The organism is Microvirga flocculans ATCC BAA-817 (assembly GCF_000518665.1).
Taxonomy (GTDB): Bacteria; Pseudomonadota; Alphaproteobacteria; order Rhizobiales; family Beijerinckiaceae; genus Microvirga; species Microvirga flocculans.
This window is the reverse complement of the sequence record NZ_JAEA01000003.1, coordinates 165,034-276,187: the sequence shown is the minus strand read 5'-3', so window position 1 is coordinate 276,187 and position 111,154 is coordinate 165,034. Positions and strand designations below refer to the sequence as shown.

Annotated in this window: 108 protein-coding genes and 1 pseudogene (1 of these 109 cut by a window edge); 46 read left to right on the top strand and 63 right to left on the bottom strand. The window is 64.9% G+C overall.

Annotated elements, in window-relative coordinates:
* The 9 genes from L879_RS0106390 to L879_RS0106350 form a co-directional block, all read right to left on the bottom strand.
* Nucleotides 1–23, bottom strand: partial view of a DUF3828 domain-containing protein gene (locus L879_RS0106390; RefSeq protein WP_027315372.1) — the 5' portion only. It extends 580 nt beyond the left edge of the window; 23 of the gene's 603 nt are visible here — the first part of the coding sequence; the start codon lies at nt 21–23; its stop codon lies beyond the left edge, outside the window.
* Nucleotides 24–58: 35 nt separating this feature from the next.
* Nucleotides 59–544 carry a bacterioferritin gene (bfr, locus tag L879_RS0106385; protein ID WP_027315371.1) on the bottom strand — a complete coding sequence of 162 codons (486 nt, stop codon included), beginning with the start codon at nt 542–544 and terminating at the stop codon, nt 59–61.
* Nucleotides 545–736: 192 nt separating this feature from the next.
* Nucleotides 737–994: a (2Fe-2S)-binding protein gene (locus L879_RS20720; RefSeq protein WP_035458822.1), complete on the bottom strand. Its 258-nt coding sequence runs from the start codon at nt 992–994 to the stop codon at nt 737–739.
* Between the two features lie 114 nt (nt 995–1,108).
* A complete protein-coding gene (locus L879_RS0106375) occupies nt 1,109–1,678 on the bottom strand; it encodes a putative glycolipid-binding domain-containing protein (RefSeq protein WP_035458820.1) in 570 nt (189 codons plus the stop codon).
* Nucleotides 1,679–1,747: 69 nt separating this feature from the next.
* The gene (locus tag L879_RS0106370; RefSeq protein ID WP_027315369.1) at nt 1,748–2,347 is read right to left on the bottom strand and encodes a hypothetical protein; all 600 of its coding nucleotides are present in this window, start codon (nt 2,345–2,347) and stop codon (nt 1,748–1,750) included.
* 27 nt (nt 2,348–2,374) lie between these two features.
* A complete protein-coding gene (locus L879_RS0106365; RefSeq protein ID WP_027315368.1) occupies nt 2,375–3,046 on the bottom strand; it encodes a LutC/YkgG family protein in 672 nt (223 codons plus the stop codon).
* Nucleotides 3,043–4,476: a LutB/LldF family L-lactate oxidation iron-sulfur protein gene (locus tag L879_RS0106360; RefSeq protein WP_027315367.1), complete on the bottom strand. Its 1,434-nt coding sequence runs from the start codon at nt 4,474–4,476 to the stop codon at nt 3,043–3,045. Before L879_RS0106360 ends, L879_RS0106365 begins: the two co-directional genes overlap by 4 nt.
* Nucleotides 4,473–5,270 (bottom strand): (Fe-S)-binding protein, encoded by a 798-nt coding sequence (locus L879_RS0106355; protein ID WP_027315366.1) that lies wholly within the window; start codon nt 5,268–5,270, stop codon nt 4,473–4,475. Before L879_RS0106355 ends, L879_RS0106360 begins: the two co-directional genes overlap by 4 nt.
* 154 nt (nt 5,271–5,424) lie before the next feature.
* A complete protein-coding gene (locus tag L879_RS0106350) occupies nt 5,425–5,811 on the bottom strand; it encodes a c-type cytochrome (protein WP_027315365.1) in 387 nt (128 codons plus the stop codon).
* Between the two features lie 136 nt (nt 5,812–5,947).
* Here L879_RS0106350 and L879_RS0106345 point away from each other — a divergent pair, with 136 nt between their 5' ends.
* The 7 genes from L879_RS0106345 (at nt 5,948) to L879_RS20705 (ending at nt 13,567) form a co-directional block, all read left to right on the top strand.
* The gene (locus tag L879_RS0106345; protein ID WP_027315364.1) at nt 5,948–7,381 is read left to right on the top strand and encodes an FAD-linked oxidase C-terminal domain-containing protein; all 1,434 of its coding nucleotides are present in this window, start codon (nt 5,948–5,950) and stop codon (nt 7,379–7,381) included.
* Complete coding sequence (gene glcE / locus L879_RS0106340; protein ID WP_027315363.1) at nt 7,378–8,562, top strand: glycolate oxidase subunit GlcE; 1,185 nt, start codon at nt 7,378–7,380, stop codon at nt 8,560–8,562. The genes L879_RS0106345 and glcE overlap by 4 nt, the downstream gene beginning before the upstream one ends.
* A gap of 1 nt (nt 8,563) precedes the next feature.
* The gene (locus L879_RS0106335; RefSeq protein WP_027315362.1) at nt 8,564–9,181 is read left to right on the top strand and encodes a DUF2585 family protein; all 618 of its coding nucleotides are present in this window, start codon (nt 8,564–8,566) and stop codon (nt 9,179–9,181) included.
* An 11-nt stretch (nt 9,182–9,192) separates the two neighbouring features.
* On the top strand, nt 9,193–10,548 hold the full coding sequence (gene glcF, locus L879_RS0106330) for a glycolate oxidase subunit GlcF (protein WP_027315361.1): 1,356 nt from the start codon (nt 9,193–9,195) through the stop codon (nt 10,546–10,548).
* A gap of 243 nt (nt 10,549–10,791) precedes the next feature.
* On the top strand, nt 10,792–12,156 hold the full coding sequence (locus L879_RS20715; protein WP_154664106.1) for a chromosome partitioning protein ParA: 1,365 nt from the start codon (nt 10,792–10,794) through the stop codon (nt 12,154–12,156).
* 70 nt (nt 12,157–12,226) lie between these two features.
* Nucleotides 12,227–12,808, top strand: a complete 582-nt coding sequence (locus L879_RS20710; RefSeq protein ID WP_051435107.1) for an NUDIX hydrolase — start codon at nt 12,227–12,229, stop codon at nt 12,806–12,808.
* Nucleotides 12,809–12,865: 57 nt separating this feature from the next.
* Nucleotides 12,866–13,567: a DUF2076 domain-containing protein gene (locus L879_RS20705; protein ID WP_051435106.1), complete on the top strand. Its 702-nt coding sequence runs from the start codon at nt 12,866–12,868 to the stop codon at nt 13,565–13,567.
* An 88-nt stretch (nt 13,568–13,655) separates the two neighbouring features.
* Here L879_RS20705 and L879_RS0106310 read toward each other — a convergent pair whose 3' ends face one another.
* A complete protein-coding gene (locus L879_RS0106310; RefSeq protein ID WP_027315360.1) occupies nt 13,656–13,985 on the bottom strand; it encodes a DMT family transporter in 330 nt (109 codons plus the stop codon).
* Between the two features lie 116 nt (nt 13,986–14,101).
* Nucleotides 14,102–14,872, bottom strand: a complete 771-nt coding sequence (locus L879_RS23140) for a L,D-transpeptidase (RefSeq protein ID WP_245265172.1) — start codon at nt 14,870–14,872, stop codon at nt 14,102–14,104.
* A 205-nt stretch (nt 14,873–15,077) separates the two neighbouring features.
* Here L879_RS23140 and L879_RS0106300 point away from each other — a divergent pair, with 205 nt between their 5' ends.
* The 3 genes from L879_RS0106300 (at nt 15,078) to groL (ending at nt 18,162) form a co-directional block, all read left to right on the top strand.
* Complete coding sequence (locus L879_RS0106300; protein WP_084020756.1) at nt 15,078–15,923, top strand: DMT family transporter; 846 nt, start codon at nt 15,078–15,080, stop codon at nt 15,921–15,923.
* A 265-nt stretch (nt 15,924–16,188) separates the two neighbouring features.
* On the top strand, nt 16,189–16,479 hold the full coding sequence (gene groES / locus L879_RS0106295; RefSeq protein WP_027315358.1) for a co-chaperone GroES: 291 nt from the start codon (nt 16,189–16,191) through the stop codon (nt 16,477–16,479).
* Nucleotides 16,480–16,527: 48 nt separating this feature from the next.
* Nucleotides 16,528–18,162, top strand: coding sequence for a chaperonin GroEL (gene groL, locus L879_RS0106290; protein ID WP_027315357.1), 1,635 nt, complete (start codon nt 16,528–16,530; stop codon nt 18,160–18,162).
* An 80-nt stretch (nt 18,163–18,242) separates the two neighbouring features.
* Here groL and gstA read toward each other — a convergent pair whose 3' ends face one another.
* Both gstA and L879_RS0106280 read right to left on the bottom strand, forming a co-directional pair.
* Nucleotides 18,243–18,860 (bottom strand): glutathione transferase GstA, encoded by a 618-nt coding sequence (gene gstA / locus L879_RS0106285; RefSeq protein ID WP_027315356.1) that lies wholly within the window; start codon nt 18,858–18,860, stop codon nt 18,243–18,245.
* A gap of 14 nt (nt 18,861–18,874) precedes the next feature.
* Nucleotides 18,875–19,324, bottom strand: coding sequence for a DoxX family protein (locus L879_RS0106280; protein ID WP_027315355.1), 450 nt, complete (start codon nt 19,322–19,324; stop codon nt 18,875–18,877).
* 96 nt (nt 19,325–19,420) lie between these two features.
* On the opposite strand from L879_RS0106280, the gene L879_RS0106275 reads away from it, so the two are divergent.
* From L879_RS0106275 to L879_RS0106255, 5 genes are all read left to right on the top strand, one after another.
* On the top strand, nt 19,421–19,858 hold the full coding sequence (locus L879_RS0106275) for a MarR family winged helix-turn-helix transcriptional regulator (protein WP_027315354.1): 438 nt from the start codon (nt 19,421–19,423) through the stop codon (nt 19,856–19,858).
* A gap of 262 nt (nt 19,859–20,120) precedes the next feature.
* Nucleotides 20,121–20,663 carry a VOC family protein gene (locus tag L879_RS0106270; protein WP_027315353.1) on the top strand — a complete coding sequence of 181 codons (543 nt, stop codon included), beginning with the start codon at nt 20,121–20,123 and terminating at the stop codon, nt 20,661–20,663.
* 93 nt (nt 20,664–20,756) lie between these two features.
* Nucleotides 20,757–21,140 (top strand): COG4315 family predicted lipoprotein, encoded by a 384-nt coding sequence (locus L879_RS0106265; RefSeq protein ID WP_035458815.1) that lies wholly within the window; start codon nt 20,757–20,759, stop codon nt 21,138–21,140.
* Between the two features lie 56 nt (nt 21,141–21,196).
* Nucleotides 21,197–21,706, top strand: coding sequence for a sigma-70 family RNA polymerase sigma factor (locus tag L879_RS0106260; RefSeq protein ID WP_027315351.1), 510 nt, complete (start codon nt 21,197–21,199; stop codon nt 21,704–21,706).
* Nucleotides 21,703–22,512 (top strand): anti-sigma factor family protein, encoded by an 810-nt coding sequence (locus L879_RS0106255; protein WP_027315350.1) that lies wholly within the window; start codon nt 21,703–21,705, stop codon nt 22,510–22,512. The genes L879_RS0106260 and L879_RS0106255 overlap by 4 nt, the downstream gene beginning before the upstream one ends.
* A 17-nt stretch (nt 22,513–22,529) precedes the next feature.
* Here the strand turns inward: L879_RS0106255 and L879_RS0106250 are convergent, their stop codons facing one another.
* The 5 genes from L879_RS0106250 to L879_RS0106225 form a co-directional block, all read right to left on the bottom strand.
* A complete protein-coding gene (locus tag L879_RS0106250) occupies nt 22,530–23,357 on the bottom strand; it encodes an aldo/keto reductase (protein ID WP_027315349.1) in 828 nt (275 codons plus the stop codon).
* 213 nt (nt 23,358–23,570) lie between these two features.
* On the bottom strand, nt 23,571–24,962 hold the full coding sequence (locus L879_RS0106245) for a M10 family metallopeptidase (protein WP_027315348.1): 1,392 nt from the start codon (nt 24,960–24,962) through the stop codon (nt 23,571–23,573).
* Between the two features lie 322 nt (nt 24,963–25,284).
* Entirely contained in the window at nt 25,285–26,070 is a 786-nt protein-coding gene (locus tag L879_RS0106235; RefSeq protein WP_027315347.1) for a MetQ/NlpA family ABC transporter substrate-binding protein, read from the bottom strand.
* 34 nt (nt 26,071–26,104) lie between these two features.
* Nucleotides 26,105–26,770, bottom strand: a complete 666-nt coding sequence (locus L879_RS0106230; protein WP_027315346.1) for a methionine ABC transporter permease — start codon at nt 26,768–26,770, stop codon at nt 26,105–26,107.
* Nucleotides 26,760–27,854 (bottom strand): methionine ABC transporter ATP-binding protein, encoded by a 1,095-nt coding sequence (locus L879_RS0106225; RefSeq protein WP_027315345.1) that lies wholly within the window; start codon nt 27,852–27,854, stop codon nt 26,760–26,762. The genes L879_RS0106230 and L879_RS0106225 overlap by 11 nt, the downstream gene beginning before the upstream one ends.
* Before the next feature lie 260 nt (nt 27,855–28,114).
* On the opposite strand from L879_RS0106225, the gene L879_RS0106220 reads away from it, so the two are divergent.
* Nucleotides 28,115–30,211, top strand: a complete 2,097-nt coding sequence (locus tag L879_RS0106220) for an ABC transporter ATP-binding protein/permease (RefSeq protein WP_027315344.1) — start codon at nt 28,115–28,117, stop codon at nt 30,209–30,211.
* A 66-nt stretch (nt 30,212–30,277) separates the two neighbouring features.
* Here the strand turns inward: L879_RS0106220 and L879_RS0106215 are convergent, their stop codons facing one another.
* The 6 genes from L879_RS0106215 to L879_RS0106190 all read right to left on the bottom strand — a co-directional run bounded on the left by L879_RS0106215 (nt 30,278) and on the right by L879_RS0106190 (nt 35,891).
* Complete coding sequence (locus tag L879_RS0106215; RefSeq protein ID WP_027315343.1) at nt 30,278–30,757, bottom strand: META domain-containing protein; 480 nt, start codon at nt 30,755–30,757, stop codon at nt 30,278–30,280.
* A 152-nt stretch (nt 30,758–30,909) separates the two neighbouring features.
* On the bottom strand, nt 30,910–31,884 hold the full coding sequence (gene hisG, locus L879_RS0106210; RefSeq protein WP_027315342.1) for an ATP phosphoribosyltransferase: 975 nt from the start codon (nt 31,882–31,884) through the stop codon (nt 30,910–30,912).
* Nucleotides 31,884–32,978 (bottom strand): ATP phosphoribosyltransferase regulatory subunit, encoded by a 1,095-nt coding sequence (locus L879_RS0106205; RefSeq protein WP_027315341.1) that lies wholly within the window; start codon nt 32,976–32,978, stop codon nt 31,884–31,886. The genes hisG and L879_RS0106205 overlap by 1 nt, the downstream gene beginning before the upstream one ends.
* Before the next feature lie 244 nt (nt 32,979–33,222).
* Nucleotides 33,223–33,672 (bottom strand): hypothetical protein, encoded by a 450-nt coding sequence (locus tag L879_RS20695; RefSeq protein WP_154664105.1) that lies wholly within the window; start codon nt 33,670–33,672, stop codon nt 33,223–33,225.
* A gap of 70 nt (nt 33,673–33,742) precedes the next feature.
* Entirely contained in the window at nt 33,743–35,227 is a 1,485-nt protein-coding gene (gene hisS, locus L879_RS0106195; protein WP_027315340.1) for a histidine--tRNA ligase, read from the bottom strand.
* Between the two features lie 73 nt (nt 35,228–35,300).
* Nucleotides 35,301–35,891, bottom strand: a complete 591-nt coding sequence (locus L879_RS0106190) for a hydrolase (protein ID WP_035458811.1) — start codon at nt 35,889–35,891, stop codon at nt 35,301–35,303.
* A gap of 167 nt (nt 35,892–36,058) precedes the next feature.
* Between L879_RS0106190 and L879_RS0106185 the strand changes: the two genes are divergently transcribed.
* Complete coding sequence (locus L879_RS0106185) at nt 36,059–36,610, top strand: TetR/AcrR family transcriptional regulator (protein WP_161634639.1); 552 nt, start codon at nt 36,059–36,061, stop codon at nt 36,608–36,610.
* A 20-nt stretch (nt 36,611–36,630) separates the two neighbouring features.
* On the opposite strand, the gene aptA is transcribed toward L879_RS0106185, so the two are convergent.
* Both aptA and L879_RS0106175 read right to left on the bottom strand, forming a co-directional pair.
* The gene (aptA, locus tag L879_RS0106180; protein WP_027315337.1) at nt 36,631–37,980 is read right to left on the bottom strand and encodes an omega-aminotransferase AptA; all 1,350 of its coding nucleotides are present in this window, start codon (nt 37,978–37,980) and stop codon (nt 36,631–36,633) included.
* A 101-nt stretch (nt 37,981–38,081) separates the two neighbouring features.
* Nucleotides 38,082–38,303 carry a heavy-metal-associated domain-containing protein gene (locus tag L879_RS0106175; RefSeq protein WP_027315336.1) on the bottom strand — a complete coding sequence of 74 codons (222 nt, stop codon included), beginning with the start codon at nt 38,301–38,303 and terminating at the stop codon, nt 38,082–38,084.
* A gap of 174 nt (nt 38,304–38,477) precedes the next feature.
* Here L879_RS0106175 and L879_RS20690 point away from each other — a divergent pair, with 174 nt between their 5' ends.
* From L879_RS20690 to L879_RS0106160, 3 genes are all read left to right on the top strand, one after another.
* Nucleotides 38,478–39,758, top strand: a complete 1,281-nt coding sequence (locus tag L879_RS20690) for an EAL domain-containing protein (protein WP_154664104.1) — start codon at nt 38,478–38,480, stop codon at nt 39,756–39,758.
* 171 nt (nt 39,759–39,929) lie between these two features.
* Nucleotides 39,930–40,805 carry a TIGR01459 family HAD-type hydrolase gene (locus tag L879_RS0106165; RefSeq protein WP_027315335.1) on the top strand — a complete coding sequence of 292 codons (876 nt, stop codon included), beginning with the start codon at nt 39,930–39,932 and terminating at the stop codon, nt 40,803–40,805.
* A 331-nt stretch (nt 40,806–41,136) separates the two neighbouring features.
* Nucleotides 41,137–42,081 carry a bifunctional riboflavin kinase/FAD synthetase gene (locus L879_RS0106160; RefSeq protein ID WP_027315334.1) on the top strand — a complete coding sequence of 315 codons (945 nt, stop codon included), beginning with the start codon at nt 41,137–41,139 and terminating at the stop codon, nt 42,079–42,081.
* Nucleotides 42,082–42,085: 4 nt separating this feature from the next.
* On the opposite strand, the gene L879_RS0106155 is transcribed toward L879_RS0106160, so the two are convergent.
* Both L879_RS0106155 and msrB read right to left on the bottom strand, forming a co-directional pair.
* Nucleotides 42,086–43,261: a DUF3095 domain-containing protein gene (locus tag L879_RS0106155; RefSeq protein WP_035458809.1), complete on the bottom strand. Its 1,176-nt coding sequence runs from the start codon at nt 43,259–43,261 to the stop codon at nt 42,086–42,088.
* 13 nt (nt 43,262–43,274) lie between these two features.
* Complete coding sequence (gene msrB, locus L879_RS0106150) at nt 43,275–43,778, bottom strand: peptide-methionine (R)-S-oxide reductase MsrB (RefSeq protein WP_051435103.1); 504 nt, start codon at nt 43,776–43,778, stop codon at nt 43,275–43,277.
* 289 nt (nt 43,779–44,067) lie between these two features.
* On the opposite strand from msrB, the gene ileS reads away from it, so the two are divergent.
* From ileS to L879_RS0106125, 5 genes are all read left to right on the top strand, one after another.
* Nucleotides 44,068–47,016: an isoleucine--tRNA ligase gene (gene ileS, locus L879_RS0106145; RefSeq protein ID WP_027315331.1), complete on the top strand. Its 2,949-nt coding sequence runs from the start codon at nt 44,068–44,070 to the stop codon at nt 47,014–47,016.
* A gap of 149 nt (nt 47,017–47,165) precedes the next feature.
* A complete protein-coding gene (gene lspA, locus L879_RS0106140) occupies nt 47,166–47,636 on the top strand; it encodes a signal peptidase II (RefSeq protein WP_027315330.1) in 471 nt (156 codons plus the stop codon).
* 86 nt (nt 47,637–47,722) lie between these two features.
* Nucleotides 47,723–48,361 (top strand): hypothetical protein, encoded by a 639-nt coding sequence (locus L879_RS22640; protein ID WP_051435102.1) that lies wholly within the window; start codon nt 47,723–47,725, stop codon nt 48,359–48,361.
* A gap of 213 nt (nt 48,362–48,574) precedes the next feature.
* Nucleotides 48,575–49,906, top strand: a complete 1,332-nt coding sequence (locus L879_RS0106130) for a M16 family metallopeptidase (RefSeq protein ID WP_027315329.1) — start codon at nt 48,575–48,577, stop codon at nt 49,904–49,906.
* Nucleotides 49,907–49,933: 27 nt separating this feature from the next.
* Nucleotides 49,934–51,211, top strand: a complete 1,278-nt coding sequence (locus L879_RS0106125) for a M16 family metallopeptidase (protein WP_027315328.1) — start codon at nt 49,934–49,936, stop codon at nt 51,209–51,211.
* Between the two features lie 44 nt (nt 51,212–51,255).
* Here the strand turns inward: L879_RS0106125 and L879_RS22635 are convergent, their stop codons facing one another.
* Nucleotides 51,256–53,718 carry a cadherin domain-containing protein gene (locus tag L879_RS22635; RefSeq protein WP_161634638.1) on the bottom strand — a complete coding sequence of 821 codons (2,463 nt, stop codon included), beginning with the start codon at nt 53,716–53,718 and terminating at the stop codon, nt 51,256–51,258.
* A 103-nt stretch (nt 53,719–53,821) separates the two neighbouring features.
* Entirely contained in the window at nt 53,822–55,675 is a 1,854-nt protein-coding gene (locus L879_RS23135) for a M10 family metallopeptidase C-terminal domain-containing protein (RefSeq protein ID WP_084020750.1), read from the bottom strand.
* 110 nt (nt 55,676–55,785) lie between these two features.
* On the opposite strand from L879_RS23135, the pseudogene L879_RS24650 reads away from it, so the two are divergent.
* Both L879_RS24650 and L879_RS24645 read left to right on the top strand, forming a co-directional pair.
* Nucleotides 55,786–56,700, top strand: a pseudogene (locus tag L879_RS24650) (phosphoglucose isomerase-related protein); the annotation flags it as partial.
* 192 nt (nt 56,701–56,892) lie between these two features.
* Complete coding sequence (locus L879_RS24645; protein WP_438268097.1) at nt 56,893–57,183, top strand: phosphoglucose isomerase-related protein; 291 nt, start codon at nt 56,893–56,895, stop codon at nt 57,181–57,183.
* Nucleotides 57,184–57,275: 92 nt separating this feature from the next.
* Here the strand turns inward: L879_RS24645 and L879_RS0106105 are convergent, their stop codons facing one another.
* Nucleotides 57,276–58,868 (bottom strand): isocitrate lyase, encoded by a 1,593-nt coding sequence (locus tag L879_RS0106105; protein WP_027315326.1) that lies wholly within the window; start codon nt 58,866–58,868, stop codon nt 57,276–57,278.
* Nucleotides 58,869–59,337: 469 nt separating this feature from the next.
* On the opposite strand from L879_RS0106105, the gene mutL reads away from it, so the two are divergent.
* Entirely contained in the window at nt 59,338–61,191 is a 1,854-nt protein-coding gene (gene mutL, locus L879_RS0106100) for a DNA mismatch repair endonuclease MutL (protein WP_027315325.1), read from the top strand.
* 45 nt (nt 61,192–61,236) lie between these two features.
* On the opposite strand, the gene L879_RS22630 is transcribed toward mutL, so the two are convergent.
* The 4 genes from L879_RS22630 to L879_RS24470 all read right to left on the bottom strand — a co-directional run bounded on the left by L879_RS22630 (nt 61,237) and on the right by L879_RS24470 (nt 66,327).
* Nucleotides 61,237–61,635, bottom strand: coding sequence for a PilZ domain-containing protein (locus L879_RS22630; RefSeq protein ID WP_161634637.1), 399 nt, complete (start codon nt 61,633–61,635; stop codon nt 61,237–61,239).
* 168 nt (nt 61,636–61,803) lie between these two features.
* Nucleotides 61,804–62,847 carry an L-glyceraldehyde 3-phosphate reductase gene (gene mgrA / locus L879_RS0106090; protein WP_027315324.1) on the bottom strand — a complete coding sequence of 348 codons (1,044 nt, stop codon included), beginning with the start codon at nt 62,845–62,847 and terminating at the stop codon, nt 61,804–61,806.
* Between the two features lie 103 nt (nt 62,848–62,950).
* Nucleotides 62,951–63,991, bottom strand: a complete 1,041-nt coding sequence (locus tag L879_RS0106085; RefSeq protein WP_027315323.1) for a zinc-dependent alcohol dehydrogenase family protein — start codon at nt 63,989–63,991, stop codon at nt 62,951–62,953.
* 107 nt (nt 63,992–64,098) lie between these two features.
* Nucleotides 64,099–66,327: a calcium-binding protein gene (locus tag L879_RS24470; protein WP_084020748.1), complete on the bottom strand. Its 2,229-nt coding sequence runs from the start codon at nt 66,325–66,327 to the stop codon at nt 64,099–64,101.
* A gap of 270 nt (nt 66,328–66,597) precedes the next feature.
* Between L879_RS24470 and L879_RS20665 the strand changes: the two genes are divergently transcribed.
* Complete coding sequence (locus tag L879_RS20665) at nt 66,598–67,059, top strand: hypothetical protein (protein ID WP_035458804.1); 462 nt, start codon at nt 66,598–66,600, stop codon at nt 67,057–67,059.
* Nucleotides 67,060–67,093: 34 nt separating this feature from the next.
* Here the strand turns inward: L879_RS20665 and rsmD are convergent, their stop codons facing one another.
* Together rsmD and L879_RS20660 are read right to left on the bottom strand one after the other, a co-directional pair.
* Nucleotides 67,094–67,651: a 16S rRNA (guanine(966)-N(2))-methyltransferase RsmD gene (gene rsmD, locus L879_RS0106070; protein WP_027315321.1), complete on the bottom strand. Its 558-nt coding sequence runs from the start codon at nt 67,649–67,651 to the stop codon at nt 67,094–67,096.
* Between the two features lie 13 nt (nt 67,652–67,664).
* Nucleotides 67,665–69,665 carry a pseudouridine synthase gene (locus L879_RS20660; RefSeq protein WP_051435098.1) on the bottom strand — a complete coding sequence of 667 codons (2,001 nt, stop codon included), beginning with the start codon at nt 69,663–69,665 and terminating at the stop codon, nt 67,665–67,667.
* Between the two features lie 100 nt (nt 69,666–69,765).
* On the opposite strand from L879_RS20660, the gene L879_RS0106060 reads away from it, so the two are divergent.
* Complete coding sequence (locus L879_RS0106060) at nt 69,766–70,194, top strand: nucleoside deaminase (protein WP_027315320.1); 429 nt, start codon at nt 69,766–69,768, stop codon at nt 70,192–70,194.
* Between the two features lie 16 nt (nt 70,195–70,210).
* Here L879_RS0106060 and L879_RS0106055 read toward each other — a convergent pair whose 3' ends face one another.
* Nucleotides 70,211–71,125, bottom strand: coding sequence for an alpha/beta fold hydrolase (locus L879_RS0106055; RefSeq protein ID WP_027315319.1), 915 nt, complete (start codon nt 71,123–71,125; stop codon nt 70,211–70,213).
* A 146-nt stretch (nt 71,126–71,271) separates the two neighbouring features.
* Nucleotides 71,272–72,549, bottom strand: coding sequence for a phosphoribosylamine--glycine ligase (gene purD, locus L879_RS0106050; protein ID WP_027315318.1), 1,278 nt, complete (start codon nt 72,547–72,549; stop codon nt 71,272–71,274).
* 296 nt (nt 72,550–72,845) lie between these two features.
* Here purD and xseA point away from each other — a divergent pair, with 296 nt between their 5' ends.
* Together xseA and L879_RS0106040 are read left to right on the top strand one after the other, a co-directional pair.
* Nucleotides 72,846–74,420, top strand: a complete 1,575-nt coding sequence (gene xseA, locus L879_RS0106045; protein WP_027315317.1) for an exodeoxyribonuclease VII large subunit — start codon at nt 72,846–72,848, stop codon at nt 74,418–74,420.
* 71 nt (nt 74,421–74,491) lie between these two features.
* Nucleotides 74,492–74,710: a DUF2093 domain-containing protein gene (locus L879_RS0106040; protein WP_027315316.1), complete on the top strand. Its 219-nt coding sequence runs from the start codon at nt 74,492–74,494 to the stop codon at nt 74,708–74,710.
* A gap of 9 nt (nt 74,711–74,719) precedes the next feature.
* Here L879_RS0106040 and lpxK read toward each other — a convergent pair whose 3' ends face one another.
* The 7 genes from lpxK to L879_RS0106005 all read right to left on the bottom strand — a co-directional run bounded on the left by lpxK (nt 74,720) and on the right by L879_RS0106005 (nt 80,396).
* Entirely contained in the window at nt 74,720–75,733 is a 1,014-nt protein-coding gene (gene lpxK / locus L879_RS0106035) for a tetraacyldisaccharide 4'-kinase (protein WP_027315315.1), read from the bottom strand.
* Entirely contained in the window at nt 75,733–77,022 is a 1,290-nt protein-coding gene (locus L879_RS0106030; RefSeq protein WP_027315314.1) for a 3-deoxy-D-manno-octulosonic acid transferase, read from the bottom strand. The genes lpxK and L879_RS0106030 overlap by 1 nt, the downstream gene beginning before the upstream one ends.
* Nucleotides 77,019–77,753 (bottom strand): lysophospholipid acyltransferase family protein, encoded by a 735-nt coding sequence (locus tag L879_RS20655; protein WP_035458802.1) that lies wholly within the window; start codon nt 77,751–77,753, stop codon nt 77,019–77,021. The genes L879_RS0106030 and L879_RS20655 overlap by 4 nt, the downstream gene beginning before the upstream one ends.
* A gap of 12 nt (nt 77,754–77,765) precedes the next feature.
* Nucleotides 77,766–77,999: a DUF4170 domain-containing protein gene (locus L879_RS0106020; protein WP_027315313.1), complete on the bottom strand. Its 234-nt coding sequence runs from the start codon at nt 77,997–77,999 to the stop codon at nt 77,766–77,768.
* Between the two features lie 56 nt (nt 78,000–78,055).
* The gene (locus L879_RS0106015; RefSeq protein WP_027315312.1) at nt 78,056–78,859 is read right to left on the bottom strand and encodes an inositol monophosphatase family protein; all 804 of its coding nucleotides are present in this window, start codon (nt 78,857–78,859) and stop codon (nt 78,056–78,058) included.
* 115 nt (nt 78,860–78,974) lie between these two features.
* Nucleotides 78,975–79,904: a 4-hydroxybenzoate octaprenyltransferase gene (gene ubiA / locus L879_RS0106010; protein ID WP_027315311.1), complete on the bottom strand. Its 930-nt coding sequence runs from the start codon at nt 79,902–79,904 to the stop codon at nt 78,975–78,977.
* Between the two features lie 15 nt (nt 79,905–79,919).
* Nucleotides 79,920–80,396: a hypothetical protein gene (locus L879_RS0106005; protein WP_051435096.1), complete on the bottom strand. Its 477-nt coding sequence runs from the start codon at nt 80,394–80,396 to the stop codon at nt 79,920–79,922.
* Nucleotides 80,397–80,708: 312 nt separating this feature from the next.
* Here L879_RS0106005 and L879_RS0106000 point away from each other — a divergent pair, with 312 nt between their 5' ends.
* The 3 genes from L879_RS0106000 to L879_RS0105990 all read left to right on the top strand — a co-directional run bounded on the left by L879_RS0106000 (nt 80,709) and on the right by L879_RS0105990 (nt 84,238).
* On the top strand, nt 80,709–81,455 hold the full coding sequence (locus L879_RS0106000) for a 16S rRNA (uracil(1498)-N(3))-methyltransferase (RefSeq protein ID WP_027315309.1): 747 nt from the start codon (nt 80,709–80,711) through the stop codon (nt 81,453–81,455).
* Between the two features lie 148 nt (nt 81,456–81,603).
* A complete protein-coding gene (locus L879_RS0105995) occupies nt 81,604–82,746 on the top strand; it encodes a carboxylate-amine ligase (RefSeq protein WP_027315308.1) in 1,143 nt (380 codons plus the stop codon).
* 121 nt (nt 82,747–82,867) lie between these two features.
* A complete protein-coding gene (locus L879_RS0105990; RefSeq protein ID WP_027315307.1) occupies nt 82,868–84,238 on the top strand; it encodes a glutamate--cysteine ligase in 1,371 nt (456 codons plus the stop codon).
* A 158-nt stretch (nt 84,239–84,396) separates the two neighbouring features.
* Here the strand turns inward: L879_RS0105990 and L879_RS20650 are convergent, their stop codons facing one another.
* The 4 genes from L879_RS20650 to ilvD all read right to left on the bottom strand — a co-directional run bounded on the left by L879_RS20650 (nt 84,397) and on the right by ilvD (nt 88,677).
* Entirely contained in the window at nt 84,397–85,896 is a 1,500-nt protein-coding gene (locus L879_RS20650; RefSeq protein WP_154664103.1) for a sensor domain-containing diguanylate cyclase, read from the bottom strand.
* 19 nt (nt 85,897–85,915) lie between these two features.
* Nucleotides 85,916–86,233, bottom strand: a complete 318-nt coding sequence (gene sugE / locus L879_RS0105980; RefSeq protein WP_027315306.1) for a quaternary ammonium compound efflux SMR transporter SugE — start codon at nt 86,231–86,233, stop codon at nt 85,916–85,918.
* 139 nt (nt 86,234–86,372) lie between these two features.
* Nucleotides 86,373–86,672 carry a hypothetical protein gene (locus L879_RS0105975; protein WP_027315305.1) on the bottom strand — a complete coding sequence of 100 codons (300 nt, stop codon included), beginning with the start codon at nt 86,670–86,672 and terminating at the stop codon, nt 86,373–86,375.
* Between the two features lie 175 nt (nt 86,673–86,847).
* Nucleotides 86,848–88,677 (bottom strand): dihydroxy-acid dehydratase, encoded by a 1,830-nt coding sequence (ilvD, locus tag L879_RS0105970; RefSeq protein ID WP_027315304.1) that lies wholly within the window; start codon nt 88,675–88,677, stop codon nt 86,848–86,850.
* A 164-nt stretch (nt 88,678–88,841) separates the two neighbouring features.
* Here ilvD and L879_RS0105965 point away from each other — a divergent pair, with 164 nt between their 5' ends.
* Nucleotides 88,842–89,444: a cation efflux transmembrane domain-containing protein gene (locus L879_RS0105965; RefSeq protein ID WP_027315303.1), complete on the top strand. Its 603-nt coding sequence runs from the start codon at nt 88,842–88,844 to the stop codon at nt 89,442–89,444.
* Between the two features lie 47 nt (nt 89,445–89,491).
* On the top strand, nt 89,492–89,731 hold the full coding sequence (locus L879_RS0105960) for a hypothetical protein (protein ID WP_027315302.1): 240 nt from the start codon (nt 89,492–89,494) through the stop codon (nt 89,729–89,731).
* 147 nt (nt 89,732–89,878) lie between these two features.
* Here the strand turns inward: L879_RS0105960 and L879_RS23560 are convergent, their stop codons facing one another.
* The 3 genes from L879_RS23560 to L879_RS0105950 form a co-directional block, all read right to left on the bottom strand.
* Nucleotides 89,879–91,672: a hypothetical protein gene (locus tag L879_RS23560; protein ID WP_154664102.1), complete on the bottom strand. Its 1,794-nt coding sequence runs from the start codon at nt 91,670–91,672 to the stop codon at nt 89,879–89,881.
* Nucleotides 91,673–91,884: 212 nt separating this feature from the next.
* A complete protein-coding gene (locus L879_RS0105955; protein ID WP_027315301.1) occupies nt 91,885–92,322 on the bottom strand; it encodes a YqaA family protein in 438 nt (145 codons plus the stop codon).
* Nucleotides 92,323–92,427: 105 nt separating this feature from the next.
* Complete coding sequence (locus tag L879_RS0105950; RefSeq protein ID WP_027315300.1) at nt 92,428–92,898, bottom strand: aminoacyl-tRNA deacylase; 471 nt, start codon at nt 92,896–92,898, stop codon at nt 92,428–92,430.
* Nucleotides 92,899–93,282: 384 nt separating this feature from the next.
* On the opposite strand from L879_RS0105950, the gene L879_RS0105945 reads away from it, so the two are divergent.
* From L879_RS0105945 to L879_RS0105935, 3 genes are all read left to right on the top strand, one after another.
* A complete protein-coding gene (locus tag L879_RS0105945; protein WP_027315299.1) occupies nt 93,283–94,461 on the top strand; it encodes a BaiN/RdsA family NAD(P)/FAD-dependent oxidoreductase in 1,179 nt (392 codons plus the stop codon).
* 96 nt (nt 94,462–94,557) lie between these two features.
* The gene (locus L879_RS0105940; RefSeq protein WP_154664101.1) at nt 94,558–94,803 is read left to right on the top strand and encodes a hypothetical protein; all 246 of its coding nucleotides are present in this window, start codon (nt 94,558–94,560) and stop codon (nt 94,801–94,803) included.
* A gap of 96 nt (nt 94,804–94,899) precedes the next feature.
* The gene (locus L879_RS0105935) at nt 94,900–95,880 is read left to right on the top strand and encodes an aldo/keto reductase (RefSeq protein ID WP_027315297.1); all 981 of its coding nucleotides are present in this window, start codon (nt 94,900–94,902) and stop codon (nt 95,878–95,880) included.
* 47 nt (nt 95,881–95,927) lie between these two features.
* Here L879_RS0105935 and L879_RS0105930 read toward each other — a convergent pair whose 3' ends face one another.
* Both L879_RS0105930 and kynA read right to left on the bottom strand, forming a co-directional pair.
* Nucleotides 95,928–97,121, bottom strand: coding sequence for an aminotransferase class V-fold PLP-dependent enzyme (locus tag L879_RS0105930; RefSeq protein WP_027315296.1), 1,194 nt, complete (start codon nt 97,119–97,121; stop codon nt 95,928–95,930).
* A gap of 18 nt (nt 97,122–97,139) precedes the next feature.
* The gene (kynA, locus tag L879_RS0105925; protein ID WP_035458797.1) at nt 97,140–97,964 is read right to left on the bottom strand and encodes a tryptophan 2,3-dioxygenase; all 825 of its coding nucleotides are present in this window, start codon (nt 97,962–97,964) and stop codon (nt 97,140–97,142) included.
* A gap of 296 nt (nt 97,965–98,260) precedes the next feature.
* Here kynA and L879_RS0105920 point away from each other — a divergent pair, with 296 nt between their 5' ends.
* A complete protein-coding gene (locus tag L879_RS0105920) occupies nt 98,261–98,503 on the top strand; it encodes a DUF3297 family protein (RefSeq protein ID WP_027315294.1) in 243 nt (80 codons plus the stop codon).
* A gap of 178 nt (nt 98,504–98,681) precedes the next feature.
* Entirely contained in the window at nt 98,682–98,951 is a 270-nt protein-coding gene (locus L879_RS0105915) for a hypothetical protein (RefSeq protein WP_027315293.1), read from the top strand.
* A gap of 30 nt (nt 98,952–98,981) precedes the next feature.
* On the opposite strand, the gene L879_RS20640 is transcribed toward L879_RS0105915, so the two are convergent.
* The 3 genes from L879_RS20640 to L879_RS20635 form a co-directional block, all read right to left on the bottom strand.
* Nucleotides 98,982–100,385, bottom strand: coding sequence for a virulence factor family protein (locus tag L879_RS20640; RefSeq protein WP_051435093.1), 1,404 nt, complete (start codon nt 100,383–100,385; stop codon nt 98,982–98,984).
* A complete protein-coding gene (gene mprF / locus L879_RS0105905) occupies nt 100,382–103,027 on the bottom strand; it encodes a bifunctional lysylphosphatidylglycerol flippase/synthetase MprF (protein WP_051435092.1) in 2,646 nt (881 codons plus the stop codon). The genes L879_RS20640 and mprF overlap by 4 nt, the downstream gene beginning before the upstream one ends.
* A gap of 100 nt (nt 103,028–103,127) precedes the next feature.
* A complete protein-coding gene (locus tag L879_RS20635) occupies nt 103,128–103,484 on the bottom strand; it encodes a hypothetical protein (protein ID WP_035458794.1) in 357 nt (118 codons plus the stop codon).
* A gap of 155 nt (nt 103,485–103,639) precedes the next feature.
* Here L879_RS20635 and L879_RS20630 point away from each other — a divergent pair, with 155 nt between their 5' ends.
* Nucleotides 103,640–104,323, top strand: a complete 684-nt coding sequence (locus L879_RS20630) for a hypothetical protein (protein WP_183501348.1) — start codon at nt 103,640–103,642, stop codon at nt 104,321–104,323.
* Here the strand turns inward: L879_RS20630 and L879_RS0105890 are convergent.
* A complete protein-coding gene (locus tag L879_RS0105890) occupies nt 104,320–105,315 on the bottom strand; it encodes a threo-3-hydroxy-L-aspartate ammonia-lyase (protein WP_051435090.1) in 996 nt (331 codons plus the stop codon). The two genes, L879_RS20630 and L879_RS0105890, sit on opposite strands and share 4 nt — an antisense overlap.
* Nucleotides 105,316–105,495: 180 nt before the next feature.
* On the opposite strand from L879_RS0105890, the gene L879_RS0105885 reads away from it, so the two are divergent.
* A complete protein-coding gene (locus tag L879_RS0105885; RefSeq protein WP_027315289.1) occupies nt 105,496–106,305 on the top strand; it encodes a hemerythrin domain-containing protein in 810 nt (269 codons plus the stop codon).
* 40 nt (nt 106,306–106,345) lie between these two features.
* On the opposite strand, the gene L879_RS0105880 is transcribed toward L879_RS0105885, so the two are convergent.
* From L879_RS0105880 to L879_RS0105870, 3 genes are read right to left on the bottom strand one after another with little or no spacing between them, the layout of a single operon-like run.
* Complete coding sequence (locus tag L879_RS0105880) at nt 106,346–107,119, bottom strand: ABC transporter permease (protein WP_027315288.1); 774 nt, start codon at nt 107,117–107,119, stop codon at nt 106,346–106,348.
* Nucleotides 107,116–107,916, bottom strand: coding sequence for an ABC transporter ATP-binding protein (locus L879_RS0105875; RefSeq protein ID WP_027315287.1), 801 nt, complete (start codon nt 107,914–107,916; stop codon nt 107,116–107,118). Before L879_RS0105875 ends, L879_RS0105880 begins: the two co-directional genes overlap by 4 nt.
* Entirely contained in the window at nt 107,916–108,911 is a 996-nt protein-coding gene (locus L879_RS0105870) for an ABC transporter substrate-binding protein (RefSeq protein ID WP_245265171.1), read from the bottom strand. Before L879_RS0105870 ends, L879_RS0105875 begins: the two co-directional genes overlap by 1 nt.
* Before the next feature lie 335 nt (nt 108,912–109,246).
* On the opposite strand from L879_RS0105870, the gene minD reads away from it, so the two are divergent.
* Nucleotides 109,247–110,056 (top strand): septum site-determining protein MinD, encoded by an 810-nt coding sequence (minD, locus tag L879_RS0105865; RefSeq protein WP_027315285.1) that lies wholly within the window; start codon nt 109,247–109,249, stop codon nt 110,054–110,056.
* Entirely contained in the window at nt 110,053–110,331 is a 279-nt protein-coding gene (gene minE / locus L879_RS0105860; protein WP_027315284.1) for a cell division topological specificity factor MinE, read from the top strand. Before minD ends, minE begins: the two co-directional genes overlap by 4 nt.
* 53 nt (nt 110,332–110,384) lie before the next feature.
* Here the strand turns inward: minE and L879_RS0105855 are convergent, their stop codons facing one another.
* On the bottom strand, nt 110,385–111,074 hold the full coding sequence (locus L879_RS0105855) for an OmpW/AlkL family protein (RefSeq protein ID WP_027315283.1): 690 nt from the start codon (nt 111,072–111,074) through the stop codon (nt 110,385–110,387).
* Nucleotides 111,075–111,154 lie beyond the last annotated feature (80 nt).

Here is a 111,154-nt window from a genome sequence, read left to right as displayed (position 1 = left end):
GGTCTGCTCCGCCGCAGCTGCATGGGCTCCCGCTCGCCGCGGGAGCACGAAGCCGGCGTCAGTGCTCGTCTTCGAGACCGCCGATATGCTTCTGGGCATAGAGCTCGACGCCGATCTGCTCGACCAGGTTGAGCTGCGTCTCGAGGAAGTCGATATGGCCTTCCTCGTCCTGCATCAGTTCCTCGAACAGGTTCTTGGACACCCGGTCGCCGACGCTTTCGCAATAGGCCGCCGCCTCGCCGTAGAGGTTGCGGGCGTCGTATTCCGCCGCGAGGTCGGATTCCAGGATCTCCTGGATGTTCTGGCCGATGCGCAGGGGGTCGAGCACCTGCAGGTTGGCGAAGCCTTCGAGGAAGATGATGCGCGCGATGAAGCGATCCGCGTGGTGCATCTCCTCGATGGATTCCTTGCGCCAGGTCTTGGCGAGATCCTTGTAGCCCCAATCGTCCAGCAGCCGGTAATGCAGCCAGTACTGGTTGACCGCCGTCAGCTCGCTGCGCAGGCCGCGATTGAGATACTCGATAACCTTCGGATCGCCCTTCATCCTACCCTCTCGTCCATTGGCGCATCGTGCGGAAAAGTGGATCCGGTTTTCCGCTCGAACGATGCGCCCATCCACTAGAAGCATCGGATGAATCCCAAAAGTGGGGGCCACTTTTGGGTCCGATGCTCAAGGCGCCGGATGCGCCGCGTCTTTCTTTAGAGGATTTATGAATTAGGGCAAAAGCCTCTTTGTTCAAAGCCTGGGTTCGGCGGCTGCTTTTTCGAGGGCGGCGGGGCAGCAGCCGCGGCGGCAGGACGCGATGGGTTCCACTCCGGCATCGATCAAGGCCCGATCCATGATGGCGCGGATCGTTCGGGCGCAGCGCCCGCAATCCGGGCTGCATCCGAGGCAGCGATAGACCTGCGCCGGCGTGCGCGGGCAGTCGGGCCCCGGCTTGAGGCAGGCTTTGACATCGCCGTCGGAGAGGACGTTGCAGGAGCAGACGATCATCGTTCTAGTTTAGAATGGCTAAAAACTACATTTGATTTCAAATACTTAGACGAAAAATTGCCTGCGCGCCAGCCTGCTCCCCTGTGCCCGGATGTCACGCCTTGGACGAAAGCGTCAGCCCAGGCGCTTGAAGAGGCTGGGATAATCGAGGACGAATCCGTCCTCGTCGACCGGCAGGTCCGCGGAAAAGCCGCTCTCGAGGCTCTCGAACCGATAGAGCGAGCCTGCGGCGAGCGCCGTGTAGCGCTGGTTGGCCGGAGCGGCGGTCAGGCCCGGTACGGCGATATAGCAGAGGCGGATCTCCATGCTCTCTCCGCTCTCCAGCCCGAGCCGCCGGATGGGGAGGGTGTTGGTGAGCGGGGTCGCCTGGATGTCGATGTCGATGCAGCCCTGAAGGGCCGGCTGGTCACGGCCGTTCTCCTGCCAGTGCCCTTGCCCGTCGCTCTCCAGGTGAAGCGTATTGCCGGAGGTGGTTCTGACGAGAGCCTCCCTCGTCCGCCACAGGGCATCGAGCTTGAGCCGGTAGAAAAGACCGAACTCGGCCTCTCCCTCGCGGGCGATCACGACGCCGGAGATGTCGAGCCCGCCATCGGCGGGCCGCACATCCGCATGCTCGAGCCCCGCTTCACAGCCGTCCCAGGCCGACCAGCGGAGGGAGCGGAAGATCAATGTCGGGATGGGCATACCGTGGCTCCAAGCTGTCGCAAGGAGCCTTATTTTGCATGGGAGAGAATGTCCGAGCTAGGGCGCGCGTCATTCCGTCTTATCTTTTGAGCGTTCCACCCTATCGGATATCCGCATGGCCGCGGCAGTTCCATTCAAGGCAATGAATGTAGAAACGAAAATGACGATCAAAGCGAATGGATCGGGGCGAGTGACAGTGAACAGCAAATAGTCGACCGCTTCCGACAGAGCTTCCAGAGAGGAATAGCCTTCCGATATCGCTCTCGAAAATATTGCAACTGTTCGTGAAGCGATGGGAATGAGATAAACTGAAAGGAGGCATCCCAATGCAGCGACGGCTGACCTGAAGCGGGTCGGGGCATTCAAATAGTATTTTCGGGCAATCGTTGACCCGACAATGAGGGAGGCGATGTAAACGCTAGGGAATGAAGACGTAAGGAAGGTATGAAGTTCTTCCGCATAGCTGGAGCCAGCGCCCCATCGCAAAAAATCGATGAAGAACGAAAGCGTGACGATCCCTGTATTCATTCCGGCAAAAAGAGTTGCGACCCGGTATGTTCTATTCCGAATTAAAAATGGAAGACCGAGAATGAGCGGGACAAGGACGAGGAGCGCCCCAAGCCAATATAAGTAAATCATCGCTCTCCCCCATTTCAGGGGAGAGATCATGTATTGTTGTTACCTTTGTTGCGGTGCTCAGTCGCACACCACCACCACATGCAGCCGCCTTGGGCCGTGGGCGCCCAGCAGCAGGGTCTGCTCGATGTCGCCGGAGCGGGACGGGCCGGTGATCCAGTTCACCGTGCGGGGCATGGAGCCCTTGCCATAGGCGAAGCGCACCCGGTTCCAGACGGATTCGTAATCGCTGGCGATATCCTTCGCCGACACCACGATGATGTGGTTGTCGGGCAGGAAGTTGAGAGTCGAGGGGTTCTCTGGGCCGGAGACCAGTGCGAGCGTGCCGGATTCGGCAATGCCGCCGAAGGCGTGGCTCACCGCGTTGAGATCGCGGCCCTCGCTGGGGCCGTAGGTGATCTCGAGCGACGTGTCCGACCACGGCATGGCCTTGAGGCGCAGATCCTCGCCCATGCGCAGGGTGGCAGGCAGGTTATGGTTGCGCAGGAAGAGGGCAATGGCTTGCGGCACCTCCGCCGGGGAGGACACTTCCGTCACCGTTGCCAGCGAGGTCTCGACCATTGTCTTGAACAGGGCGAGCCGCTCCTCGCCGGAGACTTGCCCGCGTTTGGGAATGACGCCCTTGGGCGCGCGCTCCAGGCGATCCTCTACGATCTGCCGGCGGATCGTCTCGCTGCCGTTGACGCCGAGGGAGCGGCGGATATTGGCGAAGATGTCGTCGCGGGCGCTCATGCCGCTCTCCCCTTGCGCTCGCGCTGCCAGCGCGCCTGGAACGTTTCGCCCTGCGGTGCAGGGAAGTCGCGATACTTCGTCCAGCCCTTCGCCAGCGGCAGCCATGTGAAGCGTCCGCGCTGGCGCCCCATGAAGCCGAGCGTCGCCATCGCCGCGCGCGTCGCCAGGCGGTAGAGAGCCGGGCGCTTGGCGAAGAAGCCCCAGAACCGAAGCCCCGAACGCACGGTGGCGGGCGTCAGGTGCCGCTCGAATTCCCGCTCGCGCCAGTGACGCATGAGCTTGGGGAGCGGAATGCGCACGGGACACACGCTCTCGCACCGTCCGCAGAAGGTGGAGGCGTTGGGCAGATGGCCCGCCTGGTCGACGCCGATGAGGGAGGGCGTGAGCACCGCGCCCATAGGGCCGGGATAAACCCAGCCATACGCGTGCCCGCCGACCGCATGATAGACCGGGCAATGGTTCATGCAGGCGCCGCAGCGGATGCAGCGCAGCATCTCCTCGAAGCTCGTGCCGAGCATGGAGGAGCGGCCGTTGTCGATGAGAACCACGTGGTAGTTCTCCGGGCCGTCCGCATCCGCGCTGCGGCGCGGACCGGTGGAGAAGGTGGTGTAGACCGATATTTCCTGACCCGTCGCCGAACGGGCGAGAACGCGCAGCAGCTGGCTCGCATCCTCCAGGGTGGGAACGATCTTCTCGATGGAGGCGAGGACGATATGCGTCTTCGGCAGGATCTGGGTGAGGTCGCCGTTGCCCTCGTTCGTCACGATGATCGAGGTGCCGGTTTCCGCCACGAGAAAGTTCGCTCCCGTGATGCCCACATCCGCGGCGAGGAAACGCTCGCGCAGAACGGCGCGCGCTTCGGTCAGAAGCTGCACGGGCTCGGAGAGGTCGCGCTTGGCGTCGAGATGCGTGTGGACGCGGCGGAAGTCCTGCTCCACCTGGGTGGCGTTCAGGTGCACGGCGGGCGCGATGATGTGGCTCGGCAGCTCGCCTCGAAGCTGAATGATGTACTCGCCGAGATCGGTCTCGACGGGCCTGATGCCGTTTGCTTCGAGGTGGCGGTTGATCTCGATCTCTTCCGAGATCATGGACTTGCCCTTCGTCACCGTCTTCGCCCCGGCCTCGCGGCAGATGGCAAGGATGATGTCGCGCGCTTCCTGCGCGTCGCGGGCGAAATGCACGTGGCCGCCGGAGGCCTGCACCTTCTCCTCGTAGGCTTCCAGGTAGAGGTCGAGATGTTCCAGCGTGTGGTTCTTGATGTCCCGCGCGGAATCCCGCAGCGACTCGAATTCGGGCAGCTTGTCGGCAGCCATCCGGCGCTTGTCGATGAAGCCCTGCTTCACATTGCCGAGCGCCTTCTGAAGCTGGCCGTCCTTCAGCGCCCGCGCGGCATTCTGCTTGAACTGGGGGGATGTGGAGTGAACGGTCATGACCGGCCCTTGCTCGACGCTTCGGCCCTGGCGGCGCCGATCGGCGGCTCTTCCGTCATGCCCGCGAGTACCTCCGCCACGTGGCGCACCTGAACCGGCTTGCCGTCGCGGCTGAGCTTGCCCGCCATGTTCATGAGGCAGCCGAGATCGCCCGCGAGCAGGGTGGGGGCCTGCGCCGCCTCGATGTTCTTCGCCTTGGCATCGACGATGGCGCCGGAGATGTCGCTGTACTTGACCGCGAAGGTGCCGCCGAAGCCGCAGCATACGTCGCTGTCGTTCATCTCGACGAGGGTGAGGCCCTCGACGCTGGCGAGCAGCCTGCGCGGCTGGGATTTCAGACCGAGCTCCCGGAGGCCCGAGCAGGAATCGTGATAGGTCACGGCTCCGTCGAAGGTGGCCTCGACGCTCGTGACCCCCAGGACGTCCACGAGGAAACTCGTCAGCTCGAAGGTCTTGGCCGCCAGCGCATCGGCCTTGGCGCGCCAGTTCGGGTCTTCTTCGAACAGCTCCGGGTAATGCGCCTTGATCATGCCCGCGCAGGAGCCCGAAGGGGCCACCACGTAGTCGAAGCCATGAAAAGTGTCGATCAGCCGCATCGCCAGATCGCGCGTGGTGCCCCGGTCGCCCGAGTTATAGGCCGGCTGGCCGCAGCAGGTCTGGACGGGAGCCTCGACGATGCATCCGGCATCCTCCAGGAGCTTCACGGCCGCGAAGCCGACGGAGGGGCGCATCAGGTCGACGAGGCAGGTGACGAAAAGGCCGACACGGGGTTTGCTGTTGGGAGGAGGGCTCACGGCTACAGGGCTTTCCGGCGATCGCGCGATCGTATCACCATCGTTCTTCGTCCGCCCCGGTCAAGAGGACGCGCTGTCCCGGGCCCGGCGAACGCTCAAATAAGGAGAAGCCGCCCGTCAGGGGGCGGCTTGCAGGCAGGCGGATCGCCCGGTCTTACGGGGTCTTTTTGCCCGAAGCGTCGAACTGCTTCAGATAGGCCACCAGATCGTTGACCTTCTGCTCGTCCTTGATGCCGGCAAAGATCATCTTGGTGCCCGGGATCTTGGCTTTCGGGTCCTTGATGTACTCCTTGAAGGTGGCCTCGTCCCAGGTGATGCCGGAATTCTTGTTGGCGGGGGAGTAGTTGTATCCCTCGACGGATCCCGAATGCCGCCCGAAGAGGCCGTTCAGGACCGGACCCACGGCGTTCTTGGCATTCTCGCCGACCTGGTGGCAGGCCCGGCATTGCGTGAACACCTTCTCGCCGGCGGCCGCATCCTGGGCTTGGGCAGTCCCGAGCCCGGCGAGGAGCAGGGCGGCGGAAAGAACGAAGGAACGCATCAAAAACTCCTTTGCTGGACACCTGTCCCATTTTAGAGAGATTCTACATTATTGAAACACACCCGCAGGGAAAGTCGCCTTATTGTTAAGGTAGCCATTCCTGGAGTGCAGTCGTATTTCCCTTAGGGAGGGTGCCGTGACCATAGCATTTCCGAAGCCGGACGAAGCGGTTTTGGCGCGCCGGGGGGAGATCATCGAGGGGCTGGGGCGCCTTGTCGCGGCCGAGGCCCTGATCGTCTCCGAGGACGAGCGCCGGGCCTTCGAGACGGACGGCCTGACGGCCTATCGCCAGGTGCCGCTCGCCGTCGTGCTGCCTTCGACCACGCAGGAGGTCTCCGCCGTCCTGCGGTTCTGCCACGAGCGGGGGGTGAAGGTGGTGCCGCGCGGGGCGGGAACCTCGCTCTGCGGCGGGGCGATCCCGCAGCAAGACGCCATCGTGCTCGGCGTGGCCAAGATGAACCGGGTTCTGGACGTCAATTTCGAAGGGCGGACGGCCAGGGTCCAGGCCGGCATCACCAATCTGGGGATCAGCCAGGCCGTCGCCCATGAGGGCTTCTTCTACGCCCCCGATCCGTCGAGCCAGCTTGCCTGCACCATTGCCGGCAACATCGCCATGAATTCGGGCGGGGCCCATTGCCTGAAATACGGCGTGACCACCAACAACCTCCTGGGCGTCACCATGGTGCTCCTCGACGGCACGGTGGTGGAGATCGGCGGCGAACATCTCGACAGCCCCGGCTACGACATCCTCGGCATCGTCTGCGGCTCGGAGGGGCAGCTCGGCGTCGTCACCGAGGCAGTGGTGCGCATCCTGCGCGCGGCGGAAGGCGCGCGGCCCGCGCTGATGGGCTTCGGATCCGTGGAGGATGCGGGCGCCTGCGTCGCGGCGATCATCGGCGCGGGAATCATTCCGGTGGCCCTCGAATACATGGACAAGCCGGCGATCCAGATCTGCGAGGCCTTCGCCCATGCGGGCTACCCGCTCGACGTGGAGGCCATGCTGATCGTGGAGGTGGAAGGCTCGGACCAGGAGATCGACGACATGCTCCGCCGCATCGTCGCCATCGCCGAGCCCTTCAGGCCGAAGACCATGAAGGTGTCGCAATCGGAAGCCGAGAGCGCGGCGATCTGGAAGGGCCGCAAGTCGGCCTTCGGCGCCACCGGGCGCGTCGCCGACTATATCTGCATGGACGGCACGATCCCCACCGGCCAGCTGCCCTTCGTGCTCAGGCGCATCGACGAGATCGTGAAGTCCTACGGCCTGGGCGTCGCCAACGTGTTCCATGCGGGCGACGGCAACCTGCACCCGCTCGTCATGTTCAACACGAATGTGCCGGGCGAGATGGAAAAGGCCGAGAAGGCGGGCGAGGACATCCTCAGGCTCTGCGTCGAGGTCGGCGGCTGCCTTACGGGCGAGCACGGCGTCGGCATCGAGAAGCGCGATCTCATGACGTGTCAGTTCAACGCCACGGACCTGGAGCAGCAGATGCGCGTGCGCGGCGTGTTCGATCCGCGCTGGCTTCTCAATCCCGCCAAGGTGTTCCCCCTCGAAGGAAGGCTCGCTGCGTGACCACCCATCTTCCCCGCGACGAGCAGGACGCATGCATCGTCATCCGCGATGCGGCCGACAAGGGCACGCTTCTGAACGTGTCCGGCAACGGCACGAAGGCGCCGATGGGACGTCCGAACCAGACCGACGCCTCGATCTCCTCCGCCGCCATGACCGGCATCACCCTCTACGAGCCCACCGAGCTGGTGATCTCGGCCCGCAGCGGCACGCCGGTGCTGGAGGTGATGCGGGTTCTCGCCGCGAAGGGGCAGGAGCTGCCCTTCGAGCCCATGGATTACCGCGCGCTGCTCGGCACCAGGGGCGAGCCCACCATCGGGGCCGTGGCCGCCATGAACATTTCCGGCCCGCGCCGGATCATGGCGGGAGCCGCCCGCGACAGCCTCATCGGCGTGCGTTTCGTCAACGGGCGGGGGGAGGTCGTGAAGTCGGGCGGCCGCGTGATGAAGAACGTCACCGGCCTCGACCTCGTCAAGCTCATGGCAGGTTCCTGGGGCACGCTGGGCCTTCTGACCGAGGTCACCTTCAAGGTGCTGCCCAAGCCGGAGCGCATGGCGACCCTCGTCATCCGCGGCCTCGACGACAGGCAGGCCGTCGAGGCCCTGTCGCAAGCCCTCGGTTCGCCCTTCGACGTGACCGGGGCCGCGCATGTGCCCGACCGCGACCGCCGGGGCGGCAGCACGCTGATCCGTGTCGAAGGATTCTCCGGCTCCGTCGATTACCGCATGAACGAACTGCGCCGTCTGCTCAAGCGCTTCCGGTTCATGGATCTCCTGGAAGGCAACGGGGCCGAGGCGCTCTGGCAATCCGTGCGCGACGCCACGGTCCTGACGGGGCAGGGCGAGCGCGCCGTCTGGCGCGTGTCCACTGCGCCCACGAAGGGGCCGGACTTCGCTGCGCATGTGGCGCAGGCGCTCGATGCCCAATGGTTCTACGACTGGGGCGGCGGCCTTCTCTGGATCTCGACCCCGGTCGAAGGCGATGCGGGCGCTGCCGTCCTGCGCGAGGCCACCCGGACGTTCGGCGGCCACGCCACCCTCGTGCGCGCGCCCGCCGAGGTGCGATCCGCCGTCGACGTATTCGAGCCGCAGGCCGAGGCTTTGATGACGCTGACGAAGGGTATCAAAGCTTCGTTCGATCCCTCCGGCATTCTCAATCCGGGGCGGATGTATGCGGGAATATGACATGACGGAAAGCGCGGTTCTCATCTCCGGTTCCGAGACTTCGCGTCGCACGCGGGCGATGACGGTCGCAGGGCTTGCGCTCGCTCTCATCGCGCTCACCGCCGTTGTTCTCCTTCTGATGGGCCGCACACCGATCTGCACCTGCGGCACCATCGAGCTGTGGCATGGGACCGTGCAGGATTCCGGCAACTCGCAGCACCTGAGCGATTGGTACACCCCGTCCCACATCGTCCACGGCTTCCTGTTCTATGCGGGCCTCTGGGCCTTCGGACGGCTGATCGGAAAGCCGTTGCCGGTCGGGGCGGCCTTTCTTATCGCGCTCGGTCTCGAATGCGCGTGGGAAATCGCCGAGAACACGAACGTCATCATCGACCGCTACCGCGCGACGAACATCGCCCTCAATTATTACGGCGACAGCGTCATCAATTCGGTGTCCGACATCCTCGCCATGACCATAGGGTTCTGGCTCGCAAGAATCTGGCCGGTCTGGCTGACGGTCGTCGTGGCGGCTCTCATGGAAGCCGTCGTGGGATTCTGGATTCGCGACAATCTCGCCCTCAATATCATCATGCTGATCCATCCCATTGACGCCATCAATCGCTGGCAAGGGGCGCTGTGAGTTAGAAAACCATGCAGACCAATTTCACGCCCGATCAGCTCAGAGATCCCGCCATGGCGGCGTCGGAGAAAATTCTCCGAACCTGCGTCCATTGCGGCTTCTGTACTGCGACCTGCCCGACATACCTGCTGCTCGGCGACGAGCTCGATTCACCGCGCGGGCGCATCTACCTGATGAAGGACATGCTGGAGAGCGGAAAGCCCGCCTCGCCGGAGGTGGTCAAGCATATCGACCGCTGCCTCTCGTGCCTGTCCTGCATGACCACCTGTCCCTCGGGCGTGCATTACATGCATCTGGTCGACCATGCCCGCGCCTATATCGAGGCGACCTATACGCGGCCCTGGCACGACCGGCTGCTGCGCTGGGTTCTCGCTACGGTGCTGCCCTATCCGGGCCGCTTCCGGTTCGCGCTCGGGGCGGCGATGCTGGCCAAGCCCCTGAAGGGCGCGATCGGCGCGCTGCCGCTGCTCGGCAGCCGCCTCGAGGCCATGATCGAGCTGGCGCCCGCGCAGGTACCGGCCCGTTCGCCCTTCGAGCAGCCCGGCCTCTTCAAGGCCCAGGGGGAGCGCCGGGGCCGGGTCGCCATCCTGTCCGGCTGCGCCCAGCCGGTGCTGAAGCCCGGCTTCAACGAGGCCGCCATCCGCCTTCTGAACCGCCATGGGGTCGACGTGGTCCAGCCCAGGGGGGAGGGGTGCTGCGGCGCCCTCGTCCACCACATGGGCCGCGACGAGGAAAGCCATGCCTTCGCCAAGCGCAACATCGACGCCTGGATCGCGGAGATGGACGGGGATGGGCTGGACGCCATCATCGTCACGGCCTCCGGCTGCGGCACGACCATCAAGGATTACGGCTTCATGTTCCGGGAGGACCCGGACTATGCCGAGAAGGCGGCCCGCGTCTCCGCCATCGCCAAGGACATCACCGAATACGTCACGACCCTGAAGCTGATGGAGCCGGTGCGCGAGACGGAACTCGTGGTGGCCTATCACTCCGCCTGTTCCATGCAGCACGGGCAGGCCATCCGCACCGAGCCGAAGACCCTGCTCAAGCAGGCGGGCTTTACGGTGAAGGACGTTCCGGAAGGGCATATCTGCTGCGGATCGGCCGGAACCTACAACCTGCTCCAGCCCGAAATCGCCGCCCAGCTCCGGGCCCGGAAGGTCGCCAATATCGAGCGCACGAAGCCCGATCTCATCGCCACGGGCAATATCGGCTGCATGACCCAGATCGGAAAGGGGACCGGGATCCCCATCGTCCATACGGTCGAGCTTCTCGACTGGGCGACGGGCGGCCCCATGCCGGAGGTTCTGGAGGCCGCGGGGTTCGGGAAGAGGTCCTCCCAGCCGTTAACCATCGCAGCAGAGTAGGGGTGCTACCTTATTGCGCAACGAAATTTTGTTTTTCAAGCCTGCGGCTCTGCGCTAAAGGTAAGGAAAGGTTAAATTTCAAGCGTAAGGGGCGGCGCCATGTCTTCGGGTTGGACGTCTTTCAGGAACCGTTTCGGCAAAAGGCAGGAAGAGGCCGTTCAGGCTTCCCTGAATGTCGCTGACGCAGGAGTCGAGGCTCCTGCCGTCTCAGGACCTTCCCCTGCAAAGGGGGAGCCGATCGTCGTGCGCCCCAACGGGTCGCTCGATTCCGTCGGCCAGAAGAACGAGCTGATCCGCGTCCGTTTCGCCAACATGATCGACCGGCTGGAGGAGATTCGCAGCCTGAAGGAGGATTTCGCCCTCCTGAGCGAGCCGGTGAACGAGCTGATCCGCAACTATCCCCAGCTCCAGTCGCGGCTTCTGGAAACCGAGGCGGTGCTTCGGCAGGAGACCGAGAACACCCAGGCCCTGCGCCGGGAGCTGGCCGACCTCAACAGCGTGCACGCCCGCGCCATGGACGACCTGAACTCGGCCGTTTCCCAGCTGCGCAAGGCCGAGTCCAAGGTGCGGGAGCAGGATTCCTTCATCGAGGACCTGCGCCTGAACGTGAAGGACAAGGAAGCGATCGTCGCGGATCTCGAGAACCAGCTCGCCATCGAGACCGAGCGCGCCCGCAACATCACGGAAGAGAACCAGGCCCTGCGCCTCGAGGCGCAGGAGGCCGACCAGACCGTGGCCCGCGCCGAGCGCGAACTCATCGAAACCCGTGAGCGCAACGGCCTCCTCGATCATGAGGTCAAGCGCCTGCAGAAAGTGGCCGAGGAGCAGAATTACCGCCTCTCCAGCCTCGGCAACCGCTACGCCGAGCTGGAGACGCAGCTCGAGTCCACGCGCCAGCGCGCCTCGGAACTCGAAACCAAGCTCATGGCCGAGCAGGTGCTGCGCCAGCGCCTCGAGACGCAGATCGATTCCGAGCGCTCCGCCCACCAGACCGATCTCTCCGCTCTCGACATGAAGATCGAGGGCCTCAACTCCCGCCTTTCCGCCACCGACAAGATCCTGGCCCATACCCGCGACCAGCTGCGCGACAAGAACGAGGCCCTGCGCGGCGTCGAGCGGTCGCTGAAGGAAACCACCATCGAGAAGAACACCCTCGACCGCCGCCTGGAGGCCACCCAGCAGGAGGTCGAGCGGCAGGTCGCGATGGTCAACGAGCTTCAGCGCTCGCGGATCGAGCTGCAGGAGCGCGTGGAAATGCTCAACAAGGCCATTGCAGCCAAGGACTTCCAGATCGAAAGCTCCGACAACAAGGTGGCGAGCCTTTCCGAGCGCATCGACCAGCTCACCAAGCGCTTCGAGCAGGATCGCAGCACCCTCGAGGCCGCCAACCGGCGCCTCACGGAAGAGCTGCAGAACGAGAAGGCCGAGCGCTCCCTCGTGCAGGGCGCCCTCGAAATCGCCCGCGAGAGCCGCACCAAGATCCAGAAGAAATATGTGGCCTTGCGCAAGAAGACCCGCCTCGATACGCAGGAGGACGATCCGACCCTCTTCGACGAGGAGGAGGTCGAGACCAATGTCCGGCCTCTCAAATCGCCGGACGCCGAGTAAGGTTTTCCACGAAAGTCCCGCTCCATGCGGGACTTTTCGTTAGGCGTTTCTTGAGAAGAGAACGGCACTCGTGACTTTCAACCCGGTCGTCTTCCGCGCCGAAATCCTGTCGAGCCTTGACCGCCATGCGGATGTCTTCGGCGTGCCGGCCGGCAGGCATGCCGTGCTCCGGAGCCAGATCGCAAACGGCGACGACATTCATTCCCGTCGGACCTTCCCCGGCCATGTCACGACCTCCGCCATCGTTCTCGACGGCAAGGGCGCGCGCACGCTTCTCATCCATCACCGCTCCCTCGCGCGCTGGCTGCAGCCGGGCGGACATTACGAGCCGCCGGAGACGCTGCCTCAATCGGCCATGCGCGAGGCTGCCGAGGAGACGGGGTTGGAGGGTCTTACGCTCGATTCCTGGCATCTCTCCTCGGGTGTTCCGATCGACATCGACAGCCATCTCATCCCGGCGCGGCCCGAGAAGGACGAGCCGGAGCATTGGCACCACGATTTCCGCTTCATCGTCAGGGCGGAGGCGGCGTCTGCGCCGAGGCCCGACCTCGCCGAGGTGCAGGGAGCGGAGTGGCGCCCTCTCGACGATTTGATGGCCATTGCGCCCCAGGCGGTGCTGAATATGCGCAGGCTCGGCCTCGTCCTCCCCTGACAAAAGCCGGAACCATCCTTACATCAGTGACCGACGTTCTATGTGAGGAGGCTTGCCATGAACGACCAGGAACGCCAGGTCATCAGCGATATCTTCCAGCGGCTTGAGCAGGTGGCGAACCAGCCCAGAGACCCGGAGGCGGAGCGCTTCATCGCCGAGAAACTGCGCCAGCAGCCCTACGCTCCCTATGCGATGGCCCAGGCGGTCTTCGTGCAGGAGCAGGCCCTCGCCAATCTCCAGGCCGAGAACGAGCAGCTGCGCGCCGAACTCGACCAGGCGAACCGCCGCCCGCAGCAGGGCGGTTTCCTGTCCAGCCTTTTCGGCGGCGGCTCGCGCCCGCCGGGGCCGTCCTATAATGCGCCGCCCGCCCGCCAGGCTTCTCCCTGGGGGCAGCCGCAGTCTTATCCGCAGCATCCCTATGGAGCGCCGCAGGGCGGCACGATGGGCGCTGCGCCCGGTCCCTGGGGCGGCGCGATGCAGCAGCGCGGCGGCGGCAGCTTCCTCGGCACCGCCCTTTCCACGGCGGCCGGCGTCGCCGGCGGCATGATGATCGCCAATGCCCTGACGCATGCCTTCGGCGGCGGGAACAACCCGCTGGGCGATGTCGCATCCGCTGCCGGTCTCGGCGGAGCCGATCAGGCGGCGGATACCGGCAGTTTCGGCAGCATCACGGATTCCCTCTACAACACGCCGCAGGAAGGCCAGGAGGATTTCTCCGACTTCGGCGGGGATGGCGGCGACGCGGGCGATTGGGCTTAAAGCGCCCCTTGCGAATGTCGCGACTGGAAGCGCCCGCCCTCCGGCGGGCGTTTTTGCGAGAGCATCTCTCGGGAAAGGGGATCCGGCTTCAGCTGCTCGCCGTTCTGGAGAAGAGATTGATGACGAGCACGCCGGCCATGATCAGGGCCATCCCGAGGATCGCCGGCATGTCGAGCGGCTGGCGATAGACCAGCCAGCCGATCAAGGCGATCAGCACGATGCCGATGCCGGACCAGACCGCATAGGCGATCCCGACCGGAATGCTGCGCATGGCCAGCGACAGGCAGTAGAAGGCCAGGCCATAGCCAAGGATGACGACGACCGAAGGCCACAGGCGGGAGAAGCCGTCGGCGGCCTTCAGGGCCGACGTGGCGACGACCTCGCAGAGAATGGCGGCGAAGAGATAAGCGTAGTTCATATCGCGCGGCGCTCAACGGGAGACGAGGCAGCCTTACATCGAACGAAGAGGCCGCTCAAACGGGAATGGCCGGAGACGGTCCGGCCATGAAGAGGGCTGTTCCCGCGCCGGCGCGGTCAGATCACGATCACGGTCGTTCCGACGCTCACGCGGTTGTAGAGATCGACCACGTCCTCGTTGAGCATGCGGATGCAGCCGGAGGATACGGCCTGGCCGATGGTGTGCGGCTCGTTGGTGCCGTGGATGCGGTAGAGCGAGGAGCCCAGATAGAGGGCGCGGGCGCCGAGCGGGTTGTCCGGTCCGCCCGGCATGTAGCGCGGCAGGTCGGGGCGACGCTTCAGCATCTCGACCGGCGGGCGCCAGGAAGGCCATTCGCGCTTCATGGAAACCGTCTTGCGTCCGGCCCATTCGAAGCCCGGCCGGCCGACGCCGATGCCGTAGCGGATGGCGCGGTCGCCGCTCTGGACGAGATAAAGGTACTTGTTGTCCGTATCGATGATGATCGTTCCCGGCCGCTCGCCCCCGCGATAGGCGACGAGCTGGCGCTGGAATTGCGGCGCGATCGCGTAGCCGATGCCGCCGCCGTAACCCGCGCCGGTCCCGTAATCCTGCGGCAGGGACGCCACCGCGCTGCCGGAGGAGCGCGTCTCATACGGATAGCCGGCCATGCGCTCGACGCGATAGACGCGGGTGCGGGACGCCGGACGCGTCACGAGAGGATAATCCTCGTCATAGCCGTCCTGCGCCCGGGCGTAAGGATAATCGTAGCCCGAGGCCGCGTAGGAATTGCCGTAGTAATAGACCGTCCTGCCCGTGGATTGCGCCGTGGCGGCGGCGGGTGAAAGCAGAGCCAAAAGCATGGCGGTGCAAGGGATCCAAGCACGCATCGAAGCATCCTCAAACTGTGTTCGGCAAGATAAACGGAAAGCTCCGCTTTTGTTTCCGCCAAGCTGGATGAATTCGAGACCTTCCGCAAGGACAGGTTTCCTGTCGGTGTCCGGAAAAGGGGGTGAAGGCTTTGGGAAAGTGCTGTAAGAGCCGTCTCCTCGACGGCATTCATTCCGGATGCCGCCTGCACATCGTCGTGACATCATGAAATTCGGTCCCGCCCTCCGGGCGGCTGCGGGCATCGCGGTTCTCTCCATCATGGATGCGGTCATCAAGGGGATGTCCGCCCATTACCCCACCTTCCAGGTCGCCTTCCTGCGCTTTGCCTGCGGCACGCTGATCGCGACCGGGGTCGTTGCCGCGCTGCGGCCCGGCTGGCCGAGCCGCGAGACGGTGACGGCCAATGCCCTGCGCTCCGTCATCGCGGTCGTCACGGCCGTCAGCTTCTTCTATGCGCTCGGCCAGCTGCCCCTGGCCGAGACCCTCGTCCTGTCCTTCCTGTCGCCCATGTTCATCGCCCTGTTCGGGCTGTTGCTGCTGAAGGAGCGGGTCGATGCGCGGATCGTCGGCGCCATCGCCATCGGCTTCGCGGGAACCCTCATCGTCGTGCTCGGCCAGTCCGAAGAGGCAGGAGCCGCACGCTCCTGGCTGGGCGTCGGCGCGGCGCTCCTCTCGGCCATCACCTATGCCCTGAGCCTCGTCCTGCTCCGGCAGAGGGCCCAGCGGGACAAGTTCCTGCACATCGTCTATTTCCAGAATATCGGGCCCGCGATCCTGGTCGCCCCCTTCGGCCTCTGGGTCTGGCAGCCTCTGGACCTCGCCCATCTCGCCTGGTTCATGCTCATGGGCGTTCTCGGGGTCATCGGCCACGTGCTCATGGCAACCGCCTATGCCAAGGCCGAGGCGGCGCGGCTGGCGCCTCTCGAATACACCGCCCTGATCTGGGCGGTCCTGATCGGCTATGGCGTATTCAGCGAGATCCCGACCTGGGCAACCCTCGGCGGCGGCATCCTGATCGTCGCGGCGGCCATGATCACGTCGAGACGATAGAGCGTTGCGGACCGTCTCCTCCGGTCAGCCCTGGAATTACCCTGTAAGGGAAGCGCCGCCGGAAGGGTCATGAAATGATCATGGCCGTCCGTTATGAGGCGTTCCGGCTGTCATTCTGCAAGTGACCTTGGGACAGGTATCTTGACTCCCTGCCGGCATGTGCATATCTCGCCGCCAGCGTTAGCACTCATCGAAGGACAGTGCTAACAGCAGGAGACCAGGGTGCAGCCAGAGGGGTTGCACCAATAGTCAAAGGGGAAGTTCCATGAAGTTCCGTCCGCTGCACGACCGCGTCGTCGTTCGCCGCATCGAAGCCGAAGAGAAGACGGCCGGTGGCATCATCATCCCGGACACCGCCAAGGAAAAGCCGCAAGAGGGCGAAGTCGTCGCCGTCGGCCCGGGTGCCCGCGACGAGAGCGGCAAGGTGGTGGCCCTCGACGTGAAGGCCGGTGACCGCGTTCTGTTCGGCAAGTGGTCGGGCACCGAGGTCCGTATCGACGGTCAGGACCTCCTGATCATGAAGGAATCCGACATCATGGGCATCGTCGGCAAGTAAGCCGCGATCTCCGTCACAAGTTTCCCAATTTAACTGGAGGCTAAGCCTATGGCTGCCAAAGACGTTAAGTTTTCTTCCGAAGCCCGCGAGAAGATGCTGCGCGGCGTCGACATCCTTGCCGATGCGGTGAAGGTCACGCTGGGTCCCAAGGGCCGCAACGTGGTGATCGAGAAGTCCTTCGGCGCTCCGCGCATCACGAAGGACGGCGTGTCCGTCGCCAAGGAAATCGAGCTCGCCGACAAGTTCGAGAACATGGGCGCGCAGATGGTGCGCGAGGTCGCCTCGAAGACCAACGACATCGCCGGTGACGGCACCACCACCGCGACCGTTCTCGCCCAGGCCATCGTCCGCGAGGGCGCGAAGGCCGTGGCTGCCGGCATGAACCCGATGGACCTCAAGCGCGGCATCGACCTCGCGACCACCGAGGCCATCAAGGACATCCAGGCCCGCGCGAAGAAGGTGAAGTCCTCCGACGAGGTCGCTCAGGTCGGCACGATTTCCGCCAACGGCGACAAGGACATCGGCGAGATGATCGCCCATGCCATGCAGAAGGTCGGCAACGAGGGCGTGATCACGGTCGAGGAAGCCAAGACCGCCGAGACCGAGCTCGACGTGGTCGAGGGCATGCAGTTCGACCGCGGCTATCTCTCGCCGTACTTCATCACCAATGCCGAGAAGATGGTGGCCGAGCTTGAGGATCCCTACATCCTCATCCACGAGAAGAAGCTCTCCTCGCTCCAGCCCATGCTGCCGATCCTCGAGGCCGTCGTTCAGACCGGCAAGCCGCTGCTGATCATCGCCGAGGACGTGGAAGGCGAGGCTCTCGCCACCCTCGTGGTCAACAAGCTGCGTGGCGGCCTGAAGATCGCCGCCGTCAAGGCTCCGGGCTTCGGCGACCGCCGCAAGGCCATGCTCGAGGACATCGCGATCCTGACCGCCGGTCAGACGATCTCCGAAGACCTCGGCATCAAGCTCGAGACCGTGTCGCTCCCGATGCTCGGCCGCGCCAAGCGCGTTCGCATCGAGAAGGAGAACACCACGATCATCGACGGCGCCGGTTCGAAGAAGGACATCGAGGCCCGCGTCGCTCAGATCAAGGCGCAGATCGAGGAGACCACCTCGGACTACGACCGTGAGAAGCTCCAGGAGCGTCTGGCCAAGCTCGCAGGCGGCGTCGCGGTGATCCGCGTCGGCGGCGCGACCGAGGTCGAGGTGAAGGAGAAGAAGGACCGCGTCGACGACGCTCTGAACGCCACCCGCGCTGCGGTGGAAGAGGGCATCGTCCCCGGCGGCGGCACGGCTCTGCTGCGCGCCAAGGCTGCGGTTGCCAAGCTCTCCAGCGACAACGCCGACGTGAAGGCCGGTATCAACATCGTCCTGCGCGCTCTCGAGGCTCCGATCCGCCAGATCGCCGAGAACGCCGGCGTGGAAGGCTCGATCGTTGTCGGCAAGATCACCGAGAACAAGAGCGACACCTTCGGCTTCAACGCCCAGACCGAAGAGTTCGTGGACATGCTCCAGGCCGGTATCGTCGATCCGGCGAAGGTCGTGCGCACGGCTCTCCAGGATGCGGCTTCGGTCGCCGGCCTCCTCGTCACCACCGAGGCGATGGTCGCCGAGCTGCCGAGGAAAGAATCCGCTCCCGCGATGCCGGGCGGCGGCATGGGCGGCATGGACTTCTAAGAAGTCCTCGCACCTTGCAAATCAGAAGCCCCGGATTTCTCCGGGGCTTTTTTCATTGGATCGAACCGTTCGGCGAAAGGTCAGGCGACCTTCTGCAACAGCCCCTCGGCCGCGAGCGCCTGCTGGACGGCCGGGCGGGAGGCGACACGCTCCTGGAAGGCTTTCAGGTTCGGGAAGGGCGAAAGGTCGATGGCGTGGAAGTTCGTCCAGTTGACGACGGTGAAGAGATACGCGTCGGCAATGGTGAACGCGCTCCCCATCAGGAAAGGCTGCTTGGCCAGGACTTCGTCGAGATAGGCGAAACGGCTGGCGAGGCGATCTTTTGCTGCGGCCTTCACGGCGTCCGGATTGGCCGGATTCCAGAGCGGGCCGAAGCCCTTGTGAATCTCGGAGCTGATGAAGGTGATCCACTCGATCAGGCGGTAGCGCTCGATCGTGCCGTTGGCGGGCGCGAGATCGGTCGCAGGCTGCGCATCGGCCAGATACTGGATGATGGCGGCGGCTTCCGTCAGCAGCGAGCCGTCCTGCAGGGCCAGGGCCGGAACATAGCCCTTCGGATTGATCGCGGCGAAGTTCGCGCCGGTCTCCGTCACGCGCTTGGCGAGATCGACCTTTTCGAGATTCACCGGAATCCCGGCCTCGCGGGCGACGATATGGGGCGCGAGCGAGCAGGCGCCGGGGGTGTAGTACAGCTTCATGGGATCCTCTTGGGTTAGGCTGCAGACTTGAGCGAAGCGGCCGACGAAGCGAGCGCCAGCGGGCGGGAAGGCTTCAGGGCATAGGCCCCGTCGCCGAGAAGGCCTTGGGCAACGGACAGGACGATCAGGTAGAGCGGGTATTCCCAGCCGCCGCCATTGGCCGAGAAGACCCAGCCGTTGCCGATATGGACCCAGGCCGCGCCGAAGAGAACCGGCAGCAGGGCAAGGGCGACCCAGCGGCTCTGCACGCCGAGAACGAGCAGGACGCCGCCGATGAGTTCGGCGAAGAACGTCGCATAGGCAAGGGAGCCTGGCAGGCCGAGGGATTCGAAATACTGCGCCGTTCCGGCGAGCGTGAAGGTCATGCCCTTCAGGATGAGGCTGTGGGCGATGTACATGACGCCGAGCGAGACCCGGAGGAGCAGCGCGGCGTAATCGGCATTCGAGGGGGAGGAGGGTGTCATTGCTAATCTCCATGCAAGTGCATAGATAACTGAGGCAGATATGCGGATCTGTCAATTTCAATGCATTTGCATGAAAACCATAAAAGGTTTGCCCGGATGCAAGAGCCTTCTCCCTCCGTGATCAAAGCCTGGGGCCGCCTGATCCGGGCCGAGCGAACGGTGGTCGGCCGGATCGAGGCGGAGCTGAAAAGTGCCGGCTTCCCCTCGCTTCACTGGTACGACGTGCTCCTCGAGCTCAAGCGCGGCCCGGAAGGGCGGCTCACCCCTCGCGAAATCGAGGAGGCCGTCCTGTTCGAGCAGTACAACCTGTCCCGGCTCCTCGACCGCATGGAGGGGGAGGGGCTGGTGCGCCGCATCCCTTATCCGGGCGACCGGCGCCGCCAGCTCGTTGAGATCACCGATGCGGGCAGGGCGCTGCAGGAACGCATGTGGAGCGTCTACGGCGCGGCGCTCAACCGCTTCATCTGCGCGAAGCTCACCGACAAGGAGGCCGGGCAGCTCTCCACCCTCCTGCTCAAGCTGATCCTGGAATGAGCGGGCTGCATGGCGTGCCGCGAAGGCTTTCGCAAAACGATCTGCCGAGCTGTGCGTTCATGTGTATATGGCTAAAGCATCGGACGATAAAAGTGGACTTGCACTTTTGGGATTGAATCCGATGCTTCCTTTCTGGATGAGCGCATCGTTCGGGCGGACCCGAAGGGTCGCGTCAGCGAAAACCGGGTCCACTTTTCGCTCGCGCGGCCCGCTGGGTCCGCACGATGCGCTAAGTGTTGGGCGGCGAGACGAGGGGTGTGACGTGAAAGCAGGGCAATCGAATTTTTCGAAGTGGCGGCAATGCCTGCGGCGCGTTCTTCCGGCGATCCCCCTTTTGCTGGCCGGCCTGGTTGCCTTGTCTGCGCCGGTTCACGCCGCTTCCGAGCCACGGTCGGGCACGGCCTCGATCAGGACCCCCGATTTCGACGAGACCGTTGCCTGGTACGAGGGGAAGCTGGGTTTCCGTCTCCTCGGCAGCCGGAATGCCGGTCCGGGACGCAGGGCGGTTCTCGAGCGCAGCGGCTTCCTGCTGGAGATCAACGAGGCCGACCACATTCTCCAGCCGGACTCCGATACGACAGCCGGAATTGCGGCGACGAAGGTGCCGGTGGTCACTCTGCTCGTCTCCGACGTGGACCGGGAGGTGGCCCGCCTCGGCAAGGCCGGGGTCGATATCCTCCAGCCGCCCCAGGACGAGCTGGACGGCACCTATCGGACGGCGCAGATCCGCGACAACGGCCGCCATCGGATCGAGCTGCGTGAGCCTCTCGACGATCCGGCCCGGTTCCATCCGCAAGGGCGATAGGGCTTTCGGCATTTCTTTTGAGGCCTTCGGGAATAAGAGGGCCGCTCGGGTGTCTCTGGAGTCGTGGTCATCAGGACCTCAGGAGGATACCCCATGAAACAGTTCCTGCGTCCCGCCGTTCTGGCCGGAGCCCTCTTCGCCGCTTCCCTCGCCATCGCCCAGACCGCTCCCGCGAAGGTGGCGGATACGAGCAAGGGCAAGACCCTCGTCGACGCCAAGGGCATGACGCTCTACACCTTCGACCGCGATGCGGCGGGCAAGTCCAACTGCAACGGCCCGTGTGCCCAGAACTGGCCGCCCCTGATGGCCGCCGCGAATGCGTCCGCCTCCGGCGATTGGAGCGTGATCACCCGCGAAGACGGTTCCAAGCAATGGGCCTACAAGGGCAAGCCGCTCTATCTCTGGGCGAAGGATGCGAAGCCCGGCGACGTTACGGGCGACGGCGTCAACAACGTCTGGCACATCGCGACGCCGTAAGCCTTGCCGCGGCCGGCGCTTCATCCTTGAATGCCGCCTGGACCTGAGAGCTGACCTTGGACGAGATCGCCTCCCTCATCGAACCGCAGATTCCGGCCTTGAGGCGCTATGCCTGGGCTCTGCTGCGCGACGACGAGGCGGCGGACGATCTCGTTCAGGACACCCTGGAGCGCGCCATCGCCCGCTGGGCGCAGCGGCGGCGCGATGGGGATCTGAGAGCCTGGCTCTTTGCCATCCAGCGCAACCTCTTCCTCAACGGGGTCAGGCAGCGCAAGGCCCGCGGGGCCCATCTGGGAGACGAGGCGCTGAACGACATCGAGGCTCCCGGCCCGGGGCCGGACGGCCATGCGGGCTTGCGCGATGTCCTCTTAGGTCTCGATGCCCTGCCGGAGGAGCAGCGTTCGCTTCTGCTGTTGGTGGGCGTCGAGGATCTGTCCTACGAGCAGGCCGCGCAGGTGCTCGACATTCCGCTCGGCACGGTGATGTCGCGCCTGAGCCGGGCGCGGGCGCGGTTGAGGGAATTCATGGAGAACGGGCGCACCGCCGCCTTGAGGAGAGTGAAGTGACGGGCGAGCGACCGATCGGGGAAGACGATCTCCAGGCCTTTGTCGACGGCAGGCTTGCGCCCGCGCGGCTCGATATCGTCAAGGCCTATCTGGCTGCCCATCCGCACATGGCCGCGCGGGTCGAGCGCGAGGTCGCACAGCGCGACGCCCTGCGCGCGCGTCTGGCGTTCAAGGCGCAGGAGCCGATTCCCTCGCGCCTGCGCGTCGCCAATCTCGTGGCCGCGCAGCGCCGTTTCCCGCGGATGCGCCTGCAGGCCATGGCGGCCGCCGTGGCGGGGCTCGCCATCGGCGCCGTCGCGGGAGCGGCGGGAGGAATTTGGTGGATGCAGAAAGCGCCGATGGCCGAACAGGCGGCAAGCGTCGCGGACAATGCCATCGCGGCCTATCGCATCTATGTCGGCGAGAGGCTGCATCCGGTCGAGGTGCCGGGCGAGCAGGAGGCTCATCTCGTGCAATGGCTGTCGCGGCGCGTCGGCAAGCCGCTAGCGGCTCCGGACCTGTCCGCGCAGGGTTACCGCCTCATCGGCGGCAGGCTTCTGCCGGACAACGGCGAGGCAGCGGCGCTGTTCATGTATGAGAATGCAGGCGGGGAGAGGCTCACGCTCTATGCGCGCTCCGGCGGCAGCGAGGCGCAGACCTCCTTCCGCTTCGCGGCGCGCAACGGCGTCTCAGCCTTCTCCTGGATCGACAACGGATTGTCGTATGTGGTCTCCGCGAAGGCGGATCGCGCGCAGCTCCTGCCCATCGCGGAAACGATCTACCGCCAGTTCGAGACGGCGGGCGGCTCCGCGAAGAGCCGCCTGTAGCGCACAGGCTCCTTCGCTCAGGCGAAGACGGCCGGATCCGGTCCCACGCGTCCGGAAGCGCTGTCGAGCCCTTCGATGGCGCGCATGTCGTCCGCATCGAGAGTGAAGTCGAAGACGTCGAGGTTCTCGCGCATGCGCGAGGGGGTCACGGATTTGGGAATGACGATGAGGCCGTTGTCCAGGTGCCAGCGCAGGATGACCTGGGCCGGGGTCTTGCCGTGCTTGCGGCCGATGGCAACGAGCGTTTCATCCGCGAGGATCGTGCCCTGTCCGAGGGGGCTCCAGGCTTCCGTCGCAACGCCGTTCGCCTTGTGGAACGCGCGCAGTTCCTTCTGCTGAAAGCGCGGATGCAGCTCGATCTGGTTGACGGACGGCGTGACGCCGGTTTCGTCGATCAGCCGCTGCAGATGGGGCACCATGAAGTTGGAAACGCCGATGGACTTCGCACGCCCGTCCTGCTTCAGCCTGATCAGCGCGCGCCAGGTGTCGCGATAGGCCTCGCTGCCCGCGACCGGCCAGTGGATGAGGTAGAGGTCCACGGTGTCGAGCTTCAGGCGGGCGAGGCTCTCGTCGAAGGCGCGCAGGGTCTCGTCGTAGCCGTGGCGGTCGTTCCAGACCTTCGTGGTGATGAAGAGCTCGTCCCGTGCGACCCCGGCGGAGCGGATCGCCTGTCCCACGCCTTCCTCGTTGCCGTAGATCGCCGCGGTGTCGATCGAGCGGTAGCCAGCCTTGATCGCCTCGGCCACGGCGCTCGCGGCTTCCTCGTTGGAGACCCGCCAGACCCCGAAGCCGAATTGCGGCATCGCGTTTCCATCGTTCAGGCGGATCGTGGGTATGGTCGACATCGGCTGCTCCGTTGCAATGGCGGCACTATGGTCAAGCCTCGATAGGCACAGGTGAACCCGTCCGTCAAACGAAGATGCGGAAACCGGCACCGCGAACCTCCGTTCCAGGCTCGGCACCCCATTGCCTTGACGCAGGAGCTTTCCCTTGTCCACCCCGGAGGCCCGATCAGGCTCGAGACGCGGCGAATCCGCCGGGGAAGCTTGCAGGCAAGCTCAGACGATGTAGAAATCCTTTTCGGTGAGCTTGAGGTTCTTGGCGAGAAGCGCGAACTTGATCTGCGCGGAAGCGCCGGCTCCGTCCTTGTCGTAGAAGAGATCGCCGGTCTTCTTGTCGTAGATGATCCGATCCTTCGAATCCTTCGCCGCCTTGCCGATGGCGAAAGCGGCTTTGGTCAATGTGCCCTTTTTGATGCCCTTGAAGACGGCATCCTCGAGATAGATCACGTCGCTGACGGGATTGAAATCCATGACCCTGTCGACGTTGCGGGACGAAGGCTCATCGGACAGACGGGTATTGAAGCAGAACTTGTCCTGGCCCTGTCCGCCGTAGAGCCTGTCGTCTCCGGCTCCGCCAAAAAGCCTGTCGTTGCCTGCGCCGCCTTTGAGCGTGTCCGCGCCGGAATTTCCTTTCAGCGTATTGTGGGCATCGTTGCCGATCAGCGTGTCGGATCCGGAGCCGCCGGTGGCATGCTCGATGACGACGCTCGGGCCGATGCAGACGGTGTTCCGCATCGATCGCCCGTCGTCGAACGTGATCGCATCGCCCACGGAGCTGAAACGGCCCTGGCGAAGATCGATGACGCTTCCCACCAAGCCTTTGTAGACGATCGTGTCCGTGCCGCCGGCATCGTAGATGGTTTCCCAGTATTTCTGGCCGGACGAGAACGTATAGGTCGTGTTGCCGACCCTGGTCTTGGTGTCACGGCCATAGAGATGCTGGATCGCCAGCATATCGAGATACATGGGCGTCGTCGGAAAGAAATCCGGCCACGCGCTGTCCGACCACGATGCCGCCGTGTAGCTCATCACCGTCATCGCGTAATGATCGTACCGGTCGTCGAAGCGGGTTGAATTATAGCTGGAGGTTTCGAAGGGATGCTTCAGGCCCAGAGCATGCCCGACTTCGTGCAGGAGAGTCAGATAGGCGTAGGTGCCGGGCCTGTTGGCCTCCGTGCCTGACGTATTCCAGCTGCCGACGCTCATCCAGATATCGCCCGCCTGAGGCGTGGATCCCGGATAATAGGCATGGGCGGCGCTGCCGGACGGGCCGTAGGACGACTTGGCGAAACGGATCTCGCCCACCGTCGTCTGATTGTCGTCGCTACGGGAGGCCGTTATGCCGGAAATGGAAGCCCAGGCATTCATGGCCCATGTGGCGCCCTGGATTTCGGCTGGAGAAAAGGCGTACCACTGCGACTGCTCGCTGTAGGAGGAGTAGCCGTTGGCGAACCATGCCGTTCCTTGCGGGACGCTCCACGAGATGGAGACCCCGACACCCTTCGAGCCGGATCCCCATTTCTGGCCATAGATCAGGCCGGTGGCGAGACCGGCCGCAAACGATGAAACGCGATTGTTGTCGAGATAATTCTGAGTCGGGCTTGCCATGTCCACATCCCCCCTTGCAGACAGCCAATGAATCCTTGCAAGGCACTATAGTTTTGAATTCCCTTTGCGCAACAAGGCTGGATCGCGCATGCGCAGGCCGGTTCGTCGCATCCGGCCTGCGCATGCGATGTAACGATATTCTACTTGGGGGCCGATTTGACCTCGGCGTCCCACTTCTTGAGCAGGCGCGTCCGCTCCGCCACGGAGCCGTATTTGACCGTGTCGAAACGCGTGCGAGAGAATGCGTGCGACAGCACTGGAAACCGAAAAGGCCGGGCGGCGAGCCCGGCCTTCTGAAAGAAGGAAAGAGGAGGGAGAGCGCCTACCAGCTGGTGAGCACGGCGCCCTTGAACTTCTCTTCCACGAACTTCTTCACCTCGGGCGAACGATAGGCTTCGACGAGGCTCTTCACCCAAGGCTTGTCCTTGTCGGCAGCGCGCACGGCGATGATGTTGACATAGGGCCCCTTCGGGTTTTCGCGGGTCAGCGCATCCTTCACCGGATCGAGGCCGGCCTGCGTGGCGTAGTTGGTGTTGATCACCGCCGCATCCACGTCGTCGAGCACGCGCGGGGCCTGCGCCGCGTCGATCTCGGTGAACTTCAGGTTCTTGGCATTGGCGGTGATGTCGAGGATCGTCGGCTTGAAGCCCACGCCGTCCTTCAGCTTGATCAGCCCCTTGTCCTGCAGCAGCAGAAGCGCGCGGCCGCCATTGGTCGGGTCGTTCGGAATGGCGATGTTCGCGCCGCTCGGCAGCGCGTCGAAGGCCTTGTGCTTCTTCGAATAGATACCGATCGGGAAATTCACGGTCTGCGCGACGGTCTCGATCTTGTAGCCGCGCGCTTCCTTCTGATTGTCCAGATAGGGCTGGTGCTGGAAGGAATTGGCCTCGAGTTCACCGGAGGAGAGGGCTTCGTTCGGCACCACATAGTCGGAGAACTCGACGATCTTGATGTCGAGGCCTTTCTGCGCTGCGATAGGCTTCACGGCTTCGAGGATCTGCGCATGCGGACCGGGCGTGGCGCCGATGCGAATGGTCTGCGTCTGCGCGAGGGCCGGGAGGGCGGCAAGCGAAAAGAGAGCGGCGAGGCCGAGTTTCTTCAGGGACATCGGGGAACTCCTTGGACGATGTTGTGGGTGAGGATCAGGCGTGACGGATGCGCTTGTTGAGGCGCCGGGCGAGGCGGTCGCCGATGCTCTGCACCGCCTGGACGAGGACGATGAGCACCACCACAACGGCGAGCATCATTTCGGGCATGAAGCGCTGGTAGCCGTAGCGGATGCCGAGATCGCCCAGGCCCCCGCCGCCCACGGCGCCCACCATGGCCGAGAAGCCGAGGAGCGATACGACGGCGAGCGTGAGGCCGAGCACGATGCCGGGCAGGGCCTCAGGAATGAGCACCTTGCGCACGATCTGGAACGGGCTGGCGCCGAAGGCGCGCGCGGCTTCGATCAGGCCCTGGTCCACTTCGCGGATCGCGCCTTCGATGAGCCGCGCGATGAAGGGCGTCGCGGCGATCGTCAGCGGCACGATCGCGGCATTGGTGCCGATGGAGGTGCCTGCGATGAGGCGCGTGAAGGGAATGATCGCGACGACGAGGATGATGAAGGGCGTGGAGCGCGTGGCGTTGACGATGACGCCGACCACCCGGTTGACCCAGGGAGCCGCGAACAATTCGCCCTTGCCGGAGGTGGCGAGGAACACGCCGAGCGGAAGGCCGAAGAGGGTCGCGATCAAGGCCGAAACCGCAACCATGTAGAGCGTTTCGCCGGTGGAATGGGCGATGAGGCGGATCATCTCAGGCGACATGGCCGAGGACCTCCGTGTCGAGACCGGGCTTGTTCAGGAAATCGAGGGCGGCGGCGAGGGATCGTTCCGGCACGCCCACCACCAGGGTGCCGAAGGGACGGCCGGCAATCTCGTCCACTGCGCCGGACAGGATGTTGGCCTCGATGCCGTGCTCGCGGGCGAGCCGCGCGAGCACCGGGTCCGTGGCGTGCGGGCCACGGAAGCCGATGCGGATCACCGCCTGGCTGCCGGGCGACGCCTCGGCGCGCAGATGGTTCGCCACATAGGGCGGCAACGCGCGGCCGGATTCGTCGGCGAGGAAGGAACGGGTCACCTCGTGCTGCGGGCGGGTGAAGATCTCGAACACGTCGCCCTGCTCGACGATATGCCCGCCCTCGATCACCGCGACCTCGCGGGCGATGTTGCGGATCACCGCCATCTCGTGGGTGATGAGCAGGATGGTCAGGCCAAGCTCCGCGTTGATCTTCGTGAGTAGGTCGAGAATGGAGCGCGTGGTTTCCGGATCGAGGGCGGAAGTCGCTTCATCCGAGAGCAGCACCTTCGGCTTCGTGGCGAGCGCGCGGGCGATGCCGACGCGCTGCTTCTGGCCGCCGGACAGTTCGGACGGGTAGCGGTTGCGCTTGTCGGAGAGGCCGACGAGGGCCAGAAGCTCCTCGACCCGCGTCCTGATCTCCGCCTTGTCGTAGCCCGCCACCTCGAGGGGCAGGGCGATGTTGTCCGCCGCCGTGCGCGAGGAGAGCAGGTTGAAGTGCTGGAAGATCATGCCGATGGAGCGGCGGGCGTGACGAAGAGCCGCCTCGGGCAGGGCCGCGATGTCGGCCCCGTCCACGATCACCTTGCCGGACGAGGGCTTTTCCAGGCCGTTCACCAGGCGGATCAGGGTGGACTTGCCGGCGCCGGAGCGCCCAATCACGCCGAGGATCGAGCCCTGCGGCACGGAGAGGTTGATTTCGCGCAGAGCGGTGACGGGCTGGCCGTCACGGCCGGGAAAAGTCTTCGAGACCTTTTCCAGGCGCACGATGGGTGCCGCCGGGATCAGGCGCTGGGCAGGCTCGCTGCCGAGATATCCGAGAGGGGCGTTCATGACTTCGCCTTTTGAGGGCTGACGCGTGACATGGCTTCGACACATGAGCCATATCGTTCTCTATGTCAACGATTTCGTTCTTTAAATAGGACAATCTGTTTTGAAGAACGATGCTCGGCTTTTAACGGCCTGTCCCGATCGTCACAAGACTGCTATCGCTGGCAGAGGGAGGAGGTCCTCCTTTCTTTCGCCACAAGCGCGATTGATCCGGCTGGCCTCAAGGATCGATGGGCCGGACCGGATTTCGGCAGGAGACGTGCATGATCAAAGCGAGCCTTGTGCTGGCACTCGTAGGTTTGGGCGTTCTGGCCGCTTCCCTGTCCGGGACGGTCGGGGTTCCGTTCTATCTTCCGCTCTCGACCCTGGCCCTCGCCGGGACCGTATATATCGGGAGGCACATCCCCAAGTTCCTGCGCATCTTCCTCGTGATGCTCTCGGTGACGCATCTCCTGTTCGTCGCGCTGATCCTGGGAGTCACGGCGGGGCTCATCACCGGCGACTACACGGGCTATGTTCCGCCGCCCTCCGCCGCCCTGGGCGCGACGGTGTTCGGCATCCTCATTTACGGCCTGTCCTATGTGCGCGTGGTCCGCACGATCTGCCGCATCACGGACCGCTATCTCGAATCCCAGACCGACAGCGTCATCCGTCTTCCGTTCATCGGTCTCGTGCGGGCGCGCGAGGGCACCATCGGGACGTGGATCATCGGCGTTCTGATTGCGCTCAATCTGTCGCAGGTCGCGCTCAACGTGCGCCTCAGCTTCTTCTCCCGGGACATGTTCAATGCGATCCAGGATAAGGATGCGGGGGCCTTCTGGTATCAGCTCTTCTTCATCTTCACGCCGCTGGCGGCCGTCTTCGTCGCCGTTGCCCTGATCGACGTGCTGCTTCAGTACGTTCTCACCATCCGGTGGCGCGCATTTCTCAACACCTATTATGTCGGCCAATGGCTCGGGGATGGAGCGCATTACAGAATGCAGCTCACCAACCAGGGCGCCGACAACCCGGATCAGCGCATCTCCGAAGATCTCCGGAAGTTCATCGACAGCACCTATTCCCTGTCGATCGGATTGATGAATCAGGCGGCGACCCTTGTGTCGTTCATCGCGATCCTCTGGACGATCTCGGCGGGCTTCACATTGCCCGGGACCGATGTCGAAGTCCCGGGCCTTCTGGTCTGGATCTGTGCGATCTACGCCATCCTGGGAACCTGGATCACGCACCTCATCGGGCGTCCTCTGATCGGCCTGAACTTTCAGCAGGAGCGTGTGGAGGCGAACTATCGCTTCTCGCTCGCGCGCCTGCGTGAATATCCGGAGCAGATCGCGCTTCTGGCAGGCGAACCTGCCGAAAAGGAGGGCCTTGCCCGCCGCTTCACGCAGATCGTCGACAACTATATGCAGATCGCCCTTCGCCTCATGAAGCTCAACACCTTCACGGCGGCGTATTTCCAGGCGAACGTGGTCGTGCCCTACATCCTGACCGCGCCCTATTATTTCGCGGGCAAGATCACGCTTGGCCAGATGCAGCAGGTCAACGGCGCCTTCTCCCGCGTGACGTCGGCGCTCACCTATTTCATCCAGATCTACACCACGCTTGCCGACTACAAGGCGGTGCTCGACCGTCTCACGACCTTCGAGAGCGCCATTGCGTCGGCGCAGCGCGTCGGCGGCGAGAGCAAGCTGGCGGTCACGCCCGCGGCCAGCGGCGAACTGCGCCTCAAGGACCTCGACGTGCGCCTGCCCGACGGCAGCGACCTGCTCCATGCGAAGGATCTCTCGTTCCGTCCCGGCGAGCGCACGCTGATGACCGGGCCCTCGGGCTCGGGCAAGTCCACCCTGTTCCGCGCCATCGCGGGCATCTGGCCCTTCGGCGAGGGGCAGGTCCTGGTGCCGGAGGGGCAGACCATGATGCTCCTGCCGCAGCGCCCCTACATCCCCATCGGGACCCTGCGCGAGGCGGTGACCTATCCGGCCCGGTCCGATTCCTACAACGACGCACAGATCGCGGAAGCCCTGCGGGCGGCCAGGCTGCCCCAGATCGCGGACAGGCTCGACGAGGACCGCAACTGGGGCCAGACCCTCTCCCTCGGCGAGCAGCAGCGCCTGGCGGTCGCCCGCGCGCTTCTCGCCAGGCCCGACTGGCTGTTCCTGGACGAGGCCACGGCGGCCCTCGACGAGCCCACGGAACAGGAGATTTACCGCGTCATCCGGGAGAAGCTGCCGAGCACGACGGTCGTTTCCATCGGCCACCGCTCGACGCTTGCAGCCTTCCACGACCGGCGCATCGACATGAAAAAGACCGAGAGCGGCCTCTCGACTCCCGTCGACCTGCGTCAGGCGGAGCCTGCCGAGTAAACTGTGTGGAGCTCTCAAAGAAAAGGCCGGCAAAAGCCGGCCTTTTTGTCGGGATGAATGCGGGGATCAGAGCGAGCGCTCGAAGCGCAGCTCGCCGCCGTTCTGGGTGCGGATGATCAGGTTGCGGCCCTGGATGTCCCACTTGCCCGAGGAGCGGAGCGCCACGAGAAAGGCCTGCTCGGCGGCCATGACGGACTTGTCGCAACTCTTCTTGGTCAGGGCGAAGGGGCCGACGGCAAGCATCTGGTCGCGCAGGGGATAGGCGGCGGTGGCATAGGTGTTGCAGCCGGAAAAACCCGTAGCCCGCAGCTGGTCGTCGAGCTTGAAGCTCGGGCGTTCGCCGGAGAAGGGCTTGCCGTTCAGGCTCACGGCCACCCAGGAGGAGTTGAGCGGGAAGACCTTGCCCTGCTCGCCGGGCTGCGGGACCTTCGGGTCCACCTGACGGGTCGGGCCGGCCGGACGGCCGAGGGACGCCGCCGATTGGGCATGAGCTCCCGAGACGGCGGCGAGGGCCGCCAGACATGTCGCAAGTCGAAGTGCGTTCATCGGAACCTCTTCATCGGAAAAAACGCCCGGACCATAAGGGGCCTTGAGCGTCGAGGCAACGCCCAAGGCGCTCCCAAGGTCATCTTGTCCTATCCGGCGTGAGAAAGCACACCTTAACTGACGGCCCGCTGAACGGAACCGCCGCAAGCCGGTCAGCCGATCCGCCGCAGGAGCCGCTCGGTGAGAGCGTTGGTGGGGCGGAACAGGTAATCGAAGGCGCGGACCGAGATGTCCTGAGCGCCGATGCCCTGCAGGGCCGCCACGATGTCGAAGACGTTCGAGGCCCGGCAATGGAGCACGACCTCGCGGCCCAGGGCGTTGCCGTAAGGCAGCGTCGCGCCATGGTCCTTGGCCAGCGCCACCAGCGCCGAGGCCCGCGCCGGGTCGAGGGCCGCCCGCACCTCGCGGGTGGTGCGCGCTTCCTCCTCGGCGGCGATGCGGGTCAGCACGGCGGTCGCGGCGGCCTTGGCCCGGGCGCTCCAGGGGGCGCGGGCCGAGGCTACGAGATTGGCTTCCGAGCGCAGCATCACGCCGTCGTCAAGGATCTTGAGCGCATTGGCGGCCAGCGTCGCGCCGGTGGTGGTGATGTCCACGATCAGCTCCGCCGAGCCCGCCCCCGGCGCGCCCTCGGTGGCGCCCAGACTCTCGACGATGCGGTAATCGCTGACGCCCTTTTCGGCGAAGAAGCGGCGCGTGAGGTTCACGTATTTCGTCGCCACCCGCATCTTGGTGCCGTGGCGGGCGCGGATGTCGGCCGCCACCTCGTCGAGATCGGCCATTGTGCGCACGTCGATCCACGCCTGCGGCACGGCGACCACCACATTGGCGTGTCCGAAGCCCAGCGGGGTCAGGAGCTCCACCGCCGCGTCCGCATCCGCGACCTGCTCGCGGATCAGGTCCTCGCCGGTGATGCCCAGATGCGCCGCGCCGCTGGCGAGCTGGCTCACGATCTCGGAGGCGGAGAGGAAGGCGACCTCCACGTCCGGCACGCCCGCGAGCGTGCCGCGATAATCGCGCGCCCCGCGGGACTGGGTGAAGACGAGCCCGGCGCGGGCGAAGAACGCGGCTGCGTTCTCCTGCAGGCGTCCTTTGGAGGGAACCGCCAGAATGAGGGGAGAAACGGTCATCAGGGCCTCCCCACGATGCGGTCGAGCCAGAAGGAGCAGCCGACCGCCGGGATCGGGGTCTCGGCGCCCAGGTGTTCGAGCAGGCGGTCGTAGCGGCCGCCGCCCACCACGGGCTTGCCGTCGCTGCGGCGCGGGTCCTGCACCTCGAAGATGAAGCCCGTGTAGTAGTCGAGATTGCGGGCGAAGGTGGCGGCGAACGAGAAGCTGCCCACGTCGAGCCCCCGCGCGGCCATGAAGCCGGTGCGCTCCTCGAAAGCGGTCAGCGCGCCTGCGATGTCGAGGCCGGCGTCCTTCGCCAGCGTCCGGACGTCATGAGCCGCCTGATCCGGGTCTCCGGCGATGGCGAGATAGCGCTCCAGCACCTGCCGCGCCTCGTCGGCGAGGCCCGTGCGGTTCGCGGCCCGTGCCAGGAAGCGCTCGGCGATCTCGCCCGCGCTGCGCCCGCCGACGCGGGCGATGCCCGCGATCGAGAGAATGTCCTCCACGAAGGCCTTGGCGGCCTGGGGAGCCTGGCCTTCGATGGCGGCGAGAAGGCCCGCATGCTCCTGCTGTCCGGTCCCCTCGGGCTCGGCGAGGCTCGCCAGCCCTTGACCCGACACGATGGCGCGGATCACCCGGCGCTTGGCGGCGGGCGCGATCCCCAGAGCATCGATCAGGGCGTTGAGAAGGCCCATGTCGCCGAGCTTCACGACGGGGGCGGAGCCGCCGATCCGGGCGAGGCCGTCGAGAGCAAGGGCCAGAATCTCGGCATCGACCGCCGAGACGTCCGCTCGCCCGATGGATTCGAGGCCCGCCTGCAGAAACTCGCCGCTCTCCCCCGGGCGCATCCGGAAGACCGGGCCGCCATAGGAATAGCCCGATGGCCGGGCTCCGCGATGGGACAGATGCTGGAGGCAGACGGGAATGGTGTATTCGGGCCTGAGGCACAGTTCCGCGCCCGAGGCGTCCTGCGTCACGAACATGCGACGCCGGATATCCTCGCCCGACAGGTCGATGAACACGTCCGCCGGCTGGAGAACCGGCGGTTCGACACGCGCATAGCCCTCGCGCTCGAAAAGCGCGATCAGCGCAACAATGGCATCCGTCTCCGTCACTGGCCTTGCCCAATCCTTGTGTTGGCATGCTCTCTAGCGCATCGTGCGGAAAAGTGGACCCGGTTTTCCGCTCAAAACGATGCGCTTCTCCAATAAAGAAGCATCGGATCGATCCCAAAAGTGCAAGTCCACTTTTGGGTCCGATGCTTTATCAATGACGGACGGGGAAGGCGACCGTTTTCAGCGCGAAGGGTGAACGAGTGAAACGGATTGGGAGGCGATCACCCGAACGATGCGCCGATGCTCAGGGCTTTCCGGCCGTATCGGTTTTCTCGCCTTTGGCCTTCGTGGTCTTGCGCTTGCTGTGGTCGCTGGTGCGATGGACGTATTTGACCTTTTTGGGCTCCGCCTTGGCGCCCCGGTCGGAACCGCTCTCCTCGCCCACGAGCTTGGGGGGCAGGAACTGGCGGGCGGCTTCCGATACGACGCTGGCGACGGCGCCCGCGGCGGTCCGGGTCAGGTCCGCGGTCTGGGACCCGGCCTCGACGGCGGCAGCGCCGGCCTTCCTGGCGGGCCGTGTCTTGGTGAGGGCGGCGGCAGCCGCGGCGGCGGCGGCGATGAGGGCGTCGGCCAGGATCTCGCGCCCGAGATCGGAATTGATCAGCTCCATGAAGCCGGATTTCTTCATGGATTTCGCAAGCTTCGTGCCGGTGCCCTTCTTGGCCTTGCCGCCGCTCTTCTTGTCCTTCGCCATGTTCATCTCCTGATGGTCAAGCTTCCAGAACAACCCTCGGGAGACCATGGGAGTTCCCGAAAGGCCAAGGTTATCCGAAGTGCCGGGCCAGAACCTCGCGCACGGCTTCGACCAGCTTGTCTTCCGCCACGGAGAACTGCGCCGGGCGGGCGGCCTTCCATTCCTCGTTGGAGGCGATGGCGGCGGCGGCCTTGGCGCCTTCGATCAGGTCCTTGATCTCGACCTCGCCGCGCTCGCGCTCGTTGGAGCCCTGGATGACCACGCAGGGGCTCTGGCGGCGGTCGGCGTATTTCATCTGCGCCTTCATGCCCGAGGAGCCGAGGTAGAGCTCGGCGCGGATGCCGGCTCCGCGCAGGGTGGAGACCATGCGCTGATAGGCAGCGATCTGGTCCTTGTCCATGACGAGCACCACCACGGGGCCGGGCTTCTCGGCGCCGGAGACGATGGGGCTCTTGATCAGCTGGAGGGCCGAGAGCAGGCGCGAGACGCCGATGGAGAAGCCCGTGGCCGGAACCGGCTCGGCGCGGAAGCGGCCCACCAGGCCGTCATAGCGCCCGCCGCCGCCCACCGAGCCGAAACGCACGGGGCGTCCGTCCTCGTCCTGCACCTGGAAGGTCAGCTCCGCCTCATAGACCGGGCCGGTATAGTATTCGAGGCCACGCACCACGGAGGGGTCGATGACGATGCGGTCCTCGTAACCCGAGGAAGCGATGAGGGAAGCGATCTCCGCAAGCTCCTCCACGCCTTCGGCGCCTCGGGCCGACGAGCCCACGACCTCGCGCAGGTTCTCGACCGTTGCCGCATTGCTCGCGCCCTTGGCGGCCGTGAAGGCGAGCACGCGCTCGATGGCCTCGGGGATGAGTTCCGCGCCCTTGGTGAAGTCGCCGCTCTCGTCCTTGCGGCCATGGCCGAGGAGCTGGCGCACGCCGTCGGGGCCGAGACGGTCGAGCTTGTCGATGGCGCGCAGCACGATCAGGCGCTGGCCGGCCTTCTCGTCGCCGCCGAGGCCGATGGCCTCCAAAACGCCGTCGAGAACCTTGCGGTTGTTGACCTTGATCAGGAAGTCGCTGCGCTTGAGGCCGAGCTTTTCCATCGTATCGGCGGCCATCATGCAGATTTCCGCATCCGCCGCGACGGAGGCCGCGCCGACCGTGTCGGCGTCGAACTGCATGAACTGACGGAAGCGGCCCGGGCCCGGCTTCTCGTTGCGGAAGACCCAGCCCGCGCGATAGCTGCGATAGGGCTTGGGCAGCGCGTCGAAGTTCTCGGCCACGTAGCGGGCGAGCGGCGCGGTCAGGTCGTAGCGCAGCGACAGCCACTGCTCGTCGTCGTCCTGGAATGAGAACACGCCCTCGTTCGGGCGGTCCTGGTCGGGCAGGAACTTGCCGAGCGCGTCGGTGTACTCGACGAAGGGCGTCTCGACGCCCTCGAAGCCGTAGAGCTCATAAGACTCGCGGATCGCCGCGAGCATACGCTCGGTGGCGGAAAGGTCGGCGGGGGTGCGGTCGGCAAAGCCGCGCGGGGCGCGGGCCTTGATTTTGTCGGCCTTGGACATGGTTTTAAACGGCAGCCGTTGGATTGGAAAAACGTGCTGCGGTCCTACTCCCTGCGGCAGCCAGGGGCAAGGCTTATGCCGCCCCCGGACTTGCAAGGCCCGCCAGAATATCCGCCGTCGAGCGGACGCGGGCGACGCGCGGCAGGATCTTCTCGATGGAGAAGCGGTGCATGTCCGCATCGATGCTGGAGGAGGCATCTTCCGCAACGATGACCGAGTAGCTTTGCTGCCAGGCATCCCGAGCCGTGGATTCGACGCCGAAATTGGTCATCACCCCACCAAGGATGATCGTGGAAATGCCCCTGCGCCGAAGCTGAAGATCGAGTTCCGTGCCGTGAAAGGCGCTCCATTGGCGCTTGGTGATGATCACATCAGGTTCGGCATTGAAGTCGCAGGAGAATGCTTGGGCCTCAGGCGGGAAACCGCCTTCAGGCAAGGGAAGAGCGACATCCACCGGCTGGTGCAGGGCATCGGCATAGCCCGACGAGAAGGCCGCGCGGGTCAGGATGATTGTGCCGCCAGCCTCCTTCAGATTCTGGGCCAGATGGGAGGCATTGCCGACAACCGTTGAGGCTGGGTGTGGTGCGATCGGCATGCCAAGGGTCCAGTTCTGCAGATCGATCATCACAAGGGCGGCTCGGCGTGTATCGAGATCGTTCAGCATGGCTTGGTCCTGAGGTAAGAGGAACGACCAGGGTTTTCCTGGCAGGAATTTCATTATATGAGGGTGTCCTCATAAAAATGAGTTATATGAGCATGTCCTCACAAAACTCAAGCGAGACTGTCGATGCCGCTCCGCGTATTCCCCAGCGAAAGCGCGGGCGAGAGCGCGTGGCTGCGCTCCTGAAGGCAGGGGCTGAGGTGTTTTCCGAAAAGGGTTATGAGGCGGCTACGATGACGGAAATCGCTGCGCGTGCAGGCGCGTCCATCGGCTCGCTCTATCAGTTCTTCCCCACCAAAGAGCTTTTGGCGAAGGCTCTGCACGAGGCCTATCTGGCCGACCTCTCGTCCATGCTGGAGGGGGTGCGGCAGGAAGCTTCAGGCCAGAGTGCCGCCGGGATGGCGGATAGGCTGTTTGATGGGCTGCTGGCTTTCCTAGCCGAGCGGCCTGCTTTCAGCGCCCTCGCGGAGCGACGCGATATCGATAAAGAACAGAAGCGCAAGACAGGGGCTGCGATGCGAGAGCAGATTGCCGGATTGCTCGCCTCCACTTCTCAACCGTTCCCAAAAGCGCGCCGTGAGGCCATGGCGGCCGTCGTGCTGCAATTGATGAAGGTCGCGGTTTCTCTCAGCTCCGAAGAAGATGCGGATCGGCGTCGTGCCGTCCAATTCGAGTTGCGGCAGATGCTGAAAGGCCACCTGAACAGCGTCCAGGTGGCCTGAGAGTTTACAGGCTTTGAGCCTCAAGCCACCGCCTTGATCACCTTGGTGAGCTTCTCGACGATCTCGCCGATCTGGTTCTCGGTGATGACGAGGGGCGGGGAAAGGGCGATGGTGTCGCCGGTGATGCGCATCATGATGCCCTGCTCCTGGAAGCCCCGGTCCATGGCCTCGAAGGCGCGGGCGCCCACCGCGTCGGGCCGCGAGGCGAGGTCGATGGCACCCACGAGGCCGATGGTGCGGATGTCGAGGACGTTCGGCAGGCCTTTCAAGGAGTGGATCGCATCGGCCCAGACCGGCTCGAGGGTCTTGGCCCGCTCGAACAGCTTCTCGTCCCGGTAGATGTCCTGGGCCGCGAGGGCCGCGGCGCAGGCCAGCGGATGGCCGGAATAGGTGTAGCCGTGGAACAGCTCGATCATGTGCTCCGGACCCTTCATGAAGGTGTCGTAGAGCCCCTGGCGCACCATCACGCCGCCCATGGGCACGGTGCCGGAATTCACGCCTTTGGCGAAGGTGATCATGTCCGGGATGACCCCGTAGCGCTCGGCGGCGAAGGCCGTGCCGAGACGGCCGAAACCAGTGATGACCTCGTCGAAGATGAGCAGGATGCCGTGCTTGTCGCAGATCTCGCGCAGGCGCTTGAGATAGCCCTTGGGAGCAGCGAGCACGCCGGTGGAGCCCGCCATGGGCTCGACGATCACGGCCGCGATGGTCGAGGCGTCGTGCAGCGCCACGATGCGCTCCAGCTCGTCGGCCAGGTGCGCGCCCCATTCGGGCTCGCCGCGCGAAAAGGCCTGCTGCTCGCGGTTATAGGTGTGGGGCAGGTGGTCGACGCCCGCGAGCAGGGTGCCGAAGAACTGGCGGTTCTTGACGATGCCGCCGACCGAGATGCCGCCGAAGCCGACGCCGTGATAGCCGCGCTCGCGGCCGATCAGGCGCGTCTTGCTGCCCTGGCCCTTCACGTTCCAGTAGGCGAGGGCGACTTTCAGCGCCGTGTCCACCGCCTCGGAGCCCGAGTTGCAGAAGAAGACGTGATTCAGGTCGCCGGGCGCGAGCTGGGCGAGGCGCGAGGCGAGGGCGAAGCCGCCCGCATGGCCGAACTGGAAGGCCGGCGAATAGTCGAGCTCCTGCGCCTGGGCCTGGATGGCCTGCGTGATCTCGTCCCGGTTATGGCCGGCGTTGCAGCACCAGAGGCCCGCCGCCCCATCGATCACCTCCCGGCCGTCGGGGGTGTAGTAATACATGCCCTTGGCGCGGGCGATCATGCGCGGGCGCTGCTTGAAGGAGCGGTTCGCCGTGAACGGAAGCCACCAGGCTTCCAGGTCGTTCGGAGCAAGTGAATCGTTGGCGGCTCGGGATGTCTGGGCGCTCATGATGTTCCCCGGGAATGACTGTCCCGGGAACCTAGCAGCCGTTACGGGAGGCCGCCAAGAAGAGTTTCGTCGAATGCGACGAGACGCGGGCGCGGCCGCCTTCAGCCGGTCATGGCCCGAGCCTCGTACCCGGCCGCATCGAGCGCCTTCGCCACCTCGACGCTCTGCGCAGTTGTCAGGAGATGGACGCGTCCGTGCTCCAGATCCACCTGGACCTCGGCGCCGGGGTCAAGCCGCCGGATGGCCTTCGTGACCGCGTTCACGCAGCCCTGGCAGGTCATGCCTTCAACCTGCATGAGCAGGTCCTTGCGGGTCTCTTCCATGGGGCAATCCTCTCTGCCGTTTCGTCAGGGTTATGGGCGAGCAACGCGCGGTTGCAAAAAAGTGTCCATTTCGGGAAACCGAATCTTGCCGAGCGAATCGCCCTGATTCAATGTCGGGAAAGACACTGATTCGCGCCGTTGCGCCGAGCCAGGGGAGCGGGGGCACCCATGGTCATGAACAAGAAAAACACTTCCGTCCTGCGGGACGTGAAGGCGGCTCTGCTCGCCTTCTCGCCGGCCTTCCTGACGGCCGCCGCATCGGCCTATGTGCCGATGGAGGGCGGCGTCGTGATGCCGGTTCTCGCCTTCCTGATCGCTGCGTTCTTCGCCGGCCTCGTCGTCCTCTGGCGGCAGGCCGAAGCGGAGCGGCGGATGCTCACCGTTCAGCTCGAGAGCCTGGAACGGCAGGGGCAGGGTTCCGCCGCGCCGCAGGCGTCGCGTTCGCCCAGGCCTGCGGCCGCCGGGCCGGCGGGGCTTCTGCGCGAGCTCGCCCGCACCGCGGACGAACGGCAGAGCACGGCGACGCCGGGGGCGAAGCCGGCCGCCAAGCCCGTGCTCAGGCTCGTGCCCCATCGGCAGCCCGTCCGGGCCGAATTTCCCGAGCCGTCGCTGCTGCCGTCCCTGCGCAGGCTCTCGACGGACGAGACGACCCGCATCCGGCTGATCGTCCAGGCCTTCGAGGCCGAGAGGATCGAGCTGCACCTGCAGCCCGTCGTGTCGCTTCCTCAGTGCAAGATCCGCTTCTACGAGGTTCTCACCCGCCTGCGGCTGGCGGATGGAATGCTGCTGAGCGCGTCGGAATTCCTGCCGATCCTCGCGGCTTCGGGCCGGGCGCCGGATTTCGACCGGCGGGTCCTCGGCCGCTCCATGGCCGTCGCCCGCCATCTCGTCGCCAGCGGCAGCGAATCCATCCTGGGTGTGAACCTCTCGCCCCATTCCCTCGCCGAGCCGGGCTTCCTCGGATCGGTGGCCGCCGCCCTGGACGTTGCGCCCGGGATCGCCGGTCGGATCGTCCTGGAGCTTCCCCAGGACAGCTGGCGCCGTCTCGACGGCGAGGGTCGGGCGGCCGTCGCGGAGCTGCGGGAGCGGGGCGTGCCGTTCTCCCTCGACCGCGCCGCGGACCTCGCCTTCGATCCGCAGGAGCTCGCCGACCTCGGCATCCGCTTCATGAAGCTTCCGGCAGGCCTGATGATCGAGGCCGCTGCGCGGGAGGACGGCCGCTATGCGGGGCCTGAGCGCAACGTGCGCGATTTCGCCCCGGACCTGCGCCGCCAGGGCATCCGGCTCATCGCCGAAGGGGTGGATCAGGAAGAGATGGTGCCGGTTCTGTGCGATCTCGGCGTGCCGCTCGCCCAGGGCTTCGTTTTCGCGACCCCTCGCCCGGTCAAGCCGGAGATCTTCGGAGAGCCTTCCGGTCTGGAGGATGCGCCCATCCGGTTGCGCCAGGCCGGTTGATGGGAGGCGCGCGAGGCTTCCATCGCGAGCGCATCGGGCCTGAAACGGTTCCGCTTTCAGGATCGATCCGAGGCCCATCATCTTGACTTGCCCATCGTTTGGCGCGGAAAACCGGACCCGCTTTTCCCTGACGCGGTCCTTCGGGTCCGCGCAATGCGCTAGTGAGACCCCATGACCGCCTTGTCCCGCCCCCTTCACGTCGAAGGGCTGCAATCTCTCGCCGACCGTTACGACCTCATTTTCTGCGATGTCTGGGGCGTGCTGCACAACGGGGTCAAAGCCTATGAGGCGGCAAGCGACGCGCTGACCCGGTTTCGCGACAAGGGCGGCCGGGTGGTTCTCGTCTCCAATGCGCCGCGCCCCGGCTCCGCGGTGGGCGCGCAGCTCGACGGGTTCGGCGTGCCCCGCACGGCCTACGACGCCGTCGTGACCTCCGGCGACCTGACCCGGCTCGCCATCGAGGAGCGCATCGACAGGATCGTCCATCACATCGGGCCGCCCCGCGACATGCCGATCTATAACGGCCTCGATGTCCGCTTCGGCTCCGTCGAGGAGGCCGATTACGTAGTCTGCTCCGGCTTCGACAACGACGAGGAGGAGACGGTGGAGGATTACCGCCCGCAGCTCGAGGCCATGCGTCGGCGGAACCTTACGATGGTCTGCGCCAATCCCGATCTCATCGTCGAGCGCGGCCACATGATCCTGCCCTGCGCGGGCACCATCGCGCTCGCTTATGAGGAGATGGGCGGCGAGGTCTTCTATGCCGGAAAGCCCCATCGCCCGGTCTACGAGCGGGCTCTCGCCGTGGGAAGCGGCCTCGCGGGCCGCGCTATCGCGAAGGAGCGGGTGCTCGCCGTCGGCGACGCGATCCGCACGGACATCGCGGGCGCCGTGGCCTTCGGCATCGACTCCCTGATGATCGCCCGCGGCATCCATGCGAAGGAGCTGGGGCTGCACGAGGGGGATCTCGTCTCGGACCATGTGCAGGATTGGGTCGACCGGCAGCCGGTTCGGCCGACGTCGTTCACGGAGGTCCTGTCCTGGTAGTCGGTCAAGGAGCCTTGTAAGGCGGCCTTGCGCCCTCGCAGCGCTGCTGCGCTGAATTCCAGGCCCCGCCAGAATCGAGGCAGGAATCGGCGCGTCCCGATTCCGTGAAGTTTCCCCATATGAAGAGAAGAGCCCCTGTAAGGCCAAGCGTTGCCAGGACGGCTGCGAGGGCTCTCAGCATAGATCACCGGTCGGTTCGCCAAACGATGCGCAACGATGTACGCCTGCCGCTCGCTGGTGTCGAGGCGAACGGGCTTGACCCATCGGGTGCTTTTCGACAGGGTCGCGCCGCACCGGTCCTTCCGATCATGAGTTTCGAGGTTCTCTCCTGATGCCCACCCCGTTCGCGATCTGCCGCGATGGCGAGCCCGTGCCCGAGAGCCTTAAGGGAGCCGTCGCTGCCATCGGCAATTTCGACGGGGTGCATCGCGGTCACCAGTACCTCTTGAAGATGGCCCTGGACTCCGAGCGGCCCGCCGCGGCCGTCACCTTCGAGCCGCATCCGCGCACCTTCTTCCAGCCCGACCGGCCGCTATTCCGCCTGACGCCCGAGCCCGTGAAGCTTGCGATCCTCGCGCGTCTCGGCCTCGCGGGCGTTTTCCAGAGGCGCTTCGACGCCTCGCTCGCCGCGCTGACGGCTGAGGGCTTCGTCGATCTCCTGGCGCATGAGCTGCAGCTGTCGGGCGTGGTGATCGGCCACGATTTTCATTTCGGGCGCGGGCGCGAGGGCAACCCGGCGCGGATGGCGGAGCTTTGCCGCGCGCGCGGCCTCGCGTGCCGCGTGGCGCCTGCCGTCGTCGAGGGAACGGAGCCGGTCTCTTCCAGCGCCATCCGGGCCGCCCTGGAGGCGGGCGATGTTGCCACCGCCAACAGGCTCTTAGGGTATCGCTGGTTCGTCCGCGCCGAGGTGCGGCATGGCGAGAAGCGCGGACGGGTGCTGGGTTATCCCACAGCCAATATGCGTCTGCCCGACGATTGCCGCCTCCGGCACGGCATCTATGCCGTTCGCGCCTCGGTGGAGGGCAAACCGGTCGACGGCGTCGCCAGCTTCGGCCGCCGCCCGACCTTCGACAACGGCGCGCCGCTTCTCGAAACGCATCTCTTCGATTTCGCGGGCGATCTCTACGGCCGGGTTCTCGATGTGGAATTCATCGGCTGGATCCGTGGCGAGGAGCGCTTCGACGGGATCGAGCCCCTGATCGCCCAGATGCACCGGGATTCCGCCGAGGCGAAGCGGATGCTCGCTGCGGACGCGACCGTTTCGATGATCGCGTAGGCGGTCAAGGCGCAGGCTTCAGGGCTCGCGCCGCCATGGCGTAGCCGCCCATGGCCCCGTCGACGAAATGAACATGGTCGCTGCGGCTGGGCGCGGGCACGAAACAGGTCATCAGGGCCGCGTCCTGCCGGTGAAGGCCATAGCGGGCAAGGCCCTCCTTCTCGGCCGGTCCGAGCAGCGCCTCCAAGCGGTCGGCAAGGGCCGGCGAGCAGTCCAGGGTCATCCGCAACCCGTCGTCGAACTTGCGAAAATCCGTGTTCTCGACGAGCTGGCGCCGGTAGCGCTGGGGATCGAAGCCGCCGATGCGCAAGCCGAGCCGCAGGATGAGATAGGCGGCGAGCCGCCATGCCGCCATCCTGGCATAGCCCAGAAATCCCGGTCCGGGAGGCTTCGACATGGCCAGGATCTCGGTCCGGAAATTCCTGAAGGGGTTTCCGAGCCTGGGACCGCCTTCCGGCACTGGCCGCCGGGCCTCCGACCGGTCCTCCGCGAGGGCAAGCACCTGCGCCACGAGGGCGCCGAACACGGCCGGGTCCGCCTTGGGACCGGGCAGCAGGATGAGGGAGAGGATGAGGCCGCGCTCGGGGATGATTTCCTCGAAGCTGCAGGACAGGCCGCTGAGATTCGGGACCGTGCCGGGCGGGCCCGGAGGAATGGCGAAGGCGCCTTCCTTCAGCCGCTGCTCGGCATAGGCCATGCCCCCGCCGGAGAACATGGCATAGGTGACATCGGGCGAGGCGGCGAACCGGGCGACGCGGACGTCATAGCCCTCGGCGCGGATCGCCGAAACCGGCATGAGGGCGATGCGAAGCTCCAAGCCGAAGGAGTCCCGCACCCAGGCGGCGACGGCCGCCAGCGCCTCCCGGGCCAGGGGCTCCTGTTCAGCCGGGACGGCGAAGCTTGCGCCATCTCCCCCGAAGACGAAGGGAAAGTTGCTGTGTGCAAGCTTGTTGGCGACGGCTGCGATGACGGCCGCCGCCGCGGTGTTGACGTCCTTGTAGCGTCCCGCCTCGATGGCCGCGGTGGAGCGCACGATATCGGCGAGGCCCAGCACCCAGCCTTCCGGCAAAGGCGTGTAGAGGCCGGTCTCCGTCAGCCGTGAGAAGCGGTCGATGACAGGCAGGCTCGGGTAGAAATCGCCGCCCGCCCGTTTCGTCGTTCTCGGCACGCCCTCTGCCATGGGCTGTCTCCGATCAGCCTGCGACCTCGCCTTCAGGCGCGCCCCGCCCCAGTTCGTCCGGCAACGGATCGCCCTCGGCCACGAAGCGCATGGAGACCGAGTTCATGCAATAGCGCTCGCCCGTCGGGGGAGGGCCGTCCGGGAACACATGGCCGAGATGGCCCTCGCAACGGGCGCAGCGGATCTCCGTGCGGATCATGCCGTAGCTCGTGTCGCGCACGAAGGCGATGTGGGAACGGTCGATCGGGTCGAAGAAGCTCGGCCAGCCGGTGCCGGATTCGAACTTGGCGCCCGACTTGAACAGGGGCAGGCCGCAGAGGCGGCAGCAATAGGTCCCCTTGTCTTTGGCCTCGTTGAAGACGCCGCAGAAGGGCCGTTCCGTCCCGTGATCGAGGAGCACCCGGCGCTCCTCGTCGTCGAGATTGGCGACCAGGGTGCGGAATTGCTCGGGGCTGGGGGGCGTCAGATCGAAGCCCGCGCGGGAGTGCCGTCCGGCCGTAGAGGTCGTGTCTGCCATGGTTCATCCTTCCTGCCCATCGTTGATCGGTCGTCCCAGGGCTGGGTTTATGCTCTTAAATAGGGAGCGGGGCCCTGAAACACCACGCTTTATTATCCGGCCCGGCGCTGCTACAAGGCTCGGCATGCCCATGGTATCTCAGGCTCTGCTCTCGGCCCGCATCATCGCGGCGCGAATTATCGGCCCGGCTTTCGCATGATCTGCGAAGGTCCGGGATCCTAACCGTTCGCCCCTGAGACATCCCCGATGCGCCCGCCGACGACCGGGCCACACAGACCGATTGACCGTCATGACCGACAAGACGCAAAGCGCCGCTCGCGACTATTCCGAAACCCTGTTCCTGCCCCAGACCGAGTTTCCCATGCGGGCCGGCCTGCCCCAGAGGGAGCCGCTGCTGCTGCAGCGCTGGAACGAGATCGGGCTCTACCGGCGCCTGCGCGAGGTCCAGAAGGGGCGGCCCCGCTTCGTGCTGCATGACGGGCCTCCCTATGCCAACGGCAACATCCATATCGGCCACGCCCTCAACAAGATCCTGAAGGACATGGTGGTCCGCTCGCAGGGCATGCTGGGCTTCGATTCCAACTACGTGCCCGGCTGGGACTGCCACGGCCTGCCGATCGAATGGAAGATCGAGGAGGAATATCGCGCCAAGGGCAAGGACAAGGACGATGTGGACATCGTCGAGTTCCGCCGCGAGTGCCGCGCCTTCGCCGAGAAGTGGATCGACATCCAGCGCGAGGAGTTCAAGCGCCTCGGCGTCGAGGGCGACTGGACGAACCCGTACCAGACCATGTCCTACGACGCGGAAGCGCAGATCGCCCGCGAGATCATGAAATTCGCGGTGAGCGAGCAGCTTTACCGCGGCTCGAAGCCGGTCATGTGGTCCTCCGTCGAGAAGACCGCGCTCGCCGAGGCCGAGGTCGAGTATCACGAGAAGACCTCCACCACGATCTGGGTGAAGTTCAGGATCACCAACACCCTCGACGGCGATCTCGACGGCGCGTCCGTGGTCATCTGGACGACCACGCCCTGGACGATCCCCGCCAACCGCGCCATCGCCTATGGCGAGAACATCGCCTACGGCCTCTACACGGTCACGGAAGCCGCCGACTATAATTGGGCGAAGGTGGGCGACCGCCTGATCCTCGCCGACAAGCTCGCGGCCGACGTGTTCGCCGCCGCGCGCGTCGCCGGTTACGAGCGCGTGAAGGACGTGCTGCCGGTGATGATCGAGCGCTGCGCGCATCCGTTCCGCGGGCTCGACGGCGCGAACGGCTATTGGGATTTCGCGGTGCCGATGCTGCCTGCCGACTACGTCACCGACGATGCGGGCACAGGCTTCGTGCACACGGCCCCGGGACACGGCGCGGACGACTACAACACTTACGTCAAGCACCGCGACGTGTTCGCCGCCTGCGGCACCCGGGAAGTGCCGCACACGGTTTCGCCGGACTCGTCCTACTTCCCCGACGTGCCGTTCTTCGCGGGCGAGCGCATCTACGACGACAAGGGCAAGGATGCGGGTGCGAACGAAGCGGTCATCAAGAAGCTCGTGGAGGTCGGCGCGCTGATCGCGCGCGGGCGCCTCAAGCACCAGTATCCCCATTCCTGGCGCTCGAAGGGTCCGCTGATCTTCCGCAACACGCCGCAATGGTTCATCTCCATGGACAAGCCGCTCGACGGTCACGGGGATACGCTCCGTCAGCGCGCGCTCCATGCGATCAAGACCGTGGAATGGGTGCCCGAATCCGGCGAAAACCGCATCACCGGCATGATCGAGAACCGACCCGATTGGGTCGTGTCGCGCCAGCGCGCCTGGGGCGTGCCGATCGCCGTCTTCGTGAAGAAGGGCACCAACGAGATCCTCAAGGACGAGCGCGTCAACGAGGCCATCGCGGCGGCCTTCGAGAAGGAGGGCGCCGATGCGTGGTATGCCGATGACGGTGCGCGTTTCCTGACGCCCTTCGGCTACGACCTGAACGATTTCGAGAAGATCAACGACATCCTCGACGTGTGGTTCGACTCCGGCAGCACCCATGGCTTCGCGCTCGAGAAGCGCGAGGACCTGAAGGTGAAGCGCAAGGTCGACGGCGGACCCGATCAGGTCATGTATCTCGAAGGCTCGGACCAGCATCGCGGCTGGTTCCATTCCTCGCTGCTGGAGAGCTGCGGCACGCGCGGCCGCGCGCCCTACGACATCGTTCTGACCCATGGCTTCGTCCTCGACGAGAAGGGGCAGAAGATGTCGAAGTCCCTCGGCAACGTGGTGGCGCCGCAGAAGGTGATCCAGGATTCGGGCGCCGACATCCTGCGCCTGTGGGTGGCCGCTTCCGACTACGCGGACGATCTGCGCATCGGCCCGGAGATCCTGAAGACCTTCGTGGAGACCTACCGCAAGCTGCGCAACACGATCCGCTGGATGCTCGGCTCGCTCGCGCATTTCAACGAGGCGGACAAGGTCGCGCCCGCGGACATGCCGGAGCTGGAGCGTTTCGTGCTGCATCGCCTTGCCGAGCTCGACGGCGAGATGCGAGAAGCCTACCGCAGCTTCGACTACAAGCGCGTTGTGGCGCTTCTCAACTCCTTCATGACCACGGACCTGTCGGCGTTCTACTTCGACATCCGCAAGGATGCGCTCTATTGCGACCCGCTTTCCAGCAAGGTCCGCAAGAGCGCGCTCACCGTGATCGACCAGACTTTCCGCTGCGTGGCGACCTGGATCGCGCCGATCCTCGCCTTCACGGCGGAAGAGGCCTGGCTCGCCCGTTATCCGGAAGCCCAATCGGTGCATCTGGAAACCTTCCCCGATGTGCCGGCGGAATGGCGCGACGACGCGCTCGCCGAACGCTGGGCGAGGGTGCGCCGCGTCCGCCGCGTCGTTACCGGCGCGCTGGAGATCGAGCGCGCGCAGAAGCGCATCGGCGCGAGCCTGGAGGCTGCGCCCGTCGTCCACATCGCCGACGAGAGCCTGTTCAAGGCCGTTCAGGGACTCGATCTCGCCGAGATATGCATCACCTCCGGCATCGAGGTCCTGCAGGGTGAGGGTCCAACGCAGGCTTTCCGCCTCGACGACGTGAAGGGCGTGGCCGTCGTTCCGGCTCTCGCCGAGGGTCGCAAATGCGCCCGGTCGTGGAAGGTCTCGCCGGAGGTCGGCACCGATCCCGACTACCCGGACGTGACGCCCCGTGACGCGGCGGCCCTGCGCGAGTGGGACAAGCTGAGGGCGGCAGCCGAATGAGCAGGATCGACGAGCCGGGCGCGCCCTCGAACGAGGCGCCCGCGCCCCCGCCGCAGGGCTCGCAGCGCCCCCGCGCCGCAAGCCGCCCGCGCACTTCGAAGGGCGCGTCCCGCAGCCATGCCGCGCAGAAAGGCCTGTCGGCGGCGGCGATGCTCGGCTTCTCCATCGCTCTGATCACCTTCGTGCTCGATCAGGCCACGAAGCTCTACACCTTCTACATCTACGATCTGCCCGTGAAGGAGCCGGTGGAGCTGGCTCCCTTCGTCAATCTCATCGTGGTCTGGAACCGGGGGATCTCCTACGGCCTGTTCCAGCAGAGCACGGAACTCGGCCGCTGGGGGCTGATCGTCATTTCGATCCTGGCCGCCATCGGCCTGTCTTTCTGGATCCGCCGGACCACGGCCAAGCTCCTGGCGGCGTCCCTCGGATTGATCGTGGGCGGTGCTGTCGGAAATGTGATTGATCGCCTCTGGTTCGGCGCTGTCTTCGATTTCATCCAGTTCCACATCGGATCGTGGTCCTGGTATGTGTTCAACGTGGCGGATGCCGCCATCGTTGCGGGGGTGGTCGGTTTGCTTTATGACTCCTTCGTCCTGGAGGGACGGCGGGCAAGGAAATGATATCCTGAAGCGCCCAGCTGCCATATGTTCGCCCGATTGAGCGATCAGGCCTTCCGGCCACAACGAGAAACCAATGGTGGGTTGCCATGAAGGGAATGAAAATCATCGGGCCGATGGGGGCCCTGGCGCTTCTGGTCGCCGCTTCCGGCGCTTCGGCGCAGGAGGGTGAGGCCGTGAAGAGCCTCCTCGGCAGCATCGGCATCATTCCCAAGGAAAAGCCTCCCATCGTCTATAACGAGCGGGCTCCCCTCGTTCTGCCGCCCAAGATGGACCTGCCGGCTCCCGCGCCGGGCGGCGGCGCCGAGGCCCGCAACGGCAACTGGCCCAAGGATCCCGACGTGGCGGCCCGCCGCAAGGAAGCCAGCGAGGCCCGCACGCCCTATACCAGCTCGGAGTTCTACAAGAACTCGGAGGCGAAGCCTCTCTCCATCGAGGAGATGCGCGCCGGCCGCAATCCGAACAACTACGTCAAGAACGTTCCAGCCCCCACGGGTCGGGAAAAGGACAAGAGCATCATGACCCCCGACGAGCTGCGCGCCTTCTCGTCGGAGAAGGAGGCGAAGCTTCAGGGCGACCGCCTGGAGCGCCGCTATCTCAGCGATCCTCCGGGCGACCTCCTCAAGGCCCAGGGCAATGCCCCGCTCAAGGCATCGGCCGATCCGGTGCCGATGGGCGATCCCGACAGCCCGCAGGCCTATCTGCGCCAGCAGCAGAGCAGGCAGTAAGACCGGTCTTTTCCTTCTTCTTCAGGCGAACGGGTTTCCCCCGCTTCGCCTGAAAACGTTATGGGGGCTGGAAAGGCCAAGCTGGCTCCTCCTCCGGCGAGGATTATGCCGCATAGGAAAGTTACCCGGCCTCGCTTGCGTACCCTCCCGAATTGATTATTCCCGTAGAATCGATCCTGCGAAACGATCTGATGTCGCCAAGGTTGAAACGTCATGGACACTGCTTCAAAGCCTCTTCCTCGCACTGAATCCGCCTCTTTCGGGCGGACGGAGGGCAGCGGTCCGAATCTGTCCTCCTTCACGCTCGACAACGGCCTCGACGTGGTCGTCATCCCGGATCGCCGCGTTCCTGTCGTCACCCACATGATGTGGTACCGCAACGGTTCGGCAGACGACCCGATCGGCCAGTCGGGCATCGCGCATTTTCTCGAGCACCTGATGTTCAAGGGCACCGAGAAGCACCCGGCGGGCGAGTTCTCGAAGGTGGTGTCCGGTCTCGGCGGGCAGGAGAACGCCTTCACCTCCTTCGACTACACGGCTTACTTCCAGCGCGTCGCCCGCGAGCACCTCAAGACCATGATGGAGTTCGAGGCGGACCGCATGACGAACCTCCTGCTGGAGGAAAGCGTCATCGGTCCGGAGCGCGACGTGGTGCTTGAAGAACGCCGCATGCGCGTCGAGACGGATCCCTCCGCCCAGCTCTCGGAAGCCATGGCCGCCTCGCTCTTCGTGCACCATCCCTACGGCATTCCGATCATCGGCTGGATGCACGAGATCGAGACGCTCAACCGCGAGCATGCGCTCGACTATTACCGCCGCTTCTACACGCCCGAGAACGGCATTCTCGTGGTCGCCGGGGACGTCACGGAGGACGAGGTGCGCCGTCTCGCCGACGCCACCTATGGCCGCATCGCGCCGCGGGGCCAGCGTCCGGTGCGGTTGCGCCCGCGCGAACCGGAGCCCGTGGCTGCCCGGCACATCATGGTGGCCGATCCCAAGGTGGAGCAGCCCACCATGCAGCGGCTCTATCTCGTGCCCTCCTGCCGCACGGCGGCGCAGCGCGACTGCTATTCCCTCGAGCTGCTGGCCGAAGTGATCGGCGGCGGGCCGACCTCGTATCTCTACCGCAAGCTCGTGATGGAGCGCGGCATCGCCGTGAATGCGGGCGCCTGGTACATGTCCTCCGCCATGGAGGACACCCGTTTCTGCGTCTATGCGGTTCCGGCGGAAGGCGTCTCGCTCCAGGCTCTCGAAGAGGCGGTCGATCAGGTGCTAAAGGCGATCCCGTCCGAGGCGCTGGATCCGGATGCCATCGAGCGCGCCAAGACCCGCCTTGTGGCGGAAACCATCTATTCCACCGACAGCCAATCCTCCCTCGCCCGCATCTACGGTTCGGCCCTCGCCATCGGCGAGACCATCGAGGAGGTGCGCCGCTGGCCTATCGAGATCGAGAGCGTTCTCAAGGACGATCTTGCCTCTGCCGCCGAGCGCTATCTCATCCCCCGCCGTTCCGTGACGGGCTATCTGCAGAAGTCGGCGTCCTGAGCCGCCTGCGACAAACCTGAGGTTCCCATGACAGCTTCTGTCGAAACCCTGTCCTCGTCACCGACCCAGGTGAAGGCGCTGACCTCCGACGGCGGCGTCGAGGCCTGGCATGTCGAATCCGATGTCGTGCCGCTGATCGCCGTTTCCTTCATCTTCGAGGGCGGCTCGGCGCACGATCCGGCGGACAAGCCCGGCGTGGCGCAGATGCTCGCCCGCCTGCTCGACGAAGGCGCGGGCGCCTACGATTCCGATGCGTTTCAGGAGCGTCTCGCGGCGCGCGCCATCGAGCTTTCTTTCAACGCCGGCAACGATGCGCTCGGCGGCTCCCTCAAGACGCTCGTCAAGCATGCGGACGAGGCCTTCGAGCTGCTGCGCCTCGCCCTTGCCGAGCCGCGCTTCGATCAGGATGCCATCGAGCGCGTGCGCGCGCAGACGATCGCAGGCCTGAAGTACCAGCAGAACGATCCGGGCGTGATGGCGACGCGCCGCTTCTTCGAGGAAGGTTTCGCGGGCCATCCTTACGGCCGTGCAACCTCCGGCACGCCGGAGAGCGTAGCTGCGATCACGCGGGACGATCTCGTGGCGATGCATCGGGCGATCATCGCCCGGGGCCGCGTCAAGATCGCAGTCGTCGGCGCCATCGGCGGCGACAATCTTTCTGGCCTGCTCGACAAGGTGTTCGGCTCCCTGCCCGAAGCCGCGCCGCTGAGTGTCATCGAACCGGCGACGCTGCAGAAGATGGGCTCGCGCATCGTGGTCGATCTCGACGTGCCGCAATCGGTCATCCGCTTCGGCATGAACGGTATCGCCTGGCGCGACCCGGGCTTCGTTCCTGCCTATGTGCTCAACCACATCCTCGGCGGCGGCGCCTTCACCTCGCGTCTCTTCCAGGAAGTGCGCGAGAAGCGCGGCCTTGCCTACAGCGTCGGCACCTCTCTCGTGAGCTACCGCTCCGCCGCCATGACCTGGGGCTACACGGCCACCAAGAACGAGCGCGTGGTCGAGGCTCTCGACGTGATCTCCGACGAGATGGCGAAGCTGACGAGCGAAGGCCCGACGGACGAGGAGCTGCAGAAGGCGAAGGATTACCTCATCGGCTCCTACGCGCTCGGCTTCGACACCTCGACGAAGATCGCCCATACCCTGGCGCAGATCGCCTTCGAGGGCCTGGGCATCGACTATATCGGCCGCCGCAACGCGCTCGTCGGCGCCGTCAGCCAGGCCGACATCCGCAAGGCCGGCGAGGCCATCTTCGGCGACGGCCGGATGCTCACCGTGATCGCGGGACGGCCGACCGGGGTGTGAGCGATTGCGATGGCTGGGAAGGGGCGTCGAGCCCCTTCCGTAAGTCAGATGACGAAGAAGTCATTGGCATTCAAGAACTTTACATGGCTCTTGCTGACGCTTCCTATTTGGATAGAAGCAATGCTGCCGGTGCCATCTTGATCATAAAGGATTGCGCCCGACTTCTTCACGATAATGAAGTCATTCTTGTCCTTGGCCGTGTCATAGGCAAAGTATCCGCTTTTGAGCTTAGCGGGTTTCTTCTCCGAGCCCGTCTTTCCAAGGACCTTGAAGATATGATTATCCAACCAAATCATGTCACCGTAGTAGAAATCCTTGATTTTGTTGAGATTGCGTTTGGCATCGAGTTTCGCATCAAAGACAAAAATGTCCTTGCCGCTTCCGCCCCATAATTGATCTATGCCGGTTCCGCCGATTATGCGATCCTTTCCTGCTTGACCAAAGAGTCGATCATTGCCACCGGCTCCGATAAGGGTGTCATTCCCTTGAGTTCCATAGAACAAGTCCGGTCCTTGTCCGCCAATTCTTAACGTTCCATCAGGCTGTATGGGAGGTTCTACGCCACCGCCTTCGGTCACAAGGATCGTGAAAGCTTGTTCAAAACGATTTCCTTCGGCATCGCTTGCTCGGAAGTAGATCTGATGCGAGGCCTGGCTGTCCAGTGGCTTGGCGAGATAGACCTTACCGTTCTCGTAGCGGAATACACCGTACCCATCATGAGTCATTTCAATGGTAGCGAGGTCGTTATCCGGGTCAAAAGCCTGAATCTCACCTAACAGCGTGCCAACCGGAGTATTCCTGGCCATGGTTTCAAATGAAACTTCAATTGCAGTAGGTGCTCGGCCTTCGCGCACATTCATAACGTCGATTGTCAGATCGACACTTATCTTAAGGTTTCCAGGATCTACCCCTTCAACGGTAATTTTGTGATGCTTCTGATTTTCATAATCAAGCGCCTTTGCAAGGATTAACTGGCCATCCTCAATCTTAAAGTAGCCGCCCGGATTTGACGTGAGCCTGTATTCAAGTTGGTCTTCGTCAGGATCGGCAGCAATCAGATCTGCGACTGCGGTGCCTACAGCCAAGTCTTCACTGGCATTAGACCGAGAAAGTGAGATTCCAGTAGGAGCGTGATTAGGGCCAAGGCTAAGTACCTGGTCAGAAAATCGAATGTACTTGATGCTGACAAGCGTGTCCTCGCCGTCTCTATCGAGAACAGTATCTGCGACAGTTATCGTGCCGTCAGCATTCTCGGTAACCTTGTATTCGGAGCGACGGCCGGTAAAGATCGCTATATCCGCTCCGCTGCCGCCATAAAGGAAATCGTCTCCGCTTCCTCCTTCGAGCTCATCGCTGCCATCTTGTCCATAGAGGCGATTGGCGATCTGGTTGCCTTGGATGATGTCGTGTCCCGATCCACCTTTGGCGTTCTCGATCAGCGAGCGAAGGTCGTTATTGTACAGCAACGCATTGTAGACATTTCCACGAGCGTACCAAACCTCCGGATCCGGGAAGTAGCCAAGCCTTGCTCGCTGCTCTTGACTAAAGGTTGAGTATCCACCGGGAGTAAGATTGAGCTTGAGATTGCTGGCGTAGTTCGACAGATCATAGGTATCGATGCCACCACCATCCCAGATGGTCTGAAAAATCAAATTTTTGATGTAGCTTCCCGATCTGTCCGTCGCGCCTTCACGGCCCTGCGAAATGCCATCCACAAAAGCTTCACCGGTCGTTGGGCTCCAGGTATAGACATTGTCGCTGCTGCGGAAATCGTAATTGGCGCCATACATCTGCTGCAGTGCGGCAATATCCAGCATCATGTAAGTTTGCGGATAAGCATATGAGAATGCTTCAGGTCCCGCAGTCGGTCCGATCGAGGGTGGGTAGTAGGGAGCCTTCGAGTAGGACATCAGAGTGTATTCGTAGAAGTCCCGATCAAAGGGAACGGTGACATCCTCCTTTTCATGCAGGTCAAAGCTGTGCTTCAGCCCAAGCGCATGGCCAAACTCGTGCAGCATGATCATATTGCCATAACTGCCGTTCACAGGTGTTATGTAGTCGTCGTAGCTTTGTCCTAACCAAACGTCACCTTCTCGCACGCCAAACTTGCTGCCCGGGTAATAGGCCCAAGCAGTTTCTGGCTGTGATGACGTCGCTATGAGCATGTGAGTGTCTGTCGTAGCGACGCTATCTTTCACAAGTTTTATGTTCGTGAACCCCATGATGGGCGTCAACGTCATAGCGTGAGCATCGCCTGAGCGAACGCCAGTTAGGAATGCATCAAATGTTTGCGCGGTAAAAGCCGAGACAGGAATGAAATCGTGATTGAATTCTTGATCTCCCGGACTGCTCTCATAAGAAGGATCATAGGGAGCAACGGTTGTTGGAAAGCCGTAGTGAATGGTTATGCCTGTGGGCCACCTGTAGCCTGACATCACACCGTCGATGTAAGCGTTACCGGTTCTTGTCGCGTCATAAACGCCAACGATCGGATTCGCTGTGGCCAACGTCGATCCGAAGTAATGTGGCGTCCATGCGTCCTCCGCATTGAAGCCTGACGCCTTCAGCTCGCAAATAACACACACGATATTTCTCCAATAAGCTGAGTCATCAGACGATGAGGAAGTGGTCGTATTTCAGAGCAAGATTTTTCTTGAGCTGGGCGAATTCCACAGGCTTTGACTTAGTCCCGGAACCGTCAGCATCGTAGAAGAGCACACCGGTTTTTCTGTTGTAGATCAGGTAGTCATTCTTATCCTTGGCTTTGGAGCCAACAGTGAATAATGACTCTTTGAGTGTGCCGCCTGCCGCACCGAGTTTCTTGAAAACAGCGTTGTCGAGCCAAATCTCGTCCTGTTTCAATGCAAAGTCAGCAATCGTGTCGAAGTTTACCTGCCGGTCGGTTTCGTTCGTCCCAAGCTCGGTGCTAAAGATGAAGGCGTCCTTGCCTGATCCGCCAACCAAACGGTCGCTGCCTTCAAGGCCATTTATTTTGTCGTCGCCGCCACTGCCATAGAGCTTGTCACGCCCCCTTCCTCCAAGAACGACATTCGCGTCTGGCTTAGTGGCGATCGGCAGCGCAGGCTGTACCGACGGAATAAGCGCTACGGTTTGGTCGTTGAATTTGGCTAGGTCGATGTTAACGAGAACATCTTCGCCATCGCCATTGGTGCGGGTATCGGTGACTACAAAGCTGCCTTCGGCAACTTGGGTGATGGTGTAACTGGCTTTGGCGCCGCTGAAGATGGCGATGTCGCTGCCGACTCCGCCGTCGAGCACGTCGTTGCCTGCACCGCCTGTGAAAGTATCCTTACCCTCACCGCCCCACAATTGGTTGGCGGCAAGGTTGCCAATGAGAATGTCGTTACCGGAGCCGCCTTTTGCGTTCTCGATTAGTGAGCGCGGATCACTGTTGAACAACAATGCGTTGTAAACATTTCCTCGCGCATACCAATTTTCGTCATGGACATCTCGGCCGAGATACATCCGCTGCCCTTCGCTGAAGGTGGAGTACTCTCCTGGGGCAAGGTTGACTTTGAGATCGGTGGAGTAGCTGGACAGATCGTAGGTATCGATGCCACCGCCATCCCAGATTGTCTGTAGGATCTTATTTGCTTTCTCGTGGTCCGTCAGACCGTCTCCGAGCACCCCATTCAGCACTCCATCAACATAAACGGCACCTGTCGTTGGGCTCCATCTGTAAACGGTATCAGTGTCACGAAAATTGTAGTTGGCGCCGTACATCTGCTGAAGCGCAGCGATATCCAGCATCATGTAAGTTTGAGGATAATAATAATTGAGATTTTGGATTTCTGGTGAATTACCAAAGAGGCCGGATTTTATCGGCCTAGATTCAGGCAACTCTACGATAGGACCACTATTGTAGGTCATGATCGTGTATTCTTGAAAATCCTTGTCGTCTGGAATATCCATATATCCAGCATTTAGGCCTAGGGCTTTCCCAAGAGCCCACACATGTGTGTAATAGCCCCAGGATCCATTCACAGGATTTTGTAGCTTAAACGCTGCCCCATAAGCGCCTGTATTGCCAATCCAGACATCGCCATCGGCGCCGCTTCTATCTGCGTGCTCGCCAGGAAGGAGACCAGTTGCATAGGGAGCAAGCGATGACATTCCGAAACGCATATCCGTATGCGTTGTCGACGGATCCGTTTGGGCGAAAGTCAGGTTTGTGAAACCTGAAACAGGTGTCAGGATCATTGAGGTCTCGGCTAATGATCGCTGACCAGTCAGGAGGCCTTGATACGCTGCTGTAGATAAAGAGGACAGCGGCTGGAAGTGATATAGCGGGAAGCCATAGTAGTAGTTATTTAAATTTTCATAAGCCGCTACGGATTGAGCAAAGCCGTAGGTCACGGGCCCTCCATCCCATTTCCATCCCGACAGCAGAGGGTCAATATACAAATTGCCGGTCTTGGAAGCGTCTCTGATACCTGTCGCCATCTATGAGTCCACTTATAATTATGTAACTATATATTATATAATTTTTTTGGTTCATCAGCAATCCAGGCCGCTCGGCTAAAAGTGACGCAGCTCTTTATCTGGAGAGGGTTATGGGCCCTAGCCCTCCCGAGGGCGACGCTCTAAAGTTCGCTTTTCCTATCTTGAATGAGACCGAGTCGGAGTATCCCCTCATGGCCCTGCAGCAATCGATCGAACTTGCCCTCGAATCCAGAATCGGGGAAGGCGGTCTGCCGCAGGCGGCACTGGACGAGGCGCTTGCGAAGGTGGGCGAGGCCATGAAGCGGCTTGCGGATGACGATGCGTCAGGCCGGCTGCCCCTGCTTCACATGCCCCGCACGACGGACGACCTGGCCAGCATCCGCGAGGCGGCCGCCTTCCTGCGGGACGATGCCACCGACGTGGTGTTCCTCGGCACGGGCGGGTCGAGCCTGGGCGGGCAGACGCTGGCGCAGCTGCGGGATTACGCGGTGCCGGGCGCCGGACGCTTCACCGAAAGCCCGCGCGTCCATTTCCTCGACAATCTCGATCCGATCACCTTCGACCGCATTCTTCACAAGCTCCCGCTCTCCGCGACCAAGTTCGTCGCGATTTCGAAATCCGGCGGCACGGGCGAGACGCTGATGCAGACCATCGCCGTGCTCACGGCCCTGGAGCGCGCGGGCCTGCGCTCCCATCCCAACGACCTGTTCCTCGGCCTGTCGGAGCCGCGCAGGGATGGCGGCCGCAACGCCCTTCGCGACCTTCTCGAACCCGAGGGCGTGCGCTTCCTCGATCATCATACGGGCATCGGCGGGCGCTATTCCGTGCTCACCAATGTGGGCCTTCTGCCGGCGGCGGTGCTCGGCCTCGACATCGCGGCCATTCGCGACGGAGCGGCCGACGCCTACGCGCCGTTCCGCGCAGGCGCGGCGGCCAAGGATGCTCCGGCCGCGCTCGGCGCGGCGCTCAACGTCGCCATGGCGAAGGCAGGCAAGGGCATTACGGTTGCCATGGCCTATGCGGACAGGCTCGAACGCTTCACCCGCTGGTGGGTGCAGCTCTGGGCCGAGAGTGTGGGCAAGAACGGGCACGGCACGCAGCCCGTGGCCGCCATCGGCCCGGTGGATCAGCACAGCCAGCTCCAGCTCTATCTTGCAGGCCCCAACGACAAGCTCTTCACGGTGCTGACCACGGATGTGGCGGGCAAAGGGCCGCTCATGGACGAGAAGCTCGCCAGGCGCGCGGGCGAGCCGGGCTTCGGCGGCAAGCATATCGGCGATCTCGTCGCCGCGCAGGGCCGCGCGACCGCCGACACGCTGGCCAGGAACGGCCGCCCGACGCGGCAGATCCACATCGAGAAGCTCGACGAGCGCGCCGTGGGCGCGCTGCTCATGCACTTCATGCTGGAGACCATCCTCGCCGGTTATGCGATGGGTGTCGATCCGTTCGACCAGCCGGCGGTGGAGGAGGGCAAGATCCTCGCCAAGCAGTATCTCGCGCAAGGCTGAGACTTCTAAAAGCAAAGCGGCTCGCGGTCCGAAGTCCGCGAGCCGCTCCATGACGGATCGGGCGAGGCGTTTGAGCCTCGCCCGCTGATGTCTCAAGCCGCAAACTGATTCATGGTGTTGTGCACGCCGCCGGCCTTGAGGGCGGCTTCGCCTGCGAAGTATTCCTTGTGGTCGTCGCCGATGTCGGAGCCAGCCATGTTCTGGTGCTTCACGCAGGCGATGCCCTGGCGGATCTCCTGGCGCTGCACGTTGCGCACATAGCCCAGCATGCCCTGCTCGCCGAAATACTCCTTCGCGAGGTTGTCGGTGGAGAGCGCCGCCGTGTGATAGGTCGGCAGCGTGATGAGGTGGTGGAAGATTCCCGCGCGCTTGGCCCCGTCCGCCTGGAAGGTGCGGATGCGCTCGTCGGCCTCCTTCGCGAGATCCGTGTTGTCATAGTCCACGCTCATGAGCTTGGCGCGGTCGTATTGCGACACGTCCCTGCCAGCTTTCTGCCAGGCATCGTAGACCTGCTGGCGGAAGTTGAGGGTCCAGTTGAAGGACGGCGAGTTGTTGTAGACGAGCTTCGCGTTCGGAATGACCTCGCGGATGCGGTCCACCATGCCGGCGATCTGCTCCACATGCGGCTTCTCGGTCTCGATCCAGAGAAGATCCGCGCCGTGCTGGAGCGCCGTGATGCAGTCGAGCACGCAGCGATCCTCGCCCGTGCCGGGACGGAACTGGAACAGGTTGCTCGGCAGCCGCTTGGGACGCAGGAGCTTGCCATTGCGGTTGATCACCACGTCGCCGTTGCGGCAGGTCTCAGGCGTGATCTCCTCGCAGTCGAGGAAGCCGTTGTAGAGGTCGCCGATGTCGCCCGGCTCGCGGCTGAAGGCGATCTGCTTCGTGAGGCCTGCGCCGAGGGAATCCGTGCGCGCCACGATCAGCCCGTCATCGACGCCGAGCTCGAGGAAGGCGTAGCGCACGGCGCGGATCTTGGCGAGGAAGTCCTCGTGCGGAACGGTGACCTTGCCGTCCTGGTGGCCGCACTGCTTCTCGTCCGAGACCTGGTTCTCGATCTGGATGCAGCAGGCGCCCGCCTCGATCATCTTCTTGGCGAGCAGATAGGTGGCCTCCGCATTGCCGAAGCCCGCGTCGATGTCGGCGATTATCGGCACGATATGCGTCTGGTAATTGTCGATGGCCGAGAGGATCTCCCGTTCCTTCACCATGTTGCCGCTCTTGCGCGCGGCATCGAGATCGCGGAAGAGCATGCCGAGTTCGCGGGCGTCCGCCTGGCGCAGGAAGGTGTAGAGTTCCTCGATGAGCGCGGGAACGCTGGTCTTCTCGTGCATCGACTGGTCGGGCAGGGGGCCGAATTCCGAGCGCAGGGCGGCGACCATCCAGCCCGAGAGGTAAAGGTAGCGGCGCTTGGTGGAGCCGAAGTGCTTCTTGATCGCGATCATCTTCTGCTGGCCGATGAAGCCGTGCCAGCAGCCCAGGGACTGGGTGTAGAGCGAGGGGTCGGCGTCATAGGCCGCCATGTCCTCGCGCATGATCCGGGCCGTGTAGCGCGCGATGTCGAGGCCCGTCTTGAACTGGTTCTGAAGGCGCATCCGGGCGACGGATTCGGGGTCGATGCCGTTCCAGGTGTTCTGCCTTTCGATGAGCGTCTGAGCCTGCGCGATGTGATTTTGGTAAGCCACGTTCGTATTCCTCGTTCTGGGAAGGTTGAACGAGGAACTAGCGGCTCCGTTCGGGGCGGAGAAGGCGCGTTAAGGTCCAGGTGTCAAGCTTTACAAAAGGGCTGAAGTCAATTTGTAAATCATTGACAAATCGCTCTCCTTTTCTCGACGGCGCCAAGGCCTTGATCTTGCTGGGAAAACCTTGAGGCGGGTTATGTGTGCGGCTTAATCCTTTGATCCTTATGGATGTTGCTTTAGCCTAAAGGCGAAGCGTCTCTGAGGGTGCGGGCCGGAGAAAGCTCTTTCCAAGGCGTGACAAGACAGGTGTCACTGTTTTTACAAAACGATCCGATCCGAGGCCCGCAGCTTGTTGGGCCATGAGCTTCCCCGGAAGGCCAAACGGGCAGGGGAATAACGTCGCGCGTTCTGGTTTCCCCGGCCTCGAGCGCCTATCTTGCCTCCATCCGATTCTGAAAGCCTCGAAGGCCTTATGCCCGTCCGCCGTCTCGATCCCATTCTTGTCGACCGCATCGCCGCCGGCGAGGTGGTGGAGCGCCCGGCTGCGGCCGTGAAGGAGCTGGTCGAGAACGCGGTCGATGCGGGGGCGACCTCCATCGAGATCGCCCTGGAGGCGGGCGGCCGCCGCCTGATCCGCATCGTGGACGACGGCAGGGGCATGACGCCCGAGGATCTGGAGCTGGCCGTGGAGCGCCACGCCACCTCGAAGCTGCCGGACGGCGACCTCTTCGCCATCAACACTCTCGGCTTCCGTGGCGAGGCGCTGCCTTCCATCGGCGCGGTGGCGCGCCTGTCCATCGTCACGCGCACGGCGGAGGCCGAGACCGGCTCGTCCATCGTGGTGGAGGCCGGCGTGAAGGGGCCCGTGCGGCCCGCGCCCGCATCCAAGGGCACCCGTGTCGAGGTGACCGATCTCTTCGCCGCCACGCCCGCGCGCCTGAAGTTTCTGAAGAGCGACCGTTCCGAGGCGCAGGCCGTGGCGGAGATCGTCAAGCGGCTCGCCATCGCGCATCCCACCATCCGGTTCACGCTCTCGGGCGAGCACATCACGTCCTTCACCTACCCGCCGGAGGAGCCGGGCGAGCACGGCTTCCTGCGTCGCCTGTCGCGGGTGCTGGGAGCGGAGTTCCACGAGAACGCCATGTCCATCGGCGTCGAGCGCGAGGGCGTGCGGCTCACGGGCTTCGCGAGCCTTCCGACCTATCACCGCGGCACGGGCGCCGCGGTTCATTTCGTGGTCAACGGGCGGCCCGTGCGCGACAAGCTGCTCCTCGGGGCCGTGCGCGGCGCCTATGCGGATGTGATGGCCTCCGACCGCCATCCGGTCCTCGCCATCATGATCGAACTCGACCCGCGTGCCGTGGACGTGAACGTGCATCCGGCCAAAACGGAAGTGCGTTTTCGCGATCCGGCCTTCGTGCGCGGCTTCGTGGTGGCGGCGCTGAAGGAGGCGATCACCCGCCATGCCTTCCGCGCCTCTTCGACCGGGGGCACGCGCACGCTGGAGAGCCTGCGTCCCCAGGGCGCGCCTCTGCCCATGCGCTCCGCCTATCCGCATCGCCCCCACGCGATCAGGCCCACGAGCGCCTTCGCGAACTGGCAGGCCCCCCTCGACAAGCCGGAACAATCCGTCATTCCGGCTTCAGGCCTTGCGGAAAGGCAGGCGAGCCTGCCCGAATTTGCTGCGCCTTTCGCCGACAGCCGCGCGACGCTCGCCGATGTCGAGCCCGAAGCGGAGGGGGCTCCGCTCGGCGCCGCCCGCGCGCAGCTCCACGGCACCTATATCGTCGCGCAGACGCAGGACGGCATCGTCATCGTCGACCAGCACGCGGCGCATGAGCGCCTCGTCTACGAGCGCCTGAAGCGCGAGCGCGCCTCGTCCGGCATCGCGCGGCAATTGCTGCTGATTCCCGAGGTGGTCGATCTCGATCCCGTGGACGCCGACCGGGTGCTGGCGGAGGCTCCGGCGCTGGAAGATCTCGGCCTCGTGGTCGAGCCCTTCGGACACGGCGCGCTGCTGGTGCGCGAGGTGCCCTCGGCGCTCGCGGGCGGGCGCATCAAGGCGCTGGTGCAGGACGTGGCCGATGCGCTCGCCGAATGGGGGCAGGGGGCTGCGAACCCGCTGGAGGAGCGGCTCGACGCCGTGCTCTCGCGCATGTCCTGCCATGGCTCCATCCGCGCCGGACGCCGCATGCGTCCGGAGGAGATGAACGCCCTGTTGCGCGAGATGGAGGCGACGCCGCTCTCCGGCCAGTGCAATCACGGACGGCCGACCTATGTGGAGCTGAAGCTCAGCGACATCGAGCGCCTGTTCGGGCGGCGGTGATTCAGGCCTGCGCCATCGGGCGCTTCCGGTGAAACAATTCAGCCTTCAGGCGGCTTTGCTGTAGAGCTTGAGATCCTTACGCGCCGGAGCGGCGAGGTGGGCCGGCAGGACGGCCTGGTCCAGGAATTCCTCGAACGATGACGGTTGGGGCGCGTGCACGGAAGGCGGGGCTTCGGCATCGCTGAAAGCGACGCCTGCGAACCCGCCGTTGCGCCAGCAGATCCGCGCCTGGCGCACCTGAAGGTCATGGGCCGCGATGAACAGCGCGAAGCTTTCGGGCAGGTCCATCTGCGGGTTCACCGCGAGCCTGGCGCCGCCGGTCGAGATGTCCTTGACCATGCAGGAGATCATCGCATCGGGACCCAGCACGATCTTCGCCGGATGGTGCGTGCCGAAGCGCCTGGATTGCCGGCGGTTGTCGAAGGCGAACGTGCTGGAAGCCATGAAGGAAGCCCGGGTCAAATGGCCAATGAGGCTCGGCATTAACCATTTGTTAACCGTCTTCTCAATTACCTCTAAAGGATTATTAGCCTAAGGTATGAGGCGTCCTCGTCTCCAGAAACAGGCCGCATTCTTTGACGGCGAACAGACTCCATGTCGCCGAAGAATGCTTCAGCGTGAGGGTCCCTGCCGTTCCGCCGAGGCCGCCCAGATGTTCAGGTTGCCCTCGGTGGCGTAAAGGTCGATCTCGGCCAGCTCCTCGACCGTGAAGGACAGATTCTTGAGCGCGCCGACGCAATCTTTCACCTGCTCGGGGCGGCTGGCGCCGATGAGGGCGGAGGTGACGCGCCCGCCGCGCAGCACCCAGGCGAGTGCCATCTGCGCGAGGCTTTGCCCGCGCCGCTCGGCGATGGCGTTGAGGTTGCGGATGCGCGAGAGGTTCTCCTCGTTGAGGAATGTCGTGCGCAAGGACTTTCCCTGCGCCGCGCGGCTCTCCTCCGGAATGCCGGCCAGATATTTCCCCGTCAGCATGCCCTGCGCCAGCGGCGAGAAAACGATGGAGCCCATGCCGAACGCGTCGAGGGTGTCGAGCAGCCCGTCCTCCTCGATCCAGCGGTTGAGCATGGAATAGCTCGGCTGGTGGATGATGCAGGGTGTCTTCAGCTCGCGCAGAATGGCAAGCGCCTCGCAGGTGCGCTGGCTGTTGTAGGAGGAGAGGCCGACATAGAGCGCCTTGCCCTGCCGCACCGCCGAGTCGAGCGCCAGCATGGTTTCCTCCAGCGGCGTGTCCGGGTCGAAGCGATGGGAATAGAAGATATCGACATAGTCGAGCCCCATGCGCCTGAGGCTCTGGTCGAGGCTGGAGAGCAGGTACTTGCGGCTGCCCCATTCGCCATAGGGGCCGGGCCACATGCGATAGCCCGCCTTGGTGGAGATCACGAGTTCGTCACGCAGGGCGTGGAAGTCCTTGCGCAGGATCTCGCCGAACAGCGCTTCCGCCGAGCCCGGAGGAGGGCCGTAATTGTTGGCGAGGTCGAAATGGGTGATGCCGCAATCGAAGGCGGTGCGGCAGATCTCACGCGCCGTAGCAGTCGACTTGTCCTCGCCGAAATTGTGCCAGAGGCCGAGGGAGATGGCAGGGAGCTTCAACCCGCTGCGGCCGCAGCGGTTGTAGATCATGTCATCGTAACGGTTCCCGGCGGGCAGGTAGGCCATCGCACTCTCCAGAAAGACAATCGCGTCGGGATGTTACATAGCGCGCCGCGCGCCCGTTCAACAATGCCGGCCTCGTCGAAGGGAGCGGGAAAGGCCAGGGCCTTCAGAAGCGCGTGATGACGCTGATGCCCAGGCCCTCGAACCTGTCCATGGCCATGAGGGCGGCAGGGGCCTCGTCGAGGCCGATATGCTTGCCGACGAGCTTCTGGGGCGCGAGCTTGCCCGTGCGGATCATCGCCAGCATGTCCTGGTAGCGGAAGGCCTGCATGCCGTGGCTGCCGTAGACTTCAAGCTCATGCGCGATGATCTGCGCCATCGGCACCTGCGCGCGGGCATGGTCGCCGACCATGAGGCCGACCTGCACATGACGTCCGCGGCGGCGTAAGTTCGCGATCGAGTTGAAGCAGGTGGCGGGACTTCCCAGCGCGTCGATGGAGACATGCGCGCCGCCCCTGGTGATCTCCTTCACCGCGCCGACCACGTCGGCCTTGTCGCGCGCATTGACGGTCGCGACCGCACCCATGGTGCGGGCGAAGGCGAGCTTCTCCTCCGTCAGATCGACGGCGATCACATTCGCGCCCATGGCGGTTGCGATCATGATCGCCGACAGGCCGACGCCGCCGCAGCCGTGCACGGCCACCCATTCGCCGGGCTTCACGCGGCCCTGGTCGACGACGGCGCGGAACGACGTGACAAAGCGGCAGCCGAGGCTCGCGGCGGTGACGAAGTCGAGTTCCTCGGGCAAGGCGACGAGGTTCGTGTCCGCGTAATCCACGGCCACATATTCCGCAAACGAACCCCAGGCGGTGAAGCCCGGCTGGAACTGCTGCTCGCAGACCTGATGATTGCCGGAATGACATTCATGGCAATGCCCGCATCCACCCACGAACGGCACCGTGACGCGATCGCCCTTTTTCCAGCGTGTCACCTGCTTGCCTGTCGCGAGCACGGTGCCCGCCAGTTCATGCCCCGGCACATGCGGCAGAACGACATCCGGATCGTGGCCCATCCAGCCATGCCAGTCGCTCCGGCAAAGGCCCGTCGCCTCCACCTTGATCACGACGCCGTCCGGCGACGGCGACGGATCGGGGACGCTCTGCACGCGCGGCGGCTGACCGAACTGTTCGAAGAGAACTGCCTTCATGACGAGCCTTTCCTCAGCCGAAGAACGAAGAGGTGGGTATAGCCATGGCATGAAGGGAGAGCAATGAGAAGCGCAGACAGGTTGAGCTACGCCGTCTCCGATCCCGCTCAGATCACGAAGAAATCGTGATAGGTGAGCTTGAGGTTTTTGCCTAAGGTCGCGATCTTCACCTGCGCCTTCGCGCCCGTGCCGTCGGCATCGTAATAGAGCGCGCCGGTGTCCTTGTCGTAGATGATGCGGTCCTCCCGGTCCTTCGCCTGCGCACCCTTCACGAACATGTCCGAGGTGAACTTCACCGGCTTGGAGAGGGAGCCCTTGCCCAGCTTGGTGAAGTATTTGTTCTCGAGCCAGAACGAGTCGTATTTCGGGTTGAAGTCGTAGACCCGGTCGACATTGCTGCTCTTGCTCGGCTTGGTGTCGAACACGAAGACGTCGCGTCCGCTTTCGCCCTTCAAGCTGTCGTTGCCCGAGCCGCCGTGGAGCGTGTCGTTGCCGGTGCCGCCATAGAGCCTGTCGTTGCCGGAGGACGCCTTGAGCACGTCGTTGCCGCCCTGGCCCTTGAGCGTGTTGACGCCCGCGTGGCCGGTGATCGCATTGTCGGTGTTCGAGCCGGTCAGATTGGCCGCCGTTCTGGACGACACGCCGGAGAGTTTGAGCGCCTCGACTTCCGCATCCGGGCGCAGCGCGAAGCTGCTGCGGGCGATGACCGTGTCGCGGCCTTCGCCGGCGGTTTCGCGCACGCTGTCCTTGCTCCTGGCATAATACACGTCGTTGCCGCGTCCTCCCATGAGGATGGCCGATCCGTTGCCGGTGAAGACATCGCCGGACGAAGAGCCGATCAATCCCTCGATGCCGCTGTAGACGTCGCCCGCCGCATCGCCCCGGGTGCCGCCCGCAAGGCTCGCCGTCACGCCCGATTGCGCATTCGCGAATGAAACGAAGTCGGTGCCGCTTCCGCCTTGCAGCGTGTCCGCTCCCGCATCGCCGAACAGCCTGTCGTCGCCGTCGCCGCCCGTGAGCCGATCGTTGCCGCCCGCGCCGACGAGGGAATCGCGCCCGCCGCCTCCCTCCATCGTGTCCTTGAACGCGGTGCCGATATACTGGTCGTCCCGAATGGTGCCGGTCAGCGACACCGCCTCATCGCGCGGGTCGACGATCTGGATGCCTTGCGAGTGGCGAACGAGAATCCGTCCATCGGCCATGAGGTGAAGCTCCTCAAGATAGATGGAGGAAGTCGTCGCAGCGCCACTGACACGGAGGTCCTCGGTCACGCGTGTTCCATTCTTGTCGAAAAGGGCGATGTGGACTTCCAATACCGGTGCGCCACCGCTGAGTTGCGTCGCCTTCTCATAGGCCACAGCAAATCCGCCGTTCGGCAAGGCGAGAACGTCCGAGTTGCCAGCCAGTAGGAGCTCTGGGAGAGTGATACTGGGAATGGCCTTCACGTCGGATAGAGGTGTGCCGTCAGGCTTGTAGATTCTGAAGAAGGCATTGTAGTCCGGGGTTCCTGCCGAGCCTTGCTCCATCCATGTCACAACGAAGCCGCCGTCATTGAGAACGGTGACCTTGACTGCAGCTTTTTGGGGCGATGTGCTTGTTGAGATCTCAAAAGATGTCGATGCAGACGGCCCACCGGCACCGGATGGCGTGAGCACATAGCCCTTGAGAGTCGATGCGTTCTCTCGCGTCACGATGACGATGTCGCCGCTGGGCAGAGCCGTCATGTCGGTGATGCTGTCTCCCGCAATTTGCGTCTCTGCGGAACCGAGCCTCGTGGGATCGGAAAGGGTTCCATCAGCCTTCAGAATGCGGATGAAGACATCCTCCGAGGATGTGCCATCTATGGGGACCCTGTAGTAGGTAATGGCGACGTCACCGTTCCCAAGACTCACGATCGCATCGGATCTGTACCACCCGGTCGACTGGGTTCCGTCGGGATTGAGACCAGCAAGGGGCTTGGGTGGACCGAGCGGGGTCAGATCGGCGCTAAAGAGCGCCGCGAAGGCAACATAGAAGCCGCTGCCCCGCTCATCTGCGGTCGCCATAATGCCGATGCGGCCATCCGGGAGTTCAACCGCGACTAGTCGGGTCAGGACACTTTCCATGAAGTCTGGCTGACTCCACCTGCCGTAGGCGGGAACGTCGAGATCCCTTTCTTCCTTGATGGATCCATCGGCATTGTAGATCCAGGCCTTCATCTTGATGGACGGGTGTGTTCCTACCTTCCCGAGCACCAGGAAGGTGCCGTTGGCCAGCGCCGTCACATGGGGGACATCATGTGGAACGAGCCCCGTTGGGAGTGCGATTCGGGATCCCCAGAGAAACGGTTCGGCCATGACGGTTCTTCCCTCGCAAATCGCAACGACAGCGCGCGATGTGAGGTCGCAATGTTATTCAGAATTGTCGTTAGGACAACCGTCTTGATTGCTTAGAGCGAGCAAACGTTCTGGCTTCAGCCTGAGGCGGTCCTTGCGGTTAAACCATACCAGATGGTGAGCGTCATCGCTCATGCTCTGCTGAAGCAGAGCCTTATATCTGGCCAGGAGATGACCGAGCTGATATTAAGTAACATTGTAGCAGTCGTCTAGTGGCTATCAAGGCGTTTCATGAGAGTTTCTGAAGGCGGGTTCTTCGCCAGTTTCTGGTACGGGATCGTACTGACAGCTGTTTTGGTTGTTGGAATTGGGCCACTTATTATCTTCTTCCCAACCCCGCCGACTCCCTCAAACGAAACTTCAGATATTGTAACGCTTGTACTTTGGGTTGGATTGTCGGTGCTGTCTGCGATTTCAGCCTACTTTCGACCGCTGCAGAAGCGTAGGGCAGTACTTACGCTTAGTTTCATAATTTTACTGATCTCCATTGTCACAGTCTTTACTATGAGAGTGCTGAACCAACTCGAGGTGCCAATGCCCTCACGATATGTGTGGAAGTTGTTATTCGCACTTGATGGTGAAGCTGCCTACGACGCAGATGTATACGAGTTTATGCTGAGGATATGGCTTGTGGTTGCAGTTCTAGTTGCTGCGGTCGTTAGGCTTGGGCAAGCGTTGAAAGCACGCCAATGATGCTCAGGATCATCTATCAAAGCCTTGAAGGTAGTCAGGCCCGGTAGCGCCCGAACACCACCTTCGTCTCGCCGTAGTCGCGCCGCTCGATTTCCTCGAATCGCTCCGGCAGCGTGACCTCGGCGCCTTGCGCTTCTTCCACGATCACGAGGGCGTCGGGCGCGAGCCAGCCGCCCTCGGCGCAGGAGCGCAGGGCCTTCGGGGCGAGGTCCTTGCCGTAGGGCGGGTCGCAGAACACCACGGAGAAAGGCGCATTTGGCGCGGCGTCTCCCATGCGCGTGGCGTCGCGGCGAAAGAGGCGGGTGGAGCCGCCCGCGCCCAAGGCTTCCACGTTCTCGCGGATGATGCCGCGGGACTGCGCGCCGTCGTCGACGAAAAGCGCGAAGGCCGCACCTCGGGACAGCGCTTCGAGGCCCAGCGCACCGGTGCCGGCAAACAGGTCGAGGACGCGTGCGCCCTCGATGGGATCGTCGTAGCCGTGCTGGAGAATGTTGAAGATCGTCTCGCGCAGGCGGTCCGAGGTCGGGCGGATGGCGTCCGAGCTCGGCCCCTTGAGCGAGCGGCCGCGCCAGCGTCCGCCCACGATTCTCATGGTTCAGCCCCCATCAGCGGCGACCGCGCGGCCCGCCTTTCGAGCCGCCCTTGAAACCGCCCTTCGAGGGGCCGCCTTTGAAGCCTCCGCCGCGCGGACCTCCCCGGGAGGGTGCGCCGCCTTTCGGTGGTCCGCGGCGCGGACGCTCATCCTCGCCACGGCTGCGGAAGGGGCGGTCGCCCTCATCGCGGCGGGCGCGGAAGGGCTTGTCGCCACTCTCAGGCCGCGGTCGGCGGGGACGCTCCTCATTGTCGCGGCTGCGGAAAGGCCGGTCGCCTTCGCTCCGCGCACGGAAGGGCTTGTCGCCGTCGCGGGGTTTGCGCGGGCGGTCGTCATCGCGGCGCGGGCGCGCGCCGCCTTCACGCTCACGACGGGCGGGAGCCGCATCGCGATCCATCGCGCGGCGGCGCGGACGATCCTCGCCCCCCGGTCCACCGCGTCCCCGGCGGGGAGCGGGAGCTTCCTCTTCCTGGGGCTGGCGCACGAGGCGCTCCACGACCACCTTGCGGCCTTCCTTCGAAGAAATGGCGCCGACGCGCTCGCGCGGACGCTCGGCGCTGGCCGCGCGGGCCTCCTTCGGGTCGAGGCGGCGGGGCGCCCGCTTGCGCGGGGCGTCCTCGTCGGTCTCGCCGGCCCGCCACACGCTCCGCTTCACGTCGAGGCGCGACGGACGCCGCTCTTCCTCGTCGCGTCCACGACGGTCATCGCGGGAGCCGAAGGTTCTCTCGTCCTCGTCGCGGCGGCGCCGTGGGCGATCCTCGTCGCGCTTGAAGCGGGCCGGGCGCTCCTCGCGTTCTTCGCGGCCCCTGTATTCCTTCTTCGACGAGCCGAAGGGCGCGACGGGTTCGCGCACGGGGCTCTCGAAATCCACCTCCGCCTCGGCAGCCAGCGCTTCTCCGAGCTGGTCCTTCAGCACCTTGGTGCGCACCTCCTCGACCATGCCCTGCTCGAGATCGCCGAGCTGGAACGGGCCGAAGGACATGCGGATCAGGCGGTTCACCTGCATGCCGAGATGTTCGAGGATGCGCTTGATCTCGCGGTTCTTGCCCTCGCGCAGGCCCATCGTGATCCACACGTTGTCGCCCTGCACGCGGTCGAGGCGCGCCTCGACCGGGCCATAATCGATGCCGTCGATAGAGATGCCGTCGCGCAGGCCGTCGAGATCGGCCTGGGTGATGTCCCCATGGGCGCGCACCTTGTAGCGGCGCAGCCAGCCGGTATCCGGATGGGCGATCACGCGGGCGAGGCCGCCGTCATTGGTGAGAAGCAGAAGCCCTTCGGTGTTGATGTCGAGCCGGCCCACGGCCACCACGCGGGGCAGGTCCTCGGGCAGGTTCTCGAACACGGTGGGGCGGCCCTCCGGGTCGCGGGCCGTGGTCACGAGGCCGCGCGGCTTGTGGTAGAGCCACAGGCGGGTGCGCTCCTTGGCGGGCAGGGGCTCGCCGTCCACGGTGATCGTGTCGGCGGCGGTCACGTTGATGGCCGGGCTTTCGAGCACCTTGCCGTTGAGGGTCACGCGGCCTTCCGCGATCATCGCCTCCGCATCGCGACGGGAGGCGACGCCGGCGCGGGCGATGACCTTGGCGATGCGGTCCTCCACCGGCTCCTGGGGCTCGGCCTGGATTGCAGGACGCTCCTCACGCGGACGGCGAGGACGATCCTCGGCGGAACGGTCGAAGCGGCGCGGGCGGTCATCGCCACCCCGGCTGCGGAACGGCTTGTCGCCGCCCTCGGAACGGCTCCGGAAAGGACGGTCCCCATCCTCGCGGCGGGCGCGGAACGGCTTGTCGCCCTCGGGCCGCGGACGGCGCGGGCGCTCGTCATTGTCGCGGCTGCGGAAAGGCTTGTCTCCTGCCGCGCGAGGCTTGCGCGGGCGCTCGTCGTCGCCCCGGGCGCGGAACGGACGTTCGCCGCCTTCGCGGGATTTGCGGAAGGGCCTGTCACCGGAAGTGCGGCCGCGGTCGGAGCGTCCCGAGGAACGGCCCCTACGATTATCGTCGTTGCTGTCGGTCATGAGAGCCTGATAGCAGAGGAGAACACGAGAAGCGAGAGCGATGGACAACGCCGAGCACAAACCGCTTGATCCCGGCAGAGGCGACCCCGGCCGCGATCCCATGAGCGTGGCCTTCGACGAGGCCCGCGCCGCCGCCGCGCGGGGCGAGGTGCCGGTCGGGGCCGCCATCGTCAGGGACGGGCGCGTCGTCGCTTCGGCGGGCAACCGCCCGCGGGAGCTCAAGGATCCCTCGGCCCATGCGGAAATGCTCGCCATCCGCCGCGCCTGCGAGGCGCTGGGCGACGAGCGGCTCTTTGGCTGCGACCTCTATGTGACGCTCGAGCCCTGCACCATGTGCGCGGCGGCGATCTCCTTCGCCCGCATCCGTCGGGTCTATTACGCGGCCTACGACCCGAAGGGCGGGGCGGTGGACAACGGCGTGCGCTTCTTCGGCCAGCCCACCTGCCACCACGCCCCGGAGGTCTATGGCGGCATCCGCGAGAGCGAGGCTGCGGCGTTGCTCAAGGGCTTCTTCGAGGAGCGGCGCTGAGAGGGCGCCGCGCTTCTCAGGCTTCGCTCCCGAGGAAGGCCTGCAGAGCCTCCAGGGTCGCGCCCGGGTTCTCCTCGGCCACGAAATGCCCTGACGTCACGCCGACGCCCCCCGCCTTGGGCGCGAAGCTGCGGCGCCAGATGTCGAGGGGCTTCTGCTCATGGCCGACCGAGCCGCTGACGAGATAGTAATCGCTCCAGATCACGCAGGTCGGGCACTGGATCGTCCGGCCTGCGGCAAGGTCCGCCTCGTCGGCCTCGATGTCGCGGGTGGCGCCGGCCCGGTAGTCCTCGCAGAAGGCGTGGATGCGGGTGGGTTCGTTGCAGCTCCGCCTGTAGGATTCGAGCGCCCGCCGGTCGAAGGCGCTCAGGTCGCCGGCGGCCGACCAGGACCGCATCAGCCCTTCGAAATAGGGGATGGGGTCGCGGCCGATCTCCTCTTCCGGCGTCGGGTAGGGTTGGGACAGGTAGCCCCAATGCGCTTCCGGAATCGCTCCGGCCCGCATCCGCTCCCACACATGGTAGGTCGGCAGGATGTCGAGGAGCGCAAGGCGATCCACGCGGCCCGGATGGTCGAGGGCGAGCCGGTAGGCGACCCGCGCCCCGCGGTCGTGCCCGATGACCGTGAAGTGCACGTGGCCCAGGGCCTCCATGACCTCGATCACGTCCCGGCCCATGGCGCGCTTGGAATAGGTCTCGTGCTTCGCATCGCTCTTGGGCGCCGTGGACCAGCCATAGCCGCGCAGGTCCATGCAGACGACCCTGTGCGTCTCGGCGAGCGCGGGCGCGAGATGGTGCCACATGGCATGGGTCTGGGGAAAGCCATGCAGCAGAACGAGCGGCTCTCCGGTTCCCTTCGTCCGGGCGAAGATGCGCCCGGCCTCCGTATCGATCCAGTGGCTCTCGAAATCGGGGAAGAGATCGTCGCTCATGGAAGTTCGCTCACCGGTTGCAATGGGGGCTTTTGAGAAGCTAGATCATTTCTGCTCAAAAGGAATTGCGCCCTCAAAGAAAAATGAGGCGCAACCCGGACGGGAAAAACATCCTCCTGCGGCGACAACCGACGGGCGAAGGCGCCTCACGCCTTTTCCCGCTCGATGGCGCGCCAGCCGATATCCCGGCGGCAGAAGCCCTCCGGCCAGTCGATCCTGTCGACGGCCTCGTAGGCCCTGGCCTGCGCCTCGGAGATGGTCTTGCCGAGAGCCGTCACATTGAGGACGCGCCCGCCATTGGCGAGGATCCTGTCGCCGTCCTGTTTCGTGCCCGCATGGAAGACGATCACGTCGGCCGACGCCTCGGCCCTGTCGATCCCCTTGATCTGCGAGCCCTTCTCGACCGCTCCCGGATAGCCTTTGGCCGCCATGACGACGGTGAGCGCCGCTTCGTCCGACCATTGCAGGGAGATGCTGTTCAGCACCCCGTCGCAGGCGGCGACCAGCGCGGTGACGAGGTCGGATTTGAGGCGCGGCAGCAGCACCTGGGTTTCCGGATCGCCGAGGCGCGCATTGTATTCGATGAGCTTCGGGCCGTCGGCGGTGAGCATCAGTCCCGCATAGAGAATGCCCGTATAGGGCGCGCCGCGTGCCTTCATGCCGGCGAGCGTCGGCGCGATGATCTCGGCCATCACGCGGGCCTGCAGCTCCGGCGTCAGCACGGCGGCGGGGGAGTAGGCGCCCATGCCGCCGGTATTGGGGCCCTTGTCCCCGTCGAAGACGCGCTTGTGGTCCTGCGCGGTGCCGAAGGGGATCGCATGCGTGCCGTCGCACAGCGCGAAGAAGCTCGCCTCCTCGCCTTCGAGATAGGCCTCGATCACCACTTCGGCCCCGGCCGCGCCGAGGCCGCCGCCGATCATCATGTCGATGGCGGCTTCCGCCTCCTCGAAGGACATGGCGACCACGACCCCCTTGCCGGCGGCCAGCCCGTCCGCCTTCACGACGATCGGCACGCCGTAGCTGCGCACATAGGCTTTCGCGGCCTGCGCATCGGTGAAGCGCCGGTAGGCGGCGGTGGGAATGTCGAACTCGGCGCAGAAATCCTTGGTGAAGGCCTTCGAGCCTTCGAGCTGGGCGGCGGCCTTGCTCGGCCCGAAGGCCTTGATGCCGGCAGCCTGCAGATCGTCCACGAGGCCCGCCACGAGCGGAGCCTCGGGCCCCACCACCACGAAATCGACGCCCATCGTCCGGCAGAAATCGATCACCGCCCGGTGATCCGCCACGTCCAGCGCCACGTTGGTGCCATGCTGCGCCGTGCCGGGATTGCCGGGGGCGATGAGGAGCCTGTCGCAGAGGGCGCTCGCCGAGAGGCTGCGGGCCAGGGCATGTTCCCGTCCGCCGGAACCGATGAGAAGAATGTTCATGGGCTGCCTCCTGATGACGCTTGGCTCTTAGCGCATCGTGCGCAAAAGTGGACCCGGTTTTGCGCCCAAACGACGCGCTCCTCCAAGAAAGAAGCATCGGATCGCTCCCAAAAGTGCAAATCCACTTTTGGGTCCGATGCTTTAGCGGTTCGGGACAGACTCGCCTACCCGGAAAGTGCACGGCAAAGGCTTGTCCGGAGGGCGCGGCGAAATGCACAGGGGATAGCTTGTCATTGTGAAGGGCAGTTGTCCCCGCGCCCTTGGCAGAGGGTGGCCGGGCGGATTAGGTTCGCCTCATGTTCGCAGAGAAAGCCCCCTCGAATGCCCACGAATGGTCGGTCTCCGATCTTGCGGGCGCCCTCAAGCGCACCCTGGAGGATGCGTTCGGCCATGTGCGACTGCGGGGCGAGGTGTCGGGCTATCGCGGGCCTCATTCCTCGGGGCATGCCTATTTCTCCCTGAAGGACCAGAACGCCCGCATCGACGCGGTGATCTGGAAGGGCTCCTTCGCCAAGCTGAAATTCCGGCCCGAGGAGGGGATGGAGGTCATCGCCACTGGGCGCATCACCACCTTCCCGGGCTCGTCCAAGTATCAGATCGTCATCGAGATGCTGGAGCCCGCGGGCATCGGCGCGCTCATGGCCCTCCTTGAGGAACGCCGCCGCAAGCTCCAGGCGGAAGGGCTCTTCGCCGCCGAGCGGAAGCGGCCCCTGCCGTTTCTGCCGCAGGTCATCGGCGTCGTGACCTCGCCGACGGGCGCGGTGATCCGCGACATCCTTCACCGGCTGGAGGACCGCTTCCCGCGCCGGGTGCTCGTGTGGCCGGTGCGCGTGCAGGGCGACACCTGCGCGGCTGAGGTCGCCGCCGCCATCCGGGGCTTCAACGCCCTCGCGCCCGGCGGCCCGGTTCCGCGTCCCGACGTGCTCATCGTCGCCCGCGGCGGCGGGTCCATCGAAGATTTGTGGGGCTTCAACGAGGAGATCGTGGTGCGCGCCGCCGCCGAGAGCGGCATCCCGCTCGTCTCGGCGGTGGGCCACGAAACCGACACCACGCTCATCGACCACGCCGCCGACCGGCGCGCGCCGACGCCCACGGGCGCAGCGGAAATGGTCGTGCCGGTGCGCGTCGAGCTCATGGCGGCGGTCAACGATCTCTCCCGCCGCCATATGGAGGCGGCCCTGCGCCTCGTGGAGCGGCGCCGGGCTGACCTGCGCGCCACGGCCCGCGCCCTGCCGAGCCCGGAGGCCCTGTTCTCGCCCAAGCGGCAGCGGCTCGATCTGGCGACCGCCAAGCTCTATCCGGCGCTGGCCCGCAACGCCCGCGGCCATGAGGAGCGGCTTCTCAAGGTGGCGCGCCAGCTGAGCCACGTGTCTCCCGTCGCGAACGTGGCCCGCATGCGCGCCAGGCTCGATGCGGTGGGGCTGCGGCCCCATCATGCGGTGTGCCGCTCCGTCGTCCTGAAGGGCGAAACCCTCAAGCAGATCGGCGAAAGGCTCAAGGTCTCCCGTGAGACGCTGCTGCGCGCCGAGCGGACGCGCCTGTCCCAGGCGCAGGAACTCACCCAGCGAGTGGCCGAGCGCCTCGTGCCGGCTCTGCAGGGGCAGATCGCCCGCAAGACCGACCGGCTCCATTCGGTGTCCCAGCTTTTCGACAGCCTGAACTACAAGTCCGTGCTCAAGCGCGGCTTCGCCCTCGTCCGTGACGTGGAGGGGCATCCGCTCAATTCCTCCGAAGCCGTGCTCGACGGTCAGGCGCTCGTGCTCGAATTCGCCGACGGCAAGGCCGACGCCACCGGAGGGCGCATCGGTTCCAGGCCGCGGGTCGTCAAGCCCAAGGCTGTTGCGCCGGAGGAACAGGGCGCGCTCTTCTGACGAAAGGTTGGCAATCCGCGCGAGTTGTCCTTATGTGAAGGAGGACGCAACGCATTCCTCCGATGTCTTCCATGTTGAACAAATTCCAGCGCAGCGGCGGCGAGGCTGTCGTGCAATATCTCGACGGCAATCTTCGGGTGCTCAAGCCCGGCGCTTTCGTGCGCTGCGCCGTGACGGGCGCCGAGATCCCGCTCGACGAACTCAAGTACTGGAGCGTCGAGCGCCAGGAGGCCTATGCCTCTCCCGAAGCGGTGATGATGCGCATCGGCGAAGCCGCTCCCGCGAAGTAAAGCGTCCCGTCAGGCGACGCGCAGACGCCGCTCGTTGATGCGGCGCAGAACCAGGTTGCGAAGACCTGCCTCGTTGTCGATCCGAAGCCTGACCGGAAGCACCGTCAGATCCGGCCAGGGCTCCGCGTCCTTCACGGCCGCGACCCGCGCAAGGTCCTTTTCCGTCGTCACGGGCAGAAGGCCCAGCCCTTCGGCTTCCTGGCGTATGGCCGCGAGATCCGAAGCCTTGTAGCGGTAGTGGTCCGGAAAGGCATGCGCCACGTCCACGACGGCGCCGCAGGCCCGCAAGGTCTCGAAGACCTTCTCGGGCCGCCCGATCCCTGCGAAGGCCAGCACTTTCTTGCCTTTCAGGGCCTTGGCGGCCTCGGGTTCAGGCGCGAGGCGTGCGTTGAACACGCGCTTGCCGCGGGCGGCCGCTTCCTCAGCCAGTTGCAGTCCCGGCTCGCCGTCGCCGATCACGATCACGGCGTCGACGGCGGGCCATTGCGTCTCCATGGGCGCGCGCAGGGGCCCGGCGGGAAGGGTGAGGCCGTTGCCGATGCCGGTGGCCCCGTCGACGACCGCGATGGCGCAGTCCTTGAGCAGCGAGGGGTTCTGGAGGCCGTCGTCCATGATGATGACGGTCGAGCCCATCTCATAGGACAGGCGCGCCCCGGCGGGCCTGTCGCGGGAGATGATGGTGCGGGCCGACTTCGAGAGAAGGATCGGCTCGTCGCCCACATCCGTGGCCGTATGCTTCACCCGCACCTGCACCGGGCCGCGCAGGCGCCCCCCATACCCGCGCGACAGGAAGGCCGGGCTCTCGCCCGCTGCATCGAGGATCTTCGCTACGGCCAGGGCGGTCGGCGTCTTGCCCGCGCCGCCGACGGTGAAGTTGCCGATGCAGATGACCGGAAGGTCCGCCTTCTCCCCGAGCCGCCGCATCCGCTGCGCGGCGATGGAGGTATAGATCGCTCCGGCCGGCCGGAGCAGGCTCGCAGGCAGCGAGGGGGAGGGGTGCCACCAGAAGCGCGGGGCGCGCATCAGCGGCGCGCCCCCAGTTTGGCCTGGACGATGAAGGGCTCGACCGATTGCATGGTGCGGTCCACGGCCCCGCCGAGGGCCTGCACCGCCTCTCCGGCCGCGCGGGCCATGTCGCGGGTCAGGGCCGCGTTGCCGAGCAGCTCGTTGACTGCCCGGGCGAGGGTGGCGCTGTCCTTGACCATCAAGGCGCCGCGCGAGCGGTCGAGAGCCTCGTAGATCTCGGCAGCCGTGTGGACATGGGGGCCGTGCAGGATCGCAGCCCCCAGCTTGGCGGGCTCGATGGGGTTGTGGCCGCCGATGGGAACCAGGGTGCCGCCCATGAGAACGATGGGGGAGAGCCGGTAGAACAGGCCCATCTCGCCGACCGTGTCGACCACGTAGATGTCGGCGGCCCGGTCGGGATGGATGCCCTTCGAGCGCTGGGCCGCGCGCAGGCCCACCTGGCCGGCGAGCGCGGCGACCTCGGGCCCCCGATGGGGATGGCGCGGCGCGATGATGGTAAGCAGGTGAGGATGGCGCTTCGCCAGGGCGCGGTGCACGGCGATGATGGCGCTTTCCTCGCCGGGATGCGTGCTCGCGGCGAGCCAGACCGGGCGTCCGGCGATGAGGCCCGACAGATGCGCCACCACCCGCGGGTCGGCCGGCGGGGGTGCTGCGTCGAACTTGAGGTTGCCGGTCACGATCACGCGGGGCGCGCCGAGCCGCGCCAGCCGTTCCGCGTCCTGCGACGTCTGGGCCAGGCACAGGGCGAAGCGTTCGAGCAATCCCCTGATGATGCCGGGCATCTTCTGCCAGCGCTGGAACGAACGGGCGGACATGCGGCCGTTGACCATGACGAGCGGGATGTCCCGATCGGCGAGCGCCATGATCGTGTTGGGCCAGATTTCCGATTCAGCGATAAGGGCCAAGTCCGGCTGCCAGTGATCCAGGAAGCGTTTAATATAACGTGGCACGTCGAGCGGCACAAACTGGTGCACGGCGCCGGGAGGAAGCCGGCGGGCGATCAGCGCCGCCGAGGTGCGCGTGCCCGAGGTCACCAGCACCGCAAGGCCGCGCTGGGTCATGCGCTCCACGATGGGCAGGAGGGACAGGGTCTCGCCGATGCTGGCCCCGTGGACCCAGATCAGGTGGCCCTTGGGCCGTTGCCGGCTGGGGTAGCCCTGCCGTTCGCCGAGCCGGGTGCGGTCCTCGCGGCCCTTGCGCTGGCGCCAGTAGAGCAGGCCGAGCACGGCGGGCTCCAGCGCCGAGACGACCGTGCGGTAGACCTTGAAGACGACGGGGAAGCTCATGCGCGGGAGCCTCCCATGAGCATGGTGTGGGGCTTGGCGCCCGGATCCCGGGATCCGATGAGACCGTAAGCCCGCTCATGCACGCGGTCGAGTTCCCGCTCGACGGTTTTTCTTAAGGATTCCAGCGTCACATCGTCCGCATCCCGCGGCACGTGGATCGGCTCGCCGAGCACCATGGCGCCCCGGCCGAAGGGAAGGCCGATGCTGGCCTTGTCCCAGCTGTTGAAATCGAGGCGGCGGCTCGTGACCACCGCGACCGGCACGATCGGCCGGCCCGAGAGCTGGGCGAGGGTGACGATGCCCTGGCCGCAGACCCGCGAGATCTTCGGGATGTCGGCGGTCATGACCACCATTTCGCCATCGTCCAGGGCGCGCAGCATGGCCCGCAGGGCCTGGGCGCCGCCCTTCTTGCGGATGTCGCGGCCGCGCGCGCCCGAACCCCGGATGGCGCGAACCCCCAGGTGGCGCAGGGCGATGGCGTTGAACTCCCCGTCGCCCGAGCGGGAAACGAGGCTCGCCGCCCTGTCCTGCGGCCTCTTGGCGAAGTGGATCATGAAGTGCTGCCCGTGCCACATGGCGGCGATCACGGGCATGTCGATCCGGTCATAGGCATCCGCCGGTTCCATGACGAACCGGTTCGTACGCTGCACGAACTTGAGGTAGCCCGCGACGAGGAAACCGATGGTTTCCTGAACCGCCCGCGAGCGGGTGATGCGCTTGACGAGACCCATCGCGATCGAAAATCAGCCGTTCTGGGGTTCCAGGAGCCGGTGAAGGTGAACGATGAAGTAGCGCATCTGCGCGTTGTCCACGGTCGACTGGGCCTTGGCCTTCCAGGCCATATGGGCGGAGGCGTAGTTCGGGAAGATTCCGACGATGTCGAGCTTCGAGAGATCCTTGAAATCGACGGATTCGAGGCTGGTGAGCTCGCCGCCGAAAACCAGATGCAGGAGTTGCTTGCCGGCCGTGTCGGTCATGATCGTTAGGCTCTTCTGACGAGGTTTGAGGGATTGATAGGTGGATGCCCGCGTTTTCAGGCTCTCATGGCTCCAATAGCACGAGGATGCAACCGTGACGCAACGGCAATCATCTCCCCGTGCAAAGGTTGAGGCTTGTTATAGATGGGGATGGAGCCGTCGAGCGCCGTCAGGCGGGCGCCCGCTTCCCGGAGGATGAGGTCGGCGGCGGCGATGTCCCAGTCCTGGGCATGGGCGGAGACGAGGCCGACATCGATGGAGCCTTCGGCCACCCTTGCCAGCCTGAGAGCCAGGGAGGGCACCTTGGGCAGGCGCTCCACCGGCCCCAGGGAACGCTCGAAGCGGTCCACGAGCGGCTTCGGACCCGCGACCCTTGCGGAGGGGGGCAGCTCCGTCACGGAGAGCTGCAGCCTCTCGCCGTTGCACCAGGCTCCTTCCCCGATCCGGGCCTCGTAGAGGCGCTCATGGATCGGTGCATGAAGGATGCCGAGGACGGGCTTGCCTTCATGGACCAGGGCGATCGACACCGCCCAGTCCGGATGGCCCGAGGCAAAGGCCCGGGTGCCGTCGATGGGGTCCACGATCCAGACAAGGCTCTGCGCGAGGCGCGACGGATCGTCCGCCGTCTCCTCGGACAGCCAGCCGGCCTGCGGGAGCAGGTCGGAAAGATGGCCTTTCAGGAAGGTGTCGAGGGCGATGTCCGCTTCCGTCACCGGGGAGCTGTGGCCCTTGTACCAGAGCCGGGCGGCCGTCTGCGCTCCGGCCCGGAAATAGGGCAGGGCCATGTCGCCGGCGCGGCGGGCCGCCTCGCGCACGGCCGGGGCGAGAGACGACAGGGTGTGAGGGGCGGGGGAAAGCATCGGACCTGAGATGGGGATGACGCGGAGGAGATACCATATGCCGCCGCTTCGTTCCCTGCCTTTTCGGCAGGGCGGATGCGATAAATTCAGGCAGGCCGGGGGCCCTTTGCGGCCGTCAGACCAGGCAGTCGAGAACCATGGCTGCGAACAGGATCAGCCCCGCGTCCCGGTTCGAGCGGAAAAGACGCAGCGCCCCGGCGCCGTCCCCCCGGTCGATCCGCGCCACCTGCCATCCCAGGTGGAGGGCGAAGAGGGCAAGCCCCGCATAGGAGAGCGGGCCCGCTCCGGCCTTCGCGAAGGCGGCGCTCATGAACAGGACGGTCAGGGCATAGCAGAGGCCCACGCCGAGCTTCACCCGCTCGCCGAAGAAGCGCGCGGAGGATTTGATCCCGGCGATTTCGTCGTCCTCGATGTCCTGCAGGGCATAGATGGTGTCGTAGCCCACCACCCAGGCGATGCTGCCGAGATAGAGAAGCACCGCAGGCCAGCTCATGGAGCCGAAGGCCGCGGCCCAGCCCATGAGCGCCCCCCAGGCGAAGGCAAGGCCCAGCACGATCTGCGGCATCCAGAAGAACCGCTTCATGAAGGGATAGAGCGCGACGATGCCGAGCGAGGCGAAGCCGGTCGCGATGGCGAAGCCGTTGAACTGGAGGAGCACCAGGAGGCCGGCGAGGCCCTGGAGCGCCAGGAAGACGAGCGCGCCCTTGAGCGAGACCTGTCCCGAGGGCAGGGGGCGCTGGCGCGTGCGCTCGACCCGGGTGTCGAGATCCCGGTCGACGATGTCGTTGTAGGTGCAGCCCGCTCCGCGCATGGCCACCGCGCCGATCAGGAAGAGCAGGCAATGGACTGGGTTGGGCCAGGGCTGGCCCGCCGCGATGGCGGCAAGCGCCGCCGACCACCAGCAGGGCAGGAGGAGCAGCCACCAGCCGATGGGCCGCTCGATGCGGGCGAGGCGCAGATAGGGCTTGAGGTACGCCGGGGCCCATCTTTCGGCCCAATGGCCCCTGACGGCATCCGGCAGGGACGGCGCGGCGGGATTCTCCACGGTCCGGGATCCGGCTTAGAGGGCGCCCTTCGGGATGCTCATGGTGCCGGTCAGGCCGCCGCCCATCTTGCCGGCGATGCCGCCCTGCTGCGCCTGTTGGGCCTGCTGCTTGGCGCGCTTTTCCATCTCGGCCATCTTGGCCGCGGCCTGGCAGGCCTGGCCCTTGAACTGCTGGGAGCGCTGGTGGTCCTTGGTGAAGCCCTCGACCACCTGATCGGGGATCTGGCACCAGTCCTTGTTGTCGGTCATCCATTTCTGGCCGGCATTGCCGTTCACCACGAGCTTGGAAAAGATCGTGCAGGCGGCGCGCGGGTCGATCTGCTTGTTCTTGCCGCCGTCGGTCAGCTTGTTGATCTGCTGGATGAGGCCTTGCCGTTCCTCGAGGATCTTCTGTCCTTCCTGGCAGGCGCTCGACTGTGCGAAGGCGGGAGCGCTCATGACGATGCCGACAGCTGCCAACGCAACCAGAAGATGCGAACGGATACACGTCATGCCAAAACTCCCTCGAAAAAGGCCCGCGACGTCTCGCGCGCCTGCGTTCTGTTAACAGGTTCGGTGCCGCAAGGCCAAGAGGCGATTGCGCGATGCGGCTCCCGGAAGTGCCATACCGCACCTGAATTTCACGTGATCGGGCCAGCCTACCCTCTCCCTGGAGCTTGAGGAAGTTGATAGAGCTTGGGCGCTCAGCGCACGGGATGGACCTTCGGACAGCGTCCGGGCGATGCATTCCGGAGAAGCGGGAAGCGTCGAATCAATCCGAACGATGCGGAATCCGCCTTCGGGTCCGATACTCAGCAGGTTGCCATGGCCGAATACGATTTCAACGCTCCCCGCCTTTTCGTCGATGCACCGCTCCAGGCCGGCGCCAGGATCGCCCTCGACCGGGGGCAGGCCAATTACCTGCTGAACGTTCTGCGCCTCAGGGCCGGGGATCCCGTCCTGGTCTTCAACGGCCGGGACGGGGAGTGGCGGGCCGAGGTGTCGGTGGAGGGCCGCAAGGCCGCCGATCTCGTCTGCACGGAGCGCACCCGCGAGCAGGGGGCGGCGGCGGATCTCGTCTATGCCTTCGCGCCGCTCAAGCACGCCCGGCTCGACTACATGGTCCAGAAGGCGGTGGAGATGGGAGCGGGCGTTCTCCAGCCGGTCCTCACGCGCCGCACCCAGGCGTCCCGGGTCAACCTGGAGCGCATGCGCAGCAACGCCATCGAGGCGGCCGAGCAATGCGGGATCCTGAGCATCCCCGACATTCGCGAGGAAGAGAGTTTGGAGCGCTTTCTCAAGGGCTTGGACAAGGAGCGCCAGATCGTTTTCTGCGACGAGGACGCACCCGTCGCCAATCCGGTCGACGCTTTGGCCAAGCTTGGGAACAATCGGTCCGGGCTGGTCGTTATCGTGGGCCCCGAAGGAGGGTTCACCGATCAGGAGAGAGCGCTTGTCGCCGCCCACGAGAGATGTGTTCGCGTATCGTTGGGACCACGAATCCTGCGCGCCGACACGGCTGCCGTGGCCGCTTTGGCCATCGTTCAATCCGTGCTCGGCGATTGGCGCTGAAGCCGATCCACATCTCGAATCAAAAGCTTAGCAGTTTCGCGGCGATTTGCCCCATTCCGGCCCCAATGCGTCGGAGTTTGGCGTTCTCCGCTGGCCGATCCGCATGTGCGAAGGTCATTTCTGAACAAGAACAGAGGACGCAAGGGAAATGAGCTGGGATTTCAAGTTCGGCATCGAGGAAGAGTACTTCGTCAACGATGCGCGGAAGCGGGACATCGCTAAGGGGAAACTCAAGGAATTCTTCGATGCGTGCCGGGACCAGGTGTCCGGCGATATCCAGCCCGAGATGCTCGAGCCGCAGCTCGAGATCGCCACCAAGCCATCCCTCGAATTGTCCGAAGCCCGGGCTCAGCTCGCCGATCTGCGCTCTTCGGTCGGCGTCGTCGCCCGCGACTACAACCTGTCGATCATGGCCTCGGGCACGCACCCGCTCGCCGTCTGGTCGCGGGTGCGCGCCAATCAAACCCAGCCGCGCTACGGCAAGGTAATGCACGACCTGCAGATGCTCGGCAGCCGCACCGTTCTGTGCGGGATGCATGTGCATGTGGAGGTGCCGGATCCCGCCATGCGCGTGGACATCATGAACCGGATCCAGCCCTATCTGCCGCTCCTCCTGGCGCTGTCGACCTCCTCGCCCTTCTGGCAGGCGCAGCGCACGGGCCTGCTCGGCTACCGGCTGGCCGCCTATCGCGAGCTGCCGCGCACCGGCTTCCCGGACCTGTTCGAGAACGAACGGGATTACCAGCGCTACATCGATACGCTCGTCGCGGCCCGCGCCATCGAGAACTCGAGCTATGTGTGGTGGGTGATCCGGCCGTCGCTCAAGCACCCGACGTTGGAGCTGCGCGTCGCCGACAGCTGCACGCGGGTCGACGACACCATCGCGATCGCGGCCCTCTATCGCTGCCTCGTCCGGCGCCTGAGCCTCGATCCCAAGCTCAATGCAGGCCAGACCGGCGCCTCGCGCGCCATCAACGATGAGAACGGCTGGCGGGCGCAGCGCTACGGGATCCACGGCAGCTTCGTCGACGAGAAGACCCGCACGGCCAAGCCGATCCGGGACCTTCTCGACGAGACGATCGACCTGGTGGCCGAGGACGCGAAGGAGCTGGGCTGCGAGCGCGAGCTCGATCTCGCCCGCTGGATCGTGGCCCGTGGCACCAGCGCCGACCGGCAGCTGACCCTCTATACCGAAGCGGTCGGCCGCGGCCTGTCGAACCGCGACGCCCTGGCCGGGGTGGTCGACTGGCTCTGCGCGGAGACGGTGGGGGAGCTGCCCGTCCGGCATTGACGGTGCACAAGGCTCCGTCGTTTTGTGCTCCCGCCCCTCATTGCAGCTTGGCGCTAAGCCCCTTATCTAGACCCGACCTGAGTCGGCGCGCCTTGAACGCGCTTTTTTGATGAGGTGATGCATGGCGCGGGACGTATCGGATACGACCCCCATCGGTGCGCGGTCTGAACTCGTGGAATGGATCGCCTCCGGCGAGAAGCCGCGGGACACATGGCGGCTCGGCACCGAACACGAGAAAGTACCCTTCTACAAGGCGGATGCGTCGCCTGTTCCCTATGACGGGGGCAGGGGAATCCGTGCGCTCCTGGAAGGCTTGCGGGAGCGCACCGGCTGGGAGCCGATCATGGAGGGCAATCACCCCATCGGGCTCGCCGACGAAGAGGGCGGCGGCGCGATCTCTCTGGAGCCGGGCGGACAGTTCGAACTGTCGGGCGCCCCGCTCAGGACCCTGCACGAAACGGCCCAGGAAACGGCGCGGCATATCGCCGACGTGAAGGCCGTCGGCGAGCCGCTCGGCATCGGATTCCTCACCCTCGGCATGAGCCCGCTCTGGACCCGCGCCGAGACGCCGGTGATGCCGAAGGCGCGCTACCGCATCATGACGAATTACATGCCGAAGGTCGGCTCGCTCGGCCTCGACATGATGTACCGCACGTCGACCGTGCAGGTGAACATGGACTATGCGTCGGAAGCCGACATGGTGAAGAAGCTGCGCGTGTCGCTGGCGCTGCAGCCCATCGCCACGGCGATCTTCGCCAACTCGCCCTTCACCGACGGCAAGCCCAACGGCTATCTCTCCATGCGCTCGCAGATCTGGCGCGATACCGATCCCCATCGTACGGGCATGATGGCCTTCGCCTTTGAGGACGGCTTCGGCTACGAGCGTTACGTGGACTGGGCGCTCGACGTGCCGATGTATTTCGTCAAGCGCGGCGAGACCTATCACGACGTCGCGGGCGCATCCTTCCGCGATCTGTTCGCGGGCAAGCTCGCGCAGCTGCCCGGTGAGCGCGCCACGCGCTCGGACTGGGCGAACCATGTTTCCACCCTGTTCCCGGAAGTGCGCCTCAAGCGCTATCTCGAAATGCGCGGCGCCGATGTTGGCGGGCCGGAGCATATCGTGGCGCTCTCCGCCTTCTGGGCCGGCCTTCTCTACGACGAGGCCGCGCTCGATGGAGCCTGGGACCTCGTGAAGGGCTGGAGCGCCGAGGAGCGCGAGCGGCTGCGCGCCGACGTTCCGAAGCTCGCGCTGAAGGCGGGCATTGCAGGCCGCACAGTGCAGGACATCGCCCGCGATGCGCTGGCCCTGGCCCGCGCCGGGTTGCAGCGCCGGGCCTGTCGCGATGCGTCCGGCCATGACGAAACGCGCCATCTCGCCTATGTGGAGGAGATCGTCGAGTCGGGGCGCACGCAGGCCGAGCGCCTGCTGGCGCAGTACCATGGCGCATGGAACGGCTCGGTGAAGCCCGCCTTCACGGAATGCGTTTTCTGATCGGAAACCCGGGCTCGCTTCCTTAGAGCATCGTGCGGAAAAGTGGACCCGGTTTTCGCTGACGCGGCCCTTCGGGTCCGCTCTCAACGATGCTCTCACTCAAGAAGAAAGCATCGGATGGATCCCAAAAGTGCAGGTCCACTTTTGGGTCCGATGCTTTAGTGGATTTGCGCCGCCGCCACGCGGTTGCGCCCGTCCTGCTTGGCTCTGTAGAGGGCTGCGTCGGCGAGGGCGATCAGATCCCTCGGTCCGCCGTGCGAGCGGTCCGGGTCTGGAACCTGTGTCGCGCTGCCGATGCTGACGGTGACGATGCCGGAGGGAAGGTTCGCCTCGTGCGGCACGCCCAGCGCCTCGATCTTCGCGCGGATCGCCTCGGCCATGGCCGAGGCGCCGGCGGCGTCCAGGTCGGGAAGAAGGACCGCGAGTTCCTCGCCGCCGTAACGGGCGACGAGGTTGCGCTGTCCGTGCGCGGCATCAGCAAGAGTCTGCGCGACGATCTGCAGGCACGCGTCGCCCGCCTGATGGCCGTAGATGTCGTTGTAGGTTTTGAACCGATCCACATCGACCAGCAGCAGGGAAACGGGCTCGCTCCCGCGGGAGGCCCGCAGCCACGTCTCTTCGAGTTTCCTGTCGAAGCTGCGCCGGTTCGCGAGGCTCGTCAGGCCATCCGTTGCGGCCAGAATCGCAAGCTCGGCCTCCGCCGCCTCGCGCCGCCTCAGCTCTCCGGCCAGGCTCCATCCGAGCGTGCCGATGATCAGAACGACAATGCCGATGGCAAGCGACCGGACGATGACGTCGTCCCGCCAGTTCTGCAGGGACTCTTTCCGGCCGACGGCGGCGAAGACGATGACGGGATAGATGTGGTTGCGCTGGAAAGCCGCGAAGCGCGCGACACCGTCCACGGGAGAGACATATTCTCCGAAACCGGAACTCATGGCGTTTTTCAGCCATGGATAAATGCCCTGCTTCGTGCCCATGACGGCTTCGACGTAGGGATAGCGCGAGAGAAGGATGCCGTCCGTGTCGAAGAGCACGACCGTTCCCTGCGATCCCAGGTCGAAGCGCCCGAAGAAGTTCGAGAAATAGCGCGGTGGAATGCTGGCCTGAACGACGCCGCCGAAGCTTCCGTCCGCATTGTTGAGGCGGCGGGACAGGGAGAGCACCCATTCGCCCCCCAGCGGGTCGCGGATCAGGGAGCCGAAGAACCACTTGTCGCCGGGCGAGGCCTTGTGATGCTGGAAGAAGGCCAGCGATTGCGCGTTCACCTTGCTGCGATGACCGGGCAGCGAGCTGCTCAGCACGGTGCCGTCCGGACCGTAGATCGTCAGCGACTTGATCGATTGAAGCGCCTGGATCCGCTCGGTGAAGAAGCGGTCCATGGCCCTGATCGCAGCAGGCGCTCCGCCGGCATCCTCGGCCCGGTCGACCACGTCCACGAGAATGGCATCGGCCAGATTGAAGATGTCTTCCGCATGTTGCGCCAGCGACTTGGCGAGGTTCTTCATCTCGCTTTCGATGCGGACGAATTCCTGGTCGCGCTCATGGAGATCGCGCCATCCCTCGAGGCCGAGGATGACGAGGCAGATCACGAGCACGAAGGCCTTCAGACCTCGGGCCGAGGCTCGTGGTCTGATACGCGCGAATGCGGTCGACGACACCTTCACCCTGTCCTCCCGGCTATCCGGAGGCCAGCTTGAGGCCCAGGATGCCGGAGACGATCAGGCCGATGCAGACGAGGCGCATCGCCGTGGCGGGCTCGCCGAAGAGGTAGATGCCGAGCAGCGCCGTGCCCACGGTTCCGATGCCGGTCCAGACCGCATAGCCGGTTCCGACCGGCAGGGTCTTGAGCGCCAGGCCGAGGAGGAGGACGCTCGCGATCATGCTCAGGGCCGTGAGCAACGAGGGAACCGGGCGGGTAAAGCCTTCTGTGTATTTCAGGCCGATCGCCCATCCGATTTCGAGCAGGCCGGCGAGCCCGAGCCAAATCCATGCCATGACAGGACCTCCGTCATTGGCAGGGCCGTCCCCACCGGTTGTCATGAAAGGTCGAGGTCGTCCTCGACCTCCTCAAATATAGAGGGAGCGGAAAAGCTTCTCAAGGGACGAGGTGCGGCCGAGAGCCGTTTCTCCCGGTTCAGTTGCCGGTCTCTTCGGAAGGCTGTCCTGAGCGGCTGAGGGAAGCGAAGGGATTGAACGGTGCATAGACCTGGTGCTTCCACTGGTCCCCGCAGCTGACGCAGATCGAGCGGACCATGTAGTCGCTCTGCTCCAGGCGCTTGAGCAGCTTCTGCTGCCGTTCCGCCGCCGCCCTGGCCTCGCTCTCATAGCCTGACGGGCGGACGGTGAGTTGGAGAGCCTTGCCGTCCGGTGCGTTCTGGGCGAGGCCCGGTCCTGCGAGCAGGAGGAAGCCGATGGTCCATGCGAAGCGGGTCATTGAAATCCTGGGGCTGATTTGCCTTTTGACGACAGGATCCCAGGAGATAGTGTTTCGTCAAGGCCGGATCGCCTCTTGAGACCATTGGCAGCAGGCCTGTCCCATCCCGAACGCAAAAAAGCCCCGGACGAGGCCGGGGCTTTCGAGTTTTCGTCGGCCTGTCGCCGAGAGGCGATCAGATCTGGCGGACGGCGCCTTTCGCGGCGCTGGTCGCCAGCATGGCGTAGGCCTTCAGGGCCGCCGAGACCTTGCGCTTGCGCGGCTGGGCAGGCTGCCAGCCCTTCGCTTCCTGCTCGGCGCGGCGGCGTTGCAGCTCGGCCTCGTCCAAGGCGAGATGGATGCGGCGGTTCGGGATGTCGATCTCGATCCGGTCGCCATCGCGCACGAGGCCGATGGTGCCGCCCTCCGCCGCTTCCGGCGAGACGTGGCCGATGGAGAGGCCGGAGGTGCCGCCGGAGAAGCGGCCATCCGTGATCAGCGCGCAGGCCTTGCCGAGGCCCTTCGATTTCAGGTAGCTCGTGGGGTAGAGCATCTCCTGCATGCCGGGGCCGCCGCGCGGTCCCTCATAGCGGATCACCACCACGTCGCCCGCCTTCACCTTGCCGTTGAGGATGCCGCTCACGGCATCGTCCTGGCTCTCGAAAACGATGGCGGGGCCCGAGAACACGAGGATGCTCTCGTCCACGCCTGCCGTCTTCACGATGCAGCCGTCGAGTGCGATGTTGCCGGAGAGAACGGCGAGGCCGCCATCCTTGGAGAAGGCATGCTCCTTGTCGCGGATCACGCCGTTCGTGCGGTCCATGTCCACGCTGTCGTAGCGGCTTTCCTGACTGAAGGCGGTCTGGGTCGGCACGCCGCCGGGGGCGGCGCTGAAGAACTCGTGCACTGCAGGGCTGTTGGTGCGGCGCACGTCCCATCGGTCGAGAGCTGCCTTCATGCTTTCCGAATGGACCGTCGGCACGGAGGTGTCGAGGAGGCCCGCCCGGTCGAGCTCGCCGAGGATGCCCATGATGCCGCCGGCGCGGTGCACGTCTTCCATGTGCACGTTGGCGACGGCAGGCGCGACCTTGCACAAAACCGGCACGCGGCGCGAGAGGCGGTCGATGTCAGCCATGGTGAAATCGACTTCCGCCTCATGGGCGGCGGCCAAAAGGTGCAGCACCGTGTTGCTCGACCCGCCCATGGCGATATCGAGGGTCATGGCGTTCTCGAAGGCCTTGAAGCTCGCGATCGAGCGGGGCAGCACGCTCGCGTCGTCCTGCTCGTAATAGCGGCGGGCGAGGTCCACGATCAGGTGGCCGGCTTCCACGAAGAGGCGGCGGCGGTCGGCGTGGGTGGCCAGCGTCGAGCCGTTGCCGGGGAGAGACAGGCCCAGCGCCTCGGTGAGGCAGTTCATGGAATTGGCCGTGAACATGCCCGAGCACGAGCCGCAGGTGGGGCAGGCGGAGCGCTCGATGACCTTGATGTCCTCGTCGGCCACCTTGTCGTCGGCGGCGGCCACCATGGCGTCCACGAGGTCGAGCTTCTTGGTCACGCCATTGAGCACGGCCTTGCCCGCTTCCATCGGTCCGCCGGAGACGAAGACCGTCGGGATGTTGAGGCGCAGCGACGCCATCAGCATGCCGGGGGTGATCTTGTCGCAGTTGGAAATGCACACCATCGCGTCGGCGCAATGGGCGTTGACCATGTACTCGACGGAATCGGCGATCAGCTCCCGCGAGGGCAGGGAGTAGAGCATGCCGTCATGGCCCATGGCGATGCCGTCGTCCACTGCGATGGTGTTGAATTCCTTGGCGACGCCGCCGGCCTTCTCGATCTCGCGCGCTACGAGCTGGCCCAGGTCCTTCAGGTGGACGTGGCCCGGCACGAACTGGGTGAAGGAATTCACGACGGCGATGATGGGTTTACCGAAATCGGAATCCTTCATGCCCGTGGCGCGCCAGAGGCCGCGGGCGCCCGCCATGTTGCGGCCGTGGGTGGTGGTGCGAGAACGATAAGCTGGCATGGTTTCCTCTAAACTTCGTCGTCTTGTTCACCTGAAATTGCGCGTTTTGCAACTAAAATTGCCATTCCTTGTGGTCGCGCCTGCTTTGCCGCAATGGAATTGCCAAGCCCGGCGCGGAAAATCCGCTACCGCGTTCAGCAGGGCTGAACTAGAAGATCGGAAGAATGAGCCAAACACTCTCCAGCCTTCCCCTGCGCCGGGCGGTCGCCGTCGTGGCGGCTCTCAATCTCGGCTATTTCGGGGTCGAATTCGCGGTGGCGCTCGCCATTGGGTCCGTGTCGCTCTTCGCCGACAGCATCGACTTCCTGGAGGACGCCTCGGTCAACCTCCTCATCCTCCTGGCGCTGGGCTTCACGGCCCGGATGCGGGCGCGGGTCGGCATGGCGCTGGCAGGCATCCTCCTGCTGCCGGGGCTCGCCACCCTCTGGATGGCCTGGGACAAGGTCTGGACCTCGGTCCCGCCCGAACCGGTGCCGCTGTCGCTGGCGGGGGCCGGGGCCCTGATCGTGAACGCCGCCTGCGCCGTCATTCTGGCCCGCTACCGCCACCATGAGGGCAGCCTGACCAAGGCCGCCTTTCTCTCCGCCCGCAACGACGCCGTCGCCAATGTGGCCATCGTCGCGGCCGGCTTCATGACCGCTGCGACGCATTCCGTCTGGCCGGACCTGATCGTGGGGCTCGGCATCGCGGCCATGAACGCGGATGCCGCTCGGGAAGTCTGGGAGGCGGCCCGCGACGAGCACAGGGCTGCAACGCCTGAAGCTTGAGGTGCGTTGTCCTGCCTGAACGCTCATGAACGAGGCAGGATCGCGTCATGCTGACCAAAGCCGAACTGGATGCCCCGGCCCATCTGCAATACGAGCCCATCGGCACGAAAGCGGGCCAGGGCCATCCCAGCGACATCAGGGAATTCTCTACCCTGCGGGAAGCCGTTCACTGGGCCATGAACAACGAGGCGCCCGCCGGCATGGAGGCGGTCATCCGCGCCGCCTCCGGGGCGGTGCTGGGGCCGCGCCAGCTGGAGGAGATCTGGTCGAGCCTTCAGGGGCCTTGAGAGCACAAAGCCGATCAGCAGTACTGCTCTCTGTGGCAGGATAATGCTGGCTTCGAATAGAAGCCGGCTGCCAAAGGGCAGCCGGCAGACGAGGTCTAAAATTAGTTGAACTTTTTCTAAAAGCTTTATGCAAGCCTGCAAATCGGCCTAATCAACTATTTCGAGACCTAGATAATCAGGATCATACGCATCGCCGAAGCGGTCAACAACACCAATATTTATAGATGTATCAGTATAAGCTGTGAGATACACAAAAATTGGTTGGTTTGAGGTGTGCCTTAGGAAGGGGTGGCGTCCCGAACCACCCAATTGATATTCGACGGAAAAATTACCTTTAGAAAGCTTATTAATGCTAGAAATATTATTTGACCGCAACGGAGTTTTACGCCCTGTTGATCCAGTGGTATTGAATACACATGACGCAAGTGGGCTACTATTCGCTGCTTCTGGAGCTTCTAAAGGACTAGAATAGCTAATCGTGCCGATCTGCCGCACTGGTCCAACTTTCCGGATGACAGGGCGCGTACTACTTGGAGTGTAAGCCCCATAAATACGAACCGCTGTGCCATCCACGTTGAGAACTATTGAGCCACCAAAAGATGCATCGGCTACAATGCAGTTTGTCGCGCCAGAGTTCGAGGTCCGGTTGTGCATGGATCGTAGATTAGCAACGGTTCGGCCGTTAGCGCCTGACTGTATGATAATATCAGCTAGGCCGCTGTTGTTCTCAAAGTAAACATTTTCGCATGTCAGAGCGTTTCCGCCTTCGAGGCTCGGATTGTTGATCCATATCCCTCCGCGTGAGCCGGATCCGCCGGCGCCACATCCCTCGAAGGAACCGCCGGTAAAGGTAATGGCTGCGCCTTGGTCGAACATAGCGCCCCACTCGCTCTGTCCGCCGATGTTGCACCCAATAAATGTCAAAGCGTTTGGCCCTGCAAAATTGGAGCGATAAGCCCAGATCCCACGATTGCCGAAGGAGATCGAGCATCGCTCGAATGTCGCGGAGAAAGAATCTTCAATAAGCAAGTTGAACTTGAACTCCCGGATATGGACATCCGAGACGCGCATCCCAGACGAAAGCTGGAACTTGATGCCGGAGCCAACGCCAGAATAGACTGCATAGATGGAGAAGCCGGACCAGTTCAGGAGTCGTATTACACCGATCCCACCGCCTGCAACCGTACCGATGTAATAAAACATCGGATTATCGTTCGTGGCGAGGTAAAGAAAACGAGTCGCACCAGAACCCTGGCCTCGCAAATTCACTGTCGGGTTTAATGCGACATCTATCGTGTACGCCCTCGAGTCGAAGGTGACCATGCTACGCATGAGGATGAAACCGGATGGGAGCTCAACCTCTCCGCCGCCATGGGCGAAAGCAACGTCGACCGTGCTTTGCATCGCGATCGTATCATCGGTTCCATAGATCACTCGAGTATTCGACACTGTTGTCGACGCTGCAACATTGAGCTGCACAACCGTGGCACTTATGTAAGATGCAATAGTTGTGGTGAGATACCCGCCGGAAGCGCCGGCCCCATTGATTACGATTACCTTGCCGATGTCGTCCGCGGAAAAGGATGCGCCAGTCACGCTGAGAGCAGTCTGACCCGCCGTAATAGATCCGCCATAGATTAGGACCCCGTCAGCCCTGACTCCCATCATCTGTGCGTGAATCTTACGCTCCGCTAATTGCCACCACGCTCCATCCGCGCTTTGGAAGTGCCATGCCTTAGCTTGTGTTGGAGCGTAATTGAGCCGCGTATAAATCGCTGCCCCTCCATCTCCAGCGGTTGCGTAGCCAAGCAGTCGTACGACCTGAACCGAGGCAGAAATGTATGTAGCAATTGCATTAACCCGAGCGGAGAATACTGCCTCCGCCTCAACATTATCTGCATTCTCAAAAACGGCTTCTGTAGCACCAGAATTCCCGACCATATTCAGCTCCATTAACTAGAACAAAACAAGAACATATGTCTGATGAAAAGTCAAGAATTTGGTCTATTATTACATGTTAATTGCGGGGATATGATGCTTCAGATCTGGGCTAAGTACGTTCGAGGCATCGACGATTCACTCTCAGCACCGTTCTCTGTTTATTAAACGCTAAGACATTTCAGCATCTCTCCGACTTGGCCTGTAGGAACTCCTTAGATCCATCCCAGGCTTAGGGCTCCTACGGCGAGATAGCGCCCCGTCTTGGCCAGCGTCACCAGGGGCACGAACACCCGCAAGGGTTCCCGCAGCACCCCCGCGACGATGGTGAGCGGATCGCCGACGACCGGCAGCCAGCTCAAAAGCAGCGTCCAGCGCCCGTAGCGGTGATACCAGGCCTCGGCCTTTTCCATGCGCTCCCGCTTTACCGGAAACCAGGGCCGGTTCTCGAAGCGGGTCAGGAAACGGCCCAGGAGCCAGTTCACAACCGAGCCGAGAACGTTGCCCACGCTCGCCGTCAGGATGAGCGCCCACCAGGGATGGCGCTCCGCCACAAGCATCGCGAAAAGCACCGCCTCCGACTGGAACGGAAAGATCGTGGCGGACAGGAAGGCGGCCCCGAACAGGGCGCCGTATTCGGCAAGAGGCGTCATGAAGGAACGGGCGGGAAGGGCCGTGGCAGGGCTGGAGCCTGAAGCCCTACCACGCTTTCCCGCTCCTGCCGAGCCGGTCCCGCTTGACCTCGCAGGCAAGGCGCATCACATGCGCTCGCTGAACGATCCGTGCTGTGCCGCGGGGTTGAGCCGCGCGAAGTCGTCGCCCTTCATGTGGACGAGCGTGGCGTGATCGCCGCCCTCGAAATAGACGTCCTTCTGCCGGTCCATGGCGTTCTCGACGATGACGTCGAGGCCATAGCAGGAGCCGACGGGCGGAATGGCGCCGCGGTCGCAGTCGCGGAAGACCTGCACGATCTCGTCCTCGGAAGCCAGGCGCAGCTCCTGTCCCAGCTCCGTCCTGAGATCGGACAGGCGCAGGTGGTGGGAGGCGGGCATGACGGCGAGCATGTAGCGCCGCCCGTCGCTCAGCATCACCCCCTTCGCCATGCATTCGCTCGGGATATGGCCCGCATGGGCCGTTCCCAGCGACGTCATGGCGGGCTCGTGGGCGATCAGGTCGTAGGGAATGCCCCTGTCGGTCATGTAGCGTTGCAGTGTCGGTGCGATGGTCATGACGACCTCCTGCGAAACGAGGATGCTCGCGTATCGGGAGGGCGGTCAAACGGAACATACCGTCGCTTCGGGATGCGCGGCTGCTAAAGCCTCGGACCCAAAAGTGGACTTGCACTTTTGGGATAGGATCCGATGCTTTCTTCCTGAGTGAGAGCATCGTTCAGGCGGAAAACCGGATCCACTTTTCCGCACGATGCTCTAGTCACAGGCGAATGGTACACCTGCGGCATCCCGGCTTCAATCGACCGGGGCCCTGTCCGTGCGAATACTTGCGCAGCCCGCCGAGGTTCATTACGAACGCCTCGCTTGTCCTTCTCGGTTCAAGCTTTCGCCTCTCCGGGCTTTGCAATGAAGTCCGGAGAATGCTCCCGCAGGAAGACTCCCTTGGATCGGTTCGACGTTGTGGTGATCGGCGCAGGCGCCGCCGGGATGATGTGCGCGGCCGAGGCCGGCAAGCGCGGGCGTTCGGTGCTGATCCTCGACCATGCGGCCAAGCCCGGCGAGAAGATCCGCATCTCCGGCGGCGGGCGGTGCAACTTCACCAATCTCCACGCCTCTCCGGCCAACTACATCTCGCAGAACCCGAGCTTCGCCATCTCCGCCCTGCGCCGCTACACCCAGCGCGATTTCATCGCCCTCGTGGAGCGCTACGGCATCGCCTATCACGAGAAGACCCTGGGGCAGCTCTTTTGCGACGGCTCGTCGAGGCAGATCGTCGATCTGCTTCTTTCCGAGATGCGCCAGGCCCATGTGGAGCTTCGCCTGTCCACGTCCGTCAGGTCCGTCGAGAAGACATCCGAAGGCTTCGCGCTGGCGCTTCCGGAGGGAGCGGTGCTGTGCCGCTCGCTTGTGGTGGCGACGGGCGGAAAATCAATTCCGAAAATGGGCGCGACCGGCTTCGGGTACGACCTCGCGCAGCAATTCGGGCTCAAGATCGTCGAGACGCGTCCCGCCCTCGTGCCGCTGACCCTGGAGCCGACGCTGCTGGAGCGGCTCAGCCCTCTGGCGGGCGTGTCGGTCGATGCCGTGGCCGCCTGCGGCAAGACCTCCTTCGCGGAGGCGATGCTCTTCACCCATCGCGGCTTGAGCGGTCCCGCGATCCTTCAGATCTCCTCCTATTGGCGCGAGGGCGACGAGATCGTTCTGTCCCTGCTGCCGGGCGTGAACCTGTTCGATGAGCTGCGCGCAGCCCGCGCGCAGAACGGACGCCAGGCGCTCCAGACCGCGCTCGCCGCCTTCCTTCCCAAGCGACTGGCGCAGCTCGTCGCCGAGACGGAAAAGGGGCCTGCGAACCTCGCGGATTATTCCGACAAGCGGCTTCGCGCCATCGACGAGGCGGTGAAGCGCTGGCGCTTCAAGCCGGCCGGTTCCGAGGGCTACCGCACCGCCGAGGTGACGCTCGGCGGTGTCGATACGAACGAACTCGATTCCCGCACCATGCAGGCCAAGGCCGTGCCGGGGCTCTATTTCATCGGCGAGGTGGTGGACGTGACCGGCTGGCTCGGCGGCTACAATTTCCAATGGGCGTGGTCCTCCGGCTGGTGCGCCGGGCAGGCGGTGTGAACACGGAAAGCGGCGGGCGGCGTCTTCGTCCCGTCCTGGGCCATCGCTCCCGCCTGTGTTATGGTGCATGCGGAAAACCTCATCGGGGAGGGGCGCATGCATTCGGGCATGGTCCTCATCTGGATCGGTGCGTTGCTCATCGTGGCAGGGATCGTCCTCGCAGCGGGGCAGGTGCTCTGGAAGGGGCGCCTGAGCGATCCGCACCAGATAGGCGCATCGGGCTCCGGCACGACGCTCGAACCGCAGGGGCGCGTGCGCGCCTTCCATCCCAGGCACCATTGGCCCAGCATTCTCCTGATCGCGCTCGGCATCATCCTGCTTCTGGCGAAGGCCGCCGTCTGACGGACGGACTTGAAATCGGATTCCGTGAAGCCAGTTGATGCCTCTTCGGACGCCGGGCCACGGCGATCCTCACCGCACGGAGCCGGAGAACCTCCCATGCAGAAGCGTCAGCTCGGTCAGTTGCAAGTGTCCGCCCTCGGTCTCGGCTGCATGGGCATGTCGGAATTCTACGGCAGCGCCGACGAGGCCGAATCCATCGCCACGATCCACCGCGCCCTCGAGCTGGGCATCACCTTTCTCGATACCGCCGATATGTACGGCGTCGGCCGCAACGAAGAGCTTGTTGGGCGGGCCATCGTGGATCGTCGCGACAAGGTGGTGCTCGCCACCAAGTTCGGCAATGTGCGCGGGCCCAACGGCGAGCGCCTCGGCGTCAGCGGCAAGCCCGATTACGTGCGACAGGCCTGCGAGGCGAGCCTGAAGCGGCTCAAGGTCGACGTGATCGATCTCTATTACCAGCATCGCGTCGATCCCGAGACGCCCATCGAGGACACGGTCGGCGCCATGGCGGATCTCGTGCGTCAGGGCAAAGTGCGGTATCTCGGCCTGTCGGAGGCCGGCCCCCGGACCATCCGCCGCGCCCATGCGGTTCACCCGATCTCCGCCCTGCAGACGGAATACTCGCTCTGGAGCCGCGACCCGGAGGAGGAGATCCTGCCCACCGTGCGCGAGCTTGGCATCGGCTTCGTGCCCTATTCGCCGCTCGGACGCGGCTTCCTCACCGGCCAGATCAAAAGCCTCGACGATCTCGCCCCCGACGATTTCCGCCGCAACGCGCCGCGCTTCCAGGGCGAGAACTTTCAGAAAAATCTCGACCTCGTGCGCGAGATCGAAGCCATGGCGCGGGAGAAGAGCTGCACGCCTTCGCAGCTCGCGCTGGCTTGGGTGCTGGCGCAGGGCGACGACATCGTGCCGATCCCCGGCACCAAGCGGCGCAAGTATCTGGAGGAGAATGCCGGCGCGCTCGCCGTGACCCTCACCGGGGAGGATCTCGCGCGCATCGACCGCATCATCCCTCCGGGCGCGGCCGCGGGAACGCGCTATCCGGAGGCAGGCATGAGGATGGTGGGTCTTTAGCGCATCGTGCGAAAACGGATCGGTTCGCCTAAAACGGCTTTCCGGCTTCAGGCCGCCGACGGCCTGTCGAGGGTCATGGATTCCAAGGCTCCCGCCTCGTCGATGCGGCGGACGAGATCGTTCACCTCTTCCTCGCTCTGGTAGATGCCGAAGCCGATGCGCAGGCGCTGGCCGCGCACGTCCGTGACCACGCGCAGCTCCTTCAGGTCGTTGTAGAGAGCTTGCGCCTGCGGCGTCTGGAAGGTGAGGAAGTTGCCGCGCCGCATTTCGTCCGCGGGCACCACGAGAGAGGCGTGCCCGAGCGGGCCGGAGCCGCCGACGCGTTGCAGGAAGTGCTGCTGCAGCGCCTTCGCATGGGCATGAACGATGCCGGGCGTGATGCCTTCGCGCGCAAGCCAGCGCATGACCGCGTTGAAGCGATAGAGCCCCGACGGATCGAAGGTGGCTCCCATGAAGCGCCAGCCGTCCTCGCTGTAGCCCACCTGTCCGCTCTGCGCGTTGGCGAGGTTGCCGAAGGCGGCGTACCAGCCGGTGTCGCGCGGGCGCGGGCCCCAGCCCGGCGGGCAATGCATGAAGCACGCGCCTTCGCCCGCCATCGCGTATTTGTAGCCGCCTGCGATGTAGAACGCCCGGTCCGCGATGCCGCTCAGATCCGTCGGGCGGGCCATGAAGCCGTGATAGCCGTCGATCACGATCATCGCTCCGTCGTGGCCGTATTCCGCGAGGTGGCGCCCGTCCGGCGCGAAGCCCGAATTGAAGAAGACCTGGCTCACGAACACCAGGTCATGATCGTCCTGCGCCGCAGAGAAGAAGCGGTCCTCGAAGGTCGTGAAGGGCTCCGCGGGAATGCGCGTGACGGCCACGAGCCCTTCCTCCTCCAGCCGCGCGATCTGGCGCGTGAAGGAGTGGAACTCGCCGTCGGAGGTGAGAATCCGGACGGGGCGATCGGCGGGGAAACAGGAGAGAAGGCGCTTGAGGAATTCATGCGTGTTGGGCGCCACCGCGATGGTGGAAGGATCGGGCAGGTTGAGGTGCCGCGCCACATGGCCCCGAAACTCGTCGAGCACCGGCCCGAGAACATGCTCCCATTTGTCGTCGATGAGGCAGGCGGCGTCGTCCCAGGCCTTCAATTGCGCGTCGCGGGTCACGTCCGGCCAGGGATGATGGCTGTGGGCCGCGAAATGCAGGCGCTCCGGCTGCGAGTTGAGGAAGCGGGAGAAGTGGGAGCGAAGATCGAGCATGGCGCGTTTTTCCGACCATCAGAGCTTGCCGCGCACGGACCAGAGCTCGGGAAAGAAGTAGCGTTCGAGCGCCTTGCGCAGATAGGTCACGCCCGTGCTGCCGCCGGTGCCGCTGCGCATGCCGATGATGCGCTCCACGGTCTTCATGTGCCGGAAGCGCCATTGCTGGAACGCATCCTCCAGATCGACCAGTTCCTCGGCGAGTTCGTAGAGGTCGAAATGCTCGCCGGAATGACGGTAGATCTCTTCCCAGGCGGCCTCGACTTCCGGGTGGGCCGTGTAGGGCTGGGTCACGTCACGCTCCAGCACCTCCGCCGGAATGGCGTAGCCCCGCCGCGCGAGGAGGCGCAGGGTCTCGTCGTAGAGGCTCGGCGCGCGATAGGCGGCGTCCAGCTGCGCGAAGAGATCGCTCCGGTGCCGGTGCGGCGCCATCTTGATGGCCTCCTTGGCGCCGAGCTTGAACTCCACGAGCCGGTACTGCCACGACTGGAAGCCGGAGGACTGGCCGAGCGCGGGGCGGAAGCTCAGGTAGTCCGAGGGCGTCATGGTGGAAAGGACGGTCCAGGCCTGGATGAGCTGTTCCTGGATCCGGTTGATCCTGGCCGTGCATTTGAAGGCGGGCTGAAGCTCGTCCGCGCGGATATGGCCCAGCGCCGTGTCGAGCTCCCGGTTCATGAGCTTCAGCCAGAGCTCCATCACCTGGTGGATGGTGATGAAGAGAAGCTCGTCATGCTCCGCGGTGAGCGGGGTCTGGGCGGACAGGAGCGTATCGAGCCGGAGATAGTCTCCGTAGCTCATGCCTTCGGAAAAATCGGTATGGATCCCATCCGTCGCAGCCGACACGTTTCTCTCCCGGTCTCGTCCCCGCTTTTTCGCGGATGATCGTCCTGTTTGGGGCACCCGGTTCCGTTCGGCGGCAACCGATGCTCGATCTCCTCAAAGCCGCGCATGACCGGGTGCGGACCGAGGTCCGGTCAGAGAGAGCCGGGCTCCGCGTTCCTGGACGATGCGCTGAAGGTCTTCAACGAAAGTAGGGCATCGCAGCGGACTTGTCATCCCGGGGAAGCGGCGATTGGCATCCGGCCGCCGAGACGATAGGTTGCCGCCCCCGACGATTTCATGACCGGAGAGACCCTCGCATGACCGACACGCTTCCCGACCGCCTGTCCTCGAACCCGAACAGCCCCTATTACAACGAGGAGTTGATCGCGAAGGGGGTGGGCATCCGCTTCAACGGAGCCGAGAAGACCAATGTGGACGAGTATTGCATCAGCGAGGGCTGGGTCCGCGTGACCGCCGGCAATGCCAAGGACCGCTTCGGCAATCCCATGACCATCAAGCTCAAGGGCAAGGTCGAGCCCTATCTCCAGACGAAGGAATAAGCCCGGGCGCCACCCTGGGAGAGGCGCCGGGTTTCGGCGGAAAAGCGCCAGTCCTGCCGTTGGGGCAGGGCTGGACGCGCCGCACCGGGCGCTCCAAGATCGGGTTCAAGCTCGTTGGTCGAGGCTCAGCACCCTCGGGAAAGGCTTGCCCTGAATGGCCCTGGCGTGGCGAAGGACGATGCTCGCGGCAGCAGCCTGCCTCTTCGGCGGGTCCGCACTCGCCCATAGCTGGTATCCGTTCTGGTGCTGCGACGATCACGATTGCCGCGAGCTCGTCGAGGCGCGGGGCGAAACCGTCACCGAGACGGCCGAGGGCTGGCGCCTCTGGGACGGGCGTCTCATCGAACGCGAGTTCGGAAAATCGTCTCCCGATACGAAATTTCACCTCTGCGAGGAGCCGACGACCCGCGCCATCATCTGCTTCTTCGCCCCGCAGGGCGCGTCGTGACGGCTGCGCGCCACCGGCTGCCGAGCGGCCTCATGGCGTGGGATTGAGCCGGGTCCAGATCGCCTCGGCGGCCTTGGTGTAATCGCCGTCGAAATGGTGCCCGCCTTCGAGGGCGACCCGTTCCGCGCTTTCCATTTCCGGCGCCGTGCATGAGGTCTCGTCGTTCTCGGCCTCGTCCTTGCCGTAGATGCATTGCGTGCGCTCGAGCGGCAGCTGGCGAAGCAGGGGGGTAAGCGGCCTGCTCTCGGACGAGCCCGCTCCGATGAAGCCGCCGACCGTGACTTCGAAATCCGCATTGGTGCCGAGCGCCAGAAGCGACACGAGATCGACGCGGTCCCGCACGGCTTTCGGCAGCCTGGGCCAGACATCGGGCATGATGTCGGACCCGAAGGAATAGCCGATCAGCGCATAGCGGTCGGTGCCGAACGCCTTGCCGTAATGATCGAAGAGGAGGGCCAGATCGGCGGCGACGTCGTCGGGGCTTTTCTTCGACCAGAAATAGCGCAGCGAGTCGACGCCGACGACCGCGACGCCGCGCTTTGCGAGCCATTCGCCGATGGACTTGTCGATGTCGCGCCAGCCGCCGTCGCCGGAGATGACGATCGCCAGTCCCGTCACGGGGCCTTCGGGGTTGATGACCGAGACGGGCAGTTCGGAATGGCCGCGCTCCCCGGTGGGCCCGAAGCGCAGGGCGCCCTCGACCAGAACCTTCCGCGCCGTGGCCTCGTCGCCGGCGGGCAGGAAATCCACGTTCTCCGCGTCGCCCTGGAAGGCCTCGATGCTCCCGCGCTCGCTCTCCGGGGCAATGGCCAGCCACGGCCCCGGCAGATGGGGCTCGCGGCGCAGGGCGAAGAGCCCGTCTCCCGCAGGCTCCAGCTTGGGATCGAAGCAATAGGTGCGGTCGGTGCGAAGCAGAGGCTTGAACCCGAGGCCTATTGCGCCTCCCAGGGTATTGGCGGGCGCCTGCGCCAAGGCCGCATAGGCGAAGGCCGCGCCGTCGCCGCGCCCGGCGATCACCGGGAAGAAATAGCGCTTGAGACCGAGCTTGCGCTGCACAGCCTGCGCGAGATCCTTCAAATCGTCGGAGACATAATGGCACTCGTCGTCCGGCGGGGCCTTCGCAAAGTCGGCGCGGAGCGCATCGAAGTTGAAGGAGACGGCGATCAGTCCTTCCTTCGCCAGGGCGAGGGCGTCCTGGCGGCGCGCCTCGGCATCGGCTTCGTCCGCCACCAGGATCACCAGTCCGCGGGCCAGGCGATTCTCCGCCCTGACGATTGCGACGGGGCCGAAGCCGTCCACGTCGATCGCTGTGGTGGAGATCGTCGGCGGCTTCAGCGCGGAAAAGGCTGCGCGGCCGAGAAGAACGCTGCCGGAAGCGAAGGCCGCGAGCGCCAGGATGGCGGTCATGAGGTGAAAGAGCTTGAACGGTTTCATGACCCGCTTCCCTTGCTGACGATCTTCGCCGGTCCGCCCGCGATCAGGCTCGTCACGTCGAGCAGGATCTGCGGCAGTGCCCAACCGCCCGGGCAGGCGAGATAGCGCGGCTCCCATACCGGGTTGAATTTTTCCTTGTAGGCTCTCAATCCCTTGAAGCCGTAGAAGCGCTCGCCGTTGCGCGCGAGGAAGGCTGCGATCTTGTGCCAGCTGGGCGCGAGGCGGTGATCCGACAGGCCGGAGAGGGGCGCCATGCCCAGATTGAACCAGCGAAAGCCCCGCGCCTTGCCTTCCTGCATGAGGTTGACGAAGAGCAGATCCATGATGCCGGGCACATCCGGGACGTAGCGCATGAGATCGACCGTGATCTCGCCTCCGGGGCGGCCGTACCAGATATTGGCGAAAGCCAGGATCCGGCCCTCGCGCCGAATGACGGCCACGTCGAAACGGGACAGGTAGCTCTCCGACCAGAAGCCGATGGAAAATCCCTTCTCGCCCGCGCCGCGTTCGCCGAGCCAAGTATCGGAGACGCGCTTGAGCTCCGGCAGATGCGCGGGAACTTCTGAAGCGGGTATGGTGACGAATTCCAGGTTCTCGCGCTGGGCGCGGTTGAGGGCCGCGCGCCAATCCTTGCCGGCCTTGCCTTCGGTGGTGAAGGCGGCAAGGTCCACATGCGCCTCCTCGCCGAGCTTCACCAGCGAGAGCCCGCCGTCGAGATAAAGCGGGAGATGCGCGGGACTGACCTGATAGAAGACAGGCCAGCCTGCATTCCGGTCCACCTCTTCGAGGAACTGCCATAGAAGATCGGCCGCATGCTCGGACTTGCCGACAGGATCGCCCATGACGACCCAGCTTTTGCCTTGCACGGCATACATGAGAAAGGCCTCGCCGGATGGATGGAACAGGAAACGCTTGTCCTCGAGCAGTGCGAGATGCGCATCGGCCCGTTCCGCATAGGAGAGGGCGGGCGCAAGCGCATCGGGCGTGAACGGTTCCACGCGGCGCGATCCGGGTTGGCGGTGGATCATGGCGTAGAGCGACAGGCCGGCGCCGATGATGACGGCCACGAGGCTGCTGCGCAGGAAGCGCGACGCGTCGTCGTGCCAGTTGAACTGCCACCACAGGTCATGGCTGTAATCGACGTCGTGGAACGCGGTGAAGCCGAGCCAGATCGAGCAGCCGACGACGAAGGAGATGGCGATGAGCCAGCGCGGTTCGAGCGGTTCGGCGAAGATCCCCGCCTTGCGGTAGAACGCCGCGCGGTGGGTGAGGAGAAGGCTCAGCACGGCGCCGAGGATGAGCGCCTCTTCCCAGTCGAAACCCTTGGCGAGCGACACCGCCATGCCCGCGCCGATCACCAGTACGGCGAGCGTCCATGCGCTGGCGAGGCGGCGCAGGAGGCCGCGCGAGAGGATGAGCAGCACCACGCCTGCGGTGCTGCCGACGAGATGCGAGACCTCCGCGAAAGGCAGAGGCACCAGATATTTCAGTGCCCGGATGCGCGAGTAATCGTTGGGCAGCGCGCCGGAGGTCAGCAGCACCAGGCCGCCGAGGAAGGTGAGCGCCGCCAGGATCGCCGGCACGAAGGGCAGCACCAGATGCCTGATGCGCAGAACGGTGCGGGGGACCCGGATGTCGGCGCGGGCCAGTTCGTGAGAGGCATAGAGCGCCACGGCGGCAGTGAACGGAACAAGCGTATAGGTCAGGCGCCAGACGAGAAGCGCGGAGAGGAGGTCCGCCGCGGGAGCCTGCGGAAAAGCCAGCAGGATCGCTGCCTCGAACGCGCCGAGGCCTGCCGGAACGTGGCTGACGACGGCGAGCAGGACCGCGCCGGCGAAGACCGCGGCGAAAGCCGGAAAGCCGATGCCGGACGACGACGGCAGAAGGATCCACAGGGCTGCGGCTGCGGCCGAGACATCGACAAGGCCGAGGCCGATCTGCGCGAGGGCGGCCCGTCCGCCCGGAAGGCGCATGCGGCCGATTGCGCGGTCGCCCCTGCGGGTCCAGGCGAGATAGCCGGCTAGCCCTGCAAGCAGCGCGATTCCGACGCCCCGGTTGAGGCTCGCGGGCAGCCGGTCGAGGGTGGCGAGCGCCTGCGGCTCCATGGAGGCGCTCAGGCCGAGAACGGCGGCCATGCCGATCCAGAGCGTCATGGCCGCCACCGCAGTCAGCCTGGCCACTTCGCTCAGGGTCAGGCCGGCGCGGCCATAGATGCGCCAGCGCACCGCTCCTGCGGTGAAGAGGGGAAAGCCGAGAGTGTGGCCGATGGCATAGCTCGTGAAGGAGCCGATGGCGATGGTGCTGAACGGCACGGCCTTGTCCGTCGCCGCGCGGATGGCGAAGGCGTCGTATCCGACAAGGGCGGCGTAGCTTACCGCACCGAACAGAAGCGACCCGGCGATCAGTTGTGAGGGCGTCGCGAGGGCGCTCGCCGTCACCGCCGCCATGTCGAGACCGGACAGGAGATCGGCGAGCAGGGCCAGAACCGCGGCGCAGCCGGCGAGGGCGAGGACCGGGCCCGCCCAGCGCAGGAGCGGGCGAGGGTTCGGAGCAGGCGAGGCCTCCTCCGGGAGCAGGATGGCGGCCGGAAGCGCTTCGTCGGCGCGCTGGGCGGGCCCGGTGCGCATGGCATGGGTGGACATGGGTCGTCTCGTCTGAGTGAGCGGGGCTTCGGCCGCGGGCCGAGGCAGGGCTTACCGTCGCGGCGCAGACAGGCTGGCAGCGGACGGCGTGCAGGCAGGCTCAGACGGAAGGGGGGCCGGTCGAGGGCGCGGCACAGGGCCGATGGGAAGGAGGCGCGGTCGGATAGGCGGCGCGGCCGTTCTCGATCAGCCGGGCCTCATCGAGGACAGGCCACGTCTCCGGCAGCGGAATCAGGCTTCCGTAATCGTGATCGTCTGCCTGCGCGGCCGAGGGTTGAAGGGCTGCGATCGGCTTGTCGGTGCGCTCGCTCCAGGTGCGGGCCGCCTCCAGGGAGCTCGCCACGGTCCAGAGCCGCTCTTCCTCGATCAGGCACGGCTGCGCCTGCGCCGCGCCTGCAACGATCAGGAGCGCCAGCAGGGGCTGCAGAAGAGCCAGGAGGATGCGGTTCGGGCTCACGGGACAATCGCTTTGCTTTGCGCCATCATCGCGCATGCCGGTTAAATGGCCGCTGAACGCAGCGAAGACAAGCGGCGTGCACCGTTCCAAAAGGCTTTCGCCGCAGGGGGATTCATGATCGTCTGTCGAGAATGTCGCAGGGGAGGAAGGTGGGGATGAGATGGACGCGGTTTCATGCTCCGGCACTCGGGGTCATGCTCATGATCGCAGCCGCGTCCGAAGCGCGGTTGCAGGAGAGAGTTGACATCGCCACCCCCGAGGGCCTTCCCTCCATCGGCAAGTGGATGCTGACGGCGCAGGGCGAGCCCTCCGACTGGCTCGGCGAGATCTATCGCGGCAAGAACCTGCGCGAGCCGGTCAATGTCATCATCGTCGACGAGGGCGCTGCGAGCGCGGAGGAGGCGAAGGCGAGGCTGATCGCCGCCGCCGCGAAAGCGGGCTATGCGGTGCGCTTCGGTCATTCGACAGGCTACAAGGGCTCTATCGGCGGGCAGCTCTATGGGCAGCTGCCGTCGGGGCGCGACGATGCCTTCTCCAACGATCCCTTCGAGGTGAGCAACAATCACGGGCGGATTTTCGGTCCGCACGCCTTCGACGGGGCTTACCTGTTCACCGGCGCCTTCAGCCGCGAGGAGGTCGACCCGTTCCGCGATCCGCCGCACCGCTACGGTTCGTTCAACCGGGCGCGGGACGACTTCACCCAGAACCTCGACCGCGACACGGCCTACAAGGTGAGCGGCTTCGTCGCCCTCGGCAATGCGCTCATCGGCGACCCGCGCACCACGACCGGCGACCACGACGGCATCGCCGTCGTGGTGCGCGCGGCGAAGGAACGCTAGCCCGCCAGGAAGCCCGCGAAGGCGCGCGGGTCCACGTTGCCGCCGCTGATGACGATGCCGACGCGCTTGCCCGCGCAGGGCACGATGCCGTGGAGCACCGCCGCTGCGGCGAGGCAGCCCGTCGGCTCCACCACGATCTTCATGCGCTCCGCGAAGAACCGCATGGTGTCCACGAGCTGCGCATCGGAGACGGTGAGCATGTCGTCCACCAGCGCGCGCATGATCGGGAAGGTCTTGCTGCCGACATAGGTCGTCTGCGCCCCGTCGGCGATGGTGGCGGGAACGGGAATCCTCACGATGGAGCCCGAGCGGAACGATTGCTGCGCGTCGTTGCCCGCTTCCGGCTCGACGCCGTAGATGCGGCAATCCGGCGAGAGCGCCCTTGCGGCGAGCGCCGAGCCCGCCAAAAGGCCGCCGCCGCCGACGCAGACGAACAGCATGTCGAGAGGGCCGACCTCCTCGATCAGCTCCTTCGCGGCGGTGCCCTGGCCCGCGATCACGTCCTCATGGTCGTAAGGGGGGATGAGGGTGAGGCCGCGCTCCTGCGACAGGGCGCGGCCGATGGCCTCGCGGTCCTCCTTGTAGCGGTCGTAGAGCACCACCTCGCCGCCATAGCCCCTGGTGGCGGCGACCTTCATGGCCGGCGCATCCTGCGGCATGATGATGACGGTCGGCACGCCCTGCAGCTGCCCGGCATAGGCGATGGCCTGGGCATGGTTGCCGGAGGAGAAGGCCACGACGCCGCGCGTCTTCGCCTCGGGCGACAGTCGCGCGATGGCGTTGTAGGCGCCGCGGAACTTGAAGGCGCCGCCCCGCTGCAAATTTTCCGCCTTGAAGAACAAGGTGCCGCCGGTGCGGGCATCGGCGGTGCGGGAGGTGAGAACCGGCGTGCGGTGCGCGACGCCCTCGATGCGCTTCGCCGCTGCGATCACGTCGTCATAGGTCGGCAGGCTCTGGCCGGGAGGGGAGCCGGGTTCCTGGTGTGCGTTCATCGTTCGCTCGTGCTTCCTGCGTGACCGGGGCCGGTCCCGGCGTTTCCATATCAAGTCCGGGGTGCCCTTGTCACGCAAGGCTCGCGGGGCGGGCCGTCTTTCTTGAAGCATCGCCCTGGAACAGCCGCGCGTTCCAGCCGTTCCTCTCGGTCGGGGCAAAGGCTCGAGAGGAGGCTTCTCATGGATCTATGGCAGATGGTGGTGTCGGATCACGCGAATATCGAGGAGCTTTGCCGTGAGGTTCTGCGCGCCACGGACGCCGGCCCCAACGGCCGCGCCGATCTTTTCGCCGATCTCCAGGACGAGCTGGAGCGGCACATCGCGGCCCAGCAGAACGTGCTCTATCCCGCCCTTGCCAGCCACCACCGCACGGGCACCTATGTGGCCGATCTCGAGCGCAAGCAGGACGAGATCCTGCAGCAGCTCGACGAGCTGGCGGCGAGGCCCGACAAGGCGAGCCATGACTGGGCGGTGGATTTCAAGGAGCTGACGGGTTCCATCCGGCATGCCTTCACCCTGGAGGAAAACGGCGCGCTGACCGCGGCCCGCGGCATCTTTCCCCCGGCCGAGCTCAAGCATCTCCAGCGCGCCTACGAGCGGGAGCGGATCGCCTCCTACGAGGCGCGCCGCTGGCACATGCCCCAGGCCATGATGCCGAGCCGCTACGGCCTGCCGACGGGCACGGTCTTCGGGGTGCTGGCGGGCATGGCGGCCCTCGGCGCCGGAGCCCTGCTGTGGAGCATGAGCCGGCCGAGTGACATGGATGCGTGGGAGAGCCAATCCCGGCGTCCCCGAACGCGGTTTCCACGCGAGAAAGGCGCGATGCGGCGGCCGGCCTCCAGCGTCATGAGCGGGCAGGAAGCCGCTCAGGCCGACGAGGCCCTGCTGCATGGAGCGGGCGCAAGTCCCGCGCCGTCGCCTGGTCCGACCGGCATGGGCGGCACCCAGGCGCGGACAGATGCGGAATCGCTGAAATACGATGGGCGATAGAACCGGCTGAGCCTCGCGCACGAGCGGCGCGGGGCTCCGGTCAGCCCTGCTTGATGTTGGTGCCCCAGCGCCTGTGCAGGAAATGCTCCCAGGGCGAGAACAGCAGGCGGTCGACGAGAAGGCCGATCGCGACGATCACGATCATGATCCCGATCACCTGATCCATGGCATTCAGCTCGCGCCCGTAATGCAGCAGGTGGCCAAGGCCGAAGCCGGTCAGGATCGTCACGTAGATCTCCGCCGCCATCAGGGAGCGCCAGGCGAAGGCCCAGCCCTGCTTCATGCCGCTGACCAGGAAGGGAAGCGAGGCGGGCAGGATCACCCGCGTCCAGGTGTGGAAGCCGCCCGAGCCCATGGTGCGCGCGGCGCGTGCGTAGATAGGCGGAATGTTGCGCGCGCCGTGATCGGTGGCGATGATCACGGACCATACGGTGCCCATGATCACCACGAACAGCATCGCGCTTTCCGTCTGCCCGAACCAGATCAGCGCCAGCGGCACCCAGCACACGCTCGGCAAGGTCTGGAAGCCGAGCGCGAGCGCGCCGAGCGTGTCCTCGAAGAGCTGCGACGTGCTGGTGAGAAGCCCCAGGGGCAGCCCGATGATCACGCCCGCCGCATAGCCGAGGAGGAGCCGCTTGAGCGTCACCCAGGTGGATTCCGCGAGCGTGCCGTCGAGGAGCGCTCCCCAGATGTACTCGGCCACGAAGACAGGCGAGGGCAAAAGCACGGCGGACCACCGGCCGCTGCGCACGGCCAGCTCCCACAGGCCGATGAGCAGGGCGAAGAACAGAAGGGCGGAGGCCAGGCGCTTCATTCGGAGAATGCCTCCGTCAGGGTGCCCTTGAGGGCGGCTGCGATCTTCGACGAATAGCCCGCGAGCTCCGGGCTGTTGATGTCGCGCGGGCGGGGCAGGGGGATCTCGAAGACCTGCGCGATGCGTCCGGGCGAGGGCGACATCAGCACCACGCGGTCGCCGAGGCACACCGCCTCGCGCACATTGTGCGTGACGAACACGATGGTCTTGCGACTCTGCATCCAGATCTCCTGAATGTCGTCGTAGAGCTGGTCGCGCGTCATGGCGTCGAGGGCGCCGAAGGGCTCGTCCATGAGCAGGACATGCGGATCGGGCGCGAGCGCGCGGGCCAGCGCGACGCGCTGCTTCATGCCGCCCGAAAGCTCGTGCACATGCGCATGCTCGAATTTCTCGAGGCCGACGAGCTTCAGAAAATGGTGCGCGATCTCCTTGCGCTGCGCATGGGTGAGGTCGGGCCGGAGCTTCAACCCGAACATCACGTTGCCGAAGGCGTCGAGCCAGGGGAAGAGCGCGGATTCCTGGAACATCACGAGGCGCTCGGGGCCGGGCCCTTCCACCGCCTTGCCGTCGGCGAGCACGCGGCCCGAATCCGGCTTGGTCAGACCTGCGATGATGTCGAGCAGCGTGGACTTGCCGCAACCGCTCGGGCCGACCAGGCAGACGAATTCGCCCTCCGCGATCGTCAGCGAGACGTTGTCGAGCGCCTGCACAACGGCCCGCGACGAGGCGAACCGTTTGGAAACGCCATCGATCACGAGCTTCGCCGGACGTTCCAAGGAATCTGCGGCGGCTTCCATCACGGCGTCTCAATCAGGGGGCCGAGATCGGGCGCGTCGCGCAGGAACCCGACCTTCCGGGCGCTCTCCACGAAGGACCGGAACGCCTCGGGCGATGTACCGGGCGTGACCGTCATCCGGCTCCAGGCGCGGGCGACGAGTTCCGGCGACATGTCGAGGCGGAACGCGGCCTGCAATTCCTCGCGGGCCATGCGCTGCGCCTGATCGGGATTCTGCAGGATCCATTCCGTCAGCTCGCGATGAGCCGCCACGAAGCGCCTGGCGAGATCGCGGTGCTTGCCGAGGAACGCGACGCTCGAGACGAGGATCGTGGTGATGGCGTCCTTCTCTTCGACCAGAACCTTGCCTCCGGCTTCCGATTCCAGCCGCGACACCCAGGGCTCGACGGTCCAGACCGCATCGAGCTGCCTGCTCTTGAACAGGGAAAGCTGGTCGGGATTGCTCGTCGGCACCACCTGCGCATCGCCGCCCGTCTGCGTGATGCGCAGGCCCCCGGCGACGAGCCACGCGCGGGCGGCCACGTCCTGCGTGTTGCCGAATTGCGGCGTGGCGATGCGCTTGCCCTTGAAGTCGGCGGGCTGCGACAGGGTGGAATCCCCCTGCACGACGAGGGCGGAGCCTCCGTTGACAGCGCCCGCGATCACACGGATTTCCGCGCCGCGCGAGCGCGCATAGGCATTGAGCGCTGGATTGGGGCCCACATAGGTCAGGTCGATGGAGTTGGCGAAGATCGCCTCCATGGCGCTCGGGCCCGCGTTGTAGGCGTACCATTCGACCCTGACGCCCGGCCCGAGCCGTTCGCCGAACCAGTTGCGCCCCTGCCGCTCGAAGGCGCGCGCCACGAGGGCCTGCACATGGGTGATGTTCGGAAAATGCCCGACCCGCACGACCGTGTTCTCCTGGGCGAAAGCGGGCGCGCGAACGGCCGCCCATGCCAGGACCGCCAAGAGAAGAAGCCGCCAGCCGTGCCGCATGAGGATGATCTCCGGTGTCACCGGCCCAAGGCTAGGGATTCTCGACCGGAGGTCAATGGCGGGACGGGTTCGCTCATGCTCGGAAAACAGGCATTAAATCATATTGCGATTACAAGTTTCCTAGAGCGGGACGCATCCTGTGCGTTCACGGGCGAAACGCGTGGAAATGCGCGCCTTGCGTGCACAATCTTAACCGTCCGGTAACCATATCGGGCGCGAAATAGGATCATTCCGTAACGTAAGAAATCGCGACGGCTCCATCCGCCACCGCTCTCCGACCATGTTCTGCGGCTTTCCGGGGAACCTGCCGGTGATGACGTCGCACAAGCAGCTTCGAACCGGTTGGAGATCCAAGGATGGCGAAAGTACTTGTCGTGACATCGGGCAAGGGGGGCGTCGGCAAGACGACCTCGACGGCGGCGCTCGGCGCGGCGCTGGCGCAGACGGGCCAGAAGGTGGCCGTGGTCGATTTCGATGTCGGCCTGCGCAATCTGGACCTCGTCATGGGCGCCGAGCGCCGCGTGGTGTTCGACCTCATCAACGTAGTCAACGGCGACGCGAGGCTCGAACAGGCGCTCATCCGCGACAAGCGCATCGAGACCCTGCATCTCCTGCCCGCCTCGCAGACCCGCGACAAGGACAACCTCACGGAGGAGGGCGTCGCCCGCGTCATCGACGGGTTGCGCGAGAAGTTCGACTGGGTCATCTGCGACAGCCCGGCGGGCATCGAGCGCGGCGCGACCATGGCCATGCGCCATGCGGATATCGCCGTCATCGTCACCAACCCGGAAGTGTCCTCGATCCGCGATTCCGACCGCGTGATCGGCCTGCTCGATTCCAAGACCGAGAAGGCGGAGAAGGGCGAGCAGGTGGAAAAGCACCTGCTTCTCACCCGCTACGACGCGGCCCGCGCGCAGCGCGGCGAGATCCTGAAAGTGGAGGATGTGCTGGAGATCCTCTCCATCCCGCTGCTTGCCATCGTTCCGGAAAGCGTGGAGGTTCTGCGCTCCTCCAATATCGGCGCGCCCGTGACCCTCGGAAGCCCGAATTCCGCGCCTGCCCGCGCCTATCTCGACGCCGTCCGCAAGCTCAGGGGCGAGACGCATGTCGAGGTTCAGAAGCAGCGCGGCCTGTTCAGCAAATTGTTCCCACGGAGGGCCGCATGAGCCTGTTCGGTTTCTTCAAGCGCAACGCGACATCCGCTCCCGTCGCGCGCGAGCGGCTCCAGGTTCTCCTGGCGCATGAGCGCACCATCGTCGGCGGCGAGTCCGATCTCGTCGCCATCCTGCGCGAGGAGATCATGGCCGTGATCGCCAGGCACATGGCGGTGCCGCAGGACAAGGTGCAGGTCAAGATGGATCGCGGCGCCGCCGTCTCGACGCTCGAAGTCGATATCGAGATCCCGACGCCCGTCGCGACCGGCATGCGCCCGGCGGCGTGACGACCGAAAAGGGAAGGGGCCCGAGAGGCCCCTTCTTTTGTCTTGCCCTGTGATCAGAAGCGGTAGGTGACGCCCGTGCCGATCAGCCAGGGGTCGATCTTCACCTTGCCGCGCACGGCGCCGTTGTTCACGCTGACCTTCGGCTCGAGAAAGATCTTCTTCACGTCGAAGTTGATGCCCCAGTGCTTGTCGAGCATGATGTCGACGCCCGCCTGGAGAGCGAAGCCGAACGTGTTGTCGAGATCGAACTTCGTGAAGCTGCCCTTGGCCTCCTCGTTGAAGAAGACCGTGTAGTTCACGCCCGCGCCCAGATAGGGCTTCACGTTGCCGAGGCCCGTGAAGTGGTATTGCAGCATCACGGTCGGCGGAAGAAGCCACGCATCGCCGATGCGCGTTCCCTCGAGCGCGCCCGTGCCCTTCACCCTGTGCGGCGTCACGCCGAGGATCAGCTCGGCGGCCAGGTTCGGCGTGAAGAAATAGGTGATGTCGAGTTCCGGCACGACGGAGGTCGAGATGTCGACGTTGCCGCCCTGAATGCGCACGCCGCCGGCATTCAGCGTGGCATCCGGCTGCGGATGCACCACGAGCGCGCGGCCGCGGATCATCCACGGGCTCCAGGAATCGACGATCGCCGGGGCGGGCGCGGTCGTGTTCTGGCGGGCGGGCAGGTCCGCGGCGGTGGCGGCGAGGGGCGCGGACAGCATCGTCGCGGCGAGCAGGGCGAGGGAGAGGGAACGAGGCATGGTTATGGCTCCAGCATTGGGCCGGCGAGAAGGCCGACCGTCACGCGTGATGCGTGTGTCCCGCTCATGCGCCTAAGGCC

What these genes read in the sequence shown, in the direction of transcription:
- L879_RS0106125 (WP_027315328.1), top strand. Translation starts at nt 49,934, where the DNA reads ATGACAGCTTCTGTCGAAACCCTGTCCTCGTCACCGACCCAGGTGAAG.
- L879_RS0106165 (WP_027315335.1), top strand. Translation starts at nt 39,930, where the DNA reads ATGACCGCCTTGTCCCGCCCCCTTCACGTCGAAGGGCTGCAATCTCTC.
- L879_RS0106020 (WP_027315313.1), bottom strand. Translation starts at nt 77,999, where the DNA reads ATGACCGACACGGCCGGCAAGCAACTCCTGCATCTGGTTTTCGGCGGC.
- hisS (WP_027315340.1), bottom strand. Translation starts at nt 35,227, where the DNA reads ATGTCCAAGGCCGACAAAATCAAGGCCCGCGCCCCGCGCGGCTTTGCC.
- L879_RS0106005 (WP_051435096.1), bottom strand. Translation starts at nt 80,396, where the DNA reads ATGACGTGTATCCGTTCGCATCTTCTGGTTGCGTTGGCAGCTGTCGGC.
- aptA (WP_027315337.1), bottom strand. Translation starts at nt 37,980, where the DNA reads ATGAGCGCCCAGACATCCCGAGCCGCCAACGATTCACTTGCTCCGAAC.
- L879_RS0106175 (WP_027315336.1), bottom strand. Translation starts at nt 38,303, where the DNA reads ATGGAAGAGACCCGCAAGGACCTGCTCATGCAGGTTGAAGGCATGACC.
- L879_RS24645 (WP_438268097.1), top strand. Translation starts at nt 56,893, where the DNA reads ATGGACGAGAAGCTCGCCAGGCGCGCGGGCGAGCCGGGCTTCGGCGGC.
- L879_RS0105875 (WP_027315287.1), bottom strand. Translation starts at nt 107,916, where the DNA reads ATGGAAGCCGCCGCAGATTCCTTGGAACGTCCGGCGAAGCTCGTGATC.
- L879_RS0106130 (WP_027315329.1), top strand. Translation starts at nt 48,575, where the DNA reads ATGGACACTGCTTCAAAGCCTCTTCCTCGCACTGAATCCGCCTCTTTC.
- L879_RS20640 (WP_051435093.1), bottom strand. Translation starts at nt 100,385, where the DNA reads ATGAAACCGTTCAAGCTCTTTCACCTCATGACCGCCATCCTGGCGCTC.
- L879_RS22630 (WP_161634637.1), bottom strand. Translation starts at nt 61,635, where the DNA reads ATGGCTTCCAGCACGTTCGCCTTCGACAACCGCCGGCAATCCAGGCGC.
- L879_RS0105975 (WP_027315305.1), bottom strand. Translation starts at nt 86,672, where the DNA reads ATGACCCGCTTCGCATGGACCATCGGCTTCCTCCTGCTCGCAGGACCG.
- lspA (WP_027315330.1), top strand. Translation starts at nt 47,166, where the DNA reads ATGCTCGGCTTCTCCATCGCTCTGATCACCTTCGTGCTCGATCAGGCC.
- L879_RS24470 (WP_084020748.1), bottom strand. Translation starts at nt 66,327, where the DNA reads ATGGCCGAACCGTTTCTCTGGGGATCCCGAATCGCACTCCCAACGGGG.
- L879_RS0106360 (WP_027315367.1), bottom strand. Translation starts at nt 4,476, where the DNA reads ATGACCGTTCACTCCACATCCCCCCAGTTCAAGCAGAATGCCGCGCGG.
- L879_RS0105920 (WP_027315294.1), top strand. Translation starts at nt 98,261, where the DNA reads ATGACCGACACGCTTCCCGACCGCCTGTCCTCGAACCCGAACAGCCCC.
- glcF (WP_027315361.1), top strand. Translation starts at nt 9,193, where the DNA reads ATGCAGACCAATTTCACGCCCGATCAGCTCAGAGATCCCGCCATGGCG.
- L879_RS0106160 (WP_027315334.1), top strand. Translation starts at nt 41,137, where the DNA reads ATGCCCACCCCGTTCGCGATCTGCCGCGATGGCGAGCCCGTGCCCGAG.
- L879_RS0106280 (WP_027315355.1), bottom strand. Translation starts at nt 19,324, where the DNA reads ATGACACCCTCCTCCCCCTCGAATGCCGATTACGCCGCGCTGCTCCTC.
- L879_RS0105950 (WP_027315300.1), bottom strand. Translation starts at nt 92,898, where the DNA reads ATGACCATCGCACCGACACTGCAACGCTACATGACCGACAGGGGCATT.
- L879_RS0106265 (WP_035458815.1), top strand. Translation starts at nt 20,757, where the DNA reads ATGAAACAGTTCCTGCGTCCCGCCGTTCTGGCCGGAGCCCTCTTCGCC.
- L879_RS0105990 (WP_027315307.1), top strand. Translation starts at nt 82,868, where the DNA reads ATGGCGCGGGACGTATCGGATACGACCCCCATCGGTGCGCGGTCTGAA.
- L879_RS0106040 (WP_027315316.1), top strand. Translation starts at nt 74,492, where the DNA reads ATGTTGAACAAATTCCAGCGCAGCGGCGGCGAGGCTGTCGTGCAATAT.
- mprF (WP_051435092.1), bottom strand. Translation starts at nt 103,027, where the DNA reads ATGTCCACCCATGCCATGCGCACCGGGCCCGCCCAGCGCGCCGACGAA.
- L879_RS0106015 (WP_027315312.1), bottom strand. Translation starts at nt 78,859, where the DNA reads ATGCTTTCCCCCGCCCCTCACACCCTGTCGTCTCTCGCCCCGGCCGTG.
- L879_RS23140 (WP_245265172.1), bottom strand. Translation starts at nt 14,872, where the DNA reads ATGCGTGCTTGGATCCCTTGCACCGCCATGCTTTTGGCTCTGCTTTCA.
- lpxK (WP_027315315.1), bottom strand. Translation starts at nt 75,733, where the DNA reads ATGCGCGCCCCGCGCTTCTGGTGGCACCCCTCCCCCTCGCTGCCTGCG.
- L879_RS22640 (WP_051435102.1), top strand. Translation starts at nt 47,723, where the DNA reads ATGAAGGGAATGAAAATCATCGGGCCGATGGGGGCCCTGGCGCTTCTG.
- L879_RS0106250 (WP_027315349.1), bottom strand. Translation starts at nt 23,357, where the DNA reads ATGTCGACCATACCCACGATCCGCCTGAACGATGGAAACGCGATGCCG.
- ilvD (WP_027315304.1), bottom strand. Translation starts at nt 88,677, where the DNA reads ATGCCAGCTTATCGTTCTCGCACCACCACCCACGGCCGCAACATGGCG.
- gstA (WP_027315356.1), bottom strand. Translation starts at nt 18,860, where the DNA reads ATGAAGCTGTACTACACCCCCGGCGCCTGCTCGCTCGCGCCCCATATC.
- xseA (WP_027315317.1), top strand. Translation starts at nt 72,846, where the DNA reads ATGTTCGCAGAGAAAGCCCCCTCGAATGCCCACGAATGGTCGGTCTCC.
- L879_RS0106060 (WP_027315320.1), top strand. Translation starts at nt 69,766, where the DNA reads ATGAGCGTGGCCTTCGACGAGGCCCGCGCCGCCGCCGCGCGGGGCGAG.
- L879_RS20660 (WP_051435098.1), bottom strand. Translation starts at nt 69,665, where the DNA reads ATGACCGACAGCAACGACGATAATCGTAGGGGCCGTTCCTCGGGACGC.
- minD (WP_027315285.1), top strand. Translation starts at nt 109,247, where the DNA reads ATGGCGAAAGTACTTGTCGTGACATCGGGCAAGGGGGGCGTCGGCAAG.
- L879_RS0106085 (WP_027315323.1), bottom strand. Translation starts at nt 63,991, where the DNA reads ATGAAGGCAGTTCTCTTCGAACAGTTCGGTCAGCCGCCGCGCGTGCAG.
- L879_RS0106225 (WP_027315345.1), bottom strand. Translation starts at nt 27,854, where the DNA reads ATGAACGCCCCTCTCGGATATCTCGGCAGCGAGCCTGCCCAGCGCCTG.
- L879_RS0106335 (WP_027315362.1), top strand. Translation starts at nt 8,564, where the DNA reads ATGACGGAAAGCGCGGTTCTCATCTCCGGTTCCGAGACTTCGCGTCGC.
- L879_RS0106235 (WP_027315347.1), bottom strand. Translation starts at nt 26,070, where the DNA reads ATGTCCCTGAAGAAACTCGGCCTCGCCGCTCTCTTTTCGCTTGCCGCC.
- ileS (WP_027315331.1), top strand. Translation starts at nt 44,068, where the DNA reads ATGACCGACAAGACGCAAAGCGCCGCTCGCGACTATTCCGAAACCCTG.
- L879_RS20655 (WP_035458802.1), bottom strand. Translation starts at nt 77,753, where the DNA reads ATGGGTCTCGTCAAGCGCATCACCCGCTCGCGGGCGGTTCAGGAAACC.
- hisG (WP_027315342.1), bottom strand. Translation starts at nt 31,884, where the DNA reads ATGACCGTTTCTCCCCTCATTCTGGCGGTTCCCTCCAAAGGACGCCTG.
- L879_RS20665 (WP_035458804.1), top strand. Translation starts at nt 66,598, where the DNA reads ATGAGAGTTTCTGAAGGCGGGTTCTTCGCCAGTTTCTGGTACGGGATC.
- minE (WP_027315284.1), top strand. Translation starts at nt 110,053, where the DNA reads ATGAGCCTGTTCGGTTTCTTCAAGCGCAACGCGACATCCGCTCCCGTC.
- L879_RS0106030 (WP_027315314.1), bottom strand. Translation starts at nt 77,022, where the DNA reads ATGAGCTTCCCCGTCGTCTTCAAGGTCTACCGCACGGTCGTCTCGGCG.
- L879_RS0106230 (WP_027315346.1), bottom strand. Translation starts at nt 26,770, where the DNA reads ATGTCGCCTGAGATGATCCGCCTCATCGCCCATTCCACCGGCGAAACG.
- groL (WP_027315357.1), top strand. Translation starts at nt 16,528, where the DNA reads ATGGCTGCCAAAGACGTTAAGTTTTCTTCCGAAGCCCGCGAGAAGATG.
- L879_RS20695 (WP_154664105.1), bottom strand. Translation starts at nt 33,672, where the DNA reads ATGGCGAAGGACAAGAAGAGCGGCGGCAAGGCCAAGAAGGGCACCGGC.
- L879_RS0106055 (WP_027315319.1), bottom strand. Translation starts at nt 71,125, where the DNA reads ATGAGCGACGATCTCTTCCCCGATTTCGAGAGCCACTGGATCGATACG.
- L879_RS0106310 (WP_027315360.1), bottom strand. Translation starts at nt 13,985, where the DNA reads ATGAACTACGCTTATCTCTTCGCCGCCATTCTCTGCGAGGTCGTCGCC.
- L879_RS20705 (WP_051435106.1), top strand. Translation starts at nt 12,866, where the DNA reads ATGAACGACCAGGAACGCCAGGTCATCAGCGATATCTTCCAGCGGCTT.
- L879_RS20630 (WP_183501348.1), top strand. Translation starts at nt 103,640, where the DNA reads ATGAGATGGACGCGGTTTCATGCTCCGGCACTCGGGGTCATGCTCATG.
- L879_RS20690 (WP_154664104.1), top strand. Translation starts at nt 38,478, where the DNA reads ATGAACAAGAAAAACACTTCCGTCCTGCGGGACGTGAAGGCGGCTCTG.
- L879_RS0106370 (WP_027315369.1), bottom strand. Translation starts at nt 2,347, where the DNA reads ATGATCTCTCCCCTGAAATGGGGGAGAGCGATGATTTACTTATATTGG.
- L879_RS0106365 (WP_027315368.1), bottom strand. Translation starts at nt 3,046, where the DNA reads ATGAGCGCCCGCGACGACATCTTCGCCAATATCCGCCGCTCCCTCGGC.
- L879_RS0106275 (WP_027315354.1), top strand. Translation starts at nt 19,421, where the DNA reads ATGCAAGAGCCTTCTCCCTCCGTGATCAAAGCCTGGGGCCGCCTGATC.
- rsmD (WP_027315321.1), bottom strand. Translation starts at nt 67,651, where the DNA reads ATGAGAATCGTGGGCGGACGCTGGCGCGGCCGCTCGCTCAAGGGGCCG.
- L879_RS0105880 (WP_027315288.1), bottom strand. Translation starts at nt 107,119, where the DNA reads ATGAAGCGCCTGGCCTCCGCCCTTCTGTTCTTCGCCCTGCTCATCGGC.
- msrB (WP_051435103.1), bottom strand. Translation starts at nt 43,778, where the DNA reads ATGGCAGACACGACCTCTACGGCCGGACGGCACTCCCGCGCGGGCTTC.
- L879_RS0105960 (WP_027315302.1), top strand. Translation starts at nt 89,492, where the DNA reads ATGCTGACCAAAGCCGAACTGGATGCCCCGGCCCATCTGCAATACGAG.
- L879_RS0106190 (WP_035458811.1), bottom strand. Translation starts at nt 35,891, where the DNA reads ATGCTGAACGATCTCGATACACGCCGAGCCGCCCTTGTGATGATCGAT.
- L879_RS0105885 (WP_027315289.1), top strand. Translation starts at nt 105,496, where the DNA reads ATGGATCTATGGCAGATGGTGGTGTCGGATCACGCGAATATCGAGGAG.
- mgrA (WP_027315324.1), bottom strand. Translation starts at nt 62,847, where the DNA reads ATGGCCTACCTGCCCGCCGGGAACCGTTACGATGACATGATCTACAAC.
- sugE (WP_027315306.1), bottom strand. Translation starts at nt 86,233, where the DNA reads ATGGCATGGATTTGGCTCGGGCTCGCCGGCCTGCTCGAAATCGGATGG.
- L879_RS0106215 (WP_027315343.1), bottom strand. Translation starts at nt 30,757, where the DNA reads ATGAACGCACTTCGACTTGCGACATGTCTGGCGGCCCTCGCCGCCGTC.
- L879_RS0105915 (WP_027315293.1), top strand. Translation starts at nt 98,682, where the DNA reads ATGCTCGCGGCAGCAGCCTGCCTCTTCGGCGGGTCCGCACTCGCCCAT.
- L879_RS0105890 (WP_051435090.1), bottom strand. Translation starts at nt 105,315, where the DNA reads ATGAACGCACACCAGGAACCCGGCTCCCCTCCCGGCCAGAGCCTGCCG.
- L879_RS0105935 (WP_027315297.1), top strand. Translation starts at nt 94,900, where the DNA reads ATGCAGAAGCGTCAGCTCGGTCAGTTGCAAGTGTCCGCCCTCGGTCTC.
- L879_RS0105930 (WP_027315296.1), bottom strand. Translation starts at nt 97,121, where the DNA reads ATGCTCGATCTTCGCTCCCACTTCTCCCGCTTCCTCAACTCGCAGCCG.
- L879_RS23560 (WP_154664102.1), bottom strand. Translation starts at nt 91,672, where the DNA reads ATGGTCGGGAATTCTGGTGCTACAGAAGCCGTTTTTGAGAATGCAGAT.
- groES (WP_027315358.1), top strand. Translation starts at nt 16,189, where the DNA reads ATGAAGTTCCGTCCGCTGCACGACCGCGTCGTCGTTCGCCGCATCGAA.
- L879_RS23135 (WP_084020750.1), bottom strand. Translation starts at nt 55,675, where the DNA reads ATGGCGACAGGTATCAGAGACGCTTCCAAGACCGGCAATTTGTATATT.
- bfr (WP_027315371.1), bottom strand. Translation starts at nt 544, where the DNA reads ATGAAGGGCGATCCGAAGGTTATCGAGTATCTCAATCGCGGCCTGCGC.
- L879_RS0106000 (WP_027315309.1), top strand. Translation starts at nt 80,709, where the DNA reads ATGGCCGAATACGATTTCAACGCTCCCCGCCTTTTCGTCGATGCACCG.
- L879_RS0105995 (WP_027315308.1), top strand. Translation starts at nt 81,604, where the DNA reads ATGAGCTGGGATTTCAAGTTCGGCATCGAGGAAGAGTACTTCGTCAAC.
- L879_RS20720 (WP_035458822.1), bottom strand. Translation starts at nt 994, where the DNA reads ATGATCGTCTGCTCCTGCAACGTCCTCTCCGACGGCGATGTCAAAGCC.
- purD (WP_027315318.1), bottom strand. Translation starts at nt 72,549, where the DNA reads ATGAACATTCTTCTCATCGGTTCCGGCGGACGGGAACATGCCCTGGCC.
- L879_RS0105940 (WP_154664101.1), top strand. Translation starts at nt 94,558, where the DNA reads ATGCATTCGGGCATGGTCCTCATCTGGATCGGTGCGTTGCTCATCGTG.
- mutL (WP_027315325.1), top strand. Translation starts at nt 59,338, where the DNA reads ATGCCCGTCCGCCGTCTCGATCCCATTCTTGTCGACCGCATCGCCGCC.
- L879_RS0105965 (WP_027315303.1), top strand. Translation starts at nt 88,842, where the DNA reads ATGAGCCAAACACTCTCCAGCCTTCCCCTGCGCCGGGCGGTCGCCGTC.
- L879_RS0106300 (WP_084020756.1), top strand. Translation starts at nt 15,078, where the DNA reads ATGAAATTCGGTCCCGCCCTCCGGGCGGCTGCGGGCATCGCGGTTCTC.
- L879_RS0106245 (WP_027315348.1), bottom strand. Translation starts at nt 24,962, where the DNA reads ATGGCAAGCCCGACTCAGAATTATCTCGACAACAATCGCGTTTCATCG.
- L879_RS0105855 (WP_027315283.1), bottom strand. Translation starts at nt 111,074, where the DNA reads ATGCCTCGTTCCCTCTCCCTCGCCCTGCTCGCCGCGACGATGCTGTCC.
- L879_RS0106155 (WP_035458809.1), bottom strand. Translation starts at nt 43,261, where the DNA reads ATGGCAGAGGGCGTGCCGAGAACGACGAAACGGGCGGGCGGCGATTTC.
- L879_RS0106220 (WP_027315344.1), top strand. Translation starts at nt 28,115, where the DNA reads ATGATCAAAGCGAGCCTTGTGCTGGCACTCGTAGGTTTGGGCGTTCTG.
- L879_RS0106375 (WP_035458820.1), bottom strand. Translation starts at nt 1,678, where the DNA reads ATGCCCATCCCGACATTGATCTTCCGCTCCCTCCGCTGGTCGGCCTGG.
- L879_RS0106350 (WP_027315365.1), bottom strand. Translation starts at nt 5,811, where the DNA reads ATGCGTTCCTTCGTTCTTTCCGCCGCCCTGCTCCTCGCCGGGCTCGGG.
- L879_RS0105955 (WP_027315301.1), bottom strand. Translation starts at nt 92,322, where the DNA reads ATGACGCCTCTTGCCGAATACGGCGCCCTGTTCGGGGCCGCCTTCCTG.